A 115,343-nucleotide genomic window follows, 5' to 3' on the forward strand; every position below is an offset into this window, starting at 1 on the left:
GTGCCGTGCCTACGCCACCGAGCAGATCGAGGGGCAGAAGTCCGAATTCATCCGCCTCGGCGTGCTGGGCGACTTCGCCAATCCGTACAAGACCATGGACTTCAAGAACGAAGCCGGTGAAATCCGTGCCCTGGCGAAAATCGTCGAGGGTGGTTTCGTGTTCAAGGGCCTCAAGCCCGTGAACTGGTGCTTCGATTGCGGTTCGGCCCTGGCCGAGGCGGAAGTCGAGTACGAAAACAAGAAATCGTCGACCATCGACGTAGCCTTCCCGATCGCCGATGAAGACAAGCTCGCCGCCGCATTCGGCCTGGGCAAGCTGGCCAAGCCGGCCGCCATCGTGATCTGGACCACCACCCCGTGGACCATCCCGGCCAACCAGGCGCTGAACGTCCATCCGGAATTCAACTATGCCTTGGTGGACGTCGGCGACCGGCTGCTGGTTCTGGCCGAAGAGCTGGTCGAGTCCTGCCTGGCCCGCTACAGCCTCGAAGGCTCGGTGATCGCCACCGCGCCAGGCTCGTCACTGGAACTGATCAACTTCCGCCATCCGTTCTATGACCGCCTGTCGCCGGTATACCTGGCCGACTACGTGGAACTGGGCGCTGGCACCGGCGTCGTTCACTCCGCGCCAGCCTATGGCGTCGACGACTTCGTGACCTGCAAGAAATACGGCATGGTCAACGACGACATCCTCAACCCGGTGCAGAGCAACGGTGTCTATGTGCCGTCCCTGGAGTTCTTTGGCGGCCAGTTCATCTTCAAGGCCAACCCGGCCATCATCGACAAGTTGACCGAAGTCGGCTCTCTGCTGCACACCACCGTCATCGAACACAGCTACATGCACTGCTGGCGGCACAAGACACCGTTGATCTACCGTGCCACCGCGCAGTGGTTCATCGGCATGGACAAGCAGCCCGTCAGTGGCGATACCCTGCGCCAGCGTTCGCTCAAGGCCATCGAAGAGACCAAGTTCGTACCGGCCTGGGGCCAGGCGCGCCTGCACTCGATGATCGCCAACCGGCCGGACTGGTGCATCTCCCGCCAGCGCAACTGGGGCGTGCCGATCCCGTTTTTCCTGAACAAGGAAAGCGGTGAGCTGCACCCGCGCACCGTCGAGCTGATGGAAGAGGTTGCCAAGCGCGTCGAAGTCGAAGGCATCGAAGCCTGGTTCAAGCTGGACGCCGCCGAACTGCTGGGCGACGAGGCGCCGCTGTACGACAAGATCAGCGATACCCTGGACGTGTGGTTCGACTCCGGCACCACTCATTGGCACGTGCTGCGCGGTTCGCACCCGGTGGGCCATGAAAACGGCCCGCGTGCCGACCTGTACCTGGAAGGTTCCGACCAGCATCGCGGCTGGTTCCACTCCTCGCTGCTGACCGGCTGCGCCATCGATAACCACGCACCGTACCGCGAGCTGCTGACCCATGGTTTCACCGTGGACGAGGCCGGGCGCAAGATGTCCAAGTCCCTGGGCAACGTGATCGCGCCGCAGAAGGTCAACGATACCCTGGGCGCCGACATCATGCGCCTGTGGGTGGCCTCCACCGATTATTCCGGCGAGATGGCCGTTTCCGAGCAGATTCTGCAGCGCAGCGCGGACGCCTACCGGCGCATCCGTAACACCGCGCGCTTCCTGCTGTCGAACCTGACCGGTTTCAACCCGGCCACCGACCTGTTGCCGGCCGAGGACATGCTTGCCCTGGACCGTTGGGCCGTGGACCGTACCCTGTTGCTGCAACGCGAGCTGCAGGAGCATTACGGCGAATACCGTTTCTGGAACGTCTACTCCAAGATCCACAACTTCTGCGTGCAGGAGCTGGGCGGTTTCTATCTCGACATCATCAAGGATCGCCAGTACACCACCGGCGCCAACAGCAAGGCACGTCGTTCGTGCCAGACCGCGCTTTTCCACATCAGCGAGGCGCTGGTGCGCTGGATCGCGCCGATCCTGGCATTCACCGCCGACGAGCTGTGGCAGTACCTGCCGGGCGAGCGCAACGAATCGGTGATGCTCAATACCTGGTACGAGGGCCTGACCGAGCTGCCGCAAGGCTTCGAGCTGGACCGTGCCTACTGGGACCGCGTCATGGCGGTCAAGGCGGCGGTGAACAAGGAAATGGAGATCCAGCGTGCGGCCAAGGCCGTCGGTGGCAACCTGCAGGCCGAAGTCACCCTCTACGCCGAGCAAGCCCTGGGCGCCGACCTGGCGAAGCTGGGCAACGAGCTGCGCTTCGTGCTGATCACCTCCACCGCCAGTGTCGCTCCATTGGTGCAGGCGCCGGCCGATGCGGTGGTCACTGAAGTGGCTGGCCTGAAGCTCAAGGTGGTCAAGTCGAGCTTCGTCAAGTGCGCCCGTTGCTGGCACTGCCGCGAAGACGTTGGCGTGAACCCGGAGCATCCGGAGATCTGCGGGCGTTGTGTCGACAACATCAGCGGCACCGGCGAGGTTCGCCACTATGCCTGATGTGGCGCCTAACGCAGCGGGTCGTTTCGGACGGCTGGGCTGGCTCTGGTTGAGCGTGCTGGTACTGGTCATCGACCAGGTCAGCAAGTTCCACTTCGAAAGCTCGTTGACCATGTACCAGCAGATCGTGGTCATCCCCGACTACTTCAGCTGGACCCTGGCCTATAACACCGGCGCGGCGTTCAGCTTCCTGGCCGACAGCTCGGGCTGGCAGCGCTGGCTCTTCGCGCTGATCGCCATCGTGGTCAGCGGCGTGCTGGTGGTCTGGCTCAAGCGCCTGGGCCGCGACGAAACCTGGCTGGCCGTGGCGCTGGCGCTGGTGCTCGGTGGCGCGCTGGGCAATCTGTATGACCGCATTGCCTTGGGCCATGTGATCGATTTCATCCTGGTGCACTGGCAGAACCGTTGGTACTTCCCGGCGTTCAATTTTGCCGACAGCGCCATTACCGTGGGCGCGGTGATGCTCGCCCTGGACATGTTCAAGAGCAAGAAAACCGGAGAAGCCGTCCATGACTGAGCAGCGTATCGCTCAAAATACAGAAGTGAAGCTTCACTTCGCCCTGCATCTGGAAAACGGCGACACCGTTGACAGCACCTTCGACAAGGCCCCTGCCGTGTTCAAGGTCGGCGACGGCAACCTGCTGCCAGGCTTCGAAGCTGCGATCTTCGGTTTCAAGGCCGGCGACAAGCGCACGGTGGTGGTGACGCCAGAGAATGCCTTTGGTCAGCCCAACCCGCAAAACGTGCAGACCATGCCACGCTCCCAGTTCCAGGACATGGAACTGTCGGAGGGGTTGCTGGTGATCTTCAACGACGCGGCCAATACTGAACTGCCGGGCGTGGTGAAGGCCTTCGACGACACCCAGGTGACGGTTGATTTCAATCACCCGCTGGCGGGCAAGACCTTGAATTTCGAAGTGGAAATCATCGACGTCAAGGCGGTTTAGGATTTAACAGGCAGTTCCTGCTGCCACTGATTCTCTGTGGGAGCGAGCTTGCTCGCTCCCACATGGGGTCTCCTTGTTTTCGGGCCTTTCGCTCGATTAACAGGCAAGCATTCAATTCCTTGCGCGCAAGACACGAGGCACAGCATGCAAATCAAACTCGCCAATCCCCGTGGCTTCTGCGCCGGCGTGGACCGGGCGATCGAAATCGTCAACCGCGCCCTGGAGGTCTTCGGGCCGCCGATCTATGTGCGCCATGAAGTGGTCCACAACAAATTCGTCGTCGAGGACCTGCGCAGCCGCGGTGCCATTTTCGTCGAAGAGCTGGACCAGGTGCCGGACGACGTCATCGTGATTTTCAGCGCCCATGGGGTTTCCCAGGCGGTGCGTACTGAAGCCGCCGGTCGCGGCCTGAAAGTATTCGATGCCACCTGTCCCCTGGTGACCAAGGTGCACATCGAAGTGGCGCGCTACAGCCGCGACGGTCGTGAATGCATCCTGATCGGCCATGAAGGACATCCGGAAGTCGAAGGCACCATGGGACAATACGATGCCAGCAATGGTGGCGCGATCTACCTGGTGGAGGATGAGGACGACGTGGCGGCCTTGCAGGTGCGCAACCCGGAAAAGCTCGCCTTTGTCACCCAGACCACCCTGTCCATGGACGATACCAGTCGTGTGATCGACGCCCTGCGCTCCCGCTTCCCGGCCATCGGTGGGCCACGCAAGGACGACATCTGCTACGCCACCCAGAACCGTCAGGACGCGGTCAAGCAACTGGCCGACGAATGCGATGTGGTGCTGGTGGTTGGCAGCCCGAACAGTTCCAACTCCAACCGCTTGCGTGAGCTGGCCGAACGCATGGGAACGCCGGCCTATCTGATCGACGGTGCCGAGGACATGCAACACAGCTGGTTCGATGGCATCGAGCGCATTGGCATCACCGCCGGCGCTTCGGCTCCCGAAGTCCTGGTGCGTGGCGTGATCCAGCAATTGCAGGCCTGGGGCGCCACCGGTGCCGATGAGCTGGCCGGTCGTGAAGAGAACATTACTTTCTCGATGCCCAAGGAACTACGCGTTCGCTCCCTGCTTTGAGTCTTTTTCGCACAATGCCTGTTCAGTTTTCTCGCTGCGCAGGCTGATGCGTCCGGTGCGCGCCAGCACCACCTGATGGTGGCTGATCGGCTCGCGTTTGCCGCAGACATGCAATGTACCGGCTTGGAAGGCGTCGCTGGGCAGTAACGCTTGCCCTTGGCTGCCAAACCTCACCGAACGCTTCACCGGCCAGTTGCCGACCACTCGCGCGCGGCCGCTGCGCTCCATCACCAATGTCTTCGCCTTGTCGTCCAGCGTGATCCGCCAGCCTCGGCCCCAATCGTCGTCTATTCCTCTGATCACGACGGTCCGGCTGCGCGTGATGGCTTCGCTGCGGGCGTTACGCAAACCGCTGGCCAGCAGTTGCGCGGCGTCCTTGCGTTCGGTGGCTTCGACCAGGGCTGTGTAGCTGGCGCTGGCCCACGGTAGAACAATTGCCGCAATCGCCAGTCCCATGAGCAGTTCAATGAGGCTGAAGCCCTGTTGGTGCATGACATCTCCTCCCTGGAGAATGGAAGCGGATTCAAGATCAATGGCCCATTGTGGCGAGGGGATAAAACCCCTCGCCACAGGTCGGTATTGGGCACAGGCGGTGGTTTGTTCTAGCGTGTACAAGCAGGTATAGCCGACGGCAACGGAGGGCATCGATGGATCTTCGTACAAAAGGTTTCACGCTGGTGGAGGTGCTGGTGGCCCTCGGTGTGCTGCTGATCCTGATCACCCTGGCGGTGCCTGCCTTCACTGGCTCGATGCAGGGCACCAAGGCCGATACCGAGATCGGCGATCTGCGTCGGGCGCTGAACTTTGCCCGCATGACCGCGATCGACCGTGGCACCACGATACGTATCCGCCCCACGGTGCAGGGCAGCGTCTGGAGCGGCGAGCTGGCGGTGTATGACAGTACTGGCACGCCGGCCAATGTATTGCGGGTTGTTCCAGCGATGAGCAGCGGCGCGACTCTGACGCTAACCTCAGAAGTGACCGGCATCGATTTCAACAACCTGGGCGGCTTGGCGGCACCGACCACGCCGGTGAGTTTCAATTACGTACGAGGGGCGCAGAGCAGGACGCTGAGTGTTTGCCTCAATGGACGAATCGTATTGGGTGGAAGTTGCGGATGAAGGGTTGCAGTAAAAGGACACAGGAGGGCATGACGCTGATCGAGGTGTTGGTGGCGATGCTGATCCTCGGCATAGGCTTGCTGGGCGCGGCGATGATCCAGCTCAACGCACTCAAATACACCGACAGCTCGCGCATGACCAGCCAGGCCAGTTTCATCGCCTACGACATGCTGGATCGTATCCGCGCCAACGCCGGCGCCGACTACACCGTCACCCCACCCACTTCGCCCAATCTCAACGTCGCCCGGGACCAGGATCTCTACGACTTCAAGACCAATATCACCAGTTTCGGCGGCGCCACGGCCACCGGCACCATCGCCCTGAACCAGCGGGTCTACACCATCACCATTTCCTGGGACGATGCCCGGGCCGCCAACACCAGCAACGCTGCCGAGGCACGGCGCAGCTTCGTGCTGACCAGCCGCGTCGCCGTCGACCCGGTGGCGACGCCATGAACAACCGTTGCCGGGGCTTCGGCCTGATCGAACTGATGATCGCGCTGGTGCTCAGCCTGATCATCGTGCTGGGTGTGGTGCAGATTTTCATTGCCGCGAAAAACACCTATGTCAGCCAGAACGCAGCAGCAGTCATGCAGGAAGATGCACGGTTCGCCCTGAGCAAGATGCTCCAGGAGCTGCGCATGGTCGGCATGTTCGGCTGCCTGGGAAGCATTACCGACGCCTCGTCCGCGGGGGATTTCAACGCCAGCCAGGTCACGCCGATCCGTTGGGACAACGCCAATCTCAGGATGACCCTGGTCACGGCGGATGTGGGCAGCAACGCAGGGGTGCCGACCTGGACGGTCGTTTCCGATTGCCGCACCAGCGCGACCGCCTACACCGGAGCCCGGGCGCCTGCGGCCGGGCAACTGGCCTTTCCCATACGCCGGCTGGTCTACAGCTTCAGCAATAACCAGTTGTTGATGGGCACGGGCGCCGGCAACCCGACCCTGGCGGTGCTGGTGGACAACGTGCGGGCGTTCAACGTGACCTTCGGCGTCGCGGGCAGTTCGACCGACATCGCGGCATCGAGCTACACCGGCAACCCGGCGGATCCGGCCCTGATCCGCAGCGTGCGCCTGACCCTGACGCTGTACGACCCGAAGAACAACGTGCGCGACCAGACCTTCAACGTGGTTGCCGCTTTGCGCAATCGGCTTTTGTGAGGGCGGCGAGAATGAATCCGAGATCCAATGGGCACCGTCAGCGTGGCATGGCCCTGCTGGTCAGCCTGGTTTTCCTGCTGCTGCTCACGCTGATCGGCTTGTCGTCGATGCAGAGCGCCACGCTTCAGGAAAAAATGACCAACAGCGTCATGCTGCGCAATCAGTCATTCCAGACGGCCGAGGCGGCGTTGAGGATGGGGGAGAGCGCGGTACAGGCCGAGACGTATTCGCTTGCGGTCTGTACCACTGCCACCCAATGCGCGCCTCCGGCCGAGTCGGCGACGCTCACGGCAGCCGGGCGCAACTCCTCGTCGGGAGTGACCTGGGTCGCCGCCGCTGGTGGGTTCTACGGTGTACAGAACATCGGCACCACCCTCACGGCGGTCAACGTACCGAGCAACACGTCGGCGACGCTGTACCGGATCACGGCGGTGGCCGTGGCGGGAAATAACCAGCGCAGCGTGGTGGAGAGCATCTATGCGAAATATTGAGGCGCTCCGGGGCTGGATGCAGTTGATAGGGGGGGCGCTGCTCAGCCTTTACCTGGCGGCGCCGGCCTATGCGTTCACGCCCTCGGAGTCGCCGCTGTTGAGTGCGGCTGCGGTTACGCCGAACGTGATGCTGCTGATCGACGATTCGGGAAGTATGAACAACATCATCTGGGCGTCGGGGTTCGATCCAACGGCGGCGCAACCGCGCACGTTTGCATGCAACTCCAGCAGCAGTTGCAATGACAGGTACGAGCTGGACCTGGACGATTCGAACATCCTGCTAGTGAGCCTGTTGCGCGGTGGCTGCTCCTCCGGTTGGTACGGCTTCTATCGTTCCACCATCGGCCGGGTCTGTCTCCGGCTCCCGGATCCGGTAGGCGGTGGCAATACCCGCTATACCGCCAGATACCTGGCCTATCTCGTGACCCTGGCCAACGGTTCGAGCCGGGACTTCACCACAGGCTCGATTCCCACCGACTATCGGATAAACGTGGCGCGCGACGTTTCCAATGATCTGGTCGCCGGCAACCGGGCCTTGCGCATCGGCCTTGCCACGTTCAATCCTCCCAACAGCGGCAACTCAGGTCCGGGCGGTTACATCGCCCGGGCCATCAGCGACCTGTCACCCGTCAGTGGCAGCGTCACCCAGACCCAGGCCAATGCCAACTACAGTGCCCTGGTCACCGCCATCAATGCCCTGGGAGCCGTCGCGAATACGCCGTTGGCCGAGAGTTATTACGAGGTCACCCGTTACTTCAGGGGCATGGCGCCGTATTACAACGGCACGCCCAGTACCTATACCAGCCCGATCCAGTACCGCTGCCAGAAAAACTTCGGTGTGGTGATCACCGACGGCTTGCCCACCTATGACCGGACGTTTCCCACCAACGATCCCCTAGGCGGCTCACGCTTGCCGAACTGGGATGGCATCGGCACCAACGATGGCGACAATCCCAGTGGCGACGCCGAGGGCGACACGCTCTACCTGGACGACATCGCCAAGTTCGCCTTCGATATCGACATGCGTGCCACCGGTACCGACGCCACCGGCAAGAGCTGGAACTCGACGGACTTTCCCCGGCAGTACCTCAACACCTATACCGTCGGTTTTGCCGTCAATAACCAGATGCTGTCCGACGCGGCCCGTTATGGCGCGGGCCGGTATTACCCGGCGTCCGATAGCGAGGGCCTGAGCTCGGCCCTGTCATCGGCCCTGAGCGATATCACTTCAAAGGCCGGCTCGGGAGGGGGCGGCGCCGCCAACAGCGCCACGTTGTCCAGCACTTCCAGTTTCTACCAGACCACCTACGACCCCAAGGACTGGCGCGGCACCATCCGGGCGTTCGGCTTCACTTCGGCAGGTACCGTCAACACGGCAGCGGTGCAATGGACCACCGATACCGCCATCGTGCCCGGCGCCACCGCCCCGGTCTATCAGTCCTGGAACAGTGCGACCAACACGCCGGTGACCCTGGCCTATGGCAACTTCTCACCGGCCCAGCAGACCAGTCTCAGCCAGAACCTGCCCACGGGCATCACCGGCAACGACCTGGTGGAGTGGAGCAAGGGGGTCAACAAGACCGGCCTGAAGGTGCGCAGCGCGTTGCTGGGGGACATCATCAATTCGCCCCTGGTGCTGGCATCGCCCAATGACCAGACCGCCGCAGACCTGCTGAACGACACCAGCTACAGCAATTACCTGACAACCAAGGCGACGAACATGAACGCCAGCCTGGCGGTGAATGCCAACGACGGCTTCTTCAGTGTCATCAACAGCACCAACGGGACTCGGCGCTACGCCTATATGCCTTCGAGCGTATTGCCGTCCCTGCAATTGATCGCCAATACCGGCTACGTCAACGGTGTCAGCCACAAATTCCTGGTGGACGGGCAGATCGGGGTATTCGATACGCAACTGGGCAGTGCCTGGAAGACCATCGCCGTGGGAGGGACGGGGGCCGGGGGCAAGGCGTTCTTCGCCGTGCAACTGTTCGACGCGACGGCCGGCAACACGATCCGGGCGTTGTGGGAAATCAGCGCACCGGCCGTCGCCAATACGGCCAACGTCTTCAACGACCTGGGCTATGCCTACGCGCGCCCGGAGGTCGCCCGATTGGCGGATGGTCGCTGGGCCGCGTTCATCTCCAATGGCTACGGCAGCCATTCCGGCGTGGCCGCGCTGTATGTGGTGGATATTCGCGACGGCTCGTTGATCAGGAAGATCGTCATCAACAGCAGCGAGACCGATAACGGCCTGTCTTCGGTCAAACTCCGGGTCAACTCCCAGAATGTGGTTCAGGCCGCCTACGGCGGCGACCTGAAAGGGCGCATGTGGAAGTTCGACCTCAGCGGCACCTCCCCGACCACCTGGGGCCTGGCGTTCGCCGGCCAGCCGTTGTTCACCGCACCGGGTGGCGCGACCCAGCCGATCACGGTTCAACCCTTGCTGGCGGACAACCCCCAAGGCGGCGTCCAGGTCTTTTTCGGTACCGGCAAGTTCAACGAGGCAGTGGACAAGCTCAACAAGGACCTGCAGGGCTTCTACTCGATCTGGGACGCTCCCGGAGGCACCGGGCAGGTCACCGTGTCGAACCTGCAGGCCCAATCGATCACCGGGGTTTTTTCAGGCAGCACAGGGGGGCAATTCGTGACCACCAGCCAGACCAACGTGGCTTACCCGGTGCGCAAGGGCTGGTACCTGCCCTTGGTGTACAACAATGCGTTGACGGGGGAGCGAGTGATCAATCCGGCCAACCTGGTACTCGGACGCGTTGTGTTCACCACCGCCGCAGTGGACACCACCGACCCCTGTGCCAGCTTCGGTACTGGCAAATTGATCGAAGTGGATGCTTTCAACGGTAAGATGCTCAACTATGCGGTGCTCGACACCAACGGTGACGGCATGCTCAACAGCCTCGACACGATTTCCGCCGGGGTGGTCTTCACCGGTGGTATCCCGACCTTGAGTGCCGTCGTCAGTGCCAACGGCGCCACCAACATGGTCGTGAACGACTCCGGCGGCGGTATCACCGACCTGCTGGGGAAAGCCGTTGGCGGCAGCCGCCGCATCATGTGGCGGCAAATACAATGAGGGATAGACATGCGCAGAGCCAACCGGGGTTTCACCTTGATCGAAATCATGATCGTGATCGCCATCATCGGTATCGTGATCACCGTCGGTTATCCGAGCCTGACCGAGTACATGAAAAAAGGCCGTCGCGCCGAAATCGCCGGCCTGCTGTCGGAACAGGCGCAGATCCTCGAACGCTACTATTCGAAGAACAATGTGTACACCAATGCCACCGGGCTGAGCAGTGGCAATGATTTCTACACCATCACCCAGACATTGGCGGACCAGAGCTTCACCCTGACCGCCGTACGCAAAAGCGGTTCGTCCATGGCCACGGACAAGTGCGGTGATTTCACGATCAACAACACGGGCGCCAGGGGCATGCTCAACGCCGCTGCCGGGTTGACCGCCAAGGATTGCTGGGGCCGCTGAGTTTTTTATCCGGGCGCTCTGCGGCGCTCCTGTCTTATGAGTCGAATCGGAACATGATCAGGCAACAACAAGTGGTGGTTGTCGGCGGCGGAGTCATTGGCCTGCTGACGGCGTTCAATCTGGCTTCGGAAGGCCAGCGCGTGGTCCTGCTGGACCGTTCCAGTGTCGGCCAGGAGTCGTCCTGGGCTGGTGGCGGTATCGTGTCGCCGCTGTACCCCTGGCGCTACAGCCCGGCGGTTACGGCGCTGGCGCATTGGTCGCAGGATTTTTATCCACAGCTGGGGCAACGCTTGTTCGCGACTACCGGAATCGACCCCCAGGTGCATGTCACTGGCCTGTATTGGCTGGACCTGGACGATCAGGACGAAGCGTTGGCCTGGGCCGGGCGGCAAGGACGTCCGTTGCGGGCTGTGGACATCTGCGCCGTCCATGATGCGGTTCCGGTACTGGGGGCGGGTTTCTCCCGGGCGATCCATATGGCTGACGTAGCCAATGTGCGCAATCCACGGCTGGTTAAATCCCTCAAGGCCGCCTTGCTGGCGTTGCCCAACGTCACCCTGCATGAACAGTGCGAAGTCAGCGGCTTCATTCGTGACGGCGGGCGTGTCGTCGGGGTGGACTGCTCGGCGGGGCAAGTGCGTGGCGACCAAGTGGTGCTGGCCGCCGGTGCCTGGAGCGGTGAGTTGTTGCAGACGCTGGGATTGAAGTTGCCCGTCGAGCCGGTCAAGGGCCAGATGATTCTGTACAAATGTGCATCGGACTTCCTGTCCAGCATGGTTCTGGCCAGGGGCCGTTATGCAATCCCACGTCGCGACGGGCATATCCTGGTGGGCAGTACGCTGGAGCATGCAGGTTTCGACAAGACTCCCACCGATGTCGCGTTGCAGAGCCTCAAGGCTTCGGCAGAGCAATTGATTCCGGGGCTGGCAGATGCCGAAGTGGTCGGCCACTGGGCCGGGCTGCGGCCTGGGTCGCCGGAGGGGATTCCCTATATCGGTGAAGTCCCGGGGGTTGCCGGCTTGTGGTTGAACTGTGGGCATTACCGCAACGGGTTGGTATTGGCGCCAGCATCGTGTCAGTTGCTGGCGGATGTGATGCTGGGGCGTGAGCCGGTGATTGATCCTGCGCCGTATGCGCCGGCGGGGCGGATGTAGGGGCTTGCGGTTGTACTCCGATCCAATGTGGCAGCGAGCCTGTTCGCGATGGCGTCCTTGCAGTTGGTCAGTTTTTTGACCGAGTACATATCCATTGCTGCGGTAACGGCCACCTATGGTTTCGCCCTTACGGCGACCTACTTTCTTTCAAACGCCAAAGAAAGTAGGCAAAGAACGCTCCGCCCCAGCGTACGGCCCCTCGCCAAGGCTCGGGGTTCCTTCGCTCCGGCATTCATCAGGGGGGCATCGGCTCCGGTCCGCTGCGCTTGACCTCCACTCGATGGGTTCGACTGCGTCGAACGGCGCTGCGCGCCATCCCCCTGATGAACGCCTGCGCTCAGCCTGCCGAAGGGGCGGAAGATCAAAAGCCGCGGCGCCGCTTATAGCTCGACACGGCTCTCGAAAGCGTACACAGACCCATTGTGGGAGCGAGCCCTGCTCGCGATGGCGGTGGATCAGTCGATGCAAATGCTGAATGACAGACCGCTATCGTCGGATCGCCGCCCGGAGCAGGCTCGCTCCCACGAGGATTGACGTTGGCTGAGAAATAACCGGCCGCCGCAGAGTTGTTGTGAACCAGCTGACAGCTGTTCGAGATTTGTGGGAATGGTCGGACAACGTCCAAGCTGAAGCTGATTTTTCCGACGAGCTTTGGCGGTTGCCGGGTGGGAAGGCTTATCGCTAACCTTTTTCGGTCGCTGCCAATTCAGCGTCCGGGCGTCGCGGTCTGTCTAAAACTTGGTAATCCATTTTCTTGTTGGAGTACCGCAATGAGTGACAAATCTCAATCACGTTCAGAAACCAACAACGCTTCTCCCTGTTCCAGCCTTAATCCAGAAAAGCTCGATGAAGCCGCCAAGCGCGCCCTCGACTATTACCTGACCCCTGCACCTGAAGTCAAAAAGAAGCCAGCCTCAAACCAATTGTTCACCGTCGTGGAGGGCGTAGACGCCGAATGTCTCCTCGCCAACCTGAGCGAAACCCTGGCATCCGCCAACGCAACGCTAAGCGACCTGGCTTTCGAGCTTGATGGTTCGCGCCGGCATGTTGCCCTGGGTGTGCAGCAACTGATCGAGCTGAGCGAATTGCTGGCTAATCGAGTGTTGGATGAGCGGGTGCCGGTGGCAGTGGATTAGAGGAGATGTTGCAGCTCAGTGGAGCTGCAAGGCAACACAAGATCTGTGGCGAGGGGATTCATCCCCTCGCCACAGGGGGCAGCATGGCTCTTGGTTGATCAATCCAACCCCAACTTCTTCAACCGGTACCGCATCGACCGAAACGACAACTTCAACCGCTGCGCCGCCGCCGTGCGATTCCAGCGGGTTTCCTCCAGGGCCTGGAGGATGACTTTGCGTTCGACGTCCTCCAGATAGTCTTCCAGGTTGTCGACCCGCATCAGATCGGGGTTGGTGGTGTCGGTGATTCCATTGCCTTCGGCCAGGCGTAGGTCGCCGGCTTCGATCTGTTGGTGCTCGCAGAGCGTATAGGCCCGTTCGAGCATGTTTTCCAGCTCTCGCACGTTACCGGGGAAGCGGTAGTTTCGAAGGGCCTCGAGGGCTTGGGGATGGAGCCTGGCGGCTGGGTTGCCGGTGGTGGCAGCCAGGCGCTGGAGCATGTGGTTGGCCAGCGGTTCGATGTCTTCGCGGCGTTCGCGTAGGGGCGGGACGCGCAGTTCGATGACGTTCAGTCGATAGTACAGGTCCTGGCGAAAGCGTCCGGCGGCGACTTCGGCGTCCAGGTCCTTATGGGTGGCGCAGAGGATGCGGACATCCACCACTTCCTCCTGCTGTCCGCCAACGGCGCGCACGGCTTTTTCCTGGATCGCCCGCAGCAGTTTGACCTGCATCGCCAGAGGCAGGTCGGCCACTTCATCGAGAAACAGGGTGCCACCATTGGCGGCTTGGAACAGGCCGGGCTTGTCCTCGATGGCGCCGCTGAAGCTGCCTTTTCGATGGCCGAAAAACTCGCTTTCCATCAGTTCTGTCGGAATGGCCCCACAGTTGACTGGCACGAAAGCCTGGCTGGAGCGTGGCCCTTGCTCATGGATCAGGCGCGCCACCAGTTCCTTGCCGCAACCCGATTCCCCGCTGATGTAGACCGGTGCCTGGCTGCGGGCGAGTTTCTCGATCTGTTTGCGCACATTGCGCATTGGCGGAGAGTCCCCCAGCAGGCAGCGTTCGATGGTGGCGGTCGGGGCGGCGACTGTCGGCAGGCGCAGGGCGCTGGCGACCAGTTCCCGCAGCCGGCCCAGGTCCACCGGCTTGGTAAGAAAATCAAAAGCCCCTGCCTTCAAGGCGTCGATGGCTATTTCCAGGCTGCCATAGGCGGTGATCATCGCCACTGGCAATTGGGGATAGCGCTGCTGGATGTGCTGTACCAGCTCCAGGCCCGTGCCGTCGGGCAGGCGCATGTCGGTCAGGCACAAGTCGAAGGCATCGCTCGCCAGCAGGGCACGGGCCTCGGCAAGGTCCCTGGCGCTGCGGGTGTCGAGTTTCATCCGTCCCAGGGTGATGTCCAGGAGTTCGCGGATGTCCGGCTCGTCATCGACGATCAGGATTCGTTGCCGTGAGCGTGTATTCAAATCTGTTTCCGTCCATGAGCAAAAGTGATGCGAAAGCAGCCGCCGCCTTGGCGTGGTTTGAAGTCTAGGCGGGCCTGGTTGCTTTCGCACAGCTCACGGGACAGGTAGAGCCCAAGGCCGGTGCCCTGGCTGCTGGTGGTAAAGAAGGGTTCGAACAGGTGCGCCTGCTGGTCCGGCGTCACGCCGGCGCCGTTATCGATGATGTCCAGGGTGGGCAGGTGGCTGTGAGGGTCGATGAACAGATTCAGCCAGGCCTCGGCCTGTTCATGAAGCTGCGCGCTGTGGCGCCAGGCGTTGCGCAGCAGATTGTCGACCACTTGGGTCAGCTGATCCGGATCCATGAGCGTGGTGTAGTCGCCCGGCTCTATGCTCAGGTGCAATTGCTGGTATGCGGCCGCGCTTTGGCGCGCCTGCTGGACAAACTGGTCGAGCCAGGCGCGAAGATCCAGCCGTTGGGGCGTGGTCTGCTGGCGGCGGGAAAGCTGCAGGACGTTTTCGATGACGCGGTTCATTCGCTGGGAGTGATCTTGAATAATCTGCGTCAGACGCCGGTCTGCGTCGTTCAGTTCCTCGGATTCGCGCAGCAATTGCGCCGCGTGGCTGATGGCCCCCAGGGGATTGCGGATCTCATGGGCAATACCGGCGGTGAGGCGCCCGAGGGAGGCGAGTTTCAGTTGCTGGGCCTGCTGGGCCACCTGGGCCAGGTCTTCGAGGAATACCAGAATCTGATGCTGTTCGTTGTGCCCCAGGGCGATGAAGCTCGGTTGCAGGGTCAGGCCCGTGCCGGCGATGGTCAGGCTTGGCGGACGCAGGCTGGGGTTGTTCTGCCACAGCAGCAGACGCTCGACCAGGGCCGTGGAGTAGTCGTCGATGGGCTGGCCGATCAGGTCGTGCATGCCCAGCAGGTTCAGCGCGCTTTCGTTGGCCAATTGCACCCGCCGCTCACGGTCCAGGACCAGGATGCCGGTGCGCATGCGTTGCAGGATCAGCGCGTTGAGCGCTTCGAGGCCGATGACTTCACTGGCGCGCTGCTCGGCCAGGGTTTCACTGGCTTCCAGGCGCCGGGTCAGGCCCTGCACCAGCAGTGCTGCGGCAAAGCACAGCGCTCCCAGGGTGCCGGCCTGTAGATAACTGCTGGGACGGTTCGAATCGCTCAGGCCGAGAAAAAACGTCGAACTGACGATGCCGAGGGTGGCGACGGCCGCGATCAACAGGCCGATGCGGCCTCGCAGCAGCGTATTGCCGATGGCCACGGAAACGATGAGCAGGTTGCCGACGGCGCTGGGGGCGCCGCCTGCGGCGAAGAACAGCCATGAAAGCAGCAAGACGTCGGTCAGTGCCAGGCCGAACAGCCGGGCAGGGCGCCGAGTGTTTTCAAGAAACACCACCAGCAGGATGTTCAGGACCAGATACAACCAGCTGCCGCTGCGCAGCAGGTCGTCGCTGGCGAACTCCAGCAGGCGGTTATCCATGTTGCTGGTAATCAGTAGCACCAGCGTGATGCCGATGCTCAATCGGTACAGGTGATACAGGCGCAGCAGGCGTTGCGTCTGCTTGACGCGAGGGCTCGCTGTCTCAGTGGTCACGAGGACCTGGGCCTTGCTCGAGATGAGCCTGGCTGCAATACCACTGTTGTTCGAGGGCCAGCGCCCGGTCCCGGGGCAGGTGTACGCCGCAATGGGCGCAACGAACCATGGGGGAAGGGTCCCGATCCTGGGTGGAACGCGACGAGCGGGAGCCGGACTTCATCCCGCGAAAGATCCATATGGCGGCGGCGACAACGGCGAACAAGATCAATAAACGAAGCATGATGGGGAGCTTTCTGGCAAGTGATCCGGCAGTTTAGCCAAAGGACTGGAGCGGCGCACAGCGCAATAAAGTCCAGGCACAAAAAAAGGAGACCCGAGGGTCTCCTTTTTTGCCGGCGCGTTAGCGTCAGTCGAACAGACCGAAGGTCATGTAGCTGAACCAGGATCGGTCGCTGGACTCGCTTTCGGGCTCTTCTTCCTCGATCACGTCGCCATTTTCGTCCTTGGGCTTGAGCTCGTTGGGGATGGCTTCCTTGGCGTCCTGGAACTGGCGCTGTACGTCCTGGTTGGCGCGGGTTTCGCCCGGCGGCAGGGGCGGACGGGACTCGATCAGGCCCAGTGTCGCCTTGCTCAGCCACGAACGGTTGTCGGCTTCGTCGACCCGCGGGGTGAACTGGCCGTCGACCAGGGAGGGGTGATCCGGATAGTTGAGCTTGAGGGTTTCCAGGCTGGTGGCTGCCAGTTCGTCCAGGTGCAGGCGCTGGTAGGCTTCGGTCATCACCGCCAGGCCGTCGCCTACCGAGGGGGTTTCCTGGAAGTTTTCCACCACGTAGCGGCCACGGTTGGCGGCGGCGACGTAGGCCTGGCGGGTCAGGTAGTAATCCGCCACATGGATTTCGTAGGCGGCCAGCAGGTTGCGCAGGTAGATCATGCGCTGCTTGGCATCGGGCGAATAACGGCTGTTGGGGAAGCGGCTGGTCAGCTGGGCGAACTCATTGTAGGAGTCGCGCGCGGCGCCCGGGTCACGCTTGGTCATGTCCAGCGGCAGGAAGCGCGCCAGCAGGCCAACGTCCTGGTCGAAGGAAGTCAGGCCCTTGAGGTAGTAGGCGTAGTCGACGTTCGGGTGCTGCGGGTGCAGACGAATGAAACGCTCGGCGGCGGATTTCGCAGCTTCGGGCTCGGCGTTCTTGTAGTTGGCGTAGATCAGCTCCAACTGGGCCTGGTCGGCGTAGCGGCCGAACGGATACCGCGATTCCAGCGCCTTGAGCTTGGCGGTGGCGCTGGTGTAGCTGTTGTTGTCCAGGTCGTTCTGTGCCTGTTGGTACAGTTCGATTTCGCTCAGGTTTTCGTCTACGACTTCCTTCGATGAGCAAGCGGCGGTCAATGCGAGGATGGCGATCAGCAGCAGGTGTTTCACTTGCATGGCGGCTTGCGTCCCTATGACGGCCGCTGTCTTGGGCGGGGCCGTCCTGTTATGATGAGCGCCCCGTTGAAAGCCTCGGGGCAAAAGACGCCGTATTTAACCACAAGCGCGCAGCCGAAACCAAAGGCTGTGCCGACGCCCAGTCCGAGCATGTCCGATAAAATAGAACTTCGCGCAGAGGTGCCGTCCGAAATGGGCGGTCAACGCCTCGATCAAGTCGCCGCCCAACTCTTCGCCGAGCATTCGCGCTCGCGCCTTTCCGCCTGGATCAAGGACGGCCGCCTGACGGTGGACGGCGCGGTGATCCGCCCGCGCGACATCGTCCATGGTGGCGCCATCCTCGAGCTGACGGCCGAACAGGAAGCCCAGGGAGAATGGGTCGCCCAGGACATCGCCCTGGACATCGTCTACGAAGACGATGACATCCTGGTGATCAACAAGCCTGCGGGCCTGGTGGTACATCCGGCGGCCGGCCACGCCGATGGCACCCTGCTCAACGCCTTGCTGCACCACGTGCCGGATATCATCAACGTACCTCGCGCCGGCATCGTGCACCGTCTCGACAAGGACACCACCGGCCTGATGGTGGTGGCCAAGACCATCCAGGCACAGACACAGCTGGTTGCACAATTGCAAAGCCGCAGCGTCAGCCGTATCTATGAATGCATCGTGATCGGCGTGGTCACTGCCGGTGGCAAGATCAATGCGCCCATCGGTCGTCACGGCCAGCAGCGCCAGCGCATGGCGGTGATGGAAGGTGGCAAGCCCGCAGTCAGCCATTATCGCGTGCTGGAACGCTTCCGCTCCCACACCCATGTACGGGTCAAGCTGGAAACCGGCCGCACCCACCAGATCCGCGTGCATATGGCCCACATCAACTTCCCGTTGGTGGGTGACCCGGCCTATGGCGGTCGTTTCCGCATTCCCCCAGCCGCCAGCATGACGATGGTCGAGTCTTTGAAGAACTTCCCGCGCCAGGCGTTGCACGCGCGTTTCCTGGAGCTGGATCATCCGACCACCGGCAAGCGCATGAGCTGGGAGTCGCCGTTGCCGGATGACTTCGTCTGGCTGCTGACCTTGCTCAAGCAGGACCGCGAGGCGTTCGTCGGATGACCGACTGGCTGATACCCGACTGGCCTGCACCGGCCGGGGTAAAGGCCTGTGTGACCACCCGAGCGGGCGGGGTCAGCCTGGCGCCGTTCGACAGCCTCAACCTGGGCGATCATGTCGGCGACGATCCCGGGGCCGTTGCCGAAAACCGTCGTCGCCTGACCCAGCGCTTCGCCATCGAGCCGGCCTGGTTGCAACAGGTCCATGGCATTGCCGTGGTCGAGGCCGACCCGGCCCAGGTGGCGACCGCCGACGCCAGTTGGACCGCTACGCCGGGTATCGCCTGCGCAGCGATGACTGCGGACTGCCTGCCGGTGCTGTTCTGCGACCGCGCCGGTAGCCGCGTCGCGGCGGCCCATGCCGGTTGGCGCGGGTTGGCGAGCGGCGTGCTGGAAGCCACCCTCGACCGCTTCCAGGAGCCATCCGAGGAAATACTCGCCTGGCTCGGCCCGGCCATCGGTCCACAAGCCTTCGAAGTCGGGCCGGAAGTGCGCGAAGCCTTCGTCGCGCAACTGCCCCAGGCGACGCAGGCTTTCGTGCCCAGCCATAACGCCGGCAAGTTCCTGGCCGACATTTATGAGCTGGCGCGCCTGCGCCTGGCGGCGCGCGGTGTCACGGCGGTCTACGGTGGCGGCCTGTGCACCGTGGGCGATCCACGCTTCTTCTCCTACCGCCGAAATCCGCGCACCGGTCGTTTCGCCTCCCTGGTCTGGCTCGAACGCTAGAATTCTCTGATCTGCATCAACAGCGCACTGCTTGAATCTTCCAGAATCGTCCACATCTATAACGGTATCTGGCAGGTTTCTTCATTCAGGATGTTTTTCGGTCCGGCCTGCTCAAAAGGAAGGTGACCTTATGCGTATTGACCGTTTAACCAGCAAATTACAACTGGCCCTGTCCGATGCCCAATCGTTGGCTGTCGGCATGGACCATCCGGGTATCGAGCCGGCGCACCTGATGCAGGCCATGCTTGAGCAGCAGGGCGGATCCATCAAGCCGCTGTTGATGCAAGTAGGCTTCGACGTCAACAGCCTGCGCAAAGAGCTGGCCAAGGAACTCGACCATCTACCCAAGATCCAGAACCCCACCGGGGACGTGAACATGTCCCAGGACCTGGCACGGCTGCTCAACCAGGCCGACCGCCTGGCGCAGCAGAAGGGTGACCAGTTCATTTCCAGTGAACTGGTGCTGCTCGCCGCCATGGACGAGAACAGCAAGCTGGGTAAATTGTTGCTTGGCCAGGGCGTGAGCAAGAAAGCCCTGGAAAATGCCATCAACAACCTGCGTGGCGGCGAAGCGGTGAACGACGCCAACCACGAGGAATCCCGCCAGGCTCTGGACAAGTACACCGTTGACCTGACCAAGCGTGCCGAGGAAGGCAAGCTCGATCCGGTGATCGGTCGCGACGACGAAATTCGACGCACGATCCAGGTGCTGCAGCGCCGCACCAAGAACAATCCGGTACTGATCGGTGAGCCAGGCGTGGGCAAGACCGCCATCGCCGAGGGCCTGGCCCAGCGCATCATCAACGGTGAAGTGCCCGATGGCCTCCGGGGCAAGCGATTGCTGTCCCTGGACATGGGGGCGTTGATCGCCGGGGCCAAGTACCGGGGCGAGTTCGAGGAGCGGCTCAAGGCTCTGCTCAACGAATTGTCCAAGCAGGAAGGGCAGATCATCCTGTTCATCGACGAATTGCACACCATGGTCGGTGCGGGCAAGGGTGAGGGCTCCATGGATGCCGGCAACATGCTCAAGCCTGCGCTGGCCCGTGGCGAGTTGCACTGCGTCGGTGCGACCACGCTCAACGAGTACCGCCAATATATAGAGAAGGATGCGGCGCTTGAGCGGCGCTTCCAGAAAGTACTGGTGGACGAGCCGAGCGAAGAAGACACCATCGCCATCCTGCGTGGCCTGAAAGAGCGCTATGAGGTCCACCACAAGGTGGCGATTACCGATGGTGCGATCATCGCGGCGGCCAAACTCAGCCACCGCTATATCACCGACCGGCAATTGCCCGACAAGGCCATCGACCTCATCGACGAGGCCGCCAGCCGTATCCGCATGGAGATCGACTCCAAGCCTGAGGTACTGGATCGTCTGGAGCGACGCCTGATCCAGCTCAAGGTCGAATCCCAGGCCCTGAAGAAGGAAAGCGACGAAGCGGCGAAGAAACGCCTGGAAAAGCTGCAGGAAGAAATCGTGCGTCACGAGCGCGAGTATTCCGATCTGGAGGAAATCTGGAACTCGGAAAAAGCCGAGGTCCAGGGTTCTGCGCAGATCCAGCAGAAGATCGAACAATCGCGCCAGGAGCTGGAAGCAGCCCGTCGTAAAGGCGACCTCAACCGCATGGCCGAGCTGCAATACGGGGTGATCCCGGATCTGGAGCGCAGCCTGCAGATGGTCGACCAGCACGGCAAGAGTGAGAACCAGTTGTTGCGCAGCAAGGTCACCGAGGAAGAGATTGCCGAAGTGGTTTCCAAGTGGACCGGCATCCCCGTGTCGAAAATGCTCGAAGGCGAGCGCGACAAACTGCTGAAGATGGAAAGCCTGCTGCACCAGCGCGTGATTGGTCAGGAAGAGGCCGTGGTGGCGGTGTCCAACGCGGTGCGCCGGTCTCGTGCGGGGCTTTCGGACCCCAATCGTCCCAGTGGTTCGTTCATGTTCCTCGGCCCGACCGGTGTCGGTAAGACCGAGTTGTGCAAGGCGCTGGCCGAGTTTCTCTTCGATACCGAAGAGGCGATGGTGCGCATCGACATGTCCGAGTTCATGGAGAAACATTCCGTGGCGCGACTGATCGGCGCGCCGCCGGGCTATGTGGGTTACGAGGAGGGTGGCTACCTGACCGAGGCCGTGCGGCGTAAGCCGTACTCGGTGATCCTGCTCGATGAAGTCGAGAAGGCTCACCCGGATGTCTTCAACATCCTGCTGCAGGTACTGGAAGATGGCCGCCTGACCGACAGCCACGGGCGCACGGTGGATTTCCGCAATACCGTGATCGTGATGACCTCCAACCTGGGGTCGACGCAGATCCAGGAGCTGGTGGGCGACCGCGAGGCCCAGCGCGCCGCGGTGATGGACGCGATCTCCACGCACTTCCGGCCGGAGTTCATCAACCGTGTCGACGAAGTGGTGATCTTCGAGCCATTGGCCCGCGACCAGATCGCCGGTATCACCGAGATCCAGCTGGGCCGGCTGCGCAGCCGCCTCACCGAGCGCGAACTGAAGCTGCAACTGAGCGACGAGGCCTTGGACAAGCTGATCGCCGTGGGCTACGACCCGGTCTATGGCGCACGCCCACTCAAGCGTGCGATCCAGCGCTGGATCGAAAACCCGCTGGCGCAGTTGATTCTCTCCGGTCGGTTCATGCCCGGCGAAACCGTCACCGGCACGGTGGAAAACGACGAAATCGTCTTCAACTGAAAGCCAGCAAGTCCCTGTGATCGAATGGCCTCGCATTGCGAGGCCATTTTTTTCATCAGGCCGTTGAACTCAAAGGAAAAGGCTTGTAAAGTGCGCCCCGCAGTCAGTCACCCACGGGTTACTTCTCCCTGAGAAGCAATCCAAAATAAGTTGCAAATCATTGTCTTGAAAGCAATTTAGGGGGTTGACAGCGGTTTTGAAGATTGTAGAATAGCGCGCCTCAGACACACGAACGCAGAGATGCAGACGAGTAGAAGAGGTTGAAGCTGGATACAATCGGTTTCAATGCAGTAACTTGAAATATCAGTTCCGTGATAGCTCAGTCGGTAGAGCAAATGACTGTTAATCATTGGGTCCCAGGTTCGAGTCCTGGTCACGGAGCCATTTCAATCGGGGTATAGCGCAGTCCGGTAGCGCGCCTGCTTTGGGAGCAGGATGTCAGGAGTTCGAATCCCCTTACCCCGACCATTTTTGGGTCGTTAGCTCAGTTGGTAGAGCAGTTGGCTTTTAACCAATTGGTCGTAGGTTCGAATCCCACACGACCCACCATTTTTGAAACCAGTTCGCTGGAATCGAATCTTAAGATCAGAGGCCAAAAGCGCTGATCGAGGAAGGCGACTTGCGAAGGTCGCCTTTTTTTTACCGGGGTATAGCGCAGTCCGGTAGCGCGCCTGCTTTGGGAGCAGGATGTCAGGAGTTCGAATCCCCTTACCCCGACCATATTGAAAATCCTCGTATCGAAAGATACGGGGATTTTTTTCGCCTGCGGAAAAGTAAATCACTTCAAGTCATCATACAACTTGCCGATAACCCGCCGACGGGGCCATGGGATGATCGCCCCCTTTTTCAGGCCGATAACAAAAAAAGGCAACCGCTATGTTTCTTCGCCAATTGAATATCGCCCCTCGTGCGGCGCTGGGTTTTGCCCTGATCGCTGTGCTGGTGGCATTGCTCGGAGTGTTTGCGCTGGGGCAGATGTCGAGCATCCGCGACAGTGAGGTCGCGGTGGAAACCCAATGGTTGCCCAGTATTCGCGGCGGTGACGAGATCCGCGAACTGATGTTGCGCATCCGCACCATTTCCCTGCGCATGGCCCTGGACGAGGATCCGAAGAACATTGCGGTGTACCGGGGACAGATGGACACCCGTGACAAGGAACTGAGCGAAAAAATCGCCAGTTACGACAGGCTGGTCGTCACGCCTGAAGGCAAGGCCCTCTATGAGCAATTCAAGCAGACCTTCGCCGCCTATCGCTCGGGGATCGCTCAATCGTTCACCCTGGCGGAACAGGGGCGGCGCGATGAACTGATCAAGCTGTTGCTGGTGGACATGAAAACTGTCGTGGACGGCTCGGGCAAGCAACTCAACGACCTGGCGGAGCTGTTTTCCAAGCAGGTCTCCATCGAAAGCCAGAAATCCCAGGAGCACTACGCCAATTCCCGGATGATCGTCAGCCTGTTCATCGTGCTGGCGGCATTGGCTACGGTCGCCTTGGCCATGCTGCTTACCCGCAGCATCGTCAAACCCCTTGGCGAGGCATTGAGCGCCGCACAGAGCGTGGCTCGTGGCGACCTCACCCGTCCCATCGAAACCCATGGCAACGACGAGGTGAGTCGCCTGCTGGAAGCATTGGCGACCATGCAGCGGAACCTGCGCGAGACATTGCAGGGTATCAGCGGTTCGGCCACGCAGCTGGCGACCGCCGCCGACGAGCTGAATGCGGTAACCCTCGACAGCACCCACAGCCTGCAACAGCAGAACGACGAAATCGAACAGGCCGCCACCGCTGTCACCGAGATGACCACGGCGGTGGAGGAAGTAGCACGTAATGCTGTCTCCACCTCAGATGCCACCCGCCAGTCCAGTGAGTCGGCGGTGCTCGGGCAGGAGCGGGTCAGCGATACCGTGGACGCCATTGGCGCGCTTGCCAGCGATGTGCAGATCACCGGCGGCCTGGTGCAATCCCTGGCGAATCAGTCACAAGACATCGGCAAGGTCCTGGACGTGATCCGGGCCATTGCCGAGCAGACCAACCTGCTGGCCCTCAACGCCGCTATCGAAGCGGCGAGAGCGGGGGAAAGCGGGCGCGGATTTGCCGTAGTGGCCGATGAAGTGCGGGCACTGGCCTATCGTACCCAGCAATCGACCCTGGAAATCGAACAAATGGTCCAGGGCATGCGCAACGGCGCCGCCCAGGCACTGGACTCCATGCAGACCAGCTCCAGTCGCGCGGCCAGTACCCTGGCATTGGCGGAGCGGGCGGGGGAAGCGCTGCAGACCATCACGAGTTCGGTGAACGAGATCCACGAACGTAACCTGGTGATTGCCAGTGCCGCAGAGGAACAGGCGCAGGTGGCCCGTGAGGTGGATCGCAACCTGGTGAACATCCGGGATTTGTCCGCTCGGTCGGCGAGCGGAGCGGACCAGACCAGCGCCTCCAGCCATGAGTTGTCGCAACTGGCCAATTCGTTGCGCACGATGGTTCAGCGGTTCCAGGTGTGATGCAGGGACAGTGTCGCCTGTGTTGCCGTCATCGAGAGCAGGGCTCGTTTGCACAGGGACCGTATCCACTTGAGGACACTTGGCCACTGTGAAGACGAGCCTGCTTGCGACAGTGGTGTATCGGCTCAGTGCAACTTGAGCCTGGGCTCGGTTCCGCGTCCGATCTTGCTGCCCAGCATCAGCATCGCTGTACGGAACATCCCGTACAGCGCCATCTGGTGCATGCGGTACAGCGACACGTAGAACATCCGTGCCAGCCAGCCTTCGAGCATTACGCTGCCGGTGAGGTTGCCCATCAGGTTACCTACCGCCGAAAACCGCGACAGGGAAATCAGCGAGCCGTAATCCGTGTATTTATAGTGCGGCAGCGCTTTGCCTTCGATCCGCAGTTTCAGGGATTTGGCCAGCAGTGAAGCCTGCTGGTGCGCAGCCTGGGCGCGAGGCGGCACGTTGCGATCCGAGCCCGGTTGCGGACAGGCGGCGCAATCGCCGAAGGCGAAAATGTTCTCGTCACGGGTGGTCTGCAGGGTCGGCAGAACCAGCAATTGATTGATCCGGTTGGTTTCCAGTCCGTCGATTTCCTTGAGGAACTCCGGGGCGCGGATCCCGGCGGCCCAGACCTTCAGGCTCGCATTGATCACTTTGCCGTCGACGGTGACCAGGCTGTCGGCCGTGACCTGGCCGACGGCGGCGTTGGTCATGACATTGACGCCGAGTTTCTCCAGGGTCTTGTGCACGGGCCCGCCGATGCGCTCGGGCAGTGCTGGCAACACCCTTGGCCCGGCCTCGATCAGGGTGATATGCATGTTTTCCGGCTTGATCCTATCCAGGCCATAGGCCGCGAGTTCATGGGCCGCATTGTGCAGCTCGGCGGCCAGTTCGACGCCGGTGGCCCCGGCTCCGACGATGGCGACGCTGATTCGCTCTTCCGTGTCGGTCTGGCCGGCGTGGGCGCGCAGGTAATGATTGAGCAACTGCTGGTGGAAGCGCTCGGCCTGTTTGCGGGTGTCGAGGAACAGGCAATGTTGCGCCGCACCCTCGGTGCCGAAGTCATTGGTAGTGCTGCCGACCGCAATCACCAGGGTGTCATAGCTCAGTTCGCGGGCCGGCAGCAGTTCCAGGCCGGCCTCGTCGTAGGTGGCGGCCAGTTGGATACGCTTGCGTTCGCGGTCCAGGGCACTCATGCGCCCTAGCTGGAACTGGAAGTGGTTCCATTTCGCCTGGGCGACGTAGTTGAGTTCGTCTTCGGAAGAGTTCAGAGAGCCGGCCGCCACTTCGTGCAGCAGCGGCTTCCAGATGTGGGTCAGGTTCGCGTCGACCAGCATTACACTGGCCGTGCCACGCTTGCCCAGAGTCTTACCCAGGCGGGTAGCCAACTCCAGACCGCCGGCTCCGCCGCCAACGATGACAATACGATGGGTCATGGGGATATCTCGCAAGGCTAAAGGAAATCGGTGCCGTTACCCGAGCGAGCGCCGGTGTCGTATCCCTCGATACCAGGCTGCTCATAGCGTCAGGTAACTGATCAATCGGCTCAACAGGCCCAGGCCGATGGTCACGGCCAGTACCACCACCAGGAGCATCCACGGCCGGAAGGGCCGGCGCTCGACTCGGTGCTGGGACAGTTGCAGGTACTCTTCGACATGCTTCTGGTCTTCGGGGTTCAGGCGGCTGGTCATAAAGGCCTCGTCAGGTAGACGTTGCAGAACGGGTAGACGTTACAGGAGCGCCGGTCGTCCAGGCGAATGGACGGGTTGTAACATCCCTGTGGTGCCGACACCACGGTTGTGTGCGGCGCCGGCGTGTTTTCACAGGCTGATCCCGACATCGAAGACGATGCTGCGTCCCAGGTTGCTGCGCAGGAAGTCCGGTGCGTCGGGATGGGCGAACAGCACCCGGGCGAAGGTCGGCCCCACCAGCGATAACGAGCGCCAGCCCTGGCGCAGATATTCGGTGGGTGGCGGGAAATGGCTGTTGAGGTCCAGCACTTCGCGCTTGAGGCTGGCGAAGGCGATGATGTCCAGCTCCCCCAGGTCCATGCCTCGTTCGGTGTAGTTGTGGGCTTTCTTGCGCAGGGTGGGCGCCAGTCGCAGCAGGAATTCGTTGGCCGGGATCCGCCGGGGCTTGGCCTCGCGGCGCACCAGTTGGCTGAGGGAAAAAGCGCTGCGGCGGCGTTGCAGCTCATCGCGCCATTCGTCATTGAGGCGACGGCCTTCGTCGAGGACAAAAAACACCTCGAAGTTCGCATCGCGAAACAAGACGTCCGGTGGTTCCCCGGCGGGGGCGAACTCATCGGCGCGATAGGGCACGTTCAACCCTTGCAGCAGCCGTTGGCAGACCCAACGCTCACGCTCCCATTTGCGGGCATTGGAGAGAAAGGCGTTGGCTTGCTCGGCCGCGATGGTGAGCAGGCGTAAATAATCGGAGTCATCCATGAGCCCAAGCTTAGCGTTCAATTGCGACAAGCTGGAAGCCTTGCGTTGATTAATACGCGTCGGCCGGGGTGTAGACTGCCGGCTTGAATTCGAAGGCGATGACGGAGTCTGTGATGCCAGGGCAAGCGAAAGGAGGAGTCCCATGATCGGTGCCGAGCTGCTCTCTTCGCAGACCCTCACGGCGGGTTGGCTGATCTATGTGCCGGTGCTCGCCTGGGCGGTCTGGCGCGCGCCCTGGGTCGAGCTGTTCACCGACAGTCGACGCCAGCATCTGCTGTTCGGGACGGTGCTCGCGTTGTTCATGTTGTGGCTGGTGCGCCGGGATTTCGAGACCGGCGTGTCGTATCACTTCATCGGCATGACCGCCGTGACGCTGCTGCTGGACTGGCCCCTGGCGATCCTCGGCGGCTTTCTGGCCCAGCTGGCGCTGGTCCTGCTCGGGCGTCAGGACATGGTGGCGGTGGGCGTCAACGGTATGCTGCTGGTCCTGCTGCCGGTGTGGGTCACCGAATGCTGCGCGATCCTGGTGGAGCGAGCCCAGCCACGCAACCTGTTCGTATACATATTCTGTTCGGGGTTCCTGGCCGCTGCGCTGTCGGCGCTGCTGTGCCTGCTGCTGGGGCTCGGTCTGCTGTGGTATGACGGTGTATTCGCCATGCCTTACTGGCTGAGCGACTTTGTCGGCTATCTCTGGCTGGTCATTTTCCCCGAGGCCTTCATCAACGGCATGGTGATCAGTGCGCTGGTGGTGTTCAGCCCCGAATGGCTGGAGACATTCAACCGTACGCGGTATCTGTCGGCTCCCTGGAAGGACAACGACAAGCCTTGATTCACATCAAGGCTGCGCGGGCGAGCGCCCGGCATGCTCTGCAAAAATTTCGGGAGCACAACCATGAGTGTTTATGAGTGGGCGAGACAGGAGATCAGGCGCAGCCAGGACGCGGCCATGGAAATAGGCTTCGATCCGGGACTGAGCCTGCGGGCCTTGCTCAGTGCGGTGGTGCAGCAGAGCAAGGCCGTGCGCAGTGTCGAGGACCTGGCCGACGAATTGGGTTTCCTGGCGGAAAACCTCGACGACAGCCAGGACTACGGTTTCATGCGCCCTTAATGATGTGAGCGGGGGTTGAAGTCTTCGCTGAACAACTCGTCCTCGGCCTCAGGGCTGACCGGAATCTTGTGTTCCTCCGACGCCCAGGCGCCCAGGTCGATCAGTTTGCAGCGATCGGAGCAGAAGGGCCGGAATTTGCTCTCCGGGCTCCATTCGACGGGGGCGCCACAGGTCGGGCAATCAACGGTTGGGTTCTGGCTCATGACTGGCCTCCACGCAAGGTAAGGTAAAAATGATGCAGGCGTTCGACCTCGCTGTGCAGCCAGGCGAGGTCGCGGTCGTTGACCACCACGTCGTCCGCATGGCTCAGGCGATCCTGACGGCTTGACTGTGCCTTGAGGATGGCCTGGACCTGTTGTTCGCTGGTCTGGTCGCGCTGCAAGGTACGTTCGATCTGCATTCGTTCCGGAGCATCGATCACCAGGATGCGCTGGGTCATGGCGTACTGTCCCGACTCGATCAGCAGTGGCGAGACCAGGATCGCATAGGGCGATTGTGCCAGTGCCAGATGATGGGCGATTTCGTCGGCGATCAACGGATGCAGCAATGCCTCGAGCCAGCGACGCTCCTCGGCATTTTCAAAGATGAGTTTTCGCAGCGCCCCTCGATCGAGGCTGCCGTCGGCCTGCACCACGCCAGGGCCGAAATGCCTGGCGATTTGCGCCAGGGCCGGGCGTCCGGGTTCGACGACCCAGCGTGCGGCGTGATCGGCGTCGACCACGTGCACGCCCAGGTCGATGAAGTGCTGGGCCGCCGCGCTTTTACCGCTGCCGATACCGCCGGTCAGGCCGAGAATCCAGGGTTTTTCCACAGGGGTATTCATTAGAAACCGACAGACTGCCAATAGAAGTCGGTTATTTGACCACCCCAGAGCAGCGCAATCCAGCCGGCAATGGCCAGATAAGGCCCAAAGGGGATTTGCGTCGACGCCGGAGCGTCACGCATGCGCAGTACAACCACGCCGACGACTGCGCCTACCAGGGACGACAGCAGCAGCGTCAACGGCAGGATCTGCCAGCCGCCCCAGGCGCCCAGCATCGCCAATAGCTTGAAATCCCCATAGCCCATGCCTTCCTTGCCGGTGATCAGCTTGAACGCCCAGAACACCGACCACAGCGCCAGATAGCCGGCCACAGCGCCCCACATGGCCTCGTTCAGCGAAGCGAACAATCCAAAGCTGTTGACGATCAGGCCCAGCCACAACAAAGGCAGTACCAGCGTATCGGGCAGCAATTGGTGCTCGGCATCGATCAGGCTCATGCCCAGCAGGCCCCAGCTCAGGACCATCACCATTGCCGCCTGCCAGCCGAAGCCGAAATGCCAGGCGACGAACGCCGATAACACCCCACAGGCCAGTTCAGTCAGGGGGTAGCGCCTGCCGATGGGAGTGGCGCAACTGGAACAGCGGCCGCGCAGCGCCAGGTAGCTCAACACCGGGATATTTTCCCAGGCCCGGATGCGGTGGCCGCAATGGGGGCACTGGGAGTGGGGCAGTATCAGGTTATAGGCCGGGCCGGGCGTTTCGGCGGGCAGGCCCAGCAAGTCATGGGCCTGCAGTCGCCATTCCCGGCTCAGCATCCTGGGCAGGCGCCACACCAGGACATTGAGAAAGCTGCCGACGATCAGCCCGAGCAATAACGCCGTCAGCACGAAGGCCAGGGGATAAAGCGCGAAGAATTCGGTCAGGGGCATGTCAGATCGCAGAGCCGAGTTGAAAGATGGGCAGGTACATGGCAACCACCAGGCCGCCGACGACCACCCCCAGTACCACCATGATGAACGGCTCCATCAGGCTGGTGAGATTGTCCACCAGATTGTCCACTTCGGCCTCATAAAAACTCGCCACCTTGTCCAGCATATCGTCCAGCGCGCCGGACTCCTCGCCGATGGCGGTCATCTGGATCGCCAGGTTCGGAAAGATGCCTGACGCGCGCATGGAGAAATTCAGCTGCATGCCCGTCGAGACATCCTGTCGGATGCGTTGCACCGCTCGTTTGAATACCACGTTGCCGGTAGCGCCGGACACCGAATCCAGCGCTTCCACCAGCGGCACGCCGGCGGCGAAGGTGGTGGAAAGCGTGCGGGCGAAGCGGGCCACGGCGGATTTGTACATCAGGGCACCGATCAGCGGCAGCTTGAGCAGCCACTTGTCGCGCCAGTCACGAAAGCCCTGGGAGCGCTTGAGGGCATATCTCACCCCGAAAAAACCGCCGACCAGCGCACCCAGCAGCAGCCACCACCATTGCTGCATGAACTCCGACAGGCCAATGACCATCACCGTGAACCCCGGCAGCTCCGCGCCGAACCCGGCGAACACCGATTCGAACTGCGGCACCACCTTGACCAGCAGGATGCCCGTGACCACCGCCGCAACCAGTATCACGGCTGTCGGGTAGGTCATGGCCTTCTTGATCTTGGCCTTGAGGGCCTCGCTCTTTTCCTTGTAGGTGGCGACCCGGTCCAGCAAGGTATCCAGGGCGCCAGCCTGTTCCCCGGCGTCCACCAGGTTGCAATACAGCTCGTCGAAGTACTGCGGGCATTTGCGCAACGACGCGGCGAAGCTGTTACCGGCTGCGACTTCCTGCTTTACCTCGTCGATCAGCTTGCGCATGTTGGCGTTGTCGAAGCCTTCGCCGATGATGTCGAAGGCCTGGAGCAGGGGCACGCCGGCCTTGAGCATCGTTGCCATCTGACGTGTGAAGAGGGCGATATCCAGGGGCTTGATGCGCTTGCCCTTGCTGAATATCGAGGTGGACTTCTTGCGCACCCTGTCCGGGTTGATCCCTTGCTTGCGCAACTGTGCCTTGACCAGCGCCGGGCTCTGGCCGGTCAGCTCGCCGGACATTTTCGTGCCCTTGCGGTCCTTGCCTTCCCAAGTGTAGGTATCGGTTTTTACTGCCTTGACCGCCATGCTCAGTCCTTGGTGACCCGGTTGATTTCTTCGAGGCTGGTCACGCCTTGCATCACTTTGAGCAGCCCGGAGGCGCGCAGGTCGTTGAAGCCGTCCTTGCGCATCTGCAGGTCGATTTCCAGCGAGTTGCCCTCGGCCATGATCAGGCGTTGCAGCTCGGGAGTGTTCTTGACCACTTCGTAAATCCCCACGCGGCCCTTGTAGCCGTTGTTGCACTGTTCGCAACCGACCGGCTCATAGATCGTGAACGAGCCGATGCGTTCCCGAGGGAAACCTTCCTTGAGCAGGGTTTCCTCTGGAATCTCGATGGCCTTCTTGCAATGAGTGCACAACTTGCGCGCCAGTCGCTGGGCGATGATCAGGTGCACGGCCGTGGCGATGTTGAAGCCGGGAATGCCCATGTTCTGCAGGCGGATGAGGGTTTCGGCGGCGCTGTTGGTGTGCAGTGTGGACAGCACCATGTGCCCGGTCTGCGCAGCCTTGATGGCGATCTCGGCCGTTTCCAGGTCGCGGATCTCGCCAACCATGATCACGTCCGGGTCCTGGCGCAGGAATGAGCGCAGGGCTTGTGCGAAGTCCAGCCCCTGGCGCGGGTTCACGTTGACCTGGTTGATCCCCTCCATGTTGATTTCAACCGGGTCTTCGGCGGTGGAAATATTGATGTCCACCGTATTGAGGATGTTCAACCCCGTATACAGCGAGACGGTCTTGCCCGAGCCGGTCGGCCCGGTCACCAGGATCAGCCCTTGGGGTTGCTTGAGCGCCGCCAGGTACAGTTCTTTCTGGTCCGGCTCATAGCCCAGGGCGTCGATGCCCATTTGCGCGCTGGAGGGGTCGAGGATCCGGATCACCACCTTTTCGCCCCAGAGGGTTGGCAGGGTGTTGACCCTGAAATCGATGGACTTGGTCTTCGACAGTCGCATTTTCAGCCGTCCGTCCTGGGGTTTGCGCCGTTCGGAAATATCCAGGTTCGCCATGACCTTCAGGCGCGCCGCGATGCGGGTCGCCAACTGGATAGGCGGCTTGGCCACTTCCCGCAACATGCCATCGGTGCGCACCCGTACCCGGTAGGATTTTTCATAGGGCTCGAAATGCAGGTCGGATGAGCCGCCCTTGATCGCATCCAGCAGCATCTTGTTGACGAAGCGCACCACCGGCGCATCGTCGGCGTCCAGCCCGGCGATAGTGTCCTGCTTGCGGTCGTCGCCTGATTCGATGTCGAGGCCGTCGAGGTCGACATCGCCCATGCCCTCCAGCCCCGTGGTACTGGACTCGAAGAATTTCTCGATGGCATCGCTGAGCTTGTCGTCCTCCACCAGGATGGCTTCAGTGGTCAGGCCGGTGCTGAACTGGATGTCGTTGATGGCCTGGTGATTGGTGGGGTCGGAAATGCCCACGAACAGCTTGTTGCCGCGCCGCCACAATGGCAGCGCGTGATGCTGGCGTACCAGCTTTTCGCTGACCAGCCCCGTGGGCTGGATGTCCTTGTCGAGGCTGTTGAGGTCCAGCAGGGCGACACCGAAATGTTCCGAGGCGATCTCGGCAACCCGGCGGCTCTGGACCAGTTTGTTCTGTACCAGATAACTGACCAGGGGGATGCGATTGCGCTGGGCCTGCTGGTGCGCCTGTTGGGCATTTTGCTCGGTGATCAGTTCGGCCAGTACCAGTTGCTTGGTCAGTCCACTGAGGGCGATGTCAGTCATGGGGATCCCGGATACGGCAATTCATGACCTATAGCCTAGTCAAGCCTCGACGCCCTACCAGCGGGGCGGGGTGACAAAAAATGTCAGATAGTGCGGTTGTTGGGGTAGGCCGTAGTGCTTTGACGGGCTGCAAGGCCTTGCCCGCGCGGCTCGGGGCGGTTGGCATGTGCCGTGCAATGACTGCTCCAACCATGAGATTTCGCCTCATGTATGGAGATGTCTATGAACAAGCAGAATGGCTTTACGCTGATCGAGCTGCTGATCGTCGTGGCGATCATCGGCATTCTGGCGACCTTTGCGTTGCCGCAATATTCCAAATACCAGGCGCGAGCCAAGGTGACCGCGGGCCTGGCGGAGATCACCGCATTGAAAGTGCCGTTCGAAGACACGATCAATTCGGGCACCAACCCGACCCTCGAGCTTATCGGCGGGACGGCAACCACCAGTAACTGCACCACCACTGCCTCGGGTGTTGCCTCTACCGGGGTCGGCACCATCGGCTGCACGATCCTCAATGCACCAGGCCCGGTGGTGGGCAAGACGATCACGCTGAGTCGTTCGGGAACCGGCGTATGGACCTGTGCCACCACGGCTGAACAGGAATACGCTCCCAAGGGCTGCACCGGTGCTGCCGCTGCAGGTAGTTGAGGCATACAGGTTGATCTGACCGGCCCCGCTTTTAGCGGGGTTTTTTTGCGTGTAGGAAATGCCCGGCAATTCAGTGGCTTAAGCCGTCGTAAAAAAACCGCAACTTGCATGTACAAAATCGGAGGGTCATGCATTTTGCATGATTCTGTAAATCGCCGTTTCGCTTAACTTATTGATTTAAAAGAAATTATTTGAATTTATAAAACTGGCACAGCCTTCGCACTACTCCTGACAACCCTGCCGGAATGCATTACCCCGGCAGTTTCTGAGAAAAACAGGAGTTACTCGTATGAAGAAGTTCGCTATCACTGCCGCTGCAGCCACCGCACTGACCCTGACCATGGCTAGCGCTTTCGCCGAGACCACTCAAGCAACTCAGGCTCCAATGATGCTGGCTGCGGGCGAAGTGACAGAGGCCAAGGAAGCCACCTCCGATACCTGGATCACCACCAAGGTCAAGGCTGACCTGGTCACCGAAAAAGGTATTCCAGGCACCGATATCAAAGTAGAAACCAACAAAGGCGTCGTGTCCCTGTCTTCCACTGTTGCCGTGACCGAGGCTCAGAAAGACACAGCAGTGGCAATCGCCAAGAAAATCAAAGGCGTCAAGGCTGTATCGGCTGATGGCCTGAAGGCCGAATAAGGCCAAGACTTCTCCGCCTGAACCGGGAGAAGGCACGGCAAGCGGGCCTAGTCATACGTTTGCCGTTGCTTAGGGTTCATGCGAAAGGCCACATGGATGTGGCCGTCCCAGGCCCTCGGCGTTTGCCGGGGGCCTGTCTATTTTGGGCAGGGTGTTGATCGATCAGATGGGCTAGCGCCCGCGTTTGCTGGTGATCTGCACCAGGCGATTGCCTTCGAAGCGCAGGTACTGGTACATGCCGCTGTTGGGGCCGTAAGTCCATTCCTCTACCGGATATTCTTCGCGGCGATTGACGCTGCGCTTGTAGCCCAGGTCGTCTCGAGCCGTGGGTTGTCCGCATTTGTGCAGCACTTCACTGGAACGATCGCCAACGCTGATCAGCTGGCTGCCGCAGCGCAACGTGTCGGCCGCCAACGCCGGGCCGGCAACCAGCAGCAATCCCAGGGAAAGCCATTGGAAGCGGTTCATGTTATTCGGCATCCAGGTGCATGGGGGTGATCACGCGTCCATCGCTTTCGGCCTGGCCGAGGGTCGCGTCGATGAAATACACCCGTTCGTCAGCCAGTTGGCCCTTGTCCACCAGGAAGTCCTTGATGCTGCTGGCTCTCTCCTGCCCCAGTTCACGCAGCAGAACGTCACTGCCGCTCCAGAACTTGATGACCCCTTCACGCAGCTTCTCGATACGAGCCTTTTTATCCAGTTGCGACCATTCGGCCGGTGGCTGGGTCTTGAGGCGGGTGCGGTAGATGCCTTCCAGCAGCGGGGCCTTCTCGTCCTCCGGTACCTGCAGCAACAAAGCCTTGGCCGGGACCTTGTCGCCCCTGCGTTGCAGCATCTTGTAGTAGTTGTACTGGTATTCGCGTTCCAGGCGCTGGGCGGCGAGTAACGGGCCGTCGCTACTTTCGGCGGCGGTGCCTTCGATTTCCAGGCGCAGTTCGGGACGTTTGCCCAGGGCTTCGGACAGCTTGAGCAGTACGCCCTGGTTCTCCTGGCTCAGCTCGCTGGAGCCCGGTGCGAACGACACGCTGCCCAGGTCTTGCGAGCCGCCTCCGGCCACTAGCCCACCGATGAGCTTGAACGGTGCCTGGGCCGCTCGTACCACCAGGTTGCGCAAGGTTTGCCAGACAATCGGCATGACGCTGAATTGCGGGTCGTTGAGATTGCCGGACACCGGCAGTTCGATGGAAATTCTGCCTTCGGAGTCCTTCAGCAACGCGACGGCCAACTTGAGCGGCAGGCTGACGGCGTCCGGGCTGTCGACTTTTTCCCCCAGTTGCAGTTGCTCCACCACCACCTTGTTGTCGGCCTGGAGCTGGCCTTGGGTGATGCGGTAATGCAGGTCCAGGTTGAGCCGGCCCTTGCGGATGCGGTAGCCGGCGAATTTACCGGAGTAGGGTGTCAGGGTCGTCAGTTCGACACGCTTGAAGCTGGTGGCGATATCAAGGCTGGCCATCGGATCGAACGGGTTGAGTGCTCCCTTGATCGTGACAGGTGCGTAGCGGTCGACCTTGCCCTTGATGTCGACGCTGGCCGGTTTTGCCTGGCGACTGTCGATGGTGCCGATCTGGCCGTTGAGCTGCTGGATGGCGGTGGCGAAGTTCGGTGTCAGGCTGAAGTCGGCGAAATTGGCCGAACCGTCATTGATGGCAATCGCGCCGATGTGGATGCCCAGGGGTTTTTCCTTGGAAGCCGGTTTTGCCGCAGTGTTCTTCGGGCCGCTGTCGGCCGGTTGCGGGATGAGCAGGTCATCGACGTTGGTGGTGCGATCGTCGTTGATCATGAAGCGCGCATAAGGCTGGAGCAGATTGACCTTGTCGATGGACAGGCTGTCGCCGTGCTGATAACTGAGGCCTTCGAGCACCAGGCGCTGCCATTTGACAAAGTCTCGGGTCTTGAGGGTATCCAGGGTGTGCAACTGATCGACCTGGGCGCGACCGGTGATTGCGAAAGCCAGCGGCTCGGTGCTCTTGAGATCCACTGCCAGGTCGCTGCCGAGCATGCCTGAACGCAGCTCCAGGCGAATGAACGGGTTGATATAGGCCTGGGCCACACGCAGGTCGATGTCCTGGGTCTTGACCTTGAGCCTGGCCGTGACGGGGCTCAGGTTGACCTCGCCGTCGGCGAGGATCTTGCCCTGTTTACCCAATCCGGTGTCCAGCTTGAGGGTAAAGGGTGAGCCGTTGAGGGTGTCGAAGTTCTGCAGGTCGAGATTCAGCGGGCCGACCTCCAGTGCCACGGCAGGCTGTGCCTGGCGGTCGGCCAGGTGCACCCGGTAATCGCGCAATTGAACGTCCTTCAACAGCACCTGCCAAGGCTTGCCAGGGGCTTGCGGGGCTGGCTTGGGCGAATCGGCCGCCGCCGGGGCCGATGCGGGCTCTACCTTCACCTGGGGTTTTGCCGGCTGGCTGGCGAAGAGCTTCTGCCAGTCCAGTTGTCCGTCCGCCTCGCGGGCGGCCCAGGTCTCCAGCTTCTGGCTACGGACTTTGCCTACCAACACTTGCTGCTTGGCCAGGTCCACCGTCGTTTCGCTGACATCCAGGCGCTCGAGCTTCGCCAGCGGTCGACCGTCGGGCGCCTTGATGGCGAAGGGCGCGACGCTGACGGCCGCGTTGCTGAGCAACAGTTCGGTGCCCTTGGCCAGGTTGAGCTTGTAGTCGGTGCTCAGGTTGAGCACGCCATTTTCCAGCACCAGGGGCACCGCGTCGCGTACGTAAGGCCACCAGGCTTTCATCTGGCCGTCAGTGATCTTGAGTTTGCCTTGCGAAGCGATGGGCGAAAGGCTGAAATTGCCGGTCCAGTCGACCTGTCCACCTTCAGGGCCGACGGCGACCAGGGTCATGTCGGCGCTGTCGTCAGGCAGGGTACTCAGGTTCTTCAGTTCGAAATCAAGCGTGTCGTAGAGGAACTCGATGGGTTCGCTGGGCCGGAGATCCTGGAAATGCACATAGCCGGTGGCCAGTTTGATCCGGTCGACGCGCAGGGGGAACGGCTTGGCGTCCGGATCGGCCGGGGTCGGTTCGCTGGGCGGCAGCTTGAACAGGCCCAGCAGGTTCAACTGCCCGTCCTTGGCGAACACGATCTCGGTCTTGGGCTTGTCCAGCTCGATATCGGCCAGGTGCAGGGCACCTGACCAGAGGCTGTCGACCTGCAGGTTGGCGTACAGGCGTTCGAAGCCGACCTGTTCCTTGCCCGGTTCGCCCACATTCAGTCCCCACAGGGTGACTTCGAGGCTGAAAGGATTGAGTTCGATACGCTGCAACTGAGCCGGAACCGTGGCAAGGCTGGCCAGTTGCTGGTTGGCGATCCGCAAGGCGATGCCCGGCAATATCAGAAACCCCAGCAGGCTATAGAGGGCCAGTGCGATAAGCAGTGCGGCGAAAGCGCGTTTCAATCCTTTGGACATGTGTGGCTTCGTCTGGTGTGAATCGGAGTGCCTTGGAGTATGGCATGCGTTTACGGTTCCGAAACCACTGAGATTTATCGGATTTGTCCGTTTTTTGCGTAGGTGTGCGGAGGTTGGCTCAGAAGTGCAGGACCAGTGTCTTGAGCGGTGGATTGCCATCCTTGGAGGGAAAGTCATCGCCGGGCATCAGCACGCTCCATTCCCGCACCGGTCGACCGGCTTTGCTTGCGCAGCGCAACACCTGTTCGCGCCAGTCGTCCATGGAGACTTTCGCCAGGTTGTTGCAGCAGATCAGCACTCCGTCGTCGGCTGTGCTGAGCAACGCAGGCTTGAGCAGGCTCTGGTAATCGCGCAACAGGTCGACGGTGCCGAAGGCGCTCTTCGCCCACGCCGGTGGATCGAGCAGCACCAGGTCGTACTGGCGTTGTTCCAGGCGCACATAGCCGGGTAGTTTCTGCCCGCGTCGCTGGCTGACGGGCAGGCCGGCCAGTTGCCGGATCGCCGGGAAATAATCCGATTGCACGAATTCCATGGCCGGCAGGCCGGGGTTGAGCAGGCCGTTCTCCTGTCCCACCGCGAGGTTGCCTTCGGCAAAGTCCAGGTTACACACCTCCCGCGCGCCGCCGGCCGCAGCGCTCAGGCCGACACCGCAGGTATAGGCGAACAGGTTCAGCACGCTTTTGTTGCGGCTGTTTGCCTTGACCCAGCCACGGGCATTGCGCAGGTCCAGGAACAGAAGAGGGTCTTGTCCGGCGTGGCGCCCGCGGACGCGATAGTTCAGCCCCCATTCGTGGCCGACGAGATCCTGCAGGGCGGCCTCTTCGGCCTGATAGACGCTGTCCTGGCGGTCGATCCGCGAATTGCCCCGCGCACGGTCGTTGTAGACCAGCAGGGTGTCCAGGCCCAGGCGTTCGTTGACGATGCCGTGCAGTTGCAACAAGGCTTCGCGCTCCAGTGACTGGTGAAAGCTCTGCACCATCAGTTGCGGGCCGTAGCGATCGACGGTGAGTCCGGGAGCGCCTTCCTGGCTGCCATGGAACAGGCGATAGCAATCGGTGCCTTGCTGCTCCAGGTCGTCAAGCAGGTCCCGACGCTGATCGAGGGCGGCGCGCAGCGCCTGATTCAAGGAAGACATGCCAAGCGCGCCTTAAGGAAATGAGGCGCGAGAGTTTAACAGTTATGCAAACCCGGGTTGGCGATTGCATACGGATTCGAGGTCGGGCACCGACCTGTGGCGAGGGTGGCATTTGTGGCGAGGAGATTTATCCCCTCGCCACAGAAGATGCTCCTGCCACAGACAGATGCCCGAAGAGGGGCCGGGCTTCTGGGAGGCCAAGCCGGCTGACTCAGCGATTCAGGCGCTTGTCGATCAGCCCCTCCACCACGCTTGGGTCAGCCAGGGTCGAGGTATCGCCGAGGCTGTCCAGTTCGTTGCAGGCGATCTTGCGCAGGATGCGTCGCATGATCTTGCCCGACCGGGTCTTGGGCAGCGCCGGCGCCCATTGGATCAGTTCGGGCTTGGCGAAGCTGCCGATTTCCTTGCTGACATGGGCCAGCAGTTCCTTCTTAAGATCGTCGTTGGCTTCGACGCCGTTCATTGGCGTGACAAAGGCATAGATGCCCTGGCCCTTGAGGTCGTGGGGATAACCGACGACGGCCGCTTCGGCGATGCTGTCGTGCAGCACCAGGGCGCTTTCCACTTCGGCGGTGCCGATGCGGTGCCCGGAAACGTTGATGACGTCATCGATGCGTCCGGTGATCCAGTAATCGCCGTCTTCGTCGCGACGGGCGCCGTCGCCGGTGAAGTAATAGCCGGGGTAGGGCTTGAAGTAGGTGTCGACCATGCGCTGATGGTCCCTGTAGACGCTGCGGATCTGGCCAGGCCAGCTGGACTTGATGGCCAGCACGCCACTGCCCGGGCCATTGATCTCCTTGCCCGCTTCATCCAGCAGCACCGGTTGGACCCCGAACAGTGGCCGGGTCGCGCAGCCTGGCTTGAGTTTCTGTTGGCTCACCAGCGGGCTGAGCATGATGCCGCCGGTTTCGGTCTGCCACCAGGTATCGACAATCGGGCAACGTTGCTCGCCGACCTTGTTGAAATACCATTCCCACGCTTCCGGGTTGATCGGCTCACCGACGCTGCCGAGCAATCGCAAACTCTTGCGGGAAGTTTTCTGTAAGGGTTCGGCACCTTCGCGCATTAACGCGCGCAGAGCGGTGGGGGCGGTGTAGAAGATATTGACCTGATGCTTGTCGATCACCTGCCAGAAGCGCGAGCTGTCGGGGTAGCTCGGCACGCCTTCGAAGATCAGGGTGGTCGCGCCATTGGCCAGGGGGCCGTAGACGATATAACTGTGGCCGGTGACCCAGCCGACATCGGCGGTGCACCAGAACACCTCGTTGTCGCGGTAGTCCAGCACGTACCTGAAGGTCATGGCTGCTTGCAGCAGATAACCGCCAGTGGTGTGCAGCACACCCTTGGGTTTGCCGGTGCTGCCGGAGGTGTAGAGGATGAACAGCGGGTCTTCGGCATCCATCGGTTCGGGCGGGCAATCGTCGCTGGCATCGTGCATGGCCTGGTGGTACCAGATGTCGCGGCCATCGACCCAGCTTATCTCGGCCTGGGTGCGTTCGATCACCAGGACCGTGCTGACGTCGGGGCAGCTTTCCAGGGCTTTGTCGACATTGCGCTTGAGCGGTATGGCACGTCCTCCGCGCACGCCCTCGTCGGCGGTGATCACCGTGCGGCAATCGGCATCGAGTATCCGGTCGCGCAGCGAGTCCGGCGAAAAACCACCGAACACCACCGAGTGCACCGCGCCAATACGGGTGCAGGCGAGCATGGCATAGGCGGCCTCCGGGATCATCGGCATGTAGATGCACACCCTATCGCCTTTCTTCACGCCTCGGCTTTTCAACACATTGGCCAGGCGGCACACGTGATGATGGAGTTTTCGGTAGCTGATCTGCGCTGATTCGGCGGGGTTGTCGCCCTCCCAGATGATTGCAGTCTGGTCGGCACGGTGTTCAAGGTGACGGTCGATGCAGTTGGCGCTGACGTTCAGCTTGCCGCCAGCGAACCAGGTGGCGTCGCCGGCCTTGAGGTCGTAGCGCTGGACAGTCTGCCAAGGAGCCATCCAATCGAGGAAGCGGGTGGCCTGTTCAGCCCAGAAGGTGCTGGGGTGTTCGATGGATTCCTTGTAGAGCCGCTTGTATTGGTCCTGACTCAGTTGCGCAGCCTGGCGGACGGCATCGGCTTGAGGGAACTGGCTGATATCGAGCATGGCGGTTCCTTATTCTTGTTTTGCGACAAGTCATAAAGATGCGCCCAGTAGCCGGAGGGTTCAAGTCATGCACAAATGACTGTGGGAGCGAGTCTGCTCGCGATGGTAGATCAATCAACCTTCCATTGACTGACACACCGCCATCGCGAACAGGCTCGCTCCCACAGAGGGTAATGCAGGTCAACGACTCAGCCGCGGTGACGTCCGCGGAAGTAGCTGATCAGGCCTTGGGTCGAGGCATCCTCGGCCGGGCTTTCTTCGCTGCCCACCAGGCGGTTGTAGACGCCTTTGCCCAGTTCCTTGCCCAGTTCCACGCCCCACTGGTCGAAGGCATTGATGCCCCAGACCACGCTTTGCACGAACACCTTGTGTTCATACAGCGCCACCAGCGCGCCAAGGCGACGGGGGCTGATGCGTTCGACCACCAGGGTGTTGCTCGGACGGTTGCCCGGGATGACCTTGTGGGAGGCCAGTTTCTGCACTTCCTCTTCACTCGCACCCTTGTCCCGCAATTCGGCTTCTGCCTCGGCGCGGGTCTTGCCAAGCATCAGCGCCTGGCTCTGGGACAGGCAGTTGGCGTACAGCCACTGGTGATGGTCGGCCACCGGGTTGAAGCTGACCACCGGCACGATGAAGTCGGCCGGGATCAACTGGGTGCCCTGGTGCAGCAACTGGTGATAGGCGTGCTGGCCGTTGCAACCGACGCCACCCCAGATGACCGGGCCAGTGTCGGTGGACGCCGGCGTGCCGTCCTGGCGTACGCTCTTGCCGTTGGACTCCATGTCCAGTTGCTGCAGGTGTTTGGTGATGTTGCGCAAGTAGTGGTCGTACGGCAGGATCGCGTGGCTTTGCGCGCCCCAGAAATTGCCGTACCACACGCCGAGCAACGCCAGCAGGACCGGCATGTTCTGCTCGAACGAGGCGCTCTGGAAGTGCTGGTCCATGGAGTAGGCACCGGACAGCAGTTCCTTGAAGTTCGACATGCCGATGGCCAGGGCGATGGGCAAGCCGATGGCCGACCACAGCGAGTAGCGCCCGCCGACCCAGTCCCACATCGGGAAGATATTCTCTTCACGGATACCGAAGGCCACGGCGGCCGCGTTGTTGCTCGATACCGCGATAAAGTGCCGATACAGCTCGGCTTCGGAGCCGCCCTGGGCCAGGTACCAGGCACGGGCGGCCTGGGCGTTCTTCAGGGTCTCGAGGGTGTTGAAGGACTTCGACGAGACGATGAACAGGGTGGTCTCGGCGCGCAGCTTCATGGTCAGCTCATGGAATTCGCTGCCATCGATGTTCGCCAGGTAGTGGCAGCGAACGCCCTTCTGCGCGTAGGACAACAGCGCTTCGGATACCAGTTCCGGGCCGAGGAACGAACCGCCGATGCCAATGTTCACCACGTCGGTGATCGGTTTTTCGGTGTAGCCACGCCACAGCCCGTCGTGAATGCGGCCCACCAGGTCGGTGATCTGGTTGAGCACCTTGTGCACGTCAGGCATCACGTTGACGCCGTTCACCAGCAGTTTATCGCCCACCGGCCGGCGCAGGGCCGTGTGCAGGGCCGGGCGGTTTTCGGAGGCATTGACGATTTCGCCTTCGAACAGCGCCTTGATCGCGCCCTTGAGGTCGACTTCGTTGGCCAGGTTCACCAGCAGGTCGCGGGTCTGGGCGTTGATCAGGTTCTTCGAATAATCGAGAAACAGGCCGCAGCTCGACAGGGTGAATTGATTGAAACGCTGCGGATCGGCGTTGAACGCTTCGCGCATGCTGAAATCCTGCATGGCTTTGCGGTGGTCATTCAGCGCTTGCCAGGCGGGCAGAGCGGTCACGTCATGAGGGTTTCGGTAATACGCCATCGCTGCGGGTTTCCTTTTACTTGAACGACCTTTTGTACACTAAAAACTCCGGCAAGGCCCGAGGCGGGCGTCCGGACAACTGCGTCGACACGATCTCTGGGCGCAGGGCGACTACAGTAAACCTCGCGTTGCGATCTGTCTTGACTTTGTCTGACAGGATCCCGGTACTTTTTTATACAGCCAGGGTGGGAATTGGCCGACAGACGGAAGCGCGATGGGCGCTTCCTGGTGCTCTGGCTATCGAGGGGGCGGGATTGACGCTATCGCGAGCGAGCCCGTTCCCACAGGCAAGTCCATCGGTCAGGCGACCTGGACCGGGATGGCGTTGCTGGTGTGGCTCAGTTCGTTGCCCGGCGCCATGTACAACATGCGCGGTTTGAAATTGACCAGTTCGGCTTCGCTGTAGTGAGCATAGGCGCAGATGATGACGCGGTCACCGACCTTGGCCTTGTGCGCCGCGGCGCCGTTGACCGAAATCATCCGCGAGCCTTCCTCGCCACGAATGGCGTAGGTGGTGAAGCGCTCGCCATTGTCGACGTTGTAGATCTGGATCTGTTCGTATTCGCGGATTCCCGACAGGTCCAGCCATTCACCATCGATGGCGCAGGAGCCTTCGTAATCGAGCACGGCGTGAGTGACTTCGGCGCGGTGCAGCTTGGCCTTGAGCATGATCGTGTGCATGGAGTTTCCTAGGGTCGAGTCCGAACGGCGGGCAGTTTGCCCGAAGGCCACCGAGGCGGCAATAACGCTGGAAGGCCCCGTGGGAGCGGGTTTGCTCGCGGCAAGGCCGGCATCCTTCACGTTGATGTGACAGACATCGCATTGGCGGACAAGCTCGTTCCCACAGGGTGTGCGTTAGGGGTCAGACGGGGGAGTCGAGGTCCAGGTGCAGGTTGTCGATCAACCGTGTGCTGCCCAGGAATGCCGCTACCAGGATCACCAGGTCGCGATCCTCCCTCGATGCCGGGCGCAACGTCTTGGCGTGGCGCACTTCCAGGTAGTCGGGGCGCAGGCCGGCGGCTTCGAGTTGCTTGAGCTGCTCGGCGATCAACGCCGGGAAATCCCGCTGCCCCTGGCGGATCGCCTCGGCGATGTGGCTCAGGCTGCGGTAGACCACTGGCGCCACGGCGCGTTGCTCGGGGCTGAGGAAGCCGTTGCGCGATGAAAGCGCCAGGCCGTCTTCGGCCCGGACGGTCGGCTCGCCGATGATCTGGATCGGCATGTTCAGGTCGTGGACCAGCGCCCGGATCACCGCCAATTGCTGGAAGTCCTTCTGGCCGAATACCGCCAGGTCAGGCTGGACCATGTTGAACAGCTTGCTGACCACTGTCGCCACACCTTCGAAATGCCCGGGACGGCTGGCACCGCACAGGCCTTCGGACAATTGCGGAACGCTGACCCGGGTCTGTCCGGTCATGCCGTCGGGATACATCTCTTCCACGCTGGGGGCAAACAGCAAGTGGCAGCCGGCCTGCAGCAGCTTCTCCTGGTCTGCCGCCAGGGTGCGGGGATATTTGTCCAGGTCTTCGCCGGCACCGAATTGCAGCGGGTTGACGAAAATGCTCGCCACCACGAAATCGGCCCGCTGCGCTGCCTTGGTCACCAGTGCCATGTGGCCACTGTGCAGGTTGCCCATGGTGGGCACGAAGGCGATGCGTTTGCCTTCGCCGCGGGCACGGGCCACGGCGGCCCGCAGTTCACGTACGGTCTTGACGGTGTTCATGCGGAGAATCCGTGTTCGGCCCCAGGGAAGGTCCCGGCCTTGACTTGCGCCACGTAGTCAGCCAAGGCGGCCTGCACGCTGGTTTGCCCGACCATGAAGTTCTTCACGAACTTGGGCACGCGACCGGTGATCGACAGCCCGAGCATGTCGTGCAGCACCAGCACCTGGCCATCGGTGGCATTGCCGGCGCCGATGCCGATCACCGGGATCTTCACTGCCTGGGTAATCTCTTCGGCCAGCTCGCTGGGCACGCATTCGAGCAGCAACATCGCGGCGCCGGCCTGCTCCAGCGCAATGGCATCGGCACGCATCTGCCGCGCCTGGTTCTCGTTGCGACCCTGGACCTTGTAGCCACCGAGCACATTCACCGACTGCGGTGTCAGCCCCAGGTGTGCGCAGACCGGAATGCCTCGTTCGGCCAGCAGCCGGATCGACTCGGCCAGCCACAATGCACCTTCGACTTTCACCATGTGGGCGCCGGCCTGCATCAGCTGGGCGCTGTTGGTCATGGTCTGTTCCAGGGTGGCATAGGCCATGAACGGCAGGTCGGCGAGGATCAGCGCATCGGTGTTACCGCGTTTGACGCAAGCGACATGATAAGCCATGTCGGCGGTGGTGGCCGGCAGTGTGCTGTCGTGGCCTTGCAACACCATGCCGAGGGAATCGCCCACCAGTAGCACTTCGACACCGGCCTCGTTACAGGCGTGGGCGAACGTTGCGTCATAGCAGGTCAGCATGGCGATCTTTTCACCTTTTTGCTTGAGACCTTGCAGCGTGGTCAGGGTAATAGCTGGCATGAAAAAGTCCTCATTAGGCGCTCGATACAGGCGCACCCTCTATGCGTGGTGCTTGTAAGGCCTGGATTGCGCCCCTCAACGCCGCATTGGCGGCAACGGGACGCCTATAGTCGTGAGGAGCACCGGGGAAGTCAATTGGATGTGTTACCGCCAGGTGTTACCGGGGTTACTGATGCGTTTCAGCGTAGAGGTGTGTTTCGAATCTGACTGCCTGGTCCCGATCTTGTGGGGTAGCGAGCAGTCTCGCTCCCACTTGCAAGGTCTTCGTCAGGCAGGTGGCAGGCGCTCCAGGCCAACGAATGGGCACGCTGCGAGCAGGTCCGCGAGCAGGCGTCCATCGGCCAGCCGCAGATCGGCGGGAGCCAGTTCCGCCAGCGGATACAGGACGAAGGCCCGGGCATGCATATGGTAATGGGGGACCTTGAGACGCGGCTGGTCGATCAACTGGTCGCCATACAAGAGAATGTCCAGGTCCAGGGTCCGCGGGCCCCAGCGTTCCAGGCGCTCGCGGCCCTGGCCGGTTTCGATGGCTTGCAGCGCGTCGAGCAGCTCCAGCGGCGCGAGCGGGCTGTCCAGCGCCGCTACGGCGTTGGTGTAGCGCGGTTGGCCGGGTAGCAGGGAATCGCTCTGATAGAACGCCGAAACGCCCGCCAGTCGGGTGCCGGGCAATTGCGCCAGCGCCTGGACGGCACTGCGCAGTTGTTCGGCGGGTTCGGCCAGGTTGCTACCCATGCCGATATAGATGCGTTCCATCGATCAATCGCCCGATGCGCTCGGCACACCGGCGCGCTTGCGCTTGGCGCCGCTGCTGCGACGACGTTTGCGTGGGCCGCTGGCGCCGTCATCCTTGCCGCTGAGCTCACGAATCATATCGCGGCGCTCGCTGTCGTTGGCGTCCTGGTAGTCGGTCCACCATTCGCCCAGGCCATCGGTCTGCTCGCCCGCGCTTTCACGCAGCAGCAGGAAATCGTAGCCGGCGCGGAAGCGCGGGTTGTCCAGCAACAGGTCGGCGCGTTTGCCGCTGCGCCGTGGCAGGCGTTCCTGCATGTCCCAGATTTCGCGGATCGGCATTGTGAAACGCTTGGGAATCGCGATGCGCTGGCACTGTTCGCTGATGAGCTCGTGGGCGGCCTCCTGCATGGCCGGGATCGGTGGCATGCCCCGCTCCTGCAGACGCAGCACCCGGGCCGGGAGGGCCGGCCAGAGCAGCGCGGCGAACAGGAAGGCCGGGGTCACCGGTTTGTTCTGCTTGATGCGCAGGTCGGTGTTGATCAGTGCTTCGCTGATCAAGGTGTGGGTGTAGGTCGGATTGTGCTCCAGCGCCTCGGCACTGGCCGGGAACAGCGGATCGAACAGTTGCAGGTCCACCAGCATTTCGAAGGTGTCCGCCGCGTTGCCCGACAGAAACAGCTTGAGCACTTCCTCGAACAGGCGTGCCGAAGGAATTTCCCGCAGCATCGGCGCCAGGTCGCGAATCGGCGCGGCACTGTGTTTTTCGATACCGAAATCCAGCTTGGCCGCGAAACGCACTGCCCGCAACATCCGCACCGGATCTTCCTGGTAACGCTGCCGAGGATCGCCAATCAGGCGGATCAGGCGATTGCGGATGTCGTGTACGCCATTGGCGTAGTCGAGGATGCGCTCGCTGACCGGGTCGTAATACAAGGCGTTGATGGTGAAGTCGCGACGTTGCGCGTCTTCTTCCAGCGTGCCGTAGACATTATCGCGCAGGATGCGCCCGCTCTCGTTGCGGGAAGACTGGTTGCTGTCCTCTTCCTCTTCGTTTTGCGGGTGATTGGCGCGAAAAGTCGCGACTTCGATGATTTCACGACCGAAATGGATATGGACCAGCTTGAAGCGCCGGCCAATGATGCGCGCGTTACGAAACTCGGCCCGGATCTGTTCCGGCGTGGCGCTGGTCGCCACGTCGAAATCCTTCGGGGTGATGTTGAGCAGCATGTCGCGCACGCACCCGCCAACCAGATAAGCCTGGTAGCCGGCGCCCTGCAGGCGTTCGACGATGTTCACCGCATAACGGCTGAACTGGGCCTTTTGCAGCGAGTGCTGGCTGCTGTTGAGCACTTCAGGCGTGCTGCGAATGTGTTGCGTACGACGCAAGGGAGAACGGAATGACTGGAACAGCTTCTTCAGCATGGGATGCACTGTTTGAAGGAATATTCGACCAAAAACGAAGAATGGCCGCATGATGGGCGGGGATTCTAGCATTTAGTCGGAGGATGGTGTAGGACACAGCAGTTTTGAGCTGCAAGCTACAAGTGGCAAGCCCTGTAGGCTTCATGGAAGGGGAATGTCAGAAACCACAAGGGGAGCCGAAGCTCCCCCAGAATTAGTTGCGTGCTCTGTTTTTATTATGGTTTTCGGGCTTCTTGTTTTTGTGAGTGCCCTCGCCACGAGGTTTCCCTTCGTGACCCTCCCAATCGGGAGCCAAGAGCAAACGGATTGCTTTGGTCGCTGAGTTGCAGTGATCGATCGATCCAACCAGTTCAGGCAGCTGTCTTGAGACAGTTTTTATTGTTCTCGGCCTGGTTGTGGGGCAAGCCCCAAATACAACGCCTCTCCAAAAGAATCAGTTAGCTGCGCCTCTCGCCGTCTTGTTTTTATTGTGCGTGAGTCGATTCGTCTTATTTTTATTGTCTTGTGCATTGCTTGTTATTGTTCTTGTACCAAAGCTATAGCAGGGTGCGTGCCAACTTTTGTGAGGCCCAGGAAAACCGGGAGGTTGAAGGGCTAGGCCATTTTTTCAAGACGAAAAAAAGCCGGGATTTCGTTACCGTAAACCCCGGCTTCTGTTACGTGAAAAAGCTGAGGTAACAGTTTTTTCACATAGGTATACCTTTCAGCTTCCGCTGTGGGAGCTGGCTCAGCTCTCGCTGGCCACGCCGGTCTTGCGCCGTGGAATGCCCAGGCGCTGGCGCCGTTCCCACAGGCACTTGCGGCTCACACCCAGCTTGCGAGCCAGTTCGGTCTCGGTCATATGGTCCTGGTGCTCCAGGACGAAATGCTGGAAATAGTCTTCCAGGGAAAGGTCCTCGGTGGGCTCATGGCTGGTATTGTTGGCAGCGTTACCCTGTTGCGGGGCCAGGCCGATGAATTCTTCGTCGTCCATATCGCTGAGCTCGATGTCGATGCCCAGCAGGTCGGCGGAGATTTCCGGGCTTTCGCACAGGATCACCGCCCGCTCCACTGCGTTTTCCAATTCTCGAACGTTACCCGGCCAGGCGTAATGACGAATGGCCTGTTCGGCGTCCGGGGCGAACTTCAAGTCGGTGCGGTTGACTCGCGCACTTTGGCGGGCGAGGAAGGCATTGGCGATTTCGTTGACGTCCGCGCCCCGTTCGCGCAGAGCCGGCAGTTTCAGCGCGATGACATGCAAGCGGTAATACAGGTCTTCACGGAACTGGCCGATCTTTGCCAGGCTCTTGAGGTCCCGGTGGGTCGCTGCGATCAGGCGTACATCGACTTTCTGCGACTGCACCGACCCGACCCGACGGATCTCGCCTTCCTGAAGCACCCGCAGCAAACGTGCCTGGGCTTCCAAAGGCAGTTCGCCGATTTCATCGAGGAACAGTGTGCCGCCATCCGCGGCTTCCACCAGGCCGGCGCGTCCGGCGCTGGCGCCAGTGAATGCACCTTTCTCGTGCCCGAACAACTCGGACTCGATCAGGCTTTCCGGGATTGCTGCGCAGTTCACCGAGATCATCGGTGCCTTGGCCCGGCGAGACAGGTTGTGCAGGGCGCGGGCCACCAACTCCTTGCCGGTACCGGATTCGCCCTGGATCAGGACGTTGGAGTCGGTCGGCGCCACTTTGCGGATCTTGACGTATAGGTCCTGCATTGGAGGGCAGGAGCCGATGATGCCGATTTCACCGTTGGCATTGCCGGCGACCGTTTTCGCAGAAGTCGCGGCTTTACCGTTCGTCGGTTCTACCGGATTGTTGGCCGCCGTCTGTCGGTCACGCAGGATCCGGGCCACGGCCTGGAGCATTTCATCGTGGTCGAACGGCTTGGCGATGTAGTCCACCGCACCCATTTTCATGGAATCGACCGCCGAGCGCAGGCTGGCGTAGCTGGTCATGATCAGCACCGGAGTGCCCTGGCCGAGCTTGATCAGTTCGGTGCCGGGGGCGCCGGGCAGGCGCAGGTCGCTGACGATCAGGTCAAACGTGGGAATGCTGAAACGCTCTTGTGCTTCCTGCACGGAACCGGCTTCGCTGACCTGGTACTGGTTGCGTTCCAGCAGGCGGCGCAAGGCGGAGCGGATAATTGTTTCGTCTTCGACGATCAAAATGTGCGGCATTGATTCGATTCTCTCGACGGTCTCAGTTCACAGCGGACGTCGCTTCGACATGACGCGGCAAGGTTACCCGAATACGGGTGCCGCGCTGGCTTTGAACATCGGCCGGGCTGTCGATGGTGATTTGTCCATAATGCTCTTCAACGATGGAATAGACCAGTGCGAGGCCCAGTCCGGTGCCTTCGCCAGGATCCTTGGTGGTGAAGAAGGGTTCGAATAATCGATCCATGATGTTCTGTGGGATACCGCTGCCTTCGTCTTCGACGATCAGATCGATCGTGTGTTCGCTGGCTTCGCTCTTGACTCGCACGGCGCTGCCGGCAGGCGAGGCGTCGCGCGCGTTGGACAACAGGTTGATCAGCACCTGGGCGAGCCGCTGGGGATCGCCGTCGACCCAGTGGTCCGGGTCGCACAGGTTGAAGAACTGCACTTCGAAATTGCGCCGGTTGAGGGCCAGCAGACCAATCGCATCCTGGGCCACTTCGGCCAGGCAGACGGGCTCATCGTTGTGCTGGTGGCCGCCGGCATGGGCGAAGCTCATCAGCGATTGGACGATACGCGACACGCGTCGGGTCTGTTCGAGGATCTGGCTGCTGATTTCCGTGAGTTCGGCATCGTCCTCGCGCTCTTCGCGCAGGTTCTGCGCCAGGCAGGCGATGCCGGTGATCGGGTTGCCGATTTCGTGCGCCACGCCGGCGGCGAGCCGGCCGATGCTTGCCAGTCGCTCGGAGTGGACCAGCTTGTCTTCGAGCATCTGGGTATCGGTCAGGTCTTCGACCAGTAACACCAGGCCGCTGTTGCCGGGCGCCAGCGGCTCATCGATGGCGGCTTTGTGAAGGTTCAACCAGCGGGTCTGGCCATCGAGGGCCAGGTGCTGCTTGTGCAAGTGTTCGTCCGGAAGGTCGATGAAACCCTGCAACAGGCCTTTCCAGGGTTCGCCCAGGGTGCTCAGCCGCGAACCGACCACGCGCTGGGCGGCGATCCCGGTCAATTCTTCCATGGCCTTGTTCCACATCAGAATTTCCTGGTCCTTGGCCAGGGAACACACGCCCATCGGCAGTTCCTGCAGGGTCTGGCGGTGATAACGACGCAGGGCGTCCAGTTCGGCGGCAAGGCCCGTCAGGCGCGAGTGGTAGTCTTCGAGGCGGCTTTCAATGAAGTGGATGTCCTCGGTGACATAGTTTTCCCCGCCCGCCTTGTAGGGCAGGAAGGTCTCGACCATGTCCTGGGCCACGCTGGGGCCCATCAGGCCGGACAGGTTGGCTTCGATGCGGTCGCGCAGGCGGCGCAGGGCATAGGGGCGGCGTTCGTCGAAGGGCAGGTACAGGTCGCGCAGGGCTTGTTCGACTTCCTTCTGAGCAGCCTTGGCACCCAGGGGCTTGGCCAGTTGCGTGGCGAACTCCTGGGGCGAGGCGGCGTGCAGTTCGCGGCGCTGTGGGCGGCGGACGTTATCCACGGCGCAGGCTTCGGCGGCGCTGGCCTCTTCGCTGCTGGCGTTGGTGAACAGGGAGATCAAGGTGAACATCAGTACGTTCGCCGCCAGCGAGGCGATGGCCGCCATGTGCCAGCTGGTGTCGTCGAGCACGTAGATCATGTTCAGCAGGGGGATGTAGAAACCCTGCAAATTGCCCAGCAACGGCAGCAGCATGGCGACCAGCCAGACCAGGATGCCCGCCAGCAGGCCGGCGATGAAGCCGCGACGGTTGGCGGTGGGCCAATACAGCACCGACAGCACACCCGGCAGGAACTGCAGGGTGGCGACGAAGGCGACGATGCCCAGGTTGGCCAGGTCCTGTCCGTCCCCCAGCATCAGGTAGAACCCGTAGCCGGCCATGATGATCGCCACGATCAGTGCCCGCCGGGTCCATTTCAGCCAGCGATAGATATTGCCTTCGGCCGGCGGCTGGTAAAGCGGCAGCACCAGATGGTTGAGGGCCATCCCCGACAGTGCCAGGGTGGTCACGATGATCAGCCCGCTGGCCGCCGACAACCCGCCGATATACGCCAGCAAGGCCAGGGCCGGGCTGTTGGCGGCGATGCCGATGCCCAGGGTGAAGTACTCGGGATTGGTGCTGGCTCCCAGTTTCAATCCGGCCCAGAGAATCAGCGGCACTGCCAGGCTCATCAACAGCAGGAACAGTGGCAGGCCCCAGCTTGCGCTTACCAGTGAGCGCGGGTTGAGGTTCTCGGTGAAGGTCATGTGGTACATGTGCGGCATCACGATCGCCGAGGCGAAGAACACCAGCAGCAGCGTGCGCCATGGACCTTCCTGCAAGGGCGTGTGCAGCGCGGCGAGGGCAGTCTGGTTCTGCAGCAGCCAGAGTTCGAGCTGTTGCGGGCCATCGAACACGCCGTACAGGGCATAGAGGCCGACCCCGCCGATGGCGATCAGCTTGATCACCGACTCGAAGGCGATGGCGAACACCAGGCCTTCGTGCTTTTCCCGGGTGGCGATATGCCGGGAGCCGAAGAAAATGGTGAACAGGATGATCAGGACACAGAAGCTCAACGCTACCCGGTGCTGCACCGGCTCGTGGGTAAGGATGCTGATGGAATCGGCCACGGCCTGCATCTGCAGGGCCAGCAAGGGCAGCACGCCCACCAGCATGAAGATCGTGGTGAGCGCGCCGGCCCAGGTACTGCGAAATCGAAAGGCGAACAGGTCGGCCAGGGAGGACAGTTGGTAGGTGCGGGTGATCTTCAGGATCGGATAAAGCAGCACCGGCGCCAGCAGGAACGCGCCCGACACACCGAGGTAGCTCGACAGGAAGCCGTAGCCGTACTGGTAGGCCAGCCCGACCGTGCCATAGAACGCCCATGCACTGGCGTAGACGCCCAGCGACAGGGTGTAGGTCAGCGGGTGGCGGATGATCGCCCGGGGAATCATGCCCCGTTCACTGATCCAGGCCACGCCGAACAGCACCGCCAGGTAGGCTGCGCTGATCAGGATCATCTGGGTCAGGCTAAAGCTCATCGGCATCTTTTTGGCTCTGCAGGATGAAGGTCACGACGATCAGGATCAGCCAGAGCAGATAAGGCCGATACCAGGCGCCCGTGGCATCGATCCACCAATCCATGATGGCCGGGGAGAAAAGGTAGATCCCCACTACCAGGAGCAGGACCAAGCGATAGATGTACATCCCGGCCTCTCTTTTTTAAGCGCGTGCCCGAAAACGTGCGGCGATGGTAACGGATGGGTGCCAGGCTGCAAGAGCCGTCAGCGTATTTGCGCTTCGGGCAGGGTCAGTGTGCGCGGGATCTTGCCTGCGTCCCAGTGGCCAATGCCCCAATCCAGCAGTTCCCGGGGGCTGGCGTCGACCAGTTCCGCGGGCGGTTGTTGACCTAGCGCCCGCAACGCCCGCAGCAGCAGCGGCGCGGCCTGGTCCGCCGCCAGCGGTGGCGAACGATAGGATTTGCCGAGCTTGTGCCCGTCCGGCTGAGTGATCAACGGCACGTGCAGGTAACGCGGCTGCGGCAGTCCGAGCAATTCCTGCAGGTATAGCTGGCGTGGCGTGGAATCCAGCAGGTCGGCGCCACGCACGATGTCGGTCACCCCTTGCCAGGCATCGTCCAGGACCACCGCCAATTGATAAGCATGGAGCCCGTCGCGACGACGGATCACGAAATCCCCCACCTCGCGGCCCAGGTGTTGGCGGAACGGACCTTGTACCCGGTCGGTGAAATGATATTCGAGCTCCGGTACCCGCAAGCGGATCGCGGCATCGGCGGTGTCGTGCCCGGCGTTGCGACACAACCCCGGATAAACACCCTGATAAGCCTCCAGTTGTTTGCGCGAGCAGGTGCAGGCATAGGCGAGGCCCTGGCTGAACAGGCGATTGATGACCTGATCGTAGGCTTCATGGCGTTCGCTCTGGCGAACCATCTCGCCGTCCCATTCGAAACCGTAGGCCTCCAGGGCCTTGAGAATCGCCGCCTGTGCGCCAGGCTCTTCCCTGGGCGGGTCGAGGTCTTCCATGCGCAACAGCCAGCGCCCACCCACGGACCGGGCGTCCAGGTAAGAAGCCAGCGCAGCGACCAGCGAACCGAAATGCAGATGGCCACTCGGGGTAGGGGCGAAGCGGCCGATGTAGGCAGAGGTGGCGGTCATGGGAATGGTTACTGTTGTTTAAGTCAGGCATGGCCTTGTTGCGAGGGGATTTTATCCCCGTTGGGTCGCGAAGCGGCCCCATCCAGACGGCACGGCCTTCTCGGTTTCGGGTTTCAGGGCTGTTTCGCAGCCCAACGGGGATAAAATCCCTCGCCACAAAATGCCAGGCCTCGTTATCCCGTATTCAAGCCAGAAACAAAAAACGGAGCGTGTGGACGCTCCGTTTTCATGACAGCCCGGGCAATTACTTGCCGACCTGTTTTTCCTTGATTTCCGCCAGGGTCTTGCAGTCGATGCACAGGTCGGCGGTCGGGCGGGCTTCCAGTCGGCGGATGCCGATCTCGATGCCGCAGGACTCGCACCAGCCGTATTCTTCGTCCTCGATCAGTTGCAGCGTCTTGTCGATCTTCTTGATCAACTTGCGTTCACGATCACGGGCGCGCAGTTCGAGGCTGAATTCTTCTTCCTGGCTGGCACGGTCGGCCGGGTCGGGGAAGTTGGCCGCTTCGTCTTTCATATGGTCCACGGTGCGGTCGACTTCCTGCATCAGGTCCTGTTTCCACTTGTTCAGGATCCTGGTGAAGTGCGCGCGCATGGGAGCGCCCATGTACTCTTCGCCCTCTTTAGGGACATAAGGCTCAAACCCGCTGAGCGACTGGTTCTGATTTTGCTTTGCTTGGGTGGGCATGAATGGACCGCCTCTACTCTTGTAATCCACTACGCAGGATTGCTCCATCACCGACACCTGCCGGCCCTGCGGCTGCAAGCGGGCGAACTTACCAGATCGAATCGGGCCGCGCTACTCCCGGTTGTCGAGCCTGCGGTGCGTGGGGCTTGCAGGAACTGGCCGGGGGCGGTGCGGTGAAGTGGTAATCCTGCTCAATGCTTGATTCTAGTCAAGCCTGGGTCAATCGCCGGACTCATTTCTTGCGACAGGGCTCTGACAGCTTTGGGTTCGCGCTCGTTCCCGGGTTGGGTAGAATCGGTTCTTTTTCCTTTGCAAGGAAGGCCAATGGCTCAGCCCTACAGTGCGCGTAGCCGCGCCATCGAACCGTTCCACGTCATGGCACTGCTGGCCCGGGCCAACGAACTGCAGGCCAGCGGCCACGATGTCATCCACCTGGAGATTGGCGAGCCGGATTTCACCACCGCCGAGCCGATCATCCAGGCTGGCCAGGCCGCGCTGGCGGCGGGCAAGACCCGCTACACCGCGGCCCGTGGGATCCCCGAGCTGCGCGAAGCCATCGCCGGTTTCTATGGGCAGCGCTATGGCGTACAGATCGATCCCCGGCGCATCCTGGTCACCCCGGGCGGCTCCGGCGCATTGTTGCTGGCCAGTGCCTTGCTGGTGGATCCGGGCAAGCATTGGCTGCTGGCCGATCCCGGCTATCCCTGCAATCGTCATTTCCTGCGGTTGGTGGAGGGGGCGGCGCAGTTGGTTCCGGTGGGGCCGGAGGTGCGGTACCAGCTGACGCCTGACCTGGTGAACCGTCACTGGGACCAGGACAGTGTCGGCGCACTGGTGGCCTCGCCGGCCAACCCTACCGGGACGATCCTCACCCGGGACGAGCTGGCCGGACTGTCCAGGGCCATCAAGGGGCACAATGGTCATTTGGTGGTGGACGAGATCTACCACGGCCTGACCTACGGCACCGATGCCGCCAGCGTGCTGGAGGTCGACGACGAGGCCTTTGTCCTGAACAGTTTTTCCAAGTATTTCGGCATGACCGGCTGGCGACTTGGCTGGCTGGTGGCTCCTCTGGCCGCTGTCGGGGAGCTGGAAAAGCTCGCGCAGAATCTCTACATCAGCGCACCAAGCATGGCCCAGCACGCCGCCCTGGCCTGTTTCGAGCCGGCCACCATCGAGATTTTCGAGCAGCGCCGGGCCGAGTTCGCACTGCGTCGCGACTTTCTGCTGCCGGCCTTGCGTGAGCTGGGCTTCGGCATCGCGGTCGAGCCGCAGGGCGCATTCTACCTCTACGCCGATATCAGCGCGTTCGGTGGCGATGCCTTTGCTTTCTGCCAGCATTTCCTGGAAACCGAACACGTGGCGTTTACGCCGGGGCTGGATTTCGGCCGCCATCAGGCCGGGCACCATGTGCGTTTCGCCTACACCCAGAGCTTGCCGCGCTTGCAGGAAGCGGTGGAGCGTATCGCGCGCGGGCTTCGGAGCTGGCAAGGCTGATGCGTTTTTCTCCTGCACTCGAAGAAGGCCGGTTGATCCGACGTTACAAGCGTTTTCTCGCCGATATCGAAACCGCCGACGGCGAGCAATTGACCATTCACTGTCCCAACACCGGTTCGATGCTCAACTGCATGTCGCCAGGCGCGCGCGTCTGGTTCAGCCGTTCCAGCGACCCCAAGCGCAAGTTGCCCGGCACCTGGGAAATCGGCGAAACCCCTCAGGGCAGGCTGGCCTGCATCAATACGGCGCGGGCCAATGCCTTGGTCGAAGAAGCGCTGCGTGCCGGCGTGATCAGTGAGCTGAACGGCTTTGTCGGGTTGAAACGTGAAGTGGCTTACGGTGTGGAGAACAGCCGCATCGATTTTCGCCTGGACTATGAGCTCGGCTCGGCCTGGGTCGAAGTCAAGAGTGTCACCTTGGGGTTCGATGGAACGGATGTCGCCGCGTTTCCCGATGCGGTGACCCAGCGCGGGGCACGACACCTGCGAGAACTGGCGGGCCTGGCCCGGCAGGGCGTGCGTGCGGTGCAGCTGTATTGTGTGAACCTGAGTGGCATCCAGGCCGTGCGTCCTGCGGGGGAGATCGACCCGCTATACGCGGCCGCGCTTCGCGAGGCCGTGGCGGCGGGAGTGGAGGTGTTGGCTTATGGGGTCACGTTGACGCCCGAGCAGATGTGGGTGGATCGTCCGCTGCCGGTGCTGCTCGAGCCGCTACAGCTTGACCCAGATGCCTTGCTCGTCCTCCCGGCACTCTAGAGCGACCAGGAACTGGCCGGCACAAGGGCCGGCCACGCACTCGCCGCTTTCGATCAGAAACAGGGCGCCATGGGTGGCGCATTGGATCAGGCTGGCGCTGGGGTCGAGGAACTGGTCGGGTTGCCATTCCAGTGGCACGCCGCGATGCGGGCAGCGGTTGAAATACGCATGGACCTGGCCCGCGCGACGTACCGCTAGCACCTTTCGCCCATCGATGTCGAAACCGCGACTACTGTTGTCAGGTAGTTCGACGGCGCTGCAAAGAAACTTCATGGATGTCCTGATATTTCATGGCGAATGGAACCTGTCTTGAACGCGAGTCTCGGAGCGCTTGACGGTCAAATGAAAACAATTATCAAATGGCGCTTCCTTCGCAGCAGTGAGGATACTTGGCCTGACGGGTCTGTGCCCGCACCTGCGAACAACTTCTTTGAGGAAGCTGCCTGATGCGCCTGAATATCCGCGTTGCCGTACTGTTTGCTGCGTTACTGGCCAGCCAGTGGGCCAGTGCAGCGCAGGCGCCACAGCGCTGGGTCAGTGCCGGTGGCGCATTGTCTGAGTGGGTGAGTGCGCTGGGAGGGGAGTCGAAGCTGGTTGGCGTGGACACCACCAGCCAGCACCCCGAATCCCTGCGCGCGCTACCCAGCATCGGCTACCAGCGGCAGTTATCGGCAGAGGGTGTGCTGAGCCTGCGGCCACAGATCCTGGTGGGCACCGAGGAAATGGGCCCGCCGCCTGTATTGGCACAGATTCGCAGCGCCGGGGTGCAGGTCGAACTGTTCTCGGCAACCCCTGACGTCCCGACCCTCAAGGAAAACCTGTCACATCTGGGCCGTTTGCTGGGCGCCGAGGCCAAGGCTGAGCAGTTGTTCCAGCAATATCAAGAACAGCTTGCGGTGCAAAAAGAGCGAGTGTCCCAGGCTCAACTCAAGCAAAAGGCGCCCGGCGTGCTGCTGTTGGTGGGGCACTCGGGAGGCAAGCCATTGGTCGCTGGCAAAGGCACTGCTGCCGATTGGCTGTTGCAACAGGCCGGAGGCCAGAACCTGGCGACCCACAGCGGTTACAAGCCGTTTTCGGTGGAGACCCTGGCCAGTCTGAATCCTGAAGTATTGGTGTTCGCCGATCGAGTGCTCAGTGGCGAAGAAGCCCGTGTGGCGCTGTTCAAGGAAAATCCGATTCTCGCCTCGACCCGTGCCGCCAGGGACGGGCGTGTGATCGAGCTCGACCCGACCTTGCTGGTCGGCGGGTTGGGCCCACGCTTGCCGCAAAGCCTGGCAGCCCTGGCCGCCAGGTTCTATCCCGGGCTGGTCGAGACACAATGAGGCCGCAGGTCCAGCCGCGCGTCCTGTTCATCGGCCTGAGTCTGTTGTGTCTATTGGCGATCTGGCTGTCACTGGCCCTGGGGCCGGTAAGCCTGCCGTTGCTCGATACCGGGCGTGCCGCCTTGCATCTGATGGGGTTGCCGGTGGCTGCCGACAACCTGGAGCAGGCTGAACTGATCCTTGGCCAGATCCGTTTGCCGCGCACGTTGCTGGGCCTGGCGACAGGGGGGGTACTGGCCTTGTCCGGCGTGGCGATGCAGGGGTTGTTCCGCAACCCGCTGGCGGACCCGGGACTGGTCGGAGTGTCCAGCGGCGCGGCGCTGGGCGCTGCATTCGCCATTGTCGGCGGGGCCGTGATGGGCGGGCTGCCCGAAGCGTTCGGCCCCTATGTATTGTCGCTGTGTGCGTTTCTCGGTGGGCTTGGTGTCACAGCACTGGTCTATCGCCTGGGCCGACGCAACGGCCAGACTCACGTCGCTACGATGCTGCTGGCCGGCATTGCCCTGACCGCGCTATCGGCTTCGGCCGTCGGCCTGTTCACCTACCTGGCGGATGACGCGACCCTGCGCACCCTGACCTTCTGGAACCTGGGCAGCCTCAATGGTGCCAGTTATGCGCGGTTGTGGCCGTTGTTGCTGGTCTGCGCTGGCGTCGTGGCCTGGCTGCCACGTCGGGCCCGGGCCCTCAATGCCCTGTTGCTGGGAGAGTCCGAGGCTGCTCACCTGGGGATCGACGTCGAGCGACTCAAGCGCGAACTGGTGTTCTGCACCGCCCTGGGCGTTGGCGCGGCAGTGGCGGCAGCGGGCATGATCGGTTTTGTCGGGCTCGTGGTACCGCACCTGGTGCGCCTGATAGCCGGCCCTGATCATCGCATCCTGCTGCCGGCCTCAGTACTGGCGGGTGGCAGCCTGTTGCTGTTGGCCGATCTGGTGGCGCGCCTGGCACTGGCTCCGGCGGAATTGCCGATCGGCATTGTCACGGCGTTCATCGGCGCGCCGTTCTTCCTTTATCTATTGGTGCGAGGGCGTGCCTGATGCTGCGCGCGCAGAACCTGCACATTCATCGTGGCCGGAAAACCGTATTGGCCGGCGTTGACCTGGCGCTTGAGTGCGGCGAGGTGCTTGGGGTACTCGGCCCCAATGGCGCGGGCAAAAGCACGTTGCTGGCGGGCCTGTGTGGCGAGTTGCGTCCCAGCCAGGGGCAGGTCTGGCTCGATGAACGGCCCCTGTCCCAGTGGGACGGCTCCGAACGTGCCCGTCGCCTGGCGGTATTGCCGCAGTCGTCGACCCTGGATTTCGCGTTCCGGGTGGAAGAGGTGGTCGGCATGGGCCGCTTGCCGCATCGCAGCGGTCGGGTGCGCGATGGACAAATCGTGGCCTCGGCGCTGCAAGCCGCCGACGCCGCGCATCTGCATGGCCGCAGTTACCTGGCATTGTCCGGGGGCGAGCGCCAGCGGGTGCATCTGGCGCGGGTGCTTGCGCAGTTGTGGCCGGGAGAGGCGGGACAAACCTTGCTGCTGGACGAACCGACCTCAATGCTCGATCCGCTGCACCAGCATACGATCCTGCAGGCGGTGCGTGAATTCGCCGATCGCGGCGCTGCCGTGCTGGTGATTCTGCATGACCTGAATCTGGCGGCGCGTTACTGTGATCGCCTGTTGTTGCTTGCGTCCGGCCGTCCGGTGGCGCTGGATACACCGCAACATGTGCTGCGCCCGGAAACGCTCAAGGCGGTATTCGGCCTGGAAGTGCTGGTACAACCCCATCCGGAGCGCGGGCACCCATTGATCATCGCCCGCTGAAGGGCTCAATGAGGATGCAGCTTGTGCGCCTGATCCTGATTCTATTGCTGAGTGTATTGTCAGCCTGCCAAAGCATCTCGCCACCCCCGGTCGCCGGGCGTATTCGCGATCTGCACACAGGCCAGGCCGTCACGCCCCAGGCGTTGGTCGAACAGTTGGCGATGGCACCGCGGTTGATCGTGGGGGAGCGACACGACAATCAGGATCACCACGCCTTGCAAGAATGGTTGCTCCAGGCCCTCGGCGCACAACGGCCTCAAGGCAGCCTGTTGCTGGAAATGCTGACACCGGAACAACAGCCGCGGGTCAATGCGGTGCGCAAGTCATCGGTATTGCCTGAGGATTTGCCAGCCGCGCTGGGTTGGTCGCCCGGCTGGGACTGGAATCTGTATGGACCGGTAGTGACGTTTGCGCTGGCTCAACCCTATCCACTGCTGGCCGCCAACCTGGACACCGTCGAAATCCAGCGCTTTTACAAGCAGGCACCGGGCCTCACTGGGCCTCGCTCCAACGCGGCGGTTGTGAAAGACGAACTGCTGGGACAGATCAGGGAATCCCATTGTGGCTTGTTGCCGGAGTCGCAGATGCCGGCGATGCTGGCTGTCCAGCAGCAACGTGACAGGCGCATGGCCGAGCGATTGCTGCAGGCGCCGACGCCTGCATTATTGCTGGCTGGCGCCTGGCATGGCCGCAAGGACGTCGGCGTGCCGCTGCACACGCTGGATCTCGGCGCGGCAGAAGCGCCGCGGGTGCTGATGCTGGCCGAGGAGGGCAGCGAGGTGACGTCGGCCATGGCGGATTACGTGTGGTACACACCCGCCACGCCACCGGTGGACTACTGCGCGCAGATGCGCGGAGAGTCGTAGGCGCGAGCACCTGTTTCCGGCAGGCAAAAAAAGACCCGGCAAGAGCCGGGTCGAATAACCGTGATTAGCCTGATGAGGAGATATCTGAGAGTCCGAACCAAGGGCTGTTCAAATATCGACCAGTCTCGCGACCGGATGTGGTAATCATAGCGATTCTCATTACCAAGTCAAACTTTCTTTTCCTGAACCTTCGAAATAATCCGAGCGACATGCCGGGTGCCGCCAGCCAAGTGGTTCGATCAGGCTTTGTGACGTGTCGAAATAGCATCCAGCTGTTGGTTCAGGGCCTCCTTGCGTTCGGCGGGGATGTCGTTCCAGTGCACATCCATCAAGGCCCCCTCGATGGCGTACAGCAATACCTTCGAGGCTCGGAATCCACGAGTGCGCACGGCGCGGTAGGCATCGACCGCGCCGAGCCGACGCAGATCGGAAGCACTGTGGATACCCACGGCGTGCAGCCACTGGGCCGATGTCTTGCCCAGATTTTTCAGATGTTGCAGTTCATCATTCATCGAGCCTCCTTGCGACGGCCGACTGGTGCAGTGGGCAAGTTTCTCAGGAGTGTAGCGCTCAGTAGGAAAAGCGTGATTCTTTGGTCGGAATCGGCGCAAAAGCTTCTAATGCATAACGCACGATGCAGCAGGGCACGCGACGACGTGCCTGCCTCCAGCGCGAGCAGGGGCTCTGGAGGCGATGGCGCTTGGGTGTCACATCCTCAGCGAGTGCGATAACGCAGTCGGGTACCGAAATTCATCGACATGAGGATCTCGTCGGCTGACAGCTCCGGCGGAAAATAGGCACCGGAGATCTGGGCGTGGGCCAGGCTTGCGCCCTCCAGTTTCGATTTGCGGAAATCGACGCCGCGCAAATCGGCGGAACGGAAATACGCATCGGTAAAATCGACGTCGTCCACGTTCAATTCCCGCAGATCGAGACCACGGAAGTCGCCGCCACGCATGTCGACCGGACCTTGAGGGCGCTCGCTGTTGAAGCCTGCGATGTCATCCTTGCGCAGCAAGTCATAAAGCGGAGTGTTGAGAAGCTTGGGATGGCTCATGTCATCGCACCTGTTGGTTTTATGACGCCAGTATAGTGCCACCAGTTGACGGTCGTGAAGCCGAGCGTCGCTTCACGACCGAAATAGTTGTTTACAGATTTGGCAGGCGCTGGCGAATCTGCGCGACGACCTCATCGAGCGAGGCGCTTTCATTGGTCTGGACCGGCTTGCTGCACAGGATTTCCTCCGGCGTCAGGGGCTCGCGGCTGGCCTGCTGGGCAGCGATCACGGCGAGGTTCGCGTCGGACGGATCCTTGTGGTCGGCCTGACGCTGCGCCAGGCGGCTTTCGATGACTGCCTGCGGCGCATCGCAGTCCAGGATCAGGAACGGCGCGCCCGTTGCTTCGGCGATCTTCGCGGCTGCGTTGCGTTGATCATGTTTGAGATAGGTCGCGTCGATGATCACCGGGAGCCCGGCGTGCAGGATGGCCCCTGCGACGTCATGCAGGCGGGCATAGGTGGTAGCGCTGGCGTCACTGCTGTAAATGCCGGCTTGTGGATCGTTCTGAACCTGTTGCTCGCCGAACAGGCGCTTGCGTTCCACATCCGAACGCAGGCGAATCGCGCCCAGTGCTTCCACCAGGCGCATCGCGACATGGCTTTTGCCCACTGCCGAAACACCGTGGGTGATGGCCAGGAAAGGAGATGGGATGGTGCTGTAGCTTTCAGCCAGGTTGGCGTAGTTGCGGTATTGGCGCAGGGTAGTGGCACGCTGTACGGGGTCTTCGGCCGACATGCTGAACAGCGCGACCTTGGCCCGTACCAGCGCACGGTAGGCCTTGTAGAAGTTCAGCAGTTCCAGGCCCTGGTAATCGCCGGTCAGCTCCAGGTACTGGCTGACGAAGCGCCGGGCCAGCGACTTGAGGCCGCGGTCTTCCAGGTCCATGGCCAGGAATCCGGTGTCGGCATAGACGTCGGTGAAGCGGAATGGCTCGTTGAACTCGATGCAATCGAAAATCACCACCTTGCCGTCGATCACGGTAGCGTTACCCAGGTGGATGTCGCCGTGGCATTCACGGATGAAGCCTTCGGCCTTGCGTTGGGTAAACAGTGGCTTGAGGCGTTCGAAGCTGCTTTCGGCCCAGGCCTGCAGGGCCTCGAGCTGCGCCAGGTCGGCCTTGTCACTGAGGAAGGGGCGGATCTGTTCGAAGTTCTGCCGCACCGGAGCCATCACGCTGTCGGGAGTGCCCGCCTGGTTTTCGGCAGGGACCTTGGGCGTGGAAAGGTGGAACCTGGCGATCTGTTCAGCCATTTCATCGATGTGTGCGGTCGTCAGTTCGCCATTGGCCTGCAATGTACTGAGCAGTTGGCTCTGGGGAAATTGACGCATCTTCAAGGCATATTCGATGGCTGGGCCGTCGCCTCCCAGCTGTGGTGCTTCGACGCTGCCGGTAATCGGGAGCACCTCCAGGTAGAGATCCTGGGTCAATCGCTGGTTCAGGCGCAGCTCTTCGCCGCAGAAATGCTTGCGGGACTCGAGGTCGGTGAAATCGAGGAAGCCGAAATTGACCGGCTTCTTGAACTTGTAGGCGTACGGGCCGGTAAGCAAGACCCAGGAAATATGGGTTTCGATGACCTGGAACCCTTCGACGGGATGCGGGTAGAGGGCCGGGTTTTGCAGGGCAGCGATCAGGGACTGGCTCACAGGCGATCCTTCAGAGTCTGGAAATCAAGGTCGTCATTATGGCGGCAAGCCGCGCTAACGCAAACCGGATGGTCCCGTTCTGTCAGGCGGGTTTGCGGGCTCATGTTGAACCGCCGCAAAGTGCGTATAATCCGCCGCCATGACTCGTACCCGATCCCCCCGTACCCCCAAGAAACCACCCGCCAGCCGCCTGCGGCCCTGGTTGGGCTGGGCCCTTAAACTCAGCCTGGTGGGCCTCGTCGTGCTCGCCGGTTTTGCCGTCTACCTCGATGCCGTGGTCCAGGAGAAGTTCTCCGGCAAGCGCTGGATGATTCCGGCCAAGGTCTACGCGCGTCCGCTGGAGTTGTTCGTCGGCCAGAAACTGAGCCGCGATGATTTCCTCACCGAACTCGATGCCCTGGGCTACCGCCGTGAGAGCGTGGCCAACGGGCCGGGGGCGGCTTCCGTCAATGGCAATACCGTTGAACTCAATACCCGGGGGTTCCAGTTCTATGAAGGCATGGAGCAGGCGCAACCGGTGCGGGTGCGGTTTTCGGGCGACTATGTGGCCGCGCTGACCGGTGCCAAGAATGCGAATCTATCGGTGGTGCGCCTCGAGCCCCTGTTGATCGGTGGGCTATATCCCAAGAACCTGGAAGACCGGATCCTGATCAAGATCGACCAGGTACCGCCGTTCCTGATCGACACGCTGATCGCCGTCGAGGACCGGGACTTCTATCATCACTTCGGCGTTTCACCCAAGTCGATAGCCCGCGCTGTCTGGGTCAACACGTCCTCGGGCCACATGCGCCAGGGCGGCAGTACCCTGACCCAACAGTTGGTCAAGAACTTCTACCTGACCAACGAGCGCAGCCTCTCTCGCAAGCTCACCGAAGCCATGATGGCCTTGCTGTTGGAGCTGCATTACGACAAGCAGGAAATCCTCGAGGCTTACCTCAACGAGGTCTTCATCGGCCAGGATGGCCAGCGGGCGGTGCACGGTTTCGGCCTTGCCAGCCAGTTCTTCTTCAGCCAGCCACTGTCCGAGCTCAAGCTGCACCAGGTGGCGTTGCTGGTGGGCATGGTCAAGGGGCCGTCTTCCTATAATCCGCGTCGCAATCCCGAACGCGCCCTCGAACGACGCAACCTGGTGCTGGATCTGTTGCAGCAACAGGGCGTGGCGACGGCCGAGCAGGTCGAGGCGGCGAAAAAAATGCCACTGGGCGTGACCAAGCGCGGCAGTCTGGCGGACAGTTCGTTCCCCGGTTTTCTTGACCTGGTCAAGCGTCAACTGCGTGAGGACTACCGCGACGAAGACTTGACCGAAGAAGGCCTGCGCATCTTTACCAGTTTTGATCCGATCCTGCAGATGAAGGCCGAGGCCTCGGTCGAAGACACGTTCAAGCGACTGGGCGGGCGCAAGGGCGCCGATGAAGTCGAGGCTGCCATGGTGGTGACCAATCCGGAAACCGGTGAAGTCCAGGCCATGATCGGCAGTCGCCAGGCCAGTTTTGCCGGATTCAACCGGGCCTTGGATGCGGTGCGTCCGATCGGCTCGCTGATCAAGCCGGCGGTGTACCTCACGGCCTTGGAGAAACCGAGCCAGTACACCTTGACCAGTTGGTTGTCCGACGAGGCCTTCTCGGTCAAGGGGGCGGATGGCCAGGTCTGGAAGCCGCAGAACTATGATCGCCGCACCCACGGTACGGTGTTCCTGTACCAGGGGCTGGCGCATTCCTACAACCTGTCCACGGCGCGCCTTGGCATGGAAGTCGGTGTGCCGAACGTGCTCAAGACCCTGGCGCGCCTGGGGGTCAACCGTGAACTCCCGGCGTTCCCATCGATGTTGCTGGGCGCTGGTGGTCTCACGCCGATCGAAGTAGCGGCCATGTACCAGACGCTGGCCAACGGTGGCTTCAATACACCGATGCGCGGGATCCGCAGCGTGCTCACCGCCGACGGCGAGCCTCTCAAGCGCTACCCGTTCCAGATCCAGCAGCGTTTCGATCCGGCCTCCATCTATCTAATCCAGAGCGCCATGCAGCGGGTCATGCGTGAAGGTACCGGCAGTTCGGTTTATAACGTGCTGCCCCGGACCCTGACTCTGGCGGGCAAGACCGGTACCAGTAACGATTCGCGCGATAGCTGGTTCGCCGGTTTCAGCCAGGATCTGTTGGCAGTGGTCTGGCTTGGTCGTGATGACAACGGCAAGACGCCATTCACCGGTGCCACTGGCGCGCTGCAAGTCTGGACCAGTTTCATGCGCAAGGCTGATCCGTTGCCGCTGGATATGCCGCAACCGGACAACATCGTCCAGGCCTGGGTCGATTCCCGTACCGGACAGGGCTCCGACGCCAATTGTCCGGGGGCGGTACAGATGCCGTATATTCGCGGCAGCGAACCGCCACCCGGTGCCGCCTGTGGCGGTACGAATCCCGCCGAATCGGTGATGGATTGGGTCAAGGACTGGATGAATTAAGCAAAGAGGGTTTCAAGTGAACAAGTGGTTGATTCCAGCGGTGACTGCCGTGGCTTTGCTCAGTGGTTGCTCCACCGTACAACGTGGTTCTATTCCGGTGGTCGATGCCGGCACGGCGGTTTCCAACAGCGAGCGGGTCTCGGCCAGCGGCGGTTTCCGTCAGACGACAGTGAAGCGCCCGGTGCAAGGGCAGGCCCAGGCTATTCCCCAGGGTGACTCCGGTGTCGTGGTCATGGTACCGGGCGGTGGTGCGGCCACTTCGGCTCCGATCAGCAGCCAGCCGATCACGCCGGGTCCGGTCACGTCTGGCCCGATCACGCCAGGGCCTGTGAACGGTTCGCCGATCGACCAGGGCAGCTACAGCATGCCGTCGACGTCGGGTAGCATTGCGCCGTCCAACAGCGGTGGCTTGTCCGCCGATGAACAGCTGGACGGGCCGGTACTGGCCCTGTTGACCACGGCCCAGCAGCAACAGGCCGGCGGTGACTTGAATGGTGCTTCCTCCAGCCTGGAGCGCGCTCAACGCGTTGCGCCACGTGAACCCCAGGTTCTTTATCGCCTGGCCCAGGTGCGTCTGGCCCAAGGCGATGCGCCGCAAGCCGAGCAACTGGCTCGTCGTGGCCTGACATTTACTAGTGGTCGTCCGGCACTTCAGGCCAGCCTGTGGGAATTGATCGCCCAGGCCCGTGAGAAGCAGGGCGATTCTGCTGGCGCGGCGCTGGCCCGCCAGAAGGCCAAGGTTTCGCTCTGATGGACGGTCGCTTCCCTCGGATCGCCGACCAGTTGCTGCTGATCGAGCGAGAGCTGCGGGTTCAGGGTTGGTGGAGCAGCGTTTCGCCTTCGGCCGAAGCGCTGGCCAGTGTCGAGCCATTCGCGGTCGATACCCTGGACTTTGAACAATGGCTGCAGTGGATCTTCCTGCCTCGCATGAAAGCCATCCTGGAAAACGACCTGCCATTGCCCAATGCCTCGGGCATCCTGGCCATGGCCGAAATGGTCTATGCCCAGCGCCCGGGACAGGGCGTCGAGCTGCAACGGTTGCTGGCGCAGTTCGACCAGTTGATCAGCGAGGCCAGCTGACCGTCGTCACTGGCAGTGCTCTTCGATCTGCTGGCGCGTTTCGTCGATACGCTGACGCCGCTCTTCATCCGTGAGGCGGCGTATTTCCCCCTCCACTTCCTCGCGCAGCCTCGGGTTGTTCTGCAGTTGCGCCAGGTTGGTCCGGGCCTGTTCGCAGAAAGCCTTGAGCTGGGCCTCCTGCTCGGCGACCTGTTTCTTCACCTCCTGATCGATGACCTTCTGGTCACCAATGGCACCGCCGGTGGGGGGCGCTGGCGGCTTGCCAGCAGGCGATGGAGCGGATTTGATCACGGTGGTGGCTTCTGCGCCTTGTGGCGGCTGGGAACCGAAATGGGTAACGCCCTGGGCGTCCACCCACTTGTAGACCTGGCCGGCCATGCACATTGGGCTCAGGCCAGCCAGCAGGCTGGCGGTCAGGAGGATCATTCGCATGCTGTTTCCTTGTCATGGGTTGCGCAATTGAAGCTAACACAGTAGCCGTTTAAAGGTTTTTTCTTGCGTTCTCATGCGCTTACTTCAATAAAGCACATAGACGACTTGACTTGCAGAAGGCGAAACAGAAGAATCCAAAGTCCGCTGTAGAGGGACTGCCAGAAGCAGACCCACTCGGCAGATCATGAGGCGCATATCCGCGTCGACCTGTTACACCCGCAACGCGTTACCTCGCGCTGGGTGGGAAAGGCCCGCAACACTTGGGACGATCCCAATACTTGCTCAGTCAGTGCTGACGTAGTCGGCGACCACCGTCGCTCATGCTCTGCCGAGAAGTAAACCTATTAAGACCCGTCCCCTTGTCGAGGGTCGGTATTCTGGCGTTTTAGAGGTGAACAACGTGGAGCTTTTATCTGGCGGTGAGATGCTCGTCCGCTTCTTGCGTGACGAAGGCGTCAAATATATCTACGGGTACCCGGGTGGTGCTCTTCTTCATGTCTATGATGCCCTGTTCAAAGAGCCGGAAGTGACCCACATCCTGGTTCGTCACGAGCAGGCGGCGACCCACATGGCTGACGGCTATGCCCGCGCCACCGGCAAGGCCGGCGTGGTACTGGTAACTTCCGGCCCTGGCGCCACGAACGCCATCACCGGTATCGCCACCGCCTACATGGACTCCATTCCGATGGTGATCATCTCCGGCCAGGTGCCTAGCACCATGGTCGGCACCGATGCGTTCCAGGAAACCGACATGATCGGTATCTCCCGGCCGATCGTGAAGCACAGCTTCATGATCAAGCACGCCTCGGAAATCCCGGAGGTCATGAAGAAGGCCTTCTACCTGGCCGAATCCGGCCGTCCCGGCCCGGTGGTGGTCGATGTCCCGAAAGACATGACCAACCCGGCCGAGAAATTCGAATACGTCTTTCCGAAAAAAGCCAAGCTGCGCTCCTACAGTCCGGCTGTACGCGGTCACTCAGGGCAAATCCGCAAGGCGGCAGAAATGTTGCTGGCGGCCAAGCGTCCCGTGCTGTATTCCGGCGGCGGCGTGATCCTGGGGGGCGGCTCCGCGCCGCTGACTGAACTGGCGAAGATGCTTAACCTGCCGGTAACCAATACGCTGATGGGCCTGGGCGCGTTTCCGGGTACCGACCGTCAGTTCATCGGCATGCTCGGCATGCACGGCAGCTACACCGCCAACCTGGCGATGCACCATGCGGACGTGATCCTGGCCGTCGGTGCGCGTTTCGATGATCGGGTCATCAACGGCCCGGCGAAATTCTGCCCGAACGCCAAGATCATCCATATCGACATCGACCCTGCGTCCATTTCCAAGACCATCAAGGCAGACGTGCCGATTGTCGGGCCGGTGGAAAGCGTATTGACCGAGATGGTCGCTATCCTCAAGGAGATCGGCGAGACGCCGAACAAGGACGCTGTCGCCAGCTGGTGGAAGCAGGTGGATGAATGGCGTGGCGACCGTGGCCTGTTCCCTTATGACAAGGGCGACGGCAGCGTGATCAAGCCGCAGACAGTGATCGAAACCCTGTGCGAAGTGACCAAGGGCGATGCCTTCATCACCTCGGACGTGGGCCAGCACCAGATGTTTGCCGCGCAATACTACAAGTTCAACAAACCCAACCGCTGGATCAACTCCGGTGGCCTGGGCACCATGGGCTTCGGTTTCCCCGCGGCCATGGGCGTCAAGCTGAGCTTTCCGGATAACGATGTCGCCTGCGTCACGGGCGAAGGCAGTATCCAGATGAACATCCAGGAGCTGTCCACCTGCCTGCAGTACGGTTTGCCGGTGAAGATCGTCAACCTGAACAACGGCGTGCTGGGTATGGTTCGCCAATGGCAGGACATGAGCTATGGCAGCCGTCATTCGCATTCCTACATGGAATCGCTGCCGGACTTCGTCAAGCTGGTCGAAGCCTATGGTCACGTGGGGATTCGCATCACCGAGCTTAAAGACCTGAAGTCCGGGCTCGAGGAGGCTTTCGCCATGAAGGATCGCCTGGTATTCCTCGATATCCAGGTCGATACCAGCGAACACGTCTATCCGATGCAGATCAAAGACGGTTCCATGCGCGATATGTGGCTGAGCAAGACGGAGCGTACCTAATCATGCGGCATATTATTTCCCTGCTTCTGGAAAACGAACCGGGTGCTCTGTCTCGTGTAGTAGGCCTGTTCTCGCAGCGCAACTACAACATCGAAAGCCTGACCGTGGCGCCTACCGAGGACCCGACCCTGTCGCGTCTGACGCTGACTACGGTGGGGCATGATGAAATCATCGAGCAGATCACCAAAAACCTGAACAAGCTGATCGAGGTGGTCAAGCTCGTGGACCTGTCGGAGAGCGCTCACATCGAGCGCGAACTGATGCTGGTCAAGGTCAAGGCCACCGGCGCCCAGCGCGCCGAGATCAAGCGCACCACCGATATTTATCGTGGGCAGATCGTTGATGTCAGCGCCAGCGTCTATACCGTTCAGTTGACCGGTACCAGCGACAAGCTCGACAGCTTCATTCAATCGATCGGCACCGCCTCGATTCTGGAAACCGTACGCAGTGGCGTTACCGGCATTGCCCGTGGCGACAAAGTACTGAGCATCTAAACCAAATTAGCGAATGGCCTGAACGGCCGGATATAGGGGAAATTCATGAAAGTTTTCTACGATAAAGATTGCGACCTGTCGATCATCCAGAGCAAGAAAGTCGCCATTATCGGTTACGGTTCCCAAGGCCACGCCCAGGCGTGCAACCTGAAAGATTCCGGTGTCGACGTGACCGTCGGCCTGCGTAAAGGCTCGGCCACCGTTGCCAAGGCGGAAGCCCACGGTCTGAAAGTGGCTGATGTGGCTTCCGCCGTTGCCGCTGCCGACCTGGTCATGATCCTGACTCCGGACGAGTTCCAGGGCGCTCTGTATCGCGACGAAATCGAACCGAACATCAAGAAGGGCGCGACCCTGGCTTTCTCCCACGGTTTTTCGATCCATTACAACCAGGTCGTGCCGCGTGCTGACCTCGACGTGATCATGATCGCACCGAAGGCCCCGGGCCACACCGTGCGTTCCGAATTCGTCAAGGGTGGCGGTATCCCTGACCTGATCGCTATCTACCAGGATGCCTCGGGCAACGCCAAGAATGTGGCACTGTCCTACGCCGCCGGTGTGGGCGGTGGCCGTACCGGCATCATCGAAACCACTTTCAAGGACGAGACCGAAACCGACCTGTTCGGTGAACAGGCTGTTCTGTGCGGTGGTACCGTGGAGCTGGTCAAGGCTGGTTTCGAAACCCTGGTTGAAGCCGGCTATGCGCCAGAAATGGCTTACTTCGAATGCCTGCACGAGCTGAAGCTGATCGTTGACCTCATGTACGAAGGCGGTATCGCCAACATGAACTACTCGATCTCCAACAACGCCGAATACGGCGAGTACGTGACTGGTCCGGAAGTGATCAACGCCGAGTCCCGCCAGGCCATGCGCAACGCCCTGAAACGTATTCAGGACGGCGAGTACGCCAAGATGTTCATCAGTGAAGGCGCCACCGGCTACCCTTCGATGACTGCCAAGCGTCGCAACAACGCTGCCCACGGTATCGAGATCATTGGTGAGCAACTGCGCTCGATGATGCCTTGGATCAGCGCCAACAAGATCGTCGACAAAGCCAAGAACTGAGTCGCGAGCTTGATCGAAAAACGCGGCCATGGCCGCGTTTTTTCGTTTGGACGGCTGCTTCTGGTATAAAGCTGCATCGTTTGCGGCCGAACCGTCGTCCCAGACACCTGTCGAATTTTTTCACACCGTTGCAAGGTACTGTCCATGAGCGAACGTCCCGACGAGCCAAACCAGGCTCCTGACGCCGAAAGCATGCTGCCCATCGATGAGCACGTCGAAGAAGGTCATGACGCTGAAGGCCGCAAGGTCCGGCATCGTGGCATCTATCTGCTGCCGAATCTGTTCACCACCGCCAACCTGTTCGCCGGTTTCTATTCCATCATCAGCTCCATGAGTGCCCAGGCTGCGTTGAGCGCTGGCGATGCTGCCGGGGCGAGCCGTTATTTCGCGTTCGCGGCCATCGCGATCTTTGTCGCCATGGTGCTCGATGGCCTGGACGGGCGCGTGGCTCGCATGACCAATACCCAGAGCGCTTTCGGCGCCGAGTACGACTCCCTGTCAGACATGGTCGCCTTTGGTGTGGCCCCGGCCTTGCTGGCATTCGGTTGGGCGCTGGGGGATATGGGCAAGGTCGGCTGGATGGTCGCTTTCATCTATGTGGCGGGCGCGGCCTTGCGGCTGGCGCGTTTCAATACGCAGGTGGGCAAGGCTGACAAGCGTTACTTCATCGGCCTGGCGAGTCCGGCTGCGGCAGGCGTCGTGGCGGGGGTTGTGTGGGCGTTCAGCGACTATGGCATCCAGGGGTCGAAAATGTCCTTCCTGGTGGCGCTGCTGGTAGCGGCGGCCGGTATGCTGATGGTCAGTAACATCAAGTACAACAGCTTCAAGGAACTGGATCTGAAGGGGCGCGTGCCGTTCGTTGCGATCCTGGCGGTGGTATTGGTATTCGCGGTTGTCTTCAGCGATCCGCCGCGTATCCTGCTGCTGGTATTCCTCGCCTATGCCGCTTCCGGGCCAGCGCAGTATCTGTTGCGTCTTCGCCGAGGCTAAACGTTGCCTTAATGTAATTTCCCCCATACTCCGCAGTCTATTGGTGCATCTGCCCTCCAATGCTGCGGAGTTGTCATGTTGATCAAAGTCTCCAAGTCGTCCGACTGCCGTGAATCGGATGTCACGCCTGAATCCCTCTATCTTTCTCGTCGCCAGATACTGGCGGCTACCGTGGTGGCTGGCGTTGCCATGAGTGGCGTTTCCCGTTGGGCGAGTGCTGCTGATGCCGCACGTTATCCCGATGTGGAGCCTGGCATGGCGCCTGCCTGGTTCACCGAGAAACTGTCATCCGCCCAGTGGGGCGCCGTCACGGTCAAGAATGAGTCAATCACGCCATTCAAGGACGCGACCCATTACAACAACTTCTATGAGTTCGGAACCGACAAGAGGGACCCGGCGGCCAATGCCGGCGCCTTGAAAACCGAGCCTTGGAGCGTGGTAGTGGATGGCGAGGTGGGCAAGCCGGGGCGCTATGCGCTGGAAGATTTCATGAAGCCTTATCAACTGGAGGAGCGCATCTATCGCTTGCGCTGCGTTGAGGCCTGGTCGATGGTCATTCCATGGATCGGCTTTCCCCTTTCCGCGTTGCTCAAGCAGGTCGAGCCGACCTCAAAGGCCCGGTACATCCGCTTCGAAACGCTGCAGGATCCAAAGATGATGCCCGGGCAGCGCTCTGGGTTTGCCTTGATCGATTGGCCTTATGTGGAGGGTTTGCGGCTGGATGAGGCGATGAGCCCGTTGGCGATCCTGGCTGTCGGCATGTATGGGCGAGAGCTGCCAAACCAGAATGGCGCACCTTTGCGGCTGGTTGTTCCATGGAAGTACGGTTTCAAGAGCGTGAAGTCCATTGTGCGCATCAGCCTGGTCAGCGAGCAGCCTAAAACCACCTGGCAAAGCATTGCCTCGGACGAGTACGGTTTCTATGCCAACGTCAACCCGACGGTAGACCATCCGCGCTGGACCCAGGCGCGCGAGCGTCGCTTGCCGAGCGGGCTATTCAGTCCAAACGTCCGCGATACATTGATGTTCAATGGTTACCAGGATGAAGTGGCCTCTCTTTATGCAGGGATGGACCTGAGGAAGGATTACTGATGCATTTTCCAGTGTGGCGGATCGGCGTCTTCATGGCGGTGGCAGTCTGGCCGCTGCTCTGGCTTTATGAGGCGTTGATGAGTGCGTTGGGGCCTGATCCGGGCAAGGTACTGGTGGATAGGCTTGGGTTGGGAGCACTGATTCTGCTGCTACTGACCTTGAGCATGACGCCAATGCAGAAATTGACGGGATGGGCGGGGTGGATTGCGGTAAGGCGCCAGCTCGGGTTGTGGTGCTTTGCTTATGTGGTGTTGCACTTGAGCTGCTACCTGGCATTCATTCTGGGCTTCGACTGGTCGCAGTTAGGTGTCGAGTTGAGCAAGCGGCCATACATTATTGTCGGGGTTATGGGGTTTCTCGGTTTATTGCCTTTGGCAATCACTTCCAATCGGTATAGCCAGCGTCGATTGGGCTCGCGCTGGAAGAAACTGCATCGTCTGGTTTATCCGATCCTTGGCCTTGGATTGCTGCATATGTTGTGGATCGTGAGGGCTGATCTCAAGGAGTGGTCGATCTATGCGGCCATAGGCCTTTTTTTGTTGATGTTGAGGATTCCACCGGTGTTGCGCCGTATCCCGCGATTAATGGGGCGCAAGGTTCCTTTTTCAACAAAAGCGTAATCAGGGGTTGACGGCAGATTCTGAGTCTCTATAATTCGCCCCACTTCCGGCGCAGTCGAAACGGAAAACTTCTTGAGATTCAATTAGTTATGAAGTTTTCGGGTGTGCAGAACTTCAAATCATCGAAGTCCGGAAGGGGGTCGACAGGGTTGCAGTCAAGTCCCGTCGGCACTTCGATCTTAACGATCGAAGACGCTGGAAAAGAGGTGTTGACAGCAGCGGCTAACGCTGTAGAATTCGCCTCCCGCTGACGAGAGATCGAAAGCGCAAGTGGTTGAAGTTGCAAAGGAAACTTTGAAAACTTCTGAAAATAACCACTTGACAGATGTACGGGGCGCTGTAGAATGCGCGCCTCGGTTGAGACGAAAGGCTCAACCCACCGCTCTTTAACAACTGAATCAAGCAATTCGTGTGGGTGCTTGTGGAGTCAGACTGCTAGTCAACAGATTATCAGCATCACAAGTTACTCCGCGAGAAATCAAAGATGTAACCAACGATTGCTGAGCCAAGTTTAGGGTTTTCTCAAAACCCAAAGATGTTTGAACTGAAGAGTTTGATCATGGCTCAGATTGAACGCTGGCGGCAGGCCTAACACATGCAAGTCGAGCGGTAGAGAGGTGCTTGCACTTCTTGAGAGCGGCGGACGGGTGAGTAATGCCTAGGAATCTGCCTGGTAGTGGGGGATAACGCTCGGAAACGGACGCTAATACCGCATACGTCCTACGGGAGAAAGCAGGGGACCTTCGGGCCTTGCGCTATCAGATGAGCCTAGGTCGGATTAGCTAGTTGGTGAGGTAATGGCTCACCAAGGCGACGATCCGTAACTGGTCTGAGAGGATGATCAGTCACACTGGAACTGAGACACGGTCCAGACTCCTACGGGAGGCAGCAGTGGGGAATATTGGACAATGGGCGAAAGCCTGATCCAGCCATGCCGCGTGTGTGAAGAAGGTCTTCGGATTGTAAAGCACTTTAAGTTGGGAGGAAGGGCAGTTACCTAATACGTAATTGTTTTGACGTTACCGACAGAATAAGCACCGGCTAACTCTGTGCCAGCAGCCGCGGTAATACAGAGGGTGCAAGCGTTAATCGGAATTACTGGGCGTAAAGCGCGCGTAGGTGGTTCGTTAAGTTGGATGTGAAAGCCCCGGGCTCAACCTGGGAACTGCATTCAAAACTGTCGAGCTAGAGTATGGTAGAGGGTGGTGGAATTTCCTGTGTAGCGGTGAAATGCGTAGATATAGGAAGGAACACCAGTGGCGAAGGCGACCACCTGGACTGATACTGACACTGAGGTGCGAAAGCGTGGGGAGCAAACAGGATTAGATACCCTGGTAGTCCACGCCGTAAACGATGTCAACTAGCCGTTGGGAGCCTTGAGCTCTTAGTGGCGCAGCTAACGCATTAAGTTGACCGCCTGGGGAGTACGGCCGCAAGGTTAAAACTCAAATGAATTGACGGGGGCCCGCACAAGCGGTGGAGCATGTGGTTTAATTCGAAGCAACGCGAAGAACCTTACCAGGCCTTGACATCCAATGAACTTTCCAGAGATGGATTGGTGCCTTCGGGAGCATTGAGACAGGTGCTGCATGGCTGTCGTCAGCTCGTGTCGTGAGATGTTGGGTTAAGTCCCGTAACGAGCGCAACCCTTGTCCTTAGTTACCAGCACGTAATGGTGGGCACTCTAAGGAGACTGCCGGTGACAAACCGGAGGAAGGTGGGGATGACGTCAAGTCATCATGGCCCTTACGGCCTGGGCTACACACGTGCTACAATGGTCGGTACAGAGGGTTGCCAAGCCGCGAGGTGGAGCTAATCCCACAAAACCGATCGTAGTCCGGATCGCAGTCTGCAACTCGACTGCGTGAAGTCGGAATCGCTAGTAATCGCGAATCAGAATGTCGCGGTGAATACGTTCCCGGGCCTTGTACACACCGCCCGTCACACCATGGGAGTGGGTTGCACCAGAAGTAGCTAGTCTAACCTTCGGGGGACGGTTACCACGGTGTGATTCATGACTGGGGTGAAGTCGTAACAAGGTAGCCGTAGGGGAACCTGCGGCTGGATCACCTCCTTAATCGACGACAGCAGCTGCTGCATGAGCTCCCACACGAATTGCTTGATTCATTGAAGAAGACGATTGGGTCTGTAGCTCAGTTGGTTAGAGCGCACCCCTGATAAGGGTGAGGTCGGCAGTTCGAATCTGCCCAGACCCACCAATTTCATGGTGTACCCTGTAGCGATACGGGGCCATAGCTCAGCTGGGAGAGCGCCTGCCTTGCACGCAGGAGGTCAGCGGTTCGATCCCGCTTGGCTCCACCATTACCGATTGGCACCAACGTTTAAAGCTTAGAAATGAGCATTCCACCGAACGGTGATGAATGTTGATTTCTAGTCTTTTGATTAGATCGTTCTTTAAAAATTTGGGTATGTGATAGAAAGATAGACTGGACGTTACTTTCACTGGTAACGGTTCAGGCTAAGGTAAAATTTGTGAGTTGCTCGTAGAGCAAGCGTACGAATTTTCGGCGAATGTCGTCTTCACAGTATAACCAGATTGCTTGGGGTTATATGGTCAAGTGAAGAAGCGCATACGGTGGATGCCTTGGCAGTCAGAGGCGATGAAAGACGTGGTAGCCTGCGAAAAGCTTCGGGGAGTCGGCAAACAGACTGTGATCCGGAGATGTCTGAATGGGGGAACCCAGCCATCACAAGATGGTTATCTTGCACTGAATACATAGGTGCAAGAGGCGAACCAGGGGAACTGAAACATCTAAGTACCCTGAGGAAAAGAAATCAACCGAGATTCCCTTAGTAGTGGCGAGCGAACGGGGACTAGCCCTTAAGCTTCTTTGATTTTAGCGGAACGCTCTGGAAAGTGCGGCCATAGTGGGTGATAGCCCTGTACGCGAAAGGATCTTAGAAGTGAAATCGAGTAGGACGGAGCACGAGAAACTTTGTCTGAATATGGGGGGACCATCCTCCAAGGCTAAATACTACTGACTGACCGATAGTGAACTAGTACCGTGAGGGAAAGGCGAAAAGAACCCCGGAGAGGGGAGTGAAATAGATCCTGAAACCGTATGCGTACAAGCAGTGGGAGCCCACTTTGTTGGGTGACTGCGTACCTTTTGTATAATGGGTCAGCGACTTATTTTCAGTGGCGAGCTTAACCGAATAGGGGAGGCGTAGCGAAAGCGAGTCTTAATAGGGCGTCTAGTCGCTGGGAATAGACCCGAAACCGGGCGATCTATCCATGGGCAGGTTGAAGGTTAGGTAACACTGACTGGAGGACCGAACCGACTACCGTTGAAAAGTTAGCGGATGACCTGTGGATCGGAGTGAAAGGCTAATCAAGCTCGGAGATAGCTGGTTCTCCTCGAAAGCTATTTAGGTAGCGCCTCATGTATCACTGTAGGGGGTAGAGCACTGTTTCGGCTAGGGGGTCATCCCGACTTACCAAACCGATGCAAACTCCGAATACCTACAAGTGCCGAGCATGGGAGACACACGGCGGGTGCTAACGTCCGTCGTGAAAAGGGAAACAACCCAGACCGTCAGCTAAGGTCCCAAAGTTATGGTTAAGTGGGAAACGATGTGGGAAGGCTTAGACAGCTAGGAGGTTGGCTTAGAAGCAGCCACCCTTTAAAGAAAGCGTAATAGCTCACTAGTCGAGTCGGCCTGCGCGGAAGATGTAACGGGGCTCAAACCATACACCGAAGCTACGGGTATCACGTAAGTGATGCGGTAGAGGAGCGTTCTGTAAGCCTGTGAAGGTGAGTTGAGAAGCTTGCTGGAGGTATCAGAAGTGCGAATGCTGACATGAGTAACGACAATGGGTGTGAAAAACACCCACGCCGAAAGACCAAGGTTTCCTGCGCAACGTTAATCGACGCAGGGTTAGTCGGTCCCTAAGGCGAGGCTGAAAAGCGTAGTCGATGGAAAACAGGTTAATATTCCTGTACTTCTGGTTATTGCGATGGAGGGACGGAGAAGGCTAGGCCAGCTTGGCGTTGGTTGTCCAAGTTTAAGGTGGTAGGCTGAAATCTTAGGTAAATCCGGGGTTTCAAGGCCGAGAGCTGATGACGAGTTACCCTCTGGGTGACGAAGTGGTTGATGCCATGCTTCCAAGAAAAGCTTCTAAGCTTCAGATAACCAGGAACCGTACCCCAAACCGACACAGGTGGTTGGGTAGAGAATACCAAGGCGCTTGAGAGAACTCGGGTGAAGGAACTAGGCAAAATGGCACCGTAACTTCGGGAGAAGGTGCGCCGGTGAGGGTGAAGCACTTGCTGCGTAAGCCCACGCCGGTCGAAGATACCAGGCCGCTGCGACTGTTTATTAAAAACACAGCACTCTGCAAACACGAAAGTGGACGTATAGGGTGTGACGCCTGCCCGGTGCCGGAAGGTTAATTGATGGGGTTAGCTAACGCGAAGCTCTTGATCGAAGCCCCGGTAAACGGCGGCCGTAACTATAACGGTCCTAAGGTAGCGAAATTCCTTGTCGGGTAAGTTCCGACCTGCACGAATGGCGTAACGATGGCGGCGCTGTCTCCACCCGAGACTCAGTGAAATTGAAATCGCTGTGAAGATGCAGTGTATCCGCGGCTAGACGGAAAGACCCCGTGAACCTTTACTATAGCTTTGCACTGGACTTTGAATTTGCTTGTGTAGGATAGGTGGGAGGCTTTGAAGCGTGGACGCCAGTCTGCGTGGAGCCATCCTTGAAATACCACCCTGGCAACTTTGAGGTTCTAACTCAGGTCCGTTATCCGGATCGAGGACAGTGTATGGTGGGTAGTTTGACTGGGGCGGTCTCCTCCTAAAGAGTAACGGAGGAGTACGAAGGTGCGCTCAGACCGGTCGGAAATCGGTCGTAGAGTATAAAGGCAAAAGCGCGCTTGACTGCGAGACAGACACGTCGAGCAGGTACGAAAGTAGGTCTTAGTGATCCGGTGGTTCTGTATGGAAGGGCCATCGCTCAACGGATAAAAGGTACTCCGGGGATAACAGGCTGATACCGCCCAAGAGTTCATATCGACGGCGGTGTTTGGCACCTCGATGTCGGCTCATCACATCCTGGGGCTGAAGCCGGTCCCAAGGGTATGGCTGTTCGCCATTTAAAGTGGTACGCGAGCTGGGTTTAGAACGTCGTGAGACAGTTCGGTCCCTATCTGCCGTGGACGTTTGAGATTTGAGAGGGGCTGCTCCTAGTACGAGAGGACCGGAGTGGACGAACCTCTGGTGTTCCGGTTGTCACGCCAGTGGCATTGCCGGGTAGCTATGTTCGGAAAAGATAACCGCTGAAAGCATCTAAGCGGGAAACTTGCCTCAAGATGAGATCTCACTGGAGCCTTGAGCTCCCTGAAGGGCCGTCGAAGACTACGACGTTGATAGGCAGGGTGTGTAAGCGCTGTGAGGCGTTGAGCTAACCTGTACTAATTGCCCGTGAGGCTTGACCATATAACACCCAAGCAATCTGTCGACTCGACAGAGACCAGATTGCGGTGTTGTGAAGACGAAACGAACCGAAAGTTCGAACGTGCTTGCAAGCAACACACAAACTATCGCATACCCATTCGCTGGAACGTGACCGTAAGGCACGCGCTGGCTACCGAATTTCTTGACGACCATAGAGCGTTGGAACCACCTGATCCCATCCCGAACTCAGAAGTGAAACGATGCATCGCCGATGGTAGTGTGGGGTTTCCCCATGTGAGAGTAGGTCATCGTCAAGATTAAATTCCGAAACCCCTATCTGCTGATGCAGGTAGGGGTTTTGTTTTGCCTGAAAGAAAGTATGGGGGGAAGTTCGTAAGGAATTTACTCAGTTATTTTCAAGCCAGAGCACTAGAATAGCTTCACCCTAGCTGAGCCAGACCTCTTTATGTCAGATCCGTTGGACACTCATCGGTTGTCAGATCTACCCCTGAACGATCTGGTGGCTTGCCATGAGTGCGATCTGTTGATGCGCAAGCCTCAACTGGCCCATGGCGAAAAAGCTGAATGCCCCCGTTGTGGCTACGAACTCTACGCCCACCGACACAATGTGGTCGAGCGCAGCCTGGCCTTGGTCATCTCCGCTCTGCTGCTGTATGTGCCAGCGAACTTTCTACCCATCATGCAACTTAGCCTGCTCGGGCAATCCTCCCAGGACACCGTCTGGAGTGGCGTTGTCGCCTTGTTCGATACCGGCATGCAAGGCATATCGGTGGTGGTGTTTCTCTGCAGCATGGGCATACCACTCCTCAAGCTGCTGTGCCAGTTGACGGTACTGCTGACCATTCGCTTGAACATTGGCCGTAGCTACGGTTTGTTGCTCTATCGCATTTATCACCATCTACGAGACTGGGGGATGCTTGAGGTCTACCTGATGGGCGTGTTGGTAGCCATCGTCAAGTTGGCAGACATGGCCGCCATCACCATCGGCCTAGGCTTGGTGTGCTTTATCAGTTTATTGCTTGTTCAGGTGTGGTTGGAGGTGGTGATGTCACCGCATCAGATCTGGCAAGCATTATCAGGAGAAGATGCCCATGCGGGCGATTGATGCCGGCATTCTGATCTGTACCGAATGCCACGAATTGAATCGGTGGGATTGCGATGCACAAGGGCAGACCTGTACCCGTTGCGGTGCACAGGTCCACCCTCGGCGCCCGAACAGTCTGATGCGCACCTGGGCGCTGCTACTCACCGCTGCGATCCTCTATATCCCTGCCAATGTGCTGCCGATCATGACGATCAATTCCTTGGGGCAAGGTGCCCCGAGCACCATCATGGCCGGCGTCATCGAACTGGTGCAGCACGGCATGATTCCCATTGCTGCCGTGGTGTTCGTCGCGAGTATCGTAGTGCCCACCTTCAAGCTGGTAGGCATCGCCCTGTTGCTGTTTTCCGTACAGCGGCACCAGCCCATGTCTGCGCGGCAGCGCATCTTTATGTACCGTTTCATTGAGTTCATCGGTCGCTGGTCGATGCTCGATATTTTTGTAATTGCCATTCTGGTGGCCGTGGTGAATTTCGGACGACTCGCCAGTGTCGAAGCCGGTCTCGGCGCGATTGCCTTTGCCAGCGTAGTGATTTTGACAATGATTGCCGCAGTAACTTTCGATCCCCGGCTGATTTGGGATAACACGGAGTCGGATGACGACCATGACTGATTTGCCTACCGCTAAAACTCGACCGGCCTCGAACTGGTCGGCCATCTGGATCCTGCCACTGATTGCCTTGATCATCGGGGGCTGGCTCGGCTGGAAGGCATATAACGAGACAGGGATCCAGATCAGCGTGCGCTTTGAGAGCGGCGAAGGCATCCAGGTCAACAAGACCGAGGTGGTCTACAAAGGTATGCCGGTCGGCAAGGTCACGGCCCTCACGCTCGACGACGAGGGGAGCTCGAAGGGGGTCGTGGCGATCATCGAAATGAACAAGGACGTGGAACAGTACCTCAAGACCGGAACCCGCTTCTGGCTGGTCAAGCCAAGCGTCAGCCTGGCCGGGATCACAGGGCTGGAAACCCTGGTGTCAGGTAACTATGTGGCTATCAGTCCGGGTGAAGGGGAGTCCAGCCGCAAGTTCAAGGCCCTGGCCCAGGAGCCGCCATTGTCGGACGCCAAGCCGGGGTTGCACCTGACGCTCAAGGCCGACCGCTTGGGTTCGTTGAATCGGGGTAGTCCGGTGTTCTACAAGCAGATCCAGGTCGGACAGGTGAAAAGCTATCAACTGTCCGAGGACCAGAACACCGTCGAGATCAAGGTTTTCATCGAGCCGACGTATGCCAGCCTGGTGCGCAAACACACCCGGTTCTGGAATGCCAGCGGCATCAGCATCGATGCCAACCTCTCGGGTGTCAAGGTGCGCAGCGAATCCCTGGCCAGTATCGTGGCCGGGGGGATTGCGTTCGCCACGCCAGAAAGTCGCAAGGACAGCCCGCCGACGGATCCAAGCCTGCCGTTCCGTCTTTACGAGGATTTCGACGCCGCAGCCGCCGGTATCCGGGTGAAGGTCAAGCTCAGCGATTTCGAAGGCCTGCAATCCGGCCGCACGCCAGTGATGTACAAAGGCATCCAGGTCGGTAGCCTGAAAAACCTCAAGGTCGATCCCGACCTGTCCAGTGCCACCGCTGAATTGACCCTGGACCCCTTGGCCGAAGACTACCTGGTGACGGGAACGCAGTTCTGGGTGGTCAAGCCGTCGATCTCCCTGGCGGGTATCACCGGCTTGGAGGCATTGGTCAAAGGTAACTACATCGCCATACGCCCCGGCGACAAGGGCGGCGCCCCGCAGCGCGAATTCGAGGCCCGGGCAAAAGCGCCGCCACTGGACTTGCGCGCACCCGGCCTGCACCTGGTCCTGTTGACTGAAAACCTCGGATCCCTGGAGGTCGGCAGCCCGATCCTCTACAAGCAGGTCAAGGTCGGGTCGGTGCAGAGCTACCAGTTCTCTCGCAAGAAAAAGCAGTTGATCATCGGGGTACATATCGAGAAGGAATACGAAGGGCTGGTCAATGGTTCGACGCGCTTCTGGAATGCCAGCGGCATCACCCTCACGGGCGGCCTGACGGGAGGAATCCAGGTCAAGAGCGAATCGCTGCAAAGCCTGATGGCCGGCGGCATTGCCTTTGAAACGCCGGAGCCGAATGTGCCGTTGAAAAGGCGGGTCCCGCGCTTCCGGTTGCATGAGAATCGTGAAGCCGCGCAACAAAGTGGGACCGTCGTGACCATCAAGGTCGATCGTGCCGATGGCTTGCGCAGCGGTACGCCGATTCGCTTCAAGGGCTTGGATGTGGGCAAGGTCGAGGATGTGGACCTCAGTGCCGACATGCAGTCGGTATTGCTCACGGCGCGCATCACCGAGGTCCCGGAGCGTATCGCCCGGGTCGGTAGCCAGTTCTGGGTGGTCAAGCCTGAGCTGGGGTTGATCAAGACCTCGAACCTGGAAACGCTGGTGACCGGCCAATACCTCGAGGTGCAGCCGGCGGTGAAGAACCTCGGGCCGCAGAAAAACTTCGTGGCCCTTGCCAATCCACCGGAAAACGCGGTGCCTGAAGCCGGCCTGAGCCTGGTGCTGAGCGCGGCCCGCCGTGGTTCGTTGAAGATCGGCGTGCCGGTGACTTATCGCGAGGTGACGGTGGGCAAGGTCACCGGATATGAATTGGGCCAGACAGCGGATCGGGTGCTGATTCATATCCTGATCGAGCCTAAATATGCACCACTGGTGCGTAGTGGTACGCGCTTCTGGAATACCAGCGGCTTTGGTTTGGATTTCGGTTTGTTCAAAGGGGCGACGGTGCGGACCGAGTCGCTGGAAACGCTGATCCAGGGCGGCATCGCCTTCGCGACGCCAGACGGCGAGAAAATGGGCGGCCCGGCGCGAGCGGAGCAGACTTTCCCGCTGTTCGACAAATTCGAGGACGAGTGGCTGACCTGGGCGCCAAAGATCAAGCTCGGCAAGTAACAACACCGGCGTTGTCCGTGTTGACGCCATCGCGAGCAAGCTCGCTCCCACAGGGATGCAGGATCGTTCATCCAGAATCATTCCAATGTGGGGAGCGAGCTTGCTCGCGATGAGGCCTTCCGTTGCACTGAAGACTCAAAACTGGCGCAATAAAAAAAGGCCGCTATCCATTGGATCGCGGCCTTTTTCATACCCAGGTACTCACATCACACCGGATCGAGCTCCGGCTCATCGGCCTGTACATTCACCGTGGATTTCACCGCATCACGACGGCGGATGTATTTCCAGTCCGCTTCGTCGATGTAGATGCCGTTCGGGCCGCTACCGCCCTCCAGGTCGATGGCGACACTGGCGCAGACTTGCGGCTTCACGCTGGCGAGAATCGGCACGAAGCCTAATTGCAGACTGGTTTCCAGCAGCGCTGCCTGGTTCTTTTCGTCGATGTCCGCCGCTTCGTCCAGGTAATACGGCAAGCGTACGCGGCCGGCCTGTTCGCGATCCATCAAGTGCAGCAACAAGTACATGTTGGTCAGCGCCTTGATGGTCATGGTGGTGCCGTTGGACGCTGCACCGTCGATGTCGGTATGAATCACCGGCTGGCCATTGACCTTGGTGATTTCAAAGGCCAGTTCGAACAGGTCCTTGAGACCCAACTGGTTGTGGTTCGCCGCCACCAGGCGCGCCAGATACTCCTTGGCTTCTTCGTTCTTGTTGTCCTGCTCGGCGCTCTGGCTGAGATCGAAGACCGACAGGGTTTCGCCTTCCTCGTACTGGCCGGCGCTGTGGATAATCTGGTCGATGTGCTTGAGGGCTTCCTTGTTCGGCGCCAGGACGATCCGGAAGCTCTGCAGGTTGGAAACCTGGCGCTTGTTGATCTCGCGGTTGAACAACGCCAATTGATGTTCGAGGCTGTCGTAGTCGCTGCGGATATTGCGCAGGGTCCGGGCAATGTCGGTCACGGCCGCGCGGCGCGCCTTGCCCAGGGTCAGGGCTTCGTCGGTGCGGTGGGCATAGGCGTTGATCAGCAGTTGCAGACGCCGCTCCATATCGTCTTCGCTGTCGAACTTGGCCACGCCCTTGAGGCGAACCTGGGCGTATAGGGCTTCGATCTGTCCGTCGATCCGCAGCAAGCCCTGCCAGCTGTCCTGATAGTCGTTGAGCAATGGCAACAGGTTGTCCATGGAATCGTCGACCGGGTCCATGAATGGCGTGCCGAACGGCAGGTCCGCCGGCAACAACTGACGGCGGCGCAAGGCATCGTCGAGGGTGCGCTGCTTGGCTTCCATATCGGCGATCTGCCGGCCCACCAGTTGCAACTTGGCGGACAGTTGCTGGACGCGCTCGGTGAAGGCATCGCTGGAGCGCTTGAGCTCGTCCTGGGCGGCCTCCATCTGGGCCAGTTGTTCGAGCTTGTCGCTTTCCTCGGCGCTCAGGGTCTGGGTGCGTCGGAAATCTTCCAAGGCCTTTTGCGCATCCAGGACCTGTTGGTACAGGGCCTCGGTCTGGGTCTTGCTGGCAGCGCGGTCAGCGGCCACGGCCTGCTGGGTCTTGAGCTGCTTGAGCTCTTTTTCCAGGCGTTCCTTCTGGTCGCGCAACGCGGCACGGTCGGCCAGGGCTTGCAGCGCGGGTGGCTCGATATGGGACAGGTCGATGGACAGGCCCGGTACTTCGAAACGCTCGCCTTTGAAGCCGTCCAGGATCAGCTCCACGGACTTGACCCAGTCACCGTTATCGTCCAGCGCAATGCCGTGTTCACCCAATGGCAGGCTGAACAGTGCGCTGTTGAACAGGCGCATGAGGCGTTCGACGTCCTGTTGCGAGAACTCTTCACGCAGACGGGCATAGCTGTTGTTGTCGGCGTGATCAAGCTGTTGCTTGACCGACTTCAGGCGTTTTTCCAGATCGCGCAGACGTTCTTCCAGGTCTTCGGCGCTGAACTGCCGGGACTGGGCCAGGGCACCGGCCAATTCGTCGTGGGCGTCCTTGGCCGCGAGCAGTTGCTGCTCCAGCACCTTGACGTCGTCCACCAGGGCGAACCGATGCTTGAGCACCGACAATTCGCCCAGCCAGCGCTGGATGCCGGTGATTTCCCGCTCCAGGCGCATCAGTTCCTGGGTACTGCCGCGCTGGTCATTCTGCAGTGAGTCCTGTTCGTTGCGGTAGTGCTCGGCCTGGATGGTCAACTCTTCCTTGCGTGCACTGGCATAGTCCGACCAAGTTCCCAGCAGCGAATCGAGCAGGGGCGACAGACGGTGCAGTTTGCCACGCAGGATGTCGCGTTGTTTCACGCCATTGGCCAGGGCTTCCACCAGCGGGCCGGCCGCTACCAGGGAGTTGTAGTCCTGCTCCATGCGTCGTACATCGCGGAACGCTTCTTCGCACGCGGCGATGTAATCCACACTGCCGGAACGCAGGCTGTGCTCGAAGGCGTCGAGGAACAGTTGCTTGAGCTTGGCCGCGGTGATTTCGCGCATGTGCAGCAAGTTGATGAACAGCGCGCGGAAAGTCTTGAGGCTCTGTTCGCTGGTAGAACGCAGCGGGATCAGCGTCAGGTCCAGGGGAATGGAAGTATGCCCCCCCACCAGCAGGCGTCGCAGCTCATCGGGCTTGAGCTCATAGGCCTTCAGGCCCTCGCGTTCCAGGTTGGTGAACAGCTCTTTCTGACGCAGGCACGTGTCGTTTTTCTGGTAATGGGCCAAGTCCAGCTTGCCTGCATAGGCAAAGAACTGGTGGCCAAAACCGCCGCCAGGGCCTCGACCCACCACACCGATCACGTGGGGGCCGTGGGGCAGGGCGACTTCCACCAGGATATAGCTGGTGTCCGAGGCGAAGTAGAAGCGCCGGGATTGTTCCAGACTGTACTTGCCGAAGCTCATGTCCGACATGCGGGCCAGGATCGGGAACTGCAAGGCATTGATCGAGGCGGATTTACCGAGGTTGTTCGCGCCATACACCGACAGCGGTTCTTCCAGCGGGAACAGGCCAAGGCTGTAGCCGGCGGTGTTCAAAAGGGCGAAGCGGCGGATGCCGTAGCGTTCCTTGCTCATGCGTCGGTCTCCTGTTCTTCGGCAATGGCTCGGGCCAGTGCTTCTTCTTCGCTTTCACCTTCGAATTCGCTGAGATCCAGCGGATCGTCGGTCTGCAGCAGTTTTTCGTCGCTGTCCTCGTCGATCAGAACCGGAGCCGGCAACGGCAGCACGCTGTGCAGGCTGGCGGCCAGGTCGCGGTCCTGCTGGACCGACAGGCAGACATCGAGAAACCGGTGCATCGGCGGCAGGAAGCGGTACACGCCGTTCTCTTCGCTGGCGAAGCCCAGCTGGGTCATGCGGCGCATGATCTTTTCTTCGAGTTCTTCCTGGGTCTGTACTTCGGCCTGGATGAACAGGTCACGGTATTTTTCCAGCAGCGATGGCAGCTCATCGCGGCCCAGGCTACCGCCGTCGAGAACGGCGATCGGGTCGCGGCCCTGGTCGGCCAGGTGTTCGACCAGGATGAAGGTGAACAGCGCCAGGCGTTGTGCGGTCTTGTTCACCGCGGCGGCCGCCAGGTCCGGCACGAAATAGTAGAAACCACGGGTATCGCACACCAGTTCGAAACCCAGGGCCTTGAACAGCGTGCGGTACTGGTCCTGGAAGTTCGACAGTTGCGCATACAGCTCCGGGTCGCGGCGGCTGATGTGGTAGCCCTTGAACAGCTCGCGGAAAATCGGCGCCAGCTGGGACAGTTCGGATAGATCAAGATGCATGGGAAGTGCTCGCAGAATCCTCGGCGGTGTCGCCAGCCGAGAGCAGGGCGAAGGAGCGCAGGCTGACCTGATGCTCATGAGTGTGGTATTCGCGGCGTTCCAGACGCTCGCGCTTGAAACGCTTTTCCCGCGACAGGCGCGAGAACCAGTACAGCAATTCGTCGGTGGCGCCGTCCGGCTCCTGTTCCAGCAGCCAGGTCATCAGGTCCGGCATCGGCAGGGCGTCCTCGCAACGCTCGACCATCTCGCGCACCGTACGCGGCGCCCGCGGAGCATCGCCGCCCTTGTGAGTCTTGTGGGACTTGGGGAAGCGCGCCGGTTTCGGCTCGAAACGGGCCAGGGCGTACACATAGGCCTCGACCTGGCTGGCACTGCCGAGGAAGGTACTCTGCGGCCGGGTGAACAGCGGCATGGCGGCCTGCGGCACGGCATCGATGCCTTTGCGGCGGATGGCGGCCAGGGCCAGGGCTGCGCCACGGGTCACGGCGTTATGGCGACGGGCTTCTTCGCGCAGCGGCAGGAGCAGTTCGCGGGCGTGACGCAGGGTCAGTTGGGCGCTGGTCTGCATTTCCAGGATGCGGGCGTGGGTGCGCAACAACATGTCATCGTCCACCAGATGCCCGAGGCGCTGTTGTTCGGTGAGCATGCGCAACAGCACGTTCTCGACCTTGCGCACGCCTTGCTCGAACGCACCGTCGGCGTTCACCAGCTGGATCATCGGCTCGACGTATTCGTCCCAGGTCGCCAGTACTTCGGCGTAGCGCTGGCGCAGCGGGATCTGCCGGTCGCTGGTCTTGGCGCGTTCGGCCACGGCCACCAGGGCCTGTTCGTCGTTGGCGAGTTTCTTGAGCACGTCCCGCACCCGCATGTCCAGCAAACGCAACTGGCGGGCCAGGTCGTTGCCGTCGCGCACTTCGAAGGCATCCTGGATGTAGCCGGCCAGGCGCTCGAGGTGGCGCAGGTAGGCTTCGATCTCCAGGCACAGGCCCAGGCGATGTTCGCGACGCAGGTAGGCGAGAAAGTCGTGGATCTGGGCGTTGAGCTCGAAGCGGTTCGGGCTTTTCGCCACCGGCACGAGGATGTCCAGGCGGATCCACACGTCCAGCAGGTGGGTGATGTCCTGGGGCGTGCTGTCCAATTGCTGGGCGGCCAATTGTGAGCGCAGTTCGTTGAGGCTCAAGGTGCCCTGGTCGAAATGCTCGCACAACGGTTCCAGCAATGCCCAGTGTTCGGCGAGGGCGCGCAAGACGCGCTTGGGTTCGATCATCGCAATGGCCGTCGGGTTGGCAATTAAAAGCGGCAATTGTACTGCATCGGACCGGTTGCGATTCACCCCTGAGACGGACTGTCGTCGCGGATCGATCAACTAATGAGTCAACGGGGAAGCGATCCGCGTCGAAGGGCGGTAGAATCCTCCCCACTTTCAGTTATCCACAAGTGGCCGACCCTTGCTTATCGAGTCTCGTCGCCGCGCCTATCTGACCGCCATGCAGGTGGTCACCTGGCTGCCGCGTACCGAATTGCCGTTCGCCGCCCCGTCGCGGCCCGAACTGCTGGAAACGCCCGAGCCGCCTGGCGTCGTGCCGGTGGTGGCGGAGCCTGTGGCCAAGACCGTTGTCGAGCCGGTGACACCTGTCGAGCGGCCGAAGGTCGACGTGCCACGCCCGAGCCTGGCCTCGACCCGCACCAATGCCAAACCGGTGGAAGAAGTGTCGTCGACGCCGGCACCGGCCCGGGTCGCTCCGGTTCCGCCACCGCGGTTTACCCTGCAGCTGCTGCGCGCGGGGCGTTGCCTGCTGCTGGTGGAGCTGCCCACCGGCGAACCGTTCCAAAGCCGCGATCCTGCCTACCTGTTGCTCAAGGACATGCTGCGCGCCGCCGGTCTGCCGGACAGCCCACAGATCGTGGGAGAACCGGTGCGTTGGCCGCTGCTGTCCCGTGGAACGATGGACCAGGGGCCGGAAGCGGCGCGGGATTTCGTCCAGGGCTTCGTTTCAGCGCGACTCGAAGACGAGCCCTGCGTGTGTTTGTGGCTGATCGGCCTGCCAGCGGTCAAATTTGCCGGCGAGGCGGACCAGGATGCGTTCAATCGGGAATTGCAAGTCGAAGGCCTGGGCTCGGCCTGGGCAGTCCCCGGGCTGGAATTGTTAATGGAAACGCCACAGCGCAAGGCTGAAGTCTGGCAAGCCATGCGCCGGCTGATGGCGCGCTGGAAAGAATCGAATGAGTGACGCTGTATCGTTCCGCCCGATGACCGAGGCGGACCTCGACGCTGTACTGAAAATCGAATATGCGGCCTACAGTCACCCCTGGACCCGCGGGATCTTTCTCGACGGATTGAGCAAATACCAGATCTGGCTGATGTTCGAAGGCCAGCAGCAAGTGGGCCATGGTGTCGTGCAGATCATCCTCGACGAAGCGCACTTGCTCAATATCACCGTCAAGCCGGAGAACCAGGGCCGCGGCCTGGGGTTGCGCTTACTGGAACACCTCATGTCCATCGCCTTCAACGCCCAGGCCCGGGAGTGTTTCCTGGAGGTGCGCGACAGCAACCGCGCAGCGTTCCGGCTGTATGAGCGATACGGTTTCAACGAGATCGGCCGTCGGCGGGATTACTACCCGGCGGTGGGTGGCCGCGAGGACGCCGTAGTCATGGCGTGTACTCTCGTCGAGTGACGCCTTCGCGGTGTTGACGCAGGGCGGGCACCATGCCGGCAAACCCGCTCCTGCCGCAGGCCTCAGCCGGGCCGGCCGGTCTTGTGTGGGAGCGGGCTGGCCCTCGAAGAAGCCGTCACATCCTGTCCTGATTCAAGCTGACCCGGCGCCATCGCGCTTGCCATCCAGCGGGTCGATCTGCGCCATTTCCGCTTCGTCCAGGCCATCGCCCCCGCCGATGTCGTTTTCACCGACCACGCTCAGGTCCCAGTCGGCCTGCTCATCGTCGCCGCTTTCATAGGCGTCGCGTGCGCCGTCCTCGCGGATGAGGGTTTCAGGGCTCATGTCGTCTTCGGTGGGCTGATGATCATCCACAGAGGCTCCGGTCAGGCCCGCTTCGCGAACGCGTTCGCGCGGCATCAATTGTTCGCGTTCTTTTTCCGGCAGTTCGTCGCCGATCTTCGCACTGGGCTCATCATCGTCGAACTCCAGTTCGTGCATCGAACCCATGCGGTCTTCGTTGTCGTCGATGGGTTCCGGTTGCACCGCATCGAAAGGACGTCGTGAATCGTTCATGGCTACTCCTCGTTCTGGCCGTTAATGGGTGGACCCGCGGCCGGGTCGAGAATTCCAACGGCATTACAGAAGTGACCTCGGCAAGCGGCGTGCTGTCAAAGTTGCGGACTATTCTCGAGGGCTGGATAGCATGAACGAACTACAAGATCTGATTGATAACAACGCGCGCTGGGCCGATGCGATCAAGCAGGAGGATCCTGACTTCTTCGCCAAGCTGGCCCGTCAGCAGACACCGGAGTACCTGTGGATCGGCTGTTCCGATGCGCGAGTGCCGGCCAACGAGATCGTCGGCATGCTGCCGGGCGATCTGTTCGTACACCGCAACGTGGCCAACGTGGTGCTGCACACCGATCTCAACTGCCTGTCGGTGATCCAGTACGCGGTGGACGTGCTCAAGGTCAAGCACATCCTGGTTACCGGCCACTACGGCTGCGGCGGCGTGCGCGCTTCGATGCAGGATCGTCAGCTGGGCCTGATCGACGGCTGGCTGCGCTCGATCCGCGACCTGTATTACGAGCACCGCGAAGCGTTGGCCCAACTGCCCACCGAAGAGGAGCGCGTTGACCGCCTGTGCGAACTCAACGTCATCCAGCAGGTGGCCAATGTCGGCCATACCAGCATCGTGCAGAACGCCTGGCACCGTGGTCAGAAACTGTCGATCCACGGTTGCATCTACGGCATCAAGGACGGACGCTGGAAGAGCCTGGACACCACGATCAGCGGCTTCGAGCAATTGCCACCGCAGTATCGCCTGCGTCCAGTGGACGCGCCCTGAGCCCGTTGGCGTCAGTCACGATGACAGCGACGGCGCCAATGCTTGAGGAACTTCATGCCCTGTTCATTGGGTGGCTCATCATAACCGGTGATCCACCCATGACAGTTGGACGAACCGCACCGGCAGGCAAACTGCCGGTACAGTTTCGGCTCGGTGCTGGCGTAATCCATGGTCAGGCTGTCGCCCGCCTGTATGGCGGTCAGTGACCACAACCATAATTCGCTCATGTCCAGAAAGACATTCGGGTTGCAGGAATGCACCAGCAGCCCGGCGAAGCGCGGATCGTACATGTGGATTTCCGGCAGGATCTGCAAAGTGTGCAGGCGTCGTCGGCCCAACAGCAGCCCCGATACCCGGCACATCCGCTCCATGGGGGCGAACCGCCTGCGGGCGACGACGCCGTTGCCGCGCCCATTGGCGCCGCGCAGCACTTCGAAATCCCGCGCAGACGGATAGCCCAGCCGAGTGCTGAGTTCCTTTTCCGGGTAGATACAGTCCCGGCCCCGTGAACAGGATCGATCGGTCACAAAAATGGTCATGACAGTCCTTGTCGGTGCTGGGCACCCGACTTGCTGGCGCTGGCATCCTGCCAGCGTCGTGATTGACCTGGATAGTCTGGCCCCGATCCGGGGTGGTATCTACTGTCAACTCTGACAGGCGTCAAAAGCGCTTTCCCGCGTGAGCGCAGGCTTACGCGGGAAAGTCTTCTCGGCTTATACCGGTTCGGCGGGTAGCGGCATCGGCGCTTTCAATTGAGGAAGCTGCGACTTGATCGCCGGCGTCTCGCATTTCTTTGCCGCTTCGTCAGGCGTGAGCTTGCGAATCGAGGTATAGAACAACTCGCAGGTCTTTTCCTTTTGCGTGACTTGCCAGGTCTGCGTGCATTGGTTCAGCAGTGTGCTCGGATCCGTGTTCGGCTTGCTACCCATGCCGGCTTGCCAGCAGGCGGCGCTCAGATCCTGGCCCATGACTTTCAGGCCGGCCGCATCGGCCTTGGCTTCGTCGCCGTCGTAGCTGTCCGGATCGGCGGCGTACCAGATGTAGCTGGGGTGGTTGGAGCCCAGCACCGGTACCTTCAGTCCCGCCGTCGGCGTGATGGTCGCCAGGCCAAGCACGCCTACCGTCGGGCCGTACTGTGTCTTGATCCAGTTACGCACCGGGGCACCGAAGGCCACCATCGGCAATGCGGCTCCGCTGGAGCCCTGGCTGACTTGCTTGACCATGGTGGTCTGGTAGTCGTTGAAATAGTCGTAGACGCCTTCCAGGGCCGAACCGGCGTTGGATGGGGCTGCGATCGGCGCGATGTCGATGATGGTCTGGTAGGCCGGGGTCTGGTCGGCGGCGATGCCGTTGACAGTCAACAGCGTGGCCCAGCGATCCGTGGTGGCCGATTCCAGGTAGTCCTGGGCCTGGGTCAGGGAGTAATCCGGCGGGAAGTGCAGCAGTTCAACACTCTTGCGGTTTTCCAGAGCCATGCCCAGCGGCAGGAACAGGTACCAGTTGTAGGCCCATTTCTTGTCGCCGTTGAGTTTGGTGGCGCCCGTGTAGGCCAGGTCACCGGCGTTGAGCAATGCGGTCAATGGCTGGCCGTAGCTCTTCGGCACGCCGGCTATATGGGCGTAGACCGTGTCATTGTCGCGTTTGACGCTGACCTTGGCCGCGCCGTAGCCGTCGCGCTGCACGCTCTGGGTCAGGTAATGCTCGACAGTCTGCTCCAGGGTCCAGTCGCGAAAACAGATGACGTTGCAGTTGTTGGGGTAGGCGAAAAGACGGGTCACGCGTTCGGTACTGCCAAGCTGTACATCGACGTCGGCATGGACGGTGGCGCTCAGCGCCAGGGCGGCAAGGGGAAGTACTGCGAGTTTAGACATGCTCAGATCCTTTTCAGCGTATGGGCCCCTCGGAACAGGGCGCCTCCATACTGAAACAGACCGGGCTGAAGAAAAAGTGGGCCGAGGTAAATATCGGCCCTTTTTTATGGCTTTATGGCATCACGGGCGGCAAATAATCCAACGTCGTTCCCAGCGCCCACAACAGCACCAGTACCAAGGGTGTGTGGACCAGCAATTGGACGAAGGAGAACCCGATCAGGTCCCTGGCCTTGAGCCCCAGCACACCGAGCAACGGCAGCATATAGAACGGATTGATCAGGTTGGGCAGCGCTTCGGCGGCGTTATAGATCTGTACGGCCCAGCCCAGGTGATAATTCAGGTCGTTGGCCACCTGCATCACATAGGGCGCTTCGATGATCCATTTACCGCCGCCGGACGGAATGAAGAAGCCCAGCACCGCCGAATAGACGCCCATCAGCAAGGCGTAGGTGTCATGCGATGCGATTTGTACGAAAAAGGTCGAAATATGGTGGGCAAGGGTCTGGGCATCGCTGCCCTTGACTGTGGTCAGTAACGCGGCAATGGAGCCGTACAACGGGAACTGGATCAGTACACCGGTTGTGGTCGGCACTGCGCGGGCCACGGCGTCGAGAAAGCTTCGCGGCCGCCAGTGCAGCAAGGCGCCCAGCATCAGGAACAGGAAGTTGTAGGTATTGAGCCCGGAAATCGCGCTGATCGCAGGCTTGCTCGAAAATTCGTGGAACAGCCAGCCAGCGGCCAACAGCACCAGGGCAATGGTCAGCAAGGGGCTGTGCTCCAGCCATTCGCCGGGACGGGTTCGTGGTTGCAAGGCCGGCATGCTGAAGCTCGGGTCGATTCCGCAGGCTGCGGCGTCGCGGGCGCTGTTCGGGCCCGGAGCGGTAGCGTAGGCCACGATCAAGGAGATCACGATCAACGCCAGCAGCATCACTGCGGACTGCCAGAGGAAAATGGTCTGGGTAAACGGGATGACGCCGGTGATCGCCAGGATCGACGGCGGCAGGCTGGCCGGGTTGGCCTGCAGTTGTGCCGCCGAGGACGACAACCCCAGGGCCCACACCGCGCCCAGGCCCAGGTAAGCGGCGGCGCCGGCGGCGCGATAATCCATTTTCAGATCGGTACGGCGGGCAAGGGCTCGTACCAACAGACCGCCGAACACCAGCGACAGGCCCCAGTTGAGCAGCGACGCAATCATCGAGATCAGCGCCACCCAGGCCACTGCCGAGCGGCCGTTCTTCGGGATGCGCGCCAGGCGATCGATCAGCCTGACGGCCGGCGGCGAGCTGGCGACCACATAGCCTCCGATCACGACGAATGCCATTTGCATGGTGAATGGGATCAGGCTCCAGAAACCGTCGCCGAATGCCATGGCGGCGGCCGTGGGCGTGGCGCCGATGAACTGCGTCGCCACCGCGACGACCAGCACAGCCAGGGCGGCGAAGACCCAGGAGTCAGGAAACCAGCGTTCGGCAAAACTGGAACAGCGCAAGGCGAAGCGGGCGGAGCGGCTGTCTTCGATGTCGGTGGTCACGGCAGTTACCTCGGTTTTTATGGTTGGTTTTGTGGGACGGGTAGCTGGAACAGTGAAGCCTCGGTAAACAGGGGCTACAGTAGAACAATCCACTGACCCTGGAAGGTTGGCCCGGGTTCTGGATCCGCGGAAAAAATTTCGGCCGACCAATGGCACTCTTCAGAAAAAAATCACCGGGCCGATGGCAAGAGGAATAGGCCCGTTAACCTCCTGCCCGTCGGAGCATGCCCATGTTCAATCAACGCTTGAAGCAGGAGCTGTCGGCTCTTCGCCAAGAACTGTCCAGCCTCATGCAAGTGAAGGAAAGCCTGGACCGCGAAATGCTGGCCCTGACCCTGGATGCAGAGGGCCGGGTGCAGTCGGTCAATCAGAAATTCCTCGATGAAATGCATTACAAGAGCCAGGATCTCATTGGCCGCTCTGTCGAGGACCTTATTCCTGGGTACTTGAAATCCAACGAGCACCAGCTTCGTTTCAAGACGGCGTTGACCCGCGGCGAGCATTTTTCCGGGGCCGTGCGCCTGATGCGAGGCGATGGCAAGGAAGCCTGGTTGCGTTCGATTCTTCAGCCAGTACGGACTGTCGACGGGCGGATCCGGTTTTTCTCGATGTATTCCAATGACCTGACCCGCACCATCGAGGGCTCTCGCGAGCATGAAAACCTTATCGGTGCGCTGGTGCGTTCGACGGCGGTGATCGAGTTCGACCTGGGCGGCCACGTCCTGACAGCCAATGATCGCTTCCTCAATGCCATGGGCTACAGCCTGGCGCAGATCAAGGGCAAGCACCACCGCATGTTCTGCGAGCCGGAGGAATACAACGGCGCGCAATACCAGCAGTTCTGGAAGCGCCTGAACAACGGCGAGTTCGTGGCCGGTCGCTTCAAGCGCCTGGACAGCAATGGGCGCGAGGTCTGGCTGGAGGCGTCCTACAACCCGGTGGTGGATGCCAACGACCGACTCTACAAGGTGGTCAAGTTCGCTACGAACATCACCGACCAGGTCAACCAGGAAAAAGCCGTCGCCGAGGCGGCCAGCATTGCCTACAGCACCTCGTTGCAGACCGACAACAGTGCCCAGCGCGGTACCTCGGTGGTGACCCAGGCCGTGGAAGTGATGCGCGACCTGGCCCGGCACATGCAGACCGCCGGAGAGGGTATCGAAGCCCTGAACGAGCAGTCCCTGGTGATCGGCACCATCGTCAAGACCATCAGCGGCATCGCCGAGCAAACCAACCTGCTGGCCCTCAACGCGGCCATCGAGGCTGCCCGGGCCGGCGAGCAGGGGCGGGGCTTCGCGGTGGTGGCCGATGAAGTGCGCCAACTGGCTTCGCGCACCAGCCAGGCTACCGATGAGATTGTCGGCGTCGTCCGCCAGAACCAGGACATGGCACGCAACGCCGTTTCGTTGATGACGGACGGCCAGCACCAGGCCGAACAGGGCCTGGCCCTGGCCGCTGAAGCCGGATCGGTGATCGTCGAGATCCAGGACGGCGCGAAAAAAGTGGTCGATGCGGTGAGTCAGTTTGCTAACCAGCTGTCCACTTGAAGCAAGGGTATTATCGTTTTTTACATATTAATTATTGTTTTGCGATAATTTTGTGGCTATGTTCTGGGCTCCTTTCGTTTGGTTGGAGCCTCGCATGTCTTCGAATCGTCTCGCCCTCTACAGCCAGCGCATGGCCGTCATTACGCTTGTCTTCATTGTCGTGATGATGGCCGTCAATGCGGCGGCCTGGTTGTTTCCGGAAGTTGCCTTGAAATACGGCCTGAGTTTTGCCCTGACCGAGCGACAGTTGTCCGGCCTGGTGGACGGGGCGGTGGGGTTGAGCGGTTGGCAACGCCTTGGCGGGATACTGCTGTCGAGCATCCCCTTGCTGGCGCTGGCAGCCGGACTGGTCAATTTGCGGCAGCTATTCAGGCATTATGCGCAAGGGATGTACTTTTCCAGCGAGGCAGCCGTCTACCTGGGCAATACCGGCCGAGCGGTAGCGTTGTGGGTGTTGCTGGATTTCCTCTGTGAGCCGTTTCTCAGCCTGCTCGTGACGATAAACGCCCCGGTCGGCCAGCGATTGATTACCCTCAGCGTGACGGCCCCCTCCTTTGTCGCTTTGTTTCTTGCCGCCTGTATCGCGATCATTGCCAGGATTCTGTCCCAGGCCAGCGAAGTCGATTCAGAAAACAGAACATTCGTTTGAGATTGTCATGCCTATCGTCATTCAACTGGATGTGATGCTGGCGACGCGCAAGGTCAAATCCAAGGACCTTGCCGCCGCTATCGGTATTACCGAAGCCAACCTCTCCTTGTTGAAGCAAGGAAAGGTCAAGGGCATACGCCTGGCGACCCTGGAGGCGATCTGCAGCTACCTGCAGTGCCAGCCCGGTGATCTACTGGTCTACCAACCCGAGGGGGAGCCCTGATTCCTTCAGGGCCTGGCTTCGTCAGTCTCCCAGGGCTTCTCCTTCGCGCCGCGGGTCTGCCCCCCCGGCCAATGATGTTCTGCCTTGTGGATCACGTAGCCGGACAATCGCCTGGGTCCCGCTGGTCATGTCGATCTCGGTCACGGTGTGGCCCTTGTCCTTCAATGCCTGGATCAGGGTTGGGCTGAACTGGCCCTGCTCCAGCTCGGTGGGGCCGTTGCGACTGCCGAAGTTGGGCAGGTTGATGGCGGTTTGCGGGTCCAGTTGCCAATCCAGCAGTCCGATCACCGACTTGGCGACATACTCGATGATCTGCGAGCCGCCCGGTGAGCCAACGGCGGCCAACAGTTCGCCGCTCTGGCGATCGAAGATCAGGGTCGGTGCCATGGAGGAGCGTGGGCGCTTGCCGGGTTCGACCCGGTTCGCCACCTTCCGCCCTTGTTCTTCGGGGATGAAAGAAAAATCGGTCATCTGGTTGTTGAGCATGAAACCCTGGACCATCAGGTGCGAGCCGAAGGCCGATTCCACCGTGGTGGTCATGGACACGGCACCGCCCTGATCGTCCACTGCCACCACTTGTGAAGTGGAAATGCGCAGGGGAGAGCGGTCCGGTGCATAGGCCACCTGAACGCCCGGTGGTGTGCCGGGCTTGGCGACGCCCATGCTCCGCGGTCCGATCAGGCTGGCGCGGCTTGCCAGGTAGCCTGGGTCGACCAGGCCCTTGACCGGCACGGGGATAAAATCCGAATCGGCGACGTATTGGGCGCGGTCGGCGTAGGCCAGGCGTTGCGCTTCGGCGATCAGATGAACCGCTTGGGGCGCGGGTTCAAGGCCGGCGGGTTTATCGGTCTTGAGGGGCTTCAAGGGCGCAATGGCTGCGTGGCTGTCGCGCTGCTCCAAGGCCTGCAACGTCCCGAGAATCTGCGCCACGGCAATTCCACCGGAAGAGGGCGGGGCCATGCCGCAGACCTGCCAGCGCTTGTAGTCGGTGCACAGCGGCGCGCGCTCCCGGGCGGCGTAACCCTTGAGATCATTCAGTGAAAGGCTGCCGGGGTTGGCATGTCCCTGCACCTTGGCGACGATTTCCTTGGCGATCGCGCCCTCGTACAACGCATCGGCTCCTTCATTGGCGATACGCTTGAGCACGCCGGCCAGCGCAGGATTCTTCAGCAATGTACCAACGGCCTTCGGCCTGCCATCGGCATTGAGGAAATAGGCGGCCATGTCCGGCGAACCTGGCAGGGATGGGTCCGCCGCGATCATCGAGTGCAACCGTGGCGAAATCGCAAAGCCCTGTTCCGCCAGCCTGATGGCAGGCTCGAACAGACTGGCCCATTTCAGCCGGCCATGCTTGCGATGAGCCAATTCCAGCGCGCGCAGCACGCCGGGCGTGCCCACGGAACGGCCACCGATCTGTGCGGCGGTAAATGGCATGGGCTTGCCGTCGGCTTGCAGGAACAGTTTCTCGGTGGCGCCGGCCGGTGCCGTTTCGCGACCGTCATAGGTGCGCACGGCCTTACCGTCCCACAGCACGATGAACGCGCCGCCGCCAATGCCTGAAGACTGCGGCTCCACCAGGGTGAGTACCGCCTGCATGGCAATCGCCGCGTCGATGGCCGAGCCTCCGCGCCGCAACATTTCCCGCCCGGCTTCGGCGGCCAGGGGGTTGGCCGCTGCGGCCATGTGTTTGTCGGCGTGTCGGGTCTGCAGGTCGGTGCGATAGCCGGAAGCGATTTCCGGTGCGGTCGGTAATGCTGGGGGGGCGGTGGAAGAGGGTGGAGCCTTACAGGCGGCGAGTGTGAGAGCGACAGCCAGCAGCGAAACGGCTGACAGACGATGAAGATTCGGTTTGAGAGCTGTAAGCACGTGTCACTCCATCCGTGGGTCAGGGGGATGGGGCCGACTGTAGCGCGTGCTTTCATTGGATGTCGAATTCGCTGCCGGCACTTGGGCAGACGTCGAACCTTCTTCATGGCAGGTGAACTGTGGATCAAATGCACAGGCTGGCGGGGGACATCCCGCTTCTGGCCGTCCTCGGATCGACGGTTTCTTCGAGGCATAAAAAAACGGCTTATCTTTCGATAAGCCGTTTTTAGTACTTGGTGGTACACAGTCATTTGAACCCGGTCTATAAGGTCCAGTATCCATTAGGATCTTTTGGTTCTGGTTCTGTTAGGCATACACATGGGCATACACGCTCTAGAATCCTGTAGCATTCCTGGCCCCTCGGCCGTTGCTTGTTAATCCCATCGCGATTAGCTTTGATGCCAATTTGATCGCAGAGACGGGGGCGTTATGGGTTACAGGGACGTGGATGATTATTTGTTCAGCGGAGGCAGCGCCTCAGATGCGATGACGGCTCAAATCAACTCCGTTTGCGTTGAGATCAGCAAGCTTCCTGAAAAGCGAATTTTAGAAACGGACCCTGATGCACTCGCGAGCTTCTTCATAGATAAATATGACGTTGAGATTCCAGTCCTGGTCCGTGAAGGGATCGTCGCCACTCATCACGAAAGAGAGGTTCAGGTTTACTTTAGCTGGGATCGAGAGATGAGGACTGTTCCCGGAGAGGCTTACGATTTTGAAGTGCCCTTTGAAGGCGAGGCAGGCGTATTCAAGCTGCGTCCAAACCCATATGACCTGTCGCCACCTCAGGCTGTGGTGCGTTCGCAGCTACTGACCTTTACCATTTCTGACCGCTCTCTTTCCCCAGAGACCGTCAAGTCCGAGCTGGACTCTCGCCTCGCTTCAATCGAGAAATATTTAGACGCTCACCGACGGCAATGGGCTGGATTTAGACAGCAGTTATCTAGCGCCGTTGTGGCTGAGATAGCATCGCGACGAACCAAGCTGCTGGAGCAGAAGGACACCGCTTCAAAGCTGTCAGGTATGGGGATTCGCCTCAAAGAGAAGCCAGGTGATGCTCGCAGCTATATTCCTCCGACGGTCAAGCAGAAGGTCATACCCCAATTACCTCCAATGACGCCCGCTCGCGCCCCGGATCCGACTCTCGATCTTAAACAGTACGAGACGATCCTTGGTCTTGTTAGAGGTGCAGGCCATAGCATCGAGCAGAGCTCATCGCGTACCAGAAAGCTTGACGAAGAAACTCTGCGGGATCTTTTTTTGGTTCCCCTCAATGCTCATTTTGGAACCGCTTCTGGGGAAGCGTTCAACTACCAGGGCAAAACAGACGTGCTGATACGTCATGAAGGTGGAACCTTATTCGTTGCGGAATTCAAGATTTGGGGTGGAGACAAGCGATTTTTAGCAACCATAGATCAGTTGCTTAGCTATCTGACTTGGCGAGACACGAAGGCCGCCATTGTGATGTTCAACCGTAATACCGGCTTTACCGCTGTTGTTGAAAAAATGCGGGTCTTGATTAAAGACCATCCGCGATACGTGAGCGGCCCTGTGAACCTTGACGAAACTAGTGATCGTTACATTTTCTTGTTGCCGCAAGATAACGAAAGAAAAGTGATCATCTCACTGCTGGCGTTCGATCTCGGCACTGAGTAGCTAACAGTCTGCGGCATCGCCGGGGACCCTGGCAGATTCTTTAGAGCACGGGGTCGGAAACCCGCGGGATCTTGGTAGCGACAGAGATTGCACCTTACTGAAATTTCAACGTTGAAATTGAAAGGATCCTGACGAAAAAAGGGCATCGTTACCACTATGGTAAAAGTGAGCCATTGTGTTGCTGATAGCGAACGGTTGAACCCGGTCAACCTTGGGGATGGTGTCAACAACGTCAACCTGTCAACCGACGTAGAAAACTCAGTCGCTAACAAGATGCTGCGGGTTTTTTGCCCCGTACCCATTCGAAGTGCCCAGGGTCCCCGGCGAGCTACCAAGCGATAGGGCAAATGAACAGGTGAACCACCAGTTCACCAGGTTCACCTGTTCACTAAGCTGTGCACTTTATTCGCTAACACGATCACGCGGGTTTCCGACCCCGTGTCTCCTCAATATCGTCAGGGACCCTAGCAATTTCTGTTTTTTCCCGATGCGATGATTGATCACCTATCCAAAGGAGTCATGAAGATGTTCGCTCGCTGACGGCATTCCCATGCTAGGGGGCGGGGGAGCTGTTAAAGGAGTGTTACAGAGGTTACAAGTGTAACGTGTATGCATAACTATATGAATTTATTCAGTTTTTTCTCCGTTGCATCATGCTGGCAGCAAATCTGTTTCGAGTGTTACGCAAGTTTTATGTGTTACGCCTCGATAGACATGTTTCGATTGCAAGCTGTCGGCCAAAGCGGATGTTTAGGAACGGCAAGGAATGACCCGAACCAGCCTGTGGGAGAAGGCAGCACCTAGCCGACCACAGCCTATCGCATGCCGTGGCTAGCTTCTAGGAAGCGGCTCGATGGCCGCATAAACACACGGTATGAGACTGAACCAGACTAACCACAACGACGCATAGACAGATTGCTGGCAAATCGATAGTGTCGATCTCTCGCAGTACCTTCAAACTGGAGGAATGGATATGGATCTCTTAGACATTAAACTAGAGAATTGTTACGGGATACAAAAGCTCGACGCAACACTCACGTTTAAAGGAAGTGCGAAGGTTCCAGCGGGTTCTGTTTTCTCTGTATACGCACCAAACGGTTTCATGAAGACTTCGCTAGCGCGAACTTTTCTGGATGTCCAAGAGGGACGGGACAGTCAAGATCTGATATTTCCCGAGCGTCCAACCAGCAGATTAATTACTTCTGCCCCAGCTACGCCGATCACTCCCGAGTCCTTATTTGTTATAAAACCATACGTTGAACGATATGCCGGGGTGGGGTCTTCAACTCTTCTAGTAAACCAAAAGTTAAGGGATGAATACGAAGAGGCCGTTCGAAATATCGAATCGACTCAAGAAAGTCTTTTGAAGACGCTGAAGGAAATCTCAGGCTGGCCAGGAAAAGCATCGCCAGCCAATGAAATTAAAGATATCTTTCAATTTAAAAACCCGTATGACTTTTTTGCAGATCTAGCTGACAGCTTAGATGGTGATACTCGATTTTCGGACTTGGCATATGCCGAAATATTTAATGATAAGACAATCGCGGCGTTCAAGGCTGGGACTTTGCACGAGCAACTTCAAGAATATATGTCGAAGTATCAAGAGCTGGTTGAAAAATCTCCATTGCTCAGCAAAAAGTTCAATCATACCGGAGCGACCGATGTCTCCAAAAACCTTCAAACCAACGGTTTTTTTGACGCCCACCACACCCTTAATATTTCAAATGGTGGCGAAAAGTTAGAGGTCGCCTCAGCGAAAGAATTGGAGGACCTTGTTGTTGCGGAGAAACATAGAATTTTAGGTGATAAAGAGCTATCCGCAAAATTTGAAGCCGTAGATAAGCAGCTTCAAAAAAACTCGGAGCTCAAGAAGTTTCGCGAGTATTTAACTGTGCATCCGGAAATTTTAGCCGAGCTTGGGGATTTTAACGGATTCAGGAAAAAGCTGTGGAATTCCTATTTTAATTCCGTCAAACCCGCTTTGATTTTATTTGCTGCGGCCTATGTTTCAGCAAAGGATATAATCGCAGAGACGGCACATCAAGCGGAGGCAGAAAAGACGAAGTGGGCTGCCGTCGTTACCCAGTTCAATGAAAGATTTTACGTGCCGTTTAAGTTGATCGTTCAAAATCAACAAGATGTTATTCTCAAGGGGGAAACTCCGAAAGTCGCTTTTGAATTTCAGGATGAACAAGGAACGTGTGGCGTAGAAGAGGAGAAACTTCTTCAGGTTCTCAGTCAAGGGGAAAAACGTGCTTTATATATACTCAACGTGTTGTTTGAGATTCAAGCGCGGCGTGAGTCAAATCAACAGACATTGTTAATTATTGACGATATAGCAGATTCATTTGATTATAAAAATAAATATGCAATAATTGAATACTTTAACGAAATTTCAAAAATTCCATTTTTTAGACTGGTTTTTTTAACGCATAACTTCGATTTTCATCGAACGATTAGTAGCAGGCTTCAAATTGCTAGGAGTCGGAGGTTATTTGCTAAAAAAACTCAGGGGGCTCTGGCTTTTGTAGAGGAAAAATATCAGAAAAATCCTTTCACGGCGTGGAAAGGTAACCTAGCAACAAACCCGGCCTTTCTTGTAGCAAGTATCCCATTCGTGCGCAATTTAGCTGAATACTGCCATGGTGTTACGAGTCCGCACTATCTCATGCTTACGTCGCTGTTGCACGTCAAGGCAGATAGCGCGACACTGACCATCGGAGATTTAGAAGCATCATTCAAAGCTACATTGCTGGATCAGGCCAATCTGTCACTTCCCAATCCGGCGACCTCTGCCATGCAGCTTATTTACGATGAGGCAGAAGCTTTAGCCGTTAAGGCGGATGATGATGCTGAGTTGGAATCCAAGGTGATTTTATCAATCGGAATTCGGCTCAAAGCTGAAGAGTTTATGATTTCAAAAATCAATGATTCAAAATTTGTCAATGACATTAGCAGCAACCAGACTTTTGAGCTATATAGTAAGTTTTCTTTGATGTTTCCTGAAGCCGGCGACCAAATAATGGTGCTATCTCAGGTCAACCTCATGACACCGGAAAATATCCATTTGAATTCGTTTATGTATGAGCCCATTTTGGATATGTCGGCGCTGCATCTCTACGATTTATATGGAAAAGTTAAAGCTTTGATTTGATGTGGGTGTGAATAGTCACCCAATACCCGTCGAATGTTTAGCTGGCTTGCGCGATCTATATTGATTGCTACTTAGCGCATGGTCTCTTGGTCAAAAATATTAGGAGTCATATGAATTCTGAAGAGCTTGAATCGGTGCGGCAAGCCGCGTTGCGCACTCTCGGACCAATTCGTCCCACCGACTCAAAAACGAAAGCGGACAAAAACTTTTTACTGAATGGAAAGAAAACAGAAGTAGGGAGGCGGTTACCACCATACTATCTTGTGTATTTTCTTTTGGTGGATCTCTTAGGCTTCAGAAACCTTGGCCGATTTGAAAAAATTGATTGGTCAGTGCCAATAGACTTTAATGGACAAGCATATCTAGTTGAGCATGGTAAATTCGGATTAAGTCTTTTTGCACATGATCCAGAAAAGGAGGAGGCTGCAACAAAAGAAATCGTAGCGCGTATCAACAAAGCAGTGAAATCGGCTCGGCACTATTTTGACTTTCTTGCTTTGCAAGCCGTTGAACAATCTAAGATTAATGTTAAAAATAATAGTATTCCACTACGCGATCGGTACAACTTTTTAAGAAGTGAATACGATTCTAAGCTGGACGAAATCAAGCTTTTGGATGAAGAGTACGCATTCGATGTAAAGCAACGAAAACTGCCATTTGGAATGTATCTTTTTTTTCCATCCTATAGCAAAAAAGAAGAAGCAAATTGGTTGGCTATCTCAGCTATTGAAGCATTTTTTAGTTGGACAGAGCATGTGATGATTCACGTCGCCATACTCGGAGGAACAGTGAGTTCTGCAAGAGAAGTTGCAGACCTTGCTGCAGATGACTGGCCAAAAAAATTTAAAGCTGCTTTTAACCTAAAGGATCCATCAGAGAAAATTTTATTTGACCGCGCTTTGTCACTACGACAGGATCTTAGGAATTTCATTGCTCATGGAGCATTTGGAAAGCAAGGAGAAGCGTTTTCTTTTCACTCTACCGCAGGAGCTGTGCCGGTCCTTCTTCCACATAAGCGAGGCAGTAAAAAATTCTCCCTAAGTGAACAACTTGATTTTGACACACATGCAGCATTCGATGTAGTCGAGGATTTTACAAGTTTACTATGGGCCGGAGATCGTGCCCCAGCTCGTCTTTATGTGCAAGAAAGTCGCTTGCCAACGATATTGACGTTTGCTGCTGATGGGACGTATACGACTGCAATGGTATCGTTGGAATCCATGAAAGAGTTTATCGATCAGTTAACCTACCAGGTCGATCAAGCAGCTAATATGGATTGGTGAAGCGTAAAATTTTATTTGGTTGCTATTTTGCAAGTACGAACAAACTAGGTGGACAAAAATGCTCGTGCGCAGCGTCCGCTTTTAGCCGTTTTCTGCCTCTCATCAAGGACAGCAAACGGCCAGTAGCAGTTATTAAGTAAGTAGTGGAATAATAAATCTACGTCTTTGGCACCTGAATTACTTTGCCACTCCGGACGTGTTCCCATTTTTCAACCCGGAAGATCTCCAACCCTCGAGATCCATCCATGACGAACACCTCTATTTCTGTATCCGCGAGAGGCTTAAACAATTTAGCGTAATCAACATTATCATACGAGGCTGTGCCAATGCTGCCATTAGCTGATATGCAAATAGCAGGATAGAGTAGTCCTCTTTTGTACATGCCATCGATTCCCTGCTTGAGCGTATCCCAGTCGACATGCATTGGCGGTAATTCCTCATATAAATGAGTTATTGCTGGAATGGTTAAGTCTGCAATTAAAAACGTATCTTTTATTGCGTGGCATAGTTGATCAATATCTATATGTGATAAATCTAGGTTCCCACTTTTTAATTTGGTCGAGGATGTGTCGAGTATTTTCAATACGTTTTCGGTGTGCCTAAGCTTCTCAGTTTCATTGTATGACTGATTTTCGATAGAGTTTTCAAGTATGAATTTCATTGTCAGTTTTAGGTTTTTTAACGTCTCATCTTCAGTTGGTAAGCCTCTAAAGTTAGATGGCCGCAGATCCTCTGCAGTAATAGCGTGTGAAAGGTTTAAACCTAGGTAGAAAAATTTGACGTGGAGACTGTCAGATTGGAGAATTTCAAGCGTGACCCATTCTATAAATGGATCGTGGTCGATTTCATGATCTACGTCGGGAGAAATTTTGATTGGCGATGTCGGGGCAGCTATAGTTTTCGCAGTTCGATAGAGGATAAAGATTTCATCCATATAGCTCTCTAACGTCGAAAAATTCCAAAACATAGCAGCCTCTATATTTTTTGGCCGTTTCGGAGAGTTTCGAGCTACATAGCGTAAGTAGTTATCATGGCCTAGAGCAAGGCCTAAACGAAAAGCGTCTGAAGGTCGAACATAACCGTCTCCACAAAACGTAGGTTCGAATAAGTTACGGATCAACCACAAACCTGTAGTAGGATATCGCCAGTCGGTCATTCCAGGGGTGAATAGTGCTGAGCGTGCGTTCTGCACAGCCGGATTGTTTATGTAATCTCTAGCGTAGTCTCCCGGCAACCCCCAAAATTCAACAAAGGTAGGTAAGCCTCGATCTTTTAACTGGTGTCTCGTTATATCCCATGCAAAATAGCCACCGAATTCAACATTGTCGAATATATCTAAACGGGGTTCAACAATTTTCGTTATTAGATCATCTAGAGATGAAATTCCTGACTCGACGCCGTGCTTTTCTTTGTAGCTTTCGATTTGCCTAACCAAATGTCCATCGCGAGATGTTATCTGGCCGGAAGAAAGCATGTTATCAAAGAAAGCCAAAGGACTAACCGCACAAAATATAATTTGATAACCCTTTTCGTTGTAAGGGCCCAGATCCGTAGTGACGATAGCAAAGCCATGTAGGCCAATCCTGTCTGCTTCTCTGGCAAAAAAACCTAACAAAAGGTCTAAACGATAAGCAGTTTCCGATTCTTCCATAGACGGATTTGCTTCGAAAGACACAGTAAAGCTCGCGACGCTCTCGGGCGGAAAAAATGCGTTACCTGTTATGCTCCATGAGTTTAAGTTATGAATTTTGAACGTAAAATTGGGGTTGTCTGTGTTAACCTTTAAGCATAATAAATTCTTGTTTGCCCATGAAATCGCGCTCCCTGCAGCGTGCTCTAGCAATACAGACCACTCTGTTGATACTAAGACGAAAGTTAAGTCATAACTTGAAAGGAAGGGGAGAAGGTTTTTTATTTCATGCTCGTATGCGAGCAATTCGGTCAATGCTTGACGTTCAGTCTGAGTTGATTTTTTTATTTCGAATATGATGATCTGTTGGCTTTCAGGGTTTATGCATACCAAGTCTGGACGTAATATTTGATTTGACTGAGTTGAGACGTTATTGTCAGATGTCAAGACTTCTAGGTTTTCAATGGATCGTAATGTATTGTCTGTGGCGGAGGCGTATTTTCTTCGGATGTATTCATCTATGGAGAATGCTGGAAGTAGATTTTCGTCGATATTTGTTAGGTTTTTTATTCGCTGAATATCTTCGAAGTCTATTGCTTTGTAAAACTCTCCATTTCGTATCAGTCGTTCTAGTTCTATGTGGATCAATTCTTCTGTGAACATGGTGGGCCCGTTGTCTTGAAAGTAGTTATCTTTAGTAGCACAAGGTTAGCTATTGCGCTAATTTTGGTACGAAAACATCTCAGCGCCTTAAGCAGCGGGGGGTGATTAGGCGCTGATGGCCCCCCTCGTGGTGATGGCAGCGACCTATTCAGGATTTGCAGAATGAGCGGCAACAGCAAAGCGGCCCTGATTTCCTAGACATCCGGCTGGTTAGTTTTAAGCGGGAAGTGCTAGGACTGACCGACTGCTTCTGGCCGAGGTGTGTAAAAACGTTCTAGGACAAGTTCAGCGGTCAAAACCAGAACGAAAATTGCGTTCCTAACGCAAACTTTAGGTCAGCTGACTAACCAAGCACAGGCAGATTTTACGTAGCAACGCAGACTTCAAAACGGCGCCTGTGTTTTTACACAGCCGGGCCGAAAGCTGTCTTTTAAATCAATGTGAGGGGGGCTGACCAGTTAAACCTGTAGGCTCAGCCGACTACTGATAGAGCAGGCAGCGGAAGCCGGATAGGCTTCCACGTGCGTTAACTCCGACGCTTCAATTGCTGATCGATGAGAATCAGCTCGGCTTTGATCGCGTTTGCGGTGAGGTTCTGTATCGCTGTGCTTTTCCCCCAGCGAGAGCCCATGAGCTTGAGCAGGCCGCTCAGATGGGTTTTCCTTGCCTTCAGTGTTTCGGTACGACTGGGGCTGTTCTGCGTGGCAGTGTTCATAGTGCTGATCCTTGGGCAGTGTTTAAACAGCCCACACACGTGGGCTGTTTCAGGTGAGAGGGTTCCTTACAAGGCAAGCACGTCCTGTACGGCGTACCGCGCTGAGCGCTCGGAAAGGTCACTCCAGGCCCAGCTGCTAAAATTCTCGCCTTGTTCTGGAACGTTGAGCTTGAACAGTGTGACAGGATCCCGGTCGATCATTCGACGCGCCGCGCAGAGTTGCCCGCCCACATCGAGCAATGCCTGAGCGGCCTCATTCCACTTCTCTTCGAGCACCGTGTTTGCGAGGTGCAGCGCCTTGTTTTCAATTTTTTGATGTTCTTGCTGCGCTTCCGCGATGTGCTGATCGATGGTGGCCAGCTCTTGTTCCAGAGCGCTGATGATCAACTGCTGACGACGGTTGTGCTCGGCTACCGTCGCGAGATTTTTAGCGGCTTTTTGAGCGTCAGCGTTAGCGGTCTTCTCGCCTTCGGTGTCGCCCCATGCAACAGCCTGAGCGTAGGCCGTCGCCGCTTCGGTCTCGGCCTGCCGTGCCTTCGCCATATCCTCTGAGGCTTGCTGACGGATCTCACCCAAACGGGTACTGACACTTTGGCGCTTTTCGTTGAGCTCGTGCTCATCGGCCTTCAAGGACGCCATGGCATCGCGGTAGCCTGCCATCAGGGTTTCATGATTGGCGACGTTTTCGCGTCGAACAATTTTTTGATTCAACCGATCAATTTCAAAGTCCAGTGAATCACATTTTCTTTTCCGCTCAGCGTGCGCATCTTGCACGTCCCGCTCCCTGCCTCGCTGGATAGACTCAGGGGTGGCTAGAGCGGTCTCATAGTGCAAGAGTTCGGCTCGCAGACGTTCCACTTCGGAGGTCAGTTGTTCACGGCGATTTTTCAGTTTTTGGATGTCGTCCATTGTTTCGTCTCTGTGTAATTCGATGGGGTTGGGTTGAGCGGCTGGCGAGGCCGGGAATCAGCCGGCGCTACCTCGATCAGTAGGGAGGCCGTCATGCGGCCCGAGCCTCGCTCTCATCCGTTCCCGGTATCGTCTTCACGATGTAGCAGCGTTGCGGGCCCAGGCCGGGCAACCGGACCAAGCTCGATGCCTTGCCGTCGCTTCCAGGTTCCAGCACACCCCGGTGCAGCAGCTCCTTGTTCACGGCGTTGATGTTCATGCCCCGAAATATCTCGGAGCGCCATGCTTCGGGCAGCACGTAGTAGGTGTGGGTGGTGTGCATGGTGTCGCCCATGCCGTGCTCCAGCGTTTTGCGAAAGCCCAGCCGGTCAATAGTGCGGGGCCCGTGCTCATCGACCTTCGCGGCGGCGGTTTCCCAGCGGGTGAAACGGCTTTCACCAAAGCGCTCGATGATCTGGCGCAGACGGGCCAAAATCGCATCACCTTCTAGGTTTCCGGCGCCGCCACGCTCATTCAGCCACGCGCTAAGGCACACTCGTGCCGCTGTGGTCGCGGTGCCGTCGGGCCAGCCAGTGATACCTAGAGCGGTCGCCAGCTCTCCGGCTGCGGCGGCCAGCCCAAAGCGTGCGGCGGCTCGGTGTGCCTGCCCACTGGCAGACGCGGGAAGGGCTTTGGCGACGAAGCCTTCTAGAGTCCGGCGGAGGATGGTTGACCATCCGTGCATCTTGCCGGGCTCGCAAAGGGCCGCCAGGAACGCGGTCAGTGGCGTGCCGTAGTATTTGGCTACCCGAGCCTTTAGCGCGTCTGAGAGGGCCGCTGCATCGTCGAAACCACTCAATACATCGAACATGCCCAGGCCTTTGCTGGCGTCCGCTGGCACGGCGAGCATGCGCACTTCCATACCGGCTTTCAGTTCCTTATTGGCTTCGGCCATGTGCTGCGCCAATGTCTTCTCGCCCGTCGAGAGAAACAGCAAGCGCCACTCCTGTACCTGCCGGCCCGCTTGTCCTCGATCATTGGCGCGAGCCTTACCGGTGCCATTGCCCAGCATGTACACCGTTTCGCCGATGATGCGCGGGTCGCACATGCCGATTTCATCTAGCACCAGGAGTCCGTCGGAATGTGCGGCGGCGATGGATTCCAGGGCGTTGTCTGTTGAGCGCCAGGAACGCACTACACGTGGCCCGCCATAAATCGAGGCGGCGACTTGCAGGTGCGTGGTCTTGCCGCCGGAGCTGTCGCCGTAGAGGTGAAACCCGCCCGACTCGTGACCGAGCATGTTCAGCAATGGTCCCGCAAAGGCCACACTGACGACGAACGCCAGACGATGGTTGCCAACGCACAGTGCGCCGATTTGCTCTTGCCACTGTTCCAGCGTGCCGGACTCGCTGATCGGTGGAAGTTGTGCACCGGCTTCATAGAAGTGCAGATGTTCGTCATGCGAGCCGATCTGCCGTTCGGGCAACAGGAAAGCATTCCCGTGCCAGCCCAGCCGAGTGACCAGGCGAGCCCGTTGCGCACTGTCAAAGCCCTGCAAATAGCTTTGCAGGTCGTTGCGTGCGTTACGTCCTGAGCGACTACCTGCCAGGCGTAGACCCATGTCCACCAGTGGTCCGAGTACGTCCTTACCAAAGTCGCCGGTCATGGTGCGGGCCGGAATGTTCCAGCGTTTTTTCTGGCCGTCCGGGTCGTCGAACTCGACCAGCAAGCCCCAGTTGTGGCCCTTGTCGTCACGGGTGCGTGCGAGGATCTCCAGAGGCGAACACACTGGCCGCGCTTCGCCGTCGTCGCCGGAATAAAACACGCCCTCCGTCGTCAGGCGAAAACCGCCGGGCAGCAGGTCATTTTTTGATTTGGCTGGCCGCTTGGTTTCGGGCTGCACCTTTAGTTCGATTCCTCCGGCCGGAGCGGGGGCGGGTGCCGAGCCAATCAGCTCGCCCGTGCGCTCCAGCTCGACGAGGTGAGCCGAGGTCCAGCCCTTGGCGAGTGCGTCGGCTGCATCATCGCCATCGTCCCATTGACCACCTTTGGCAAAGGTCGGTTTGCCATTTTTCAGCGTGGGCTTGCGTTTGAAGACGTCCAGGGCGATTGCTTGCACTGAGGCGGCGCCGATTTCACGCAGCTTTTCCGCGACGGCCTCCATGCAGCTCTGACCGCTGGAGTCATTGTCCGGCCACAACAAGACCGACCGCCCTTTGAGCGGCGTCAGGTCGGCCTTGTGCCAGGAGTTGGAACCGTTCGGCCAGCAGGTCGCCACATAGCTTGGCATCAGCTCGGCAGCGGCATCGGCGGCTTTCTCGCCTTCGCACAGTACGACCGGCGCATCGAGCCGTTGCGACAGTTCGTCCAGGCGTAGAAGAGGGCGCGGATCGGGCAGACCTTGCCACCGCCACTGCGTGGTTAGGCCGTCGGCGCGTTGGCACCAGGTCAACGGTGCAAAGACTTTCCTTGGCTTGCGGTCTTCGTCCGGTCCCAGGTCGAAGCGATAAAGCGCCATGAGGGGCTGGCCTTGCGCATCGCGATAGATCCACACCTTGGAGGGCGCGCCGTGCTGTCGATGCTTGGCCGGGCACTTATTCATGGCCTCGACCGGGATCGGCTGGATGGCGATCCATTCCGGTGCTTTGCTTTTGTTCGGTACAGGCTTCGATTGCGCGGCGTTTGCCGATACGTGCAGCAGGTCCGCCAGCTTGTTGCAGGCTTCGATGTCTGTACCGCCATCGATGTAGCGCACCAGATCGATCAGGTCACCGCCTTTGTCACCGGTGGCAAAGTCCGCCCAGGTGCCTTTGCTCAAGTTGACCTTGAGCGACCCGGCTCGTTTGTCCGTGCGTATTGGATTGGGAGCGGTGTATTCCTTGCCGCCATCGACCCGTTTGCCGTTGGGCAGCCAGTAAGACAGCACGCGATCAATGTCCTTGAGTGCGGCGGTTTTGACGTCGGCAAAGCTGGGGCGTTTTGTTGGTTTGCTCATGCGCGGGGTCATGTATCAGCCCCCGGCATAAACATGGCATCGTTCACGTCATCGATCAGGGCTTTTGCCATTTCGCCGAGGTAGAACGCGCACCAGCTGTAGCGCTCGCCCTTATCGCTCATAGCGGCATCGAGGGAGAGCTGATTAGCGTAATGCTGGAGGAGCGAAACCGTTTCGAGCGCGTCCTCAATAGGAATACCCGCATTCACCCGAAACACGCCCTGGCCGGAGGTTTTATTGAAAAACGACGCTCGGCCCAGTGTGGTGTGAGCGCTCATACGGCACCGCCTTTCTGATCCATCGGAACAGACGTGGTGTCACCGTGCAAGGTCAGGGTTTTGATCAGTCCCAGGGTGCCCCGGACATCCCAAATAACAGCGGCCAGGACATGATTAGCTAGGCGTGGTCTGTCGCTTTCGCTTTCGAAATGGTCCTCAAGCAACATCAGCACGGACTCTGCGCGGTTGATAGCACAGGTGATTGCATCAACCGGGACACCCTTCTCGATGTCTTTGCTGACGCAGAGCAGGTCTTCGGGCAAGGCGAAGCTGAGTGAGGAGTTCATTGGGCACCGCCTGCGGCTTCGAGAGCGCGAGCTTTGACCATATGGGCGTTGTAACGGGCAAGACGGGTAGCGAGGCTGGAATTGGCGTGTAGAGCGGCGAGAGCCATTGCACGGTGTGCAGCGGCGCGAATTTTGGACGGATTGAGGGCGTGTTGCATTTGTGAAGGCTCCTTGTACTGAGGAACCGCCACCGTCTGCCGCCAAGCAGATTAGGGTGACGGATTGCGCAGGATTGGCGGACCGGCGTACAAGGAGACCGGCGCACCCGAGGGTGCTCCTACGCAACCCGCCATAACACGGGAATGCAGACACAAAAAAAGCGCCTGCAATCGTAATGGGGGCGCTGTTGCGCCTTGTACTGTTTGGGCCGCCAAGCCCATTCGCTGAATTTGCAGCGACGACCAGAGAGTACCGCTCGTTTTTCGAAAGTGCAACTACGCGGGTGGCTTGCGGATTTTTCAGGTGTGGCATAAATTGTTCGGGCATGTAGATTTACCTCAACGCCTCCGGATCGCCCCCGGAGGCGTTTTCGTTTCAGGCATGAAAGTCGAAGCGCAGGGAAAGCAGGGGCAGGAAGCCGCCTTGGAGCATCGAGCGGGCATCTTCATAGGCTTCCGCTTGCTGGCCTTCGTCGACGATCACCGCCCCGGTCTTTTCGCAGTGAAGGGAGAGCGCGCACCAGGTGCCGTCGGCCCAGCTGAGTACGCTGACTACGCGCCCCTGTTTATCCTGCTGGCTGCGGTAGCGCTCCAGGCGTTGCATGAGGCGAGACGAAAAGCCGATCTGGCGAAGAATGGAAAATGGGTGCATCAGGGCTTTGTTTGCGATTTTGCGGCTCATGCGGCCACCTGATCACGAGCCTCGATGCGGCTGCGTGCCCATGCTTGAACTTCAGACAGAACCCAGGCGACCGGCGCACCGCGAGCATTGCTGTTGCTCAGTTTGACAGGCTGAGGAAAGCCACAGTCAGGACGCTGCATCAGCTTGTAGATGGTGGAGCGTTTCATCCCCACGATGCCTTCGACTTCGCGCATGCGGATCAACGTCGAGGTGGCATCAAACAGCGAGGGGGAATTTGCAGGAGCCTTGCGGGAAAGGCCGGTGATTGAGGTATTCATAGGTATTGCTCTCGATTGGTTTGGACTGACGAGAGCAATGATCTAGGCGGTGAAGTGCGGTGAGCAGTTCACTTCCAATTGAAATCCGATTGAAATTTCAGTTACAGAATAAAGTTGCGTTTGAGGATGGCCTCTACGCTTTTGCGCGTGAGTGCCTTCTGAGTTTCGAGGGGGATCCACTCGGGACGCTGTTTTAGCGGTCTAGCAACTTCACGTTCCAGCCAAGCATGCACGGCGGTTGGGATGTTTCGCTCAGGCATGCCTTTGGCCAGGTAGTGCATGCCTTGCTTAACAATTGCAGCATCTCGGGCACTGGTGTCCTTGCTACGCTCCATGCCGCTTATGATGCCCCCTTTTTTGGGAATCGCATTCTTGATCGCTCGATCAGCGACGGGCGTCAGTTCATCATCAATCAAGCAGGGCAGGGATATGATGGGCTCCAGGTGAAGGACGTACTGATCGAGCGCCTCAATGCGCTCATCCGGATTGGCCTGCATCTCTACAAACTGACAGTAGAGTTCCCACGGCCAGTCGGTCGGAGGCTCTGAAAGATGAGACCAAGCCTTCTGATCTGTTGTCCGCATCCAGTCGTTTAGCGCCCCCAGCGCTTTCACAGCACAAGCCATGATGTAGGCTGCGTGGGCATCGCGATCCGAAGCCGTTCCACACTCGCTGTATTGACGAACCCAATGGGCGAGACGTGCTCTGGTGTCAGTGGAGGCATACTGAGAAATTGCCTCTTCATGCATTGTCGTCTTGATGCACAGGCTGCTGGGATCGAAGTCGTTGCAGTCGTCGCGAACGCGAAGACAGCATTGTTCGATCAAATAGCACACGTCATGAATCTGTTCATGGCAGAGCTCGTATAGCGGCTGTGCCGAGAGAAAGCTCATTAGTCCCGAGGTAAACGCGGAATCTACTAGGGATTGATGATCAGCCATGGTTGAGCGTCTCAGGCGTTGTGTCGCGCTTTATCCCACGCCCTGTGTATCGCAAGTGAAGCCAGCGGGATTCGCTCGATGCCCAGACGCGTCTAACGTCAGCCAACAGTGAGTTAGGGGGGATAGACGCGTTACACATTGAGGCAGTGTCACACGCGGTGTACGGATATTTGCGTGGGCGTGTAACAGGCGTGAAAGCCAATGAAAACGGGCGTCTGGCGAGGTTAGTTACACGAGTAACACCCGTAACATGGATTTTGAGGGGGGGATGGTAGTGGGTACTCATACAGCCTTACCGAACTGACCTTGAATAACATTTCCGGTTTCAAGTGCATCAAGATGATCGGCATACCACTGCATCATCTTTGTGCGCTGTTCAAGGTACTGGGCTTTGTTGTAAATCCCTCGGACACCTTGTGCCTTGTGACTGAGTTGGGCCTCGATATGGTCAGCGGGGTAACCATGCTCGTTGAGGATGGTGCTGGCGATGTGGCGGAAGCCATGACCGGTCTGGCGGCCTTCGTAACCAAGGCGCCTTAATGCCATGAGAAATACGGTGTCGCTTCGGGGTTTGGTGCGGTCGCTTCTACCTGGAAACAGGAGAGGGTATGCCCCGGTAAGTTGCCGAAGCTCCAATAGGGCATCTACGGCCTGAGTGCATAGCGGCACCAGATGTTCGCGGCCTTTTTTACGCCCCTTACGTTCGACAGGGACTGTCCAGAGTTTCTTATCGAAATCGAACTCCACCCAATGGGCTTCGCGAAGCTCGCTGGGACGGACCGCCATCAGGGTCAACAGCCTTAGGCCAAGCTGAACATCTTTAGCATGCGGATAGGAGCGTATCGCTCGGAGTAGCTGAGGAAGTTCGTCAGGAGAGACATGAGCGTAGTTTTCTGCCTTTCCCGATGACAGGAACTTATGCACGCCCTCCAAGGGATTGTTGACGGCTCTGCCAGTCACGCGAGCCAGGTCATAGATATCTTTGCAGTAAGCCCTCACGCGACTCATCTGTTCCAATATCCCCTGGCGCTCAAGTCCTCTCAATAGCTCCATCCACTCCATAGACATGATCGAGGTATAGGGACGTTTACCGAGCGAGGGGAACACGTGGCGTTCGAGTGCGCCGAGTATCCTTTTGGCAGTCCCAGCATCCCAGCCGCTGAGGCGAGACGTATGCCATTCCCTGGCTAGTGATTCGAAGGTGTCATTGGCTGCGTCAATGTCAGCTGCCTGACGAGCCTTCTTAGAGATGATAGGGTTCTTGCCCTCTGAGGCGTCAGCTCGCAGCTCTGCCGCTTTCTGTCGAGCGAAGGCGCCGCTTACTTCTGGATAGCCGCCGAGACCTAGCCAAGACCATTTGCCGTCCGGTTTCTTGTAGCGTAATTCCCAAGATTTTTGGCCGTTTGGTTTGACTCTGAAATAC

97 protein-coding genes, 6 tRNA genes, 3 rRNA genes and 2 pseudogenes (2 of these 108 only partly in view) are annotated in these 115,343 nt (G+C 59.3%); 57 read left to right on the forward strand and 51 right to left on the reverse strand.

The window, feature by feature from the left end:
• From ileS to ispH, 4 genes are all read left to right on the forward strand, one after another.
• Positions 1-2,467 carry the 3' portion of an isoleucine--tRNA ligase gene (gene ileS / locus BW992_RS11315; RefSeq protein WP_072398597.1) on the forward strand. The gene continues 365 nt to the left of window position 1, outside the view, so 2,467 of the gene's 2,832 nt are visible here — the last part of the coding sequence; the start codon falls outside the window, past its left edge; the stop codon is at positions 2,465-2,467.
• A complete protein-coding gene (lspA, locus tag BW992_RS11320) occupies positions 2,460-2,984 on the forward strand; it encodes a signal peptidase II (protein ID WP_072398598.1) in 525 nt (174 codons plus the stop codon). The genes ileS and lspA overlap by 8 nt, the downstream gene beginning before the upstream one ends.
• A complete protein-coding gene (gene fkpB, locus BW992_RS11325; protein ID WP_072398599.1) occupies positions 2,977-3,414 on the forward strand; it encodes an FKBP-type peptidyl-prolyl cis-trans isomerase in 438 nt (145 codons plus the stop codon). Before lspA ends, fkpB begins: the two co-directional genes overlap by 8 nt.
• Before the next feature lie 144 nt (positions 3,415-3,558).
• Positions 3,559-4,506 (forward strand): 4-hydroxy-3-methylbut-2-enyl diphosphate reductase, encoded by a 948-nt coding sequence (ispH, locus tag BW992_RS11330; RefSeq protein ID WP_072398600.1) that lies wholly within the window; start codon positions 3,559-3,561, stop codon positions 4,504-4,506.
• Here the strand turns inward: ispH and BW992_RS11335 are convergent.
• The gene (locus tag BW992_RS11335) at positions 4,483-4,998 is read right to left on the reverse strand and encodes a GspH/FimT family pseudopilin (protein WP_072398601.1); all 516 of its coding nucleotides are present in this window, start codon (positions 4,996-4,998) and stop codon (positions 4,483-4,485) included. The genes ispH and BW992_RS11335 overlap by 24 nt on opposite strands.
• Positions 4,999-5,153: 155 nt before the next feature.
• On the opposite strand from BW992_RS11335, the gene BW992_RS11340 reads away from it, so the two are divergent.
• The 8 genes from BW992_RS11340 (at position 5,154) to BW992_RS11375 (ending at position 13,075) form a co-directional block, all read left to right on the forward strand.
• Positions 5,154-5,627 (forward strand): GspH/FimT family pseudopilin, encoded by a 474-nt coding sequence (locus BW992_RS11340; RefSeq protein ID WP_072398602.1) that lies wholly within the window; start codon positions 5,154-5,156, stop codon positions 5,625-5,627.
• Entirely contained in the window at positions 5,624-6,082 is a 459-nt protein-coding gene (pilV, locus tag BW992_RS11345) for a type IV pilus modification protein PilV (protein WP_072398603.1), read from the forward strand. Before BW992_RS11340 ends, pilV begins: the two co-directional genes overlap by 4 nt.
• The gene (locus BW992_RS11350; RefSeq protein ID WP_072398604.1) at positions 6,079-6,792 is read left to right on the forward strand and encodes a PilW family protein; all 714 of its coding nucleotides are present in this window, start codon (positions 6,079-6,081) and stop codon (positions 6,790-6,792) included. Before pilV ends, BW992_RS11350 begins: the two co-directional genes overlap by 4 nt.
• A gap of 11 nt (positions 6,793-6,803) precedes the next feature.
• A complete protein-coding gene (locus BW992_RS11355) occupies positions 6,804-7,283 on the forward strand; it encodes a pilus assembly PilX family protein (protein ID WP_072398605.1) in 480 nt (159 codons plus the stop codon).
• Entirely contained in the window at positions 7,270-10,374 is a 3,105-nt protein-coding gene (locus tag BW992_RS11360; protein WP_076406240.1) for a pilus assembly protein, read from the forward strand. The genes BW992_RS11355 and BW992_RS11360 overlap by 14 nt, the downstream gene beginning before the upstream one ends.
• Before the next feature lie 9 nt (positions 10,375-10,383).
• Positions 10,384-10,785 (forward strand): type IV pilin protein, encoded by a 402-nt coding sequence (locus BW992_RS11365; RefSeq protein ID WP_072398607.1) that lies wholly within the window; start codon positions 10,384-10,386, stop codon positions 10,783-10,785.
• 53 nt (positions 10,786-10,838) lie between these two features.
• Positions 10,839-11,939, forward strand: coding sequence for a glycine oxidase ThiO (gene thiO, locus BW992_RS11370; RefSeq protein ID WP_072431998.1), 1,101 nt, complete (start codon positions 10,839-10,841; stop codon positions 11,937-11,939).
• A 770-nt stretch (positions 11,940-12,709) separates the two neighbouring features.
• Positions 12,710-13,075, forward strand: a complete 366-nt coding sequence (locus tag BW992_RS11375) for a DUF6124 family protein (RefSeq protein ID WP_072398609.1) — start codon at positions 12,710-12,712, stop codon at positions 13,073-13,075.
• A 98-nt stretch (positions 13,076-13,173) separates the two neighbouring features.
• Here the strand turns inward: BW992_RS11375 and BW992_RS11380 are convergent, their stop codons facing one another.
• From BW992_RS11380 to BW992_RS11395, 4 genes are all read right to left on the reverse strand, one after another.
• Complete coding sequence (locus BW992_RS11380) at positions 13,174-14,520, reverse strand: sigma-54-dependent transcriptional regulator (RefSeq protein WP_072398610.1); 1,347 nt, start codon at positions 14,518-14,520, stop codon at positions 13,174-13,176.
• Positions 14,517-16,106 carry a sensor histidine kinase gene (locus tag BW992_RS11385; RefSeq protein WP_072431995.1) on the reverse strand — a complete coding sequence of 530 codons (1,590 nt, stop codon included), beginning with the start codon at positions 16,104-16,106 and terminating at the stop codon, positions 14,517-14,519. The genes BW992_RS11380 and BW992_RS11385 overlap by 4 nt, the downstream gene beginning before the upstream one ends.
• Entirely contained in the window at positions 16,096-16,329 is a 234-nt protein-coding gene (locus BW992_RS11390) for a PP0621 family protein (RefSeq protein WP_072431994.1), read from the reverse strand. The genes BW992_RS11385 and BW992_RS11390 overlap by 11 nt, the downstream gene beginning before the upstream one ends.
• Positions 16,330-16,455: 126 nt before the next feature.
• Positions 16,456-17,472, reverse strand: coding sequence for an outer membrane protein assembly factor BamD (locus tag BW992_RS11395; protein ID WP_076406242.1), 1,017 nt, complete (start codon positions 17,470-17,472; stop codon positions 16,456-16,458).
• A 150-nt stretch (positions 17,473-17,622) separates the two neighbouring features.
• Between BW992_RS11395 and rluD the strand changes: the two genes are divergently transcribed.
• The 8 genes from rluD (at position 17,623) to BW992_RS11435 (ending at position 24,504) form a co-directional block, all read left to right on the forward strand.
• Positions 17,623-18,585: a 23S rRNA pseudouridine(1911/1915/1917) synthase RluD gene (rluD, locus tag BW992_RS11400; protein ID WP_072398614.1), complete on the forward strand. Its 963-nt coding sequence runs from the start codon at positions 17,623-17,625 to the stop codon at positions 18,583-18,585.
• A complete protein-coding gene (gene pgeF / locus BW992_RS11405) occupies positions 18,582-19,307 on the forward strand; it encodes a peptidoglycan editing factor PgeF (protein WP_072431993.1) in 726 nt (241 codons plus the stop codon). Before rluD ends, pgeF begins: the two co-directional genes overlap by 4 nt.
• 130 nt (positions 19,308-19,437) lie before the next feature.
• A complete protein-coding gene (gene clpB, locus BW992_RS11410) occupies positions 19,438-22,002 on the forward strand; it encodes an ATP-dependent chaperone ClpB (protein ID WP_072398616.1) in 2,565 nt (854 codons plus the stop codon).
• A gap of 308 nt (positions 22,003-22,310) precedes the next feature.
• Positions 22,311-22,386 (forward strand) — tRNA-Asn (locus tag BW992_RS11415).
• Positions 22,387-22,393: 7 nt separating this feature from the next.
• Positions 22,394-22,470, forward strand: a tRNA-Pro gene (locus BW992_RS11420).
• Between the two features lie 5 nt (positions 22,471-22,475).
• Positions 22,476-22,551: transfer RNA gene (locus BW992_RS11425), tRNA-Lys, on the forward strand.
• A 94-nt stretch (positions 22,552-22,645) separates the two neighbouring features.
• Positions 22,646-22,722 (forward strand) — tRNA-Pro (locus BW992_RS11430).
• 156 nt (positions 22,723-22,878) lie between these two features.
• Entirely contained in the window at positions 22,879-24,504 is a 1,626-nt protein-coding gene (locus BW992_RS11435) for a methyl-accepting chemotaxis protein (protein WP_072398617.1), read from the forward strand.
• Between the two features lie 125 nt (positions 24,505-24,629).
• On the opposite strand, the gene BW992_RS11440 is transcribed toward BW992_RS11435, so the two are convergent.
• The 3 genes from BW992_RS11440 to BW992_RS11450 form a co-directional block, all read right to left on the reverse strand.
• Complete coding sequence (locus BW992_RS11440) at positions 24,630-25,928, reverse strand: NAD(P)/FAD-dependent oxidoreductase (protein WP_072431991.1); 1,299 nt, start codon at positions 25,926-25,928, stop codon at positions 24,630-24,632.
• Between the two features lie 81 nt (positions 25,929-26,009).
• Entirely contained in the window at positions 26,010-26,183 is a 174-nt protein-coding gene (locus tag BW992_RS11445; protein WP_003205686.1) for a DUF3094 domain-containing protein, read from the reverse strand.
• A gap of 129 nt (positions 26,184-26,312) precedes the next feature.
• Entirely contained in the window at positions 26,313-26,939 is a 627-nt protein-coding gene (locus BW992_RS11450) for a DUF1780 domain-containing protein (RefSeq protein WP_047229866.1), read from the reverse strand.
• A gap of 142 nt (positions 26,940-27,081) precedes the next feature.
• On the opposite strand from BW992_RS11450, the gene BW992_RS11455 reads away from it, so the two are divergent.
• Both BW992_RS11455 and BW992_RS11460 read left to right on the forward strand, forming a co-directional pair.
• Positions 27,082-27,768, forward strand: coding sequence for an energy-coupling factor ABC transporter permease (locus BW992_RS11455; RefSeq protein ID WP_072398619.1), 687 nt, complete (start codon positions 27,082-27,084; stop codon positions 27,766-27,768).
• Positions 27,769-27,831: 63 nt separating this feature from the next.
• Positions 27,832-28,047, forward strand: coding sequence for a hypothetical protein (locus BW992_RS11460; protein WP_072398620.1), 216 nt, complete (start codon positions 27,832-27,834; stop codon positions 28,045-28,047).
• On the opposite strand, the gene yacG is transcribed toward BW992_RS11460, so the two are convergent.
• Genes yacG through pilB form a run of 5 tightly spaced genes read right to left on the reverse strand, consistent with a single transcriptional unit; the run spans position 28,044 to position 32,661 of the window.
• Positions 28,044-28,250 carry a DNA gyrase inhibitor YacG gene (gene yacG, locus BW992_RS11465; RefSeq protein WP_072398621.1) on the reverse strand — a complete coding sequence of 69 codons (207 nt, stop codon included), beginning with the start codon at positions 28,248-28,250 and terminating at the stop codon, positions 28,044-28,046. The genes BW992_RS11460 and yacG overlap by 4 nt on opposite strands.
• Complete coding sequence (gene coaE / locus BW992_RS11470) at positions 28,247-28,870, reverse strand: dephospho-CoA kinase (RefSeq protein WP_072398622.1); 624 nt, start codon at positions 28,868-28,870, stop codon at positions 28,247-28,249. Before coaE ends, yacG begins: the two co-directional genes overlap by 4 nt.
• Positions 28,870-29,739, reverse strand: a complete 870-nt coding sequence (locus tag BW992_RS11475; protein ID WP_072398623.1) for a prepilin peptidase — start codon at positions 29,737-29,739, stop codon at positions 28,870-28,872. Before BW992_RS11475 ends, coaE begins: the two co-directional genes overlap by 1 nt.
• Before the next feature lies 1 nt (position 29,740).
• Positions 29,741-30,958 (reverse strand): type II secretion system F family protein, encoded by a 1,218-nt coding sequence (locus BW992_RS11480; RefSeq protein ID WP_072398624.1) that lies wholly within the window; start codon positions 30,956-30,958, stop codon positions 29,741-29,743.
• Positions 30,959-30,960: 2 nt separating this feature from the next.
• A complete protein-coding gene (pilB, locus tag BW992_RS11485; RefSeq protein WP_072398625.1) occupies positions 30,961-32,661 on the reverse strand; it encodes a type IV-A pilus assembly ATPase PilB in 1,701 nt (566 codons plus the stop codon).
• 222 nt (positions 32,662-32,883) lie between these two features.
• Here pilB and BW992_RS11490 point away from each other — a divergent pair, with 222 nt between their 5' ends.
• Together BW992_RS11490 and BW992_RS11495 are read left to right on the forward strand one after the other, a co-directional pair.
• Positions 32,884-33,309, forward strand: coding sequence for a pilin (locus tag BW992_RS11490; RefSeq protein WP_072398626.1), 426 nt, complete (start codon positions 32,884-32,886; stop codon positions 33,307-33,309).
• A gap of 289 nt (positions 33,310-33,598) precedes the next feature.
• Positions 33,599-33,952, forward strand: a complete 354-nt coding sequence (locus tag BW992_RS11495) for a BON domain-containing protein (RefSeq protein ID WP_072398627.1) — start codon at positions 33,599-33,601, stop codon at positions 33,950-33,952.
• Positions 33,953-34,123: 171 nt separating this feature from the next.
• On the opposite strand, the gene BW992_RS11500 is transcribed toward BW992_RS11495, so the two are convergent.
• The 15 genes from BW992_RS11500 to dksA all read right to left on the reverse strand — a co-directional run bounded on the left by BW992_RS11500 (position 34,124) and on the right by dksA (position 54,123).
• The gene (locus BW992_RS11500; protein WP_072398628.1) at positions 34,124-34,420 is read right to left on the reverse strand and encodes a DUF2845 domain-containing protein; all 297 of its coding nucleotides are present in this window, start codon (positions 34,418-34,420) and stop codon (positions 34,124-34,126) included.
• Position 34,421: 1 nt separating this feature from the next.
• The gene (locus BW992_RS11505) at positions 34,422-37,355 is read right to left on the reverse strand and encodes a DUF748 domain-containing protein (RefSeq protein ID WP_072459662.1); all 2,934 of its coding nucleotides are present in this window, start codon (positions 37,353-37,355) and stop codon (positions 34,422-34,424) included.
• Positions 37,356-37,473: 118 nt separating this feature from the next.
• Entirely contained in the window at positions 37,474-38,490 is a 1,017-nt protein-coding gene (locus BW992_RS11510) for a class I SAM-dependent rRNA methyltransferase (RefSeq protein WP_072398630.1), read from the reverse strand.
• Positions 38,491-38,701: 211 nt separating this feature from the next.
• The gene (gene acs, locus BW992_RS11515) at positions 38,702-40,639 is read right to left on the reverse strand and encodes an acetate--CoA ligase (protein ID WP_072398631.1); all 1,938 of its coding nucleotides are present in this window, start codon (positions 40,637-40,639) and stop codon (positions 38,702-38,704) included.
• 188 nt (positions 40,640-40,827) lie between these two features.
• Positions 40,828-42,492: a glucose-6-phosphate isomerase gene (gene pgi / locus BW992_RS11520; protein WP_076406244.1), complete on the reverse strand. Its 1,665-nt coding sequence runs from the start codon at positions 42,490-42,492 to the stop codon at positions 40,828-40,830.
• Between the two features lie 300 nt (positions 42,493-42,792).
• A complete protein-coding gene (gene panD / locus BW992_RS11525) occupies positions 42,793-43,173 on the reverse strand; it encodes an aspartate 1-decarboxylase (protein WP_072398633.1) in 381 nt (126 codons plus the stop codon).
• A gap of 181 nt (positions 43,174-43,354) precedes the next feature.
• Positions 43,355-44,215 (reverse strand): pantoate--beta-alanine ligase, encoded by an 861-nt coding sequence (gene panC / locus BW992_RS11530; protein ID WP_076406249.1) that lies wholly within the window; start codon positions 44,213-44,215, stop codon positions 43,355-43,357.
• Entirely contained in the window at positions 44,212-45,012 is an 801-nt protein-coding gene (gene panB, locus BW992_RS11535; protein ID WP_076406251.1) for a 3-methyl-2-oxobutanoate hydroxymethyltransferase, read from the reverse strand. The genes panC and panB overlap by 4 nt, the downstream gene beginning before the upstream one ends.
• Before the next feature lie 267 nt (positions 45,013-45,279).
• Positions 45,280-45,765: a 2-amino-4-hydroxy-6-hydroxymethyldihydropteridine diphosphokinase gene (gene folK, locus BW992_RS11540; RefSeq protein WP_072398636.1), complete on the reverse strand. Its 486-nt coding sequence runs from the start codon at positions 45,763-45,765 to the stop codon at positions 45,280-45,282.
• Between the two features lie 3 nt (positions 45,766-45,768).
• Positions 45,769-47,166, reverse strand: a complete 1,398-nt coding sequence (locus tag BW992_RS11545) for a polynucleotide adenylyltransferase PcnB (protein WP_072398637.1) — start codon at positions 47,164-47,166, stop codon at positions 45,769-45,771.
• 727 nt (positions 47,167-47,893) lie between these two features.
• Positions 47,894-49,330, reverse strand: coding sequence for a sigma-54-dependent transcriptional regulator (locus BW992_RS11550; RefSeq protein ID WP_076406253.1), 1,437 nt, complete (start codon positions 49,328-49,330; stop codon positions 47,894-47,896).
• Positions 49,331-49,352: 22 nt separating this feature from the next.
• Positions 49,353-52,307: a sensor histidine kinase gene (locus BW992_RS11555; RefSeq protein ID WP_165887275.1), complete on the reverse strand. Its 2,955-nt coding sequence runs from the start codon at positions 52,305-52,307 to the stop codon at positions 49,353-49,355.
• Entirely contained in the window at positions 52,291-52,467 is a 177-nt protein-coding gene (locus BW992_RS26900; RefSeq protein ID WP_003176118.1) for a hypothetical protein, read from the reverse strand. The genes BW992_RS11555 and BW992_RS26900 overlap by 17 nt, the downstream gene beginning before the upstream one ends.
• A gap of 77 nt (positions 52,468-52,544) precedes the next feature.
• Positions 52,545-53,435, reverse strand: a complete 891-nt coding sequence (gluQRS, locus tag BW992_RS11560) for a tRNA glutamyl-Q(34) synthetase GluQRS (RefSeq protein WP_072459664.1) — start codon at positions 53,433-53,435, stop codon at positions 52,545-52,547.
• Positions 53,436-53,679: 244 nt separating this feature from the next.
• Positions 53,680-54,123 carry an RNA polymerase-binding protein DksA gene (gene dksA, locus BW992_RS11565; protein ID WP_072398641.1) on the reverse strand — a complete coding sequence of 148 codons (444 nt, stop codon included), beginning with the start codon at positions 54,121-54,123 and terminating at the stop codon, positions 53,680-53,682.
• 324 nt (positions 54,124-54,447) lie between these two features.
• Between dksA and BW992_RS11570 the strand changes: the two genes are divergently transcribed.
• Positions 54,448-55,620 carry a pyridoxal phosphate-dependent aminotransferase gene (locus BW992_RS11570; protein WP_072398642.1) on the forward strand — a complete coding sequence of 391 codons (1,173 nt, stop codon included), beginning with the start codon at positions 54,448-54,450 and terminating at the stop codon, positions 55,618-55,620.
• The gene (gene sfsA, locus BW992_RS11575) at positions 55,620-56,375 is read left to right on the forward strand and encodes a DNA/RNA nuclease SfsA (RefSeq protein ID WP_072459665.1); all 756 of its coding nucleotides are present in this window, start codon (positions 55,620-55,622) and stop codon (positions 56,373-56,375) included. Before BW992_RS11570 ends, sfsA begins: the two co-directional genes overlap by 1 nt.
• Here sfsA and BW992_RS11580 read toward each other — a convergent pair.
• Complete coding sequence (locus tag BW992_RS11580; RefSeq protein ID WP_072398644.1) at positions 56,331-56,648, reverse strand: Rieske (2Fe-2S) protein; 318 nt, start codon at positions 56,646-56,648, stop codon at positions 56,331-56,333. The genes sfsA and BW992_RS11580 overlap by 45 nt on opposite strands.
• Positions 56,649-56,821: 173 nt before the next feature.
• Here BW992_RS11580 and BW992_RS11585 point away from each other — a divergent pair, with 173 nt between their 5' ends.
• From BW992_RS11585 to BW992_RS11600, 4 genes are read left to right on the forward strand one after another with little or no spacing between them, the layout of a single operon-like run.
• Positions 56,822-57,697 (forward strand): heme/hemin ABC transporter substrate-binding protein, encoded by an 876-nt coding sequence (locus BW992_RS11585; RefSeq protein ID WP_072398645.1) that lies wholly within the window; start codon positions 56,822-56,824, stop codon positions 57,695-57,697.
• Positions 57,694-58,731: a FecCD family ABC transporter permease gene (locus tag BW992_RS11590; protein ID WP_072398646.1), complete on the forward strand. Its 1,038-nt coding sequence runs from the start codon at positions 57,694-57,696 to the stop codon at positions 58,729-58,731. The genes BW992_RS11585 and BW992_RS11590 overlap by 4 nt, the downstream gene beginning before the upstream one ends.
• Positions 58,731-59,498, forward strand: a complete 768-nt coding sequence (locus BW992_RS11595; RefSeq protein WP_072398647.1) for a heme ABC transporter ATP-binding protein — start codon at positions 58,731-58,733, stop codon at positions 59,496-59,498. The genes BW992_RS11590 and BW992_RS11595 overlap by 1 nt, the downstream gene beginning before the upstream one ends.
• 14 nt (positions 59,499-59,512) lie before the next feature.
• Complete coding sequence (locus tag BW992_RS11600; RefSeq protein WP_072431981.1) at positions 59,513-60,364, forward strand: ChaN family lipoprotein; 852 nt, start codon at positions 59,513-59,515, stop codon at positions 60,362-60,364.
• Positions 60,365-60,603: 239 nt separating this feature from the next.
• Here the strand turns inward: BW992_RS11600 and BW992_RS11605 are convergent, their stop codons facing one another.
• From BW992_RS11605 to BW992_RS11615, 3 genes are all read right to left on the reverse strand, one after another.
• Entirely contained in the window at positions 60,604-60,876 is a 273-nt protein-coding gene (locus BW992_RS11605; RefSeq protein WP_072398649.1) for a TfoX/Sxy family protein, read from the reverse strand.
• 203 nt (positions 60,877-61,079) lie between these two features.
• The gene (locus tag BW992_RS11610) at positions 61,080-61,421 is read right to left on the reverse strand and encodes a pentapeptide repeat-containing protein (RefSeq protein ID WP_072398650.1); all 342 of its coding nucleotides are present in this window, start codon (positions 61,419-61,421) and stop codon (positions 61,080-61,082) included.
• Between the two features lie 91 nt (positions 61,422-61,512).
• Positions 61,513-63,066, reverse strand: a complete 1,554-nt coding sequence (locus BW992_RS11615; protein WP_072398651.1) for a bifunctional aminoglycoside phosphotransferase/ATP-binding protein — start codon at positions 63,064-63,066, stop codon at positions 61,513-61,515.
• Between the two features lie 139 nt (positions 63,067-63,205).
• Between BW992_RS11615 and mrcB the strand changes: the two genes are divergently transcribed.
• From mrcB to BW992_RS11630, 3 genes are read left to right on the forward strand one after another with little or no spacing between them, the layout of a single operon-like run.
• On the forward strand, positions 63,206-65,524 hold the full coding sequence (gene mrcB, locus BW992_RS11620; protein ID WP_072398652.1) for a penicillin-binding protein 1B: 2,319 nt from the start codon (positions 63,206-63,208) through the stop codon (positions 65,522-65,524).
• 16 nt (positions 65,525-65,540) lie between these two features.
• The gene (locus BW992_RS11625) at positions 65,541-66,275 is read left to right on the forward strand and encodes a tetratricopeptide repeat protein (RefSeq protein WP_072398653.1); all 735 of its coding nucleotides are present in this window, start codon (positions 65,541-65,543) and stop codon (positions 66,273-66,275) included.
• On the forward strand, positions 66,275-66,604 hold the full coding sequence (locus BW992_RS11630; RefSeq protein ID WP_072398654.1) for a YqcC family protein: 330 nt from the start codon (positions 66,275-66,277) through the stop codon (positions 66,602-66,604). The genes BW992_RS11625 and BW992_RS11630 overlap by 1 nt, the downstream gene beginning before the upstream one ends.
• A 6-nt stretch (positions 66,605-66,610) precedes the next feature.
• On the opposite strand, the gene BW992_RS11635 is transcribed toward BW992_RS11630, so the two are convergent.
• Entirely contained in the window at positions 66,611-67,036 is a 426-nt protein-coding gene (locus BW992_RS11635) for a DUF4124 domain-containing protein (RefSeq protein ID WP_072398655.1), read from the reverse strand.
• A 400-nt stretch (positions 67,037-67,436) separates the two neighbouring features.
• Here BW992_RS11635 and BW992_RS11640 point away from each other — a divergent pair, with 400 nt between their 5' ends.
• The 14 genes from BW992_RS11640 to BW992_RS11710 all read left to right on the forward strand — a co-directional run bounded on the left by BW992_RS11640 (position 67,437) and on the right by BW992_RS11710 (position 82,874).
• On the forward strand, positions 67,437-69,161 hold the full coding sequence (locus tag BW992_RS11640; protein WP_072398661.1) for an acetolactate synthase 3 large subunit: 1,725 nt from the start codon (positions 67,437-67,439) through the stop codon (positions 69,159-69,161).
• Between the two features lie 2 nt (positions 69,162-69,163).
• A complete protein-coding gene (ilvN, locus tag BW992_RS11645; protein WP_003205610.1) occupies positions 69,164-69,655 on the forward strand; it encodes an acetolactate synthase small subunit in 492 nt (163 codons plus the stop codon).
• 45 nt (positions 69,656-69,700) lie between these two features.
• Positions 69,701-70,717, forward strand: a complete 1,017-nt coding sequence (gene ilvC, locus BW992_RS11650; protein WP_072398656.1) for a ketol-acid reductoisomerase — start codon at positions 69,701-69,703, stop codon at positions 70,715-70,717.
• 144 nt (positions 70,718-70,861) lie between these two features.
• A complete protein-coding gene (pssA, locus tag BW992_RS11655; RefSeq protein WP_072398657.1) occupies positions 70,862-71,707 on the forward strand; it encodes a CDP-diacylglycerol--serine O-phosphatidyltransferase in 846 nt (281 codons plus the stop codon).
• 75 nt (positions 71,708-71,782) lie between these two features.
• Positions 71,783-72,799, forward strand: coding sequence for a protein-methionine-sulfoxide reductase catalytic subunit MsrP (gene msrP, locus BW992_RS11660; RefSeq protein ID WP_076406255.1), 1,017 nt, complete (start codon positions 71,783-71,785; stop codon positions 72,797-72,799).
• Positions 72,799-73,419: a protein-methionine-sulfoxide reductase heme-binding subunit MsrQ gene (msrQ, locus tag BW992_RS11665; protein WP_072398659.1), complete on the forward strand. Its 621-nt coding sequence runs from the start codon at positions 72,799-72,801 to the stop codon at positions 73,417-73,419. The genes msrP and msrQ overlap by 1 nt, the downstream gene beginning before the upstream one ends.
• Positions 73,420-73,960: 541 nt before the next feature.
• Positions 73,961-75,496 (forward strand): 16S ribosomal RNA (locus BW992_RS11675).
• Between the two features lie 65 nt (positions 75,497-75,561).
• A tRNA-Ile gene (locus BW992_RS11680) sits at positions 75,562-75,638 on the forward strand.
• 27 nt (positions 75,639-75,665) lie between these two features.
• Positions 75,666-75,741, forward strand: a tRNA-Ala gene (locus tag BW992_RS11685).
• A 251-nt stretch (positions 75,742-75,992) separates the two neighbouring features.
• Positions 75,993-78,884: ribosomal RNA gene (locus BW992_RS11690) — 23S ribosomal RNA — on the forward strand.
• Positions 78,885-79,043: 159 nt separating this feature from the next.
• Positions 79,044-79,159, forward strand: a 5S ribosomal RNA gene (gene rrf / locus BW992_RS11695).
• Together the 16S, 23S and 5S rRNA genes with 2 tRNA genes alongside form the textbook arrangement of a ribosomal RNA operon.
• A gap of 149 nt (positions 79,160-79,308) precedes the next feature.
• Positions 79,309-79,968 (forward strand): paraquat-inducible protein A, encoded by a 660-nt coding sequence (locus tag BW992_RS11700; protein WP_072459398.1) that lies wholly within the window; start codon positions 79,309-79,311, stop codon positions 79,966-79,968.
• Positions 79,955-80,578: a paraquat-inducible protein A gene (locus BW992_RS11705; RefSeq protein WP_072396721.1), complete on the forward strand. Its 624-nt coding sequence runs from the start codon at positions 79,955-79,957 to the stop codon at positions 80,576-80,578. Before BW992_RS11700 ends, BW992_RS11705 begins: the two co-directional genes overlap by 14 nt.
• Positions 80,571-82,874 (forward strand): PqiB family protein, encoded by a 2,304-nt coding sequence (locus tag BW992_RS11710; protein ID WP_076407336.1) that lies wholly within the window; start codon positions 80,571-80,573, stop codon positions 82,872-82,874. The genes BW992_RS11705 and BW992_RS11710 overlap by 8 nt, the downstream gene beginning before the upstream one ends.
• Positions 82,875-83,080: 206 nt before the next feature.
• Here the strand turns inward: BW992_RS11710 and mksF are convergent, their stop codons facing one another.
• The 3 genes from mksF to mksB are packed head-to-tail and all read right to left on the reverse strand — an operon-like array spanning position 83,081 to position 87,886.
• Positions 83,081-85,921, reverse strand: coding sequence for an Mks condensin complex protein MksF (mksF, locus tag BW992_RS11715; protein ID WP_076406258.1), 2,841 nt, complete (start codon positions 85,919-85,921; stop codon positions 83,081-83,083).
• Complete coding sequence (mksE, locus tag BW992_RS11720; RefSeq protein WP_072396725.1) at positions 85,918-86,619, reverse strand: Mks condensin complex protein MksE; 702 nt, start codon at positions 86,617-86,619, stop codon at positions 85,918-85,920. The genes mksF and mksE overlap by 4 nt, the downstream gene beginning before the upstream one ends.
• On the reverse strand, positions 86,609-87,886 hold the full coding sequence (gene mksB / locus BW992_RS11725; protein ID WP_072396727.1) for an Mks condensin complex protein MksB: 1,278 nt from the start codon (positions 87,884-87,886) through the stop codon (positions 86,609-86,611). Before mksB ends, mksE begins: the two co-directional genes overlap by 11 nt.
• A 181-nt stretch (positions 87,887-88,067) precedes the next feature.
• Between mksB and BW992_RS11730 the strand changes: the two genes are divergently transcribed.
• Positions 88,068-88,850, forward strand: coding sequence for an energy transducer TonB (locus BW992_RS11730; RefSeq protein WP_072396729.1), 783 nt, complete (start codon positions 88,068-88,070; stop codon positions 88,848-88,850).
• On the forward strand, positions 88,843-89,295 hold the full coding sequence (rimI, locus tag BW992_RS11735; RefSeq protein ID WP_072396731.1) for a ribosomal protein S18-alanine N-acetyltransferase: 453 nt from the start codon (positions 88,843-88,845) through the stop codon (positions 89,293-89,295). Before BW992_RS11730 ends, rimI begins: the two co-directional genes overlap by 8 nt.
• A gap of 132 nt (positions 89,296-89,427) precedes the next feature.
• Here the strand turns inward: rimI and BW992_RS11740 are convergent, their stop codons facing one another.
• On the reverse strand, positions 89,428-89,850 hold the full coding sequence (locus BW992_RS11740; RefSeq protein WP_072431544.1) for a serine kinase/phosphatase: 423 nt from the start codon (positions 89,848-89,850) through the stop codon (positions 89,428-89,430).
• A 130-nt stretch (positions 89,851-89,980) separates the two neighbouring features.
• On the opposite strand from BW992_RS11740, the gene can reads away from it, so the two are divergent.
• Positions 89,981-90,625, forward strand: a complete 645-nt coding sequence (can, locus tag BW992_RS11745) for a carbonate dehydratase (protein WP_072396736.1) — start codon at positions 89,981-89,983, stop codon at positions 90,623-90,625.
• Positions 90,626-90,636: 11 nt separating this feature from the next.
• Here the strand turns inward: can and BW992_RS11750 are convergent, their stop codons facing one another.
• The 3 genes from BW992_RS11750 to BW992_RS11760 all read right to left on the reverse strand — a co-directional run bounded on the left by BW992_RS11750 (position 90,637) and on the right by BW992_RS11760 (position 94,027).
• Entirely contained in the window at positions 90,637-91,164 is a 528-nt protein-coding gene (locus BW992_RS11750; RefSeq protein WP_072431545.1) for a lysine methyltransferase, read from the reverse strand.
• A 174-nt stretch (positions 91,165-91,338) separates the two neighbouring features.
• A complete protein-coding gene (locus BW992_RS11755; RefSeq protein WP_072396751.1) occupies positions 91,339-92,496 on the reverse strand; it encodes a hypothetical protein in 1,158 nt (385 codons plus the stop codon).
• 112 nt (positions 92,497-92,608) lie between these two features.
• Positions 92,609-94,027 carry a short-chain fatty acid transporter gene (locus BW992_RS11760; RefSeq protein ID WP_072396758.1) on the reverse strand — a complete coding sequence of 473 codons (1,419 nt, stop codon included), beginning with the start codon at positions 94,025-94,027 and terminating at the stop codon, positions 92,609-92,611.
• A 386-nt stretch (positions 94,028-94,413) separates the two neighbouring features.
• On the opposite strand from BW992_RS11760, the pseudogene BW992_RS27475 reads away from it, so the two are divergent.
• The 4 genes and pseudogenes from BW992_RS27475 to BW992_RS11775 all read left to right on the forward strand — a co-directional run.
• Positions 94,414-94,986, forward strand: a pseudogene (locus BW992_RS27475) (PAS domain-containing protein); the annotation flags it as partial.
• A gap of 156 nt (positions 94,987-95,142) precedes the next feature.
• Positions 95,143-95,574: pseudogene (locus tag BW992_RS27480) on the forward strand (methyl-accepting chemotaxis protein); the annotation flags it as partial.
• A 94-nt stretch (positions 95,575-95,668) separates the two neighbouring features.
• Positions 95,669-96,223, forward strand: a complete 555-nt coding sequence (locus BW992_RS11770) for a DUF2975 domain-containing protein (protein WP_072396765.1) — start codon at positions 95,669-95,671, stop codon at positions 96,221-96,223.
• 7 nt (positions 96,224-96,230) lie between these two features.
• Positions 96,231-96,446, forward strand: coding sequence for a helix-turn-helix domain-containing protein (locus BW992_RS11775; RefSeq protein WP_072431546.1), 216 nt, complete (start codon positions 96,231-96,233; stop codon positions 96,444-96,446).
• Positions 96,447-96,467: 21 nt separating this feature from the next.
• On the opposite strand, the gene ggt is transcribed toward BW992_RS11775, so the two are convergent.
• Positions 96,468-98,312, reverse strand: a complete 1,845-nt coding sequence (ggt, locus tag BW992_RS11780; RefSeq protein ID WP_072396776.1) for a gamma-glutamyltransferase — start codon at positions 98,310-98,312, stop codon at positions 96,468-96,470.
• A gap of 444 nt (positions 98,313-98,756) precedes the next feature.
• Here ggt and BW992_RS11785 point away from each other — a divergent pair, with 444 nt between their 5' ends.
• The 3 genes from BW992_RS11785 to BW992_RS26905 all read left to right on the forward strand — a co-directional run bounded on the left by BW992_RS11785 (position 98,757) and on the right by BW992_RS26905 (position 104,405).
• Positions 98,757-99,968, forward strand: a complete 1,212-nt coding sequence (locus BW992_RS11785; RefSeq protein WP_231991115.1) for a hypothetical protein — start codon at positions 98,757-98,759, stop codon at positions 99,966-99,968.
• Between the two features lie 973 nt (positions 99,969-100,941).
• The gene (locus BW992_RS11790; protein ID WP_076406262.1) at positions 100,942-103,122 is read left to right on the forward strand and encodes a hypothetical protein; all 2,181 of its coding nucleotides are present in this window, start codon (positions 100,942-100,944) and stop codon (positions 103,120-103,122) included.
• Positions 103,123-103,232: 110 nt separating this feature from the next.
• A complete protein-coding gene (locus BW992_RS26905) occupies positions 103,233-104,405 on the forward strand; it encodes a hypothetical protein (RefSeq protein ID WP_076406264.1) in 1,173 nt (390 codons plus the stop codon).
• 157 nt (positions 104,406-104,562) lie between these two features.
• Here BW992_RS26905 and BW992_RS26910 read toward each other — a convergent pair whose 3' ends face one another.
• From BW992_RS26910 to BW992_RS11845, 10 genes are all read right to left on the reverse strand, one after another.
• Positions 104,563-106,698 carry a hypothetical protein gene (locus BW992_RS26910; RefSeq protein WP_148049138.1) on the reverse strand — a complete coding sequence of 712 codons (2,136 nt, stop codon included), beginning with the start codon at positions 106,696-106,698 and terminating at the stop codon, positions 104,563-104,565.
• Positions 106,699-107,224: 526 nt separating this feature from the next.
• Positions 107,225-107,413, reverse strand: coding sequence for a hypothetical protein (locus BW992_RS11805; RefSeq protein ID WP_076406268.1), 189 nt, complete (start codon positions 107,411-107,413; stop codon positions 107,225-107,227).
• A gap of 66 nt (positions 107,414-107,479) precedes the next feature.
• Positions 107,480-108,322 carry a chromosome segregation protein SMC gene (locus BW992_RS11810; protein WP_076406270.1) on the reverse strand — a complete coding sequence of 281 codons (843 nt, stop codon included), beginning with the start codon at positions 108,320-108,322 and terminating at the stop codon, positions 107,480-107,482.
• A 91-nt stretch (positions 108,323-108,413) separates the two neighbouring features.
• Complete coding sequence (locus BW992_RS11815) at positions 108,414-111,308, reverse strand: DUF927 domain-containing protein (RefSeq protein WP_076406272.1); 2,895 nt, start codon at positions 111,306-111,308, stop codon at positions 108,414-108,416.
• Positions 111,305-111,574, reverse strand: a complete 270-nt coding sequence (locus tag BW992_RS11820) for a DUF3077 domain-containing protein (RefSeq protein WP_076406274.1) — start codon at positions 111,572-111,574, stop codon at positions 111,305-111,307. The genes BW992_RS11815 and BW992_RS11820 overlap by 4 nt, the downstream gene beginning before the upstream one ends.
• On the reverse strand, positions 111,571-111,861 hold the full coding sequence (locus tag BW992_RS11825; protein ID WP_010457912.1) for a hypothetical protein: 291 nt from the start codon (positions 111,859-111,861) through the stop codon (positions 111,571-111,573). The genes BW992_RS11820 and BW992_RS11825 overlap by 4 nt, the downstream gene beginning before the upstream one ends.
• Positions 111,862-112,395: 534 nt before the next feature.
• On the reverse strand, positions 112,396-112,701 hold the full coding sequence (locus tag BW992_RS11830; protein ID WP_076406276.1) for a hypothetical protein: 306 nt from the start codon (positions 112,699-112,701) through the stop codon (positions 112,396-112,398).
• Positions 112,698-112,979 carry a helix-turn-helix transcriptional regulator gene (locus BW992_RS11835; RefSeq protein WP_003205554.1) on the reverse strand — a complete coding sequence of 94 codons (282 nt, stop codon included), beginning with the start codon at positions 112,977-112,979 and terminating at the stop codon, positions 112,698-112,700. The genes BW992_RS11830 and BW992_RS11835 overlap by 4 nt, the downstream gene beginning before the upstream one ends.
• 101 nt (positions 112,980-113,080) lie before the next feature.
• On the reverse strand, positions 113,081-113,920 hold the full coding sequence (locus BW992_RS26770) for a hypothetical protein (protein WP_083714555.1): 840 nt from the start codon (positions 113,918-113,920) through the stop codon (positions 113,081-113,083).
• A 282-nt stretch (positions 113,921-114,202) separates the two neighbouring features.
• Positions 114,203-115,343, reverse strand: partial view of a tyrosine-type recombinase/integrase gene (locus tag BW992_RS11845; protein ID WP_076406278.1) — the 3' portion only. 101 nt of this gene lie beyond the right edge of the window; 1,141 of the gene's 1,242 nt are visible here — the last part of the coding sequence; its start codon lies beyond the right edge, outside the window; it ends in the stop codon at positions 114,203-114,205.

The sequence above is a fragment of the Pseudomonas sp. 7SR1 genome, from assembly GCF_900156465.1.
In the GTDB taxonomy this organism is placed as follows: Bacteria; Pseudomonadota; Gammaproteobacteria; order Pseudomonadales; family Pseudomonadaceae; genus Aquipseudomonas.

Coding starts and splice junctions, on each gene's coding strand:
- lspA (WP_072398598.1), top strand. CDS start 2,460: ATGCCTGATGTGGCGCCTAACGCAGCGGGTCGTTTCGGACGGCTGGGC.
- fkpB (WP_072398599.1), top strand. CDS start 2,977: ATGACTGAGCAGCGTATCGCTCAAAATACAGAAGTGAAGCTTCACTTC.
- ispH (WP_072398600.1), top strand. CDS start 3,559: ATGCAAATCAAACTCGCCAATCCCCGTGGCTTCTGCGCCGGCGTGGAC.
- BW992_RS11335 (WP_072398601.1), bottom strand. CDS start 4,998: ATGCACCAACAGGGCTTCAGCCTCATTGAACTGCTCATGGGACTGGCG.
- BW992_RS11340 (WP_072398602.1), top strand. CDS start 5,154: ATGGATCTTCGTACAAAAGGTTTCACGCTGGTGGAGGTGCTGGTGGCC.
- pilV (WP_072398603.1), top strand. CDS start 5,624: ATGAAGGGTTGCAGTAAAAGGACACAGGAGGGCATGACGCTGATCGAG.
- BW992_RS11350 (WP_072398604.1), top strand. CDS start 6,079: ATGAACAACCGTTGCCGGGGCTTCGGCCTGATCGAACTGATGATCGCG.
- BW992_RS11355 (WP_072398605.1), top strand. CDS start 6,804: ATGAATCCGAGATCCAATGGGCACCGTCAGCGTGGCATGGCCCTGCTG.
- BW992_RS11360 (WP_076406240.1), top strand. CDS start 7,270: ATGCGAAATATTGAGGCGCTCCGGGGCTGGATGCAGTTGATAGGGGGG.
- BW992_RS11365 (WP_072398607.1), top strand. CDS start 10,384: ATGCGCAGAGCCAACCGGGGTTTCACCTTGATCGAAATCATGATCGTG.
- thiO (WP_072431998.1), top strand. CDS start 10,839: ATGATCAGGCAACAACAAGTGGTGGTTGTCGGCGGCGGAGTCATTGGC.
- BW992_RS11375 (WP_072398609.1), top strand. CDS start 12,710: ATGAGTGACAAATCTCAATCACGTTCAGAAACCAACAACGCTTCTCCC.
- BW992_RS11390 (WP_072431994.1), bottom strand. CDS start 16,329: ATGCTTCGTTTATTGATCTTGTTCGCCGTTGTCGCCGCCGCCATATGG.
- BW992_RS11395 (WP_076406242.1), bottom strand. CDS start 17,472: ATGCAAGTGAAACACCTGCTGCTGATCGCCATCCTCGCATTGACCGCC.
- rluD (WP_072398614.1), top strand. CDS start 17,623: ATGTCCGATAAAATAGAACTTCGCGCAGAGGTGCCGTCCGAAATGGGC.
- pgeF (WP_072431993.1), top strand. CDS start 18,582: ATGACCGACTGGCTGATACCCGACTGGCCTGCACCGGCCGGGGTAAAG.
- clpB (WP_072398616.1), top strand. CDS start 19,438: ATGCGTATTGACCGTTTAACCAGCAAATTACAACTGGCCCTGTCCGAT.
- BW992_RS11435 (WP_072398617.1), top strand. CDS start 22,879: ATGTTTCTTCGCCAATTGAATATCGCCCCTCGTGCGGCGCTGGGTTTT.
- BW992_RS11440 (WP_072431991.1), bottom strand. CDS start 25,928: ATGACCCATCGTATTGTCATCGTTGGCGGCGGAGCCGGCGGTCTGGAG.
- BW992_RS11445 (WP_003205686.1), bottom strand. CDS start 26,183: ATGACCAGCCGCCTGAACCCCGAAGACCAGAAGCATGTCGAAGAGTAC.
- BW992_RS11450 (WP_047229866.1), bottom strand. CDS start 26,939: ATGGATGACTCCGATTATTTACGCCTGCTCACCATCGCGGCCGAGCAA.
- BW992_RS11455 (WP_072398619.1), top strand. CDS start 27,082: ATGATCGGTGCCGAGCTGCTCTCTTCGCAGACCCTCACGGCGGGTTGG.
- BW992_RS11460 (WP_072398620.1), top strand. CDS start 27,832: ATGAGTGTTTATGAGTGGGCGAGACAGGAGATCAGGCGCAGCCAGGAC.
- yacG (WP_072398621.1), bottom strand. CDS start 28,250: ATGAGCCAGAACCCAACCGTTGATTGCCCGACCTGTGGCGCCCCCGTC.
- coaE (WP_072398622.1), bottom strand. CDS start 28,870: ATGAATACCCCTGTGGAAAAACCCTGGATTCTCGGCCTGACCGGCGGT.
- BW992_RS11475 (WP_072398623.1), bottom strand. CDS start 29,739: ATGCCCCTGACCGAATTCTTCGCGCTTTATCCCCTGGCCTTCGTGCTG.
- BW992_RS11480 (WP_072398624.1), bottom strand. CDS start 30,958: ATGGCGGTCAAGGCAGTAAAAACCGATACCTACACTTGGGAAGGCAAG.
- pilB (WP_072398625.1), bottom strand. CDS start 32,661: ATGACTGACATCGCCCTCAGTGGACTGACCAAGCAACTGGTACTGGCC.
- BW992_RS11490 (WP_072398626.1), top strand. CDS start 32,884: ATGAACAAGCAGAATGGCTTTACGCTGATCGAGCTGCTGATCGTCGTG.
- BW992_RS11495 (WP_072398627.1), top strand. CDS start 33,599: ATGAAGAAGTTCGCTATCACTGCCGCTGCAGCCACCGCACTGACCCTG.
- BW992_RS11500 (WP_072398628.1), bottom strand. CDS start 34,420: ATGAACCGCTTCCAATGGCTTTCCCTGGGATTGCTGCTGGTTGCCGGC.
- BW992_RS11505 (WP_072459662.1), bottom strand. CDS start 37,355: ATGTCCAAAGGATTGAAACGCGCTTTCGCCGCACTGCTTATCGCACTG.
- BW992_RS11510 (WP_072398630.1), bottom strand. CDS start 38,490: ATGTCTTCCTTGAATCAGGCGCTGCGCGCCGCCCTCGATCAGCGTCGG.
- acs (WP_072398631.1), bottom strand. CDS start 40,639: ATGCTCGATATCAGCCAGTTCCCTCAAGCCGATGCCGTCCGCCAGGCT.
- pgi (WP_076406244.1), bottom strand. CDS start 42,492: ATGGCGTATTACCGAAACCCTCATGACGTGACCGCTCTGCCCGCCTGG.
- panD (WP_072398633.1), bottom strand. CDS start 43,173: ATGCACACGATCATGCTCAAGGCCAAGCTGCACCGCGCCGAAGTCACT.
- panC (WP_076406249.1), bottom strand. CDS start 44,215: ATGAACACCGTCAAGACCGTACGTGAACTGCGGGCCGCCGTGGCCCGT.
- panB (WP_076406251.1), bottom strand. CDS start 45,012: ATGCCAGCTATTACCCTGACCACGCTGCAAGGTCTCAAGCAAAAAGGT.
- folK (WP_072398636.1), bottom strand. CDS start 45,765: ATGGAACGCATCTATATCGGCATGGGTAGCAACCTGGCCGAACCCGCC.
- BW992_RS11545 (WP_072398637.1), bottom strand. CDS start 47,166: ATGCTGAAGAAGCTGTTCCAGTCATTCCGTTCTCCCTTGCGTCGTACG.
- BW992_RS11550 (WP_076406253.1), bottom strand. CDS start 49,330: ATGCCGCACATTTTGATCGTCGAAGACGAAACAATTATCCGCTCCGCC.
- BW992_RS11555 (WP_165887275.1), bottom strand. CDS start 52,307: ATGCCGATGAGCTTTAGCCTGACCCAGATGATCCTGATCAGCGCAGCC.
- BW992_RS26900 (WP_003176118.1), bottom strand. CDS start 52,467: ATGTACATCTATCGCTTGGTCCTGCTCCTGGTAGTGGGGATCTACCTT.
- gluQRS (WP_072459664.1), bottom strand. CDS start 53,435: ATGACCGCCACCTCTGCCTACATCGGCCGCTTCGCCCCTACCCCGAGT.
- dksA (WP_072398641.1), bottom strand. CDS start 54,123: ATGCCCACCCAAGCAAAGCAAAATCAGAACCAGTCGCTCAGCGGGTTT.
- BW992_RS11570 (WP_072398642.1), top strand. CDS start 54,448: ATGGCTCAGCCCTACAGTGCGCGTAGCCGCGCCATCGAACCGTTCCAC.
- sfsA (WP_072459665.1), top strand. CDS start 55,620: ATGCGTTTTTCTCCTGCACTCGAAGAAGGCCGGTTGATCCGACGTTAC.
- BW992_RS11580 (WP_072398644.1), bottom strand. CDS start 56,648: ATGAAGTTTCTTTGCAGCGCCGTCGAACTACCTGACAACAGTAGTCGC.
- BW992_RS11585 (WP_072398645.1), top strand. CDS start 56,822: ATGCGCCTGAATATCCGCGTTGCCGTACTGTTTGCTGCGTTACTGGCC.
- BW992_RS11590 (WP_072398646.1), top strand. CDS start 57,694: ATGAGGCCGCAGGTCCAGCCGCGCGTCCTGTTCATCGGCCTGAGTCTG.
- BW992_RS11595 (WP_072398647.1), top strand. CDS start 58,731: ATGCTGCGCGCGCAGAACCTGCACATTCATCGTGGCCGGAAAACCGTA.
- BW992_RS11600 (WP_072431981.1), top strand. CDS start 59,513: ATGCAGCTTGTGCGCCTGATCCTGATTCTATTGCTGAGTGTATTGTCA.
- BW992_RS11605 (WP_072398649.1), bottom strand. CDS start 60,876: ATGAATGATGAACTGCAACATCTGAAAAATCTGGGCAAGACATCGGCC.
- BW992_RS11610 (WP_072398650.1), bottom strand. CDS start 61,421: ATGAGCCATCCCAAGCTTCTCAACACTCCGCTTTATGACTTGCTGCGC.
- mrcB (WP_072398652.1), top strand. CDS start 63,206: ATGACTCGTACCCGATCCCCCCGTACCCCCAAGAAACCACCCGCCAGC.
- BW992_RS11630 (WP_072398654.1), top strand. CDS start 66,275: ATGGACGGTCGCTTCCCTCGGATCGCCGACCAGTTGCTGCTGATCGAG.
- BW992_RS11635 (WP_072398655.1), bottom strand. CDS start 67,036: ATGCGAATGATCCTCCTGACCGCCAGCCTGCTGGCTGGCCTGAGCCCA.
- ilvN (WP_003205610.1), top strand. CDS start 69,164: ATGCGGCATATTATTTCCCTGCTTCTGGAAAACGAACCGGGTGCTCTG.
- ilvC (WP_072398656.1), top strand. CDS start 69,701: ATGAAAGTTTTCTACGATAAAGATTGCGACCTGTCGATCATCCAGAGC.
- pssA (WP_072398657.1), top strand. CDS start 70,862: ATGAGCGAACGTCCCGACGAGCCAAACCAGGCTCCTGACGCCGAAAGC.
- msrP (WP_076406255.1), top strand. CDS start 71,783: ATGTTGATCAAAGTCTCCAAGTCGTCCGACTGCCGTGAATCGGATGTC.
- msrQ (WP_072398659.1), top strand. CDS start 72,799: ATGCATTTTCCAGTGTGGCGGATCGGCGTCTTCATGGCGGTGGCAGTC.
- BW992_RS11700 (WP_072459398.1), top strand. CDS start 79,309: ATGTCAGATCCGTTGGACACTCATCGGTTGTCAGATCTACCCCTGAAC.
- BW992_RS11705 (WP_072396721.1), top strand. CDS start 79,955: ATGCGGGCGATTGATGCCGGCATTCTGATCTGTACCGAATGCCACGAA.
- BW992_RS11710 (WP_076407336.1), top strand. CDS start 80,571: ATGACTGATTTGCCTACCGCTAAAACTCGACCGGCCTCGAACTGGTCG.
- mksF (WP_076406258.1), bottom strand. CDS start 85,921: ATGAGCAAGGAACGCTACGGCATCCGCCGCTTCGCCCTTTTGAACACC.
- mksE (WP_072396725.1), bottom strand. CDS start 86,619: ATGCATCTTGATCTATCCGAACTGTCCCAGCTGGCGCCGATTTTCCGC.
- mksB (WP_072396727.1), bottom strand. CDS start 87,886: ATGATCGAACCCAAGCGCGTCTTGCGCGCCCTCGCCGAACACTGGGCA.
- rimI (WP_072396731.1), top strand. CDS start 88,843: ATGAGTGACGCTGTATCGTTCCGCCCGATGACCGAGGCGGACCTCGAC.
- BW992_RS11740 (WP_072431544.1), bottom strand. CDS start 89,850: ATGAACGATTCACGACGTCCTTTCGATGCGGTGCAACCGGAACCCATC.
- can (WP_072396736.1), top strand. CDS start 89,981: ATGAACGAACTACAAGATCTGATTGATAACAACGCGCGCTGGGCCGAT.
- BW992_RS11750 (WP_072431545.1), bottom strand. CDS start 91,164: ATGACCATTTTTGTGACCGATCGATCCTGTTCACGGGGCCGGGACTGT.
- BW992_RS11755 (WP_072396751.1), bottom strand. CDS start 92,496: ATGTCTAAACTCGCAGTACTTCCCCTTGCCGCCCTGGCGCTGAGCGCC.
- BW992_RS11770 (WP_072396765.1), top strand. CDS start 95,669: ATGTCTTCGAATCGTCTCGCCCTCTACAGCCAGCGCATGGCCGTCATT.
- BW992_RS11775 (WP_072431546.1), top strand. CDS start 96,231: ATGCCTATCGTCATTCAACTGGATGTGATGCTGGCGACGCGCAAGGTC.
- BW992_RS11790 (WP_076406262.1), top strand. CDS start 100,942: ATGGATCTCTTAGACATTAAACTAGAGAATTGTTACGGGATACAAAAG.
- BW992_RS26905 (WP_076406264.1), top strand. CDS start 103,233: ATGAATTCTGAAGAGCTTGAATCGGTGCGGCAAGCCGCGTTGCGCACT.
- BW992_RS26910 (WP_148049138.1), bottom strand. CDS start 106,698: ATGTTCACAGAAGAATTGATCCACATAGAACTAGAACGACTGATACGA.
- BW992_RS11805 (WP_076406268.1), bottom strand. CDS start 107,413: ATGAACACTGCCACGCAGAACAGCCCCAGTCGTACCGAAACACTGAAG.
- BW992_RS11810 (WP_076406270.1), bottom strand. CDS start 108,322: ATGGACGACATCCAAAAACTGAAAAATCGCCGTGAACAACTGACCTCC.
- BW992_RS11815 (WP_076406272.1), bottom strand. CDS start 111,308: ATGACCCCGCGCATGAGCAAACCAACAAAACGCCCCAGCTTTGCCGAC.
- BW992_RS11820 (WP_076406274.1), bottom strand. CDS start 111,574: ATGAGCGCTCACACCACACTGGGCCGAGCGTCGTTTTTCAATAAAACC.
- BW992_RS11825 (WP_010457912.1), bottom strand. CDS start 111,861: ATGAACTCCTCACTCAGCTTCGCCTTGCCCGAAGACCTGCTCTGCGTC.
- BW992_RS11830 (WP_076406276.1), bottom strand. CDS start 112,701: ATGAGCCGCAAAATCGCAAACAAAGCCCTGATGCACCCATTTTCCATT.
- BW992_RS11835 (WP_003205554.1), bottom strand. CDS start 112,979: ATGAATACCTCAATCACCGGCCTTTCCCGCAAGGCTCCTGCAAATTCC.
- BW992_RS26770 (WP_083714555.1), bottom strand. CDS start 113,920: ATGGCTGATCATCAATCCCTAGTAGATTCCGCGTTTACCTCGGGACTA.